The organism is Enterobacter cloacae complex sp. P24RS, assembly GCF_014982165.1.
GTDB lineage: Bacteria > Pseudomonadota > Gammaproteobacteria > Enterobacterales > Enterobacteriaceae > Enterobacter > Enterobacter quasihormaechei.
The window spans coordinates 1-115,343 of sequence record NZ_JADCKU010000016.1; the positions used below are offsets into that span (position 1 = coordinate 1).

At 54.9% G+C, this 115,343-nt stretch carries 106 protein-coding genes (1 of these 106 running past the window's edge); 56 read left to right on the forward strand and 50 right to left on the reverse strand.

Annotated elements, in window-relative coordinates; all coding sequences use genetic code 11:
• Positions 1–397 precede the first annotated feature (397 nt).
• The 3 genes from INF58_RS16390 to INF58_RS16400 all read right to left on the reverse strand — a co-directional run bounded on the left by INF58_RS16390 (position 398) and on the right by INF58_RS16400 (position 5,129).
• Positions 398–619: a lipoprotein gene (locus INF58_RS16390; protein ID WP_003860364.1), complete on the reverse strand. Its 222-nt coding sequence runs from the start codon at positions 617–619 to the stop codon at positions 398–400.
• Positions 620–867: 248 nt separating this feature from the next.
• A complete protein-coding gene (locus INF58_RS16395; protein WP_193528116.1) occupies positions 868–3,981 on the reverse strand; it encodes an efflux RND transporter permease subunit in 3,114 nt (1,037 codons plus the stop codon).
• A gap of 11 nt (positions 3,982–3,992) precedes the next feature.
• Positions 3,993–5,129, reverse strand: a complete 1,137-nt coding sequence (locus INF58_RS16400; RefSeq protein WP_193528117.1) for an efflux RND transporter periplasmic adaptor subunit — start codon at positions 5,127–5,129, stop codon at positions 3,993–3,995.
• Positions 5,130–5,525: 396 nt separating this feature from the next.
• Here INF58_RS16400 and envR point away from each other — a divergent pair, with 396 nt between their 5' ends.
• Positions 5,526–6,173 carry an acrEF/envCD operon transcriptional regulator gene (gene envR / locus INF58_RS16405; RefSeq protein WP_193528118.1) on the forward strand — a complete coding sequence of 216 codons (648 nt, stop codon included), beginning with the start codon at positions 5,526–5,528 and terminating at the stop codon, positions 6,171–6,173.
• Here envR and INF58_RS16410 read toward each other — a convergent pair.
• The 14 genes from INF58_RS16410 to INF58_RS16475 form a co-directional block, all read right to left on the reverse strand.
• Positions 6,168–8,252, reverse strand: coding sequence for a bifunctional diguanylate cyclase/phosphodiesterase (locus INF58_RS16410; protein WP_193528119.1), 2,085 nt, complete (start codon positions 8,250–8,252; stop codon positions 6,168–6,170). The two genes, envR and INF58_RS16410, sit on opposite strands and share 6 nt — an antisense overlap.
• Positions 8,253–8,391: 139 nt before the next feature.
• Positions 8,392–8,556: a DUF2556 family protein gene (locus INF58_RS16415; protein WP_063450987.1), complete on the reverse strand. Its 165-nt coding sequence runs from the start codon at positions 8,554–8,556 to the stop codon at positions 8,392–8,394.
• A gap of 177 nt (positions 8,557–8,733) precedes the next feature.
• Positions 8,734–9,030: a DNA-binding transcriptional regulator Fis gene (gene fis, locus INF58_RS16420; RefSeq protein WP_000462905.1), complete on the reverse strand. Its 297-nt coding sequence runs from the start codon at positions 9,028–9,030 to the stop codon at positions 8,734–8,736.
• A gap of 23 nt (positions 9,031–9,053) precedes the next feature.
• A complete protein-coding gene (gene dusB, locus INF58_RS16425) occupies positions 9,054–10,019 on the reverse strand; it encodes a tRNA dihydrouridine synthase DusB (RefSeq protein WP_006812176.1) in 966 nt (321 codons plus the stop codon).
• A gap of 328 nt (positions 10,020–10,347) precedes the next feature.
• Complete coding sequence (locus INF58_RS16430; protein WP_193528120.1) at positions 10,348–11,088, reverse strand: carbonic anhydrase; 741 nt, start codon at positions 11,086–11,088, stop codon at positions 10,348–10,350.
• A gap of 137 nt (positions 11,089–11,225) precedes the next feature.
• Positions 11,226–12,107, reverse strand: a complete 882-nt coding sequence (gene prmA, locus INF58_RS16435; RefSeq protein ID WP_017382703.1) for a 50S ribosomal protein L11 methyltransferase — start codon at positions 12,105–12,107, stop codon at positions 11,226–11,228.
• Between the two features lie 11 nt (positions 12,108–12,118).
• Positions 12,119–13,570: a sodium/pantothenate symporter gene (panF, locus tag INF58_RS16440; protein WP_063867532.1), complete on the reverse strand. Its 1,452-nt coding sequence runs from the start codon at positions 13,568–13,570 to the stop codon at positions 12,119–12,121.
• On the reverse strand, positions 13,560–13,802 hold the full coding sequence (locus INF58_RS16445) for a YhdT family protein (protein ID WP_022649569.1): 243 nt from the start codon (positions 13,800–13,802) through the stop codon (positions 13,560–13,562). The genes panF and INF58_RS16445 overlap by 11 nt, the downstream gene beginning before the upstream one ends.
• Before the next feature lie 108 nt (positions 13,803–13,910).
• A complete protein-coding gene (accC, locus tag INF58_RS16450; RefSeq protein WP_003860388.1) occupies positions 13,911–15,260 on the reverse strand; it encodes an acetyl-CoA carboxylase biotin carboxylase subunit in 1,350 nt (449 codons plus the stop codon).
• A 10-nt stretch (positions 15,261–15,270) separates the two neighbouring features.
• Positions 15,271–15,735: an acetyl-CoA carboxylase biotin carboxyl carrier protein gene (gene accB, locus INF58_RS16455; protein WP_063450991.1), complete on the reverse strand. Its 465-nt coding sequence runs from the start codon at positions 15,733–15,735 to the stop codon at positions 15,271–15,273.
• Between the two features lie 21 nt (positions 15,736–15,756).
• Positions 15,757–16,209, reverse strand: a complete 453-nt coding sequence (gene aroQ, locus INF58_RS16460; protein ID WP_165466634.1) for a type II 3-dehydroquinate dehydratase — start codon at positions 16,207–16,209, stop codon at positions 15,757–15,759.
• 234 nt (positions 16,210–16,443) lie between these two features.
• Positions 16,444–17,043, reverse strand: a complete 600-nt coding sequence (msrQ, locus tag INF58_RS16465; protein ID WP_107534007.1) for a protein-methionine-sulfoxide reductase heme-binding subunit MsrQ — start codon at positions 17,041–17,043, stop codon at positions 16,444–16,446.
• Positions 17,044–18,045: a protein-methionine-sulfoxide reductase catalytic subunit MsrP gene (gene msrP / locus INF58_RS16470; protein WP_063450993.1), complete on the reverse strand. Its 1,002-nt coding sequence runs from the start codon at positions 18,043–18,045 to the stop codon at positions 17,044–17,046.
• A 77-nt stretch (positions 18,046–18,122) separates the two neighbouring features.
• Positions 18,123–19,097, reverse strand: a complete 975-nt coding sequence (locus INF58_RS16475; RefSeq protein WP_193528121.1) for an MDR family oxidoreductase — start codon at positions 19,095–19,097, stop codon at positions 18,123–18,125.
• A 183-nt stretch (positions 19,098–19,280) separates the two neighbouring features.
• Between INF58_RS16475 and csrD the strand changes: the two genes are divergently transcribed.
• The 8 genes from csrD (at position 19,281) to tldD (ending at position 31,549) form a co-directional block, all read left to right on the forward strand.
• Positions 19,281–21,221: an RNase E specificity factor CsrD gene (gene csrD / locus INF58_RS16480; RefSeq protein ID WP_193528122.1), complete on the forward strand. Its 1,941-nt coding sequence runs from the start codon at positions 19,281–19,283 to the stop codon at positions 21,219–21,221.
• Between the two features lie 282 nt (positions 21,222–21,503).
• A complete protein-coding gene (gene mreB, locus INF58_RS16485; RefSeq protein ID WP_000913396.1) occupies positions 21,504–22,547 on the forward strand; it encodes a rod shape-determining protein MreB in 1,044 nt (347 codons plus the stop codon).
• Between the two features lie 62 nt (positions 22,548–22,609).
• Positions 22,610–23,626 (forward strand): rod shape-determining protein MreC, encoded by a 1,017-nt coding sequence (gene mreC, locus INF58_RS16490; RefSeq protein WP_003860400.1) that lies wholly within the window; start codon positions 22,610–22,612, stop codon positions 23,624–23,626.
• Entirely contained in the window at positions 23,626–24,114 is a 489-nt protein-coding gene (gene mreD, locus INF58_RS16495; protein ID WP_003860402.1) for a rod shape-determining protein MreD, read from the forward strand. Before mreC ends, mreD begins: the two co-directional genes overlap by 1 nt.
• Before the next feature lie 9 nt (positions 24,115–24,123).
• Entirely contained in the window at positions 24,124–24,717 is a 594-nt protein-coding gene (locus INF58_RS16500; RefSeq protein WP_063450997.1) for a nucleoside triphosphate pyrophosphatase, read from the forward strand.
• On the forward strand, positions 24,707–26,176 hold the full coding sequence (gene rng, locus INF58_RS16505) for a ribonuclease G (protein ID WP_063450998.1): 1,470 nt from the start codon (positions 24,707–24,709) through the stop codon (positions 26,174–26,176). Before INF58_RS16500 ends, rng begins: the two co-directional genes overlap by 11 nt.
• Before the next feature lie 42 nt (positions 26,177–26,218).
• Positions 26,219–30,019, forward strand: coding sequence for an AsmA2 domain-containing protein YhdP (gene yhdP, locus INF58_RS16510; protein ID WP_193528123.1), 3,801 nt, complete (start codon positions 26,219–26,221; stop codon positions 30,017–30,019).
• Positions 30,020–30,103: 84 nt separating this feature from the next.
• A complete protein-coding gene (gene tldD / locus INF58_RS16515) occupies positions 30,104–31,549 on the forward strand; it encodes a metalloprotease TldD (RefSeq protein ID WP_193528124.1) in 1,446 nt (481 codons plus the stop codon).
• A 66-nt stretch (positions 31,550–31,615) separates the two neighbouring features.
• Here tldD and aaeR read toward each other — a convergent pair whose 3' ends face one another.
• Positions 31,616–32,542: an HTH-type transcriptional activator AaeR gene (gene aaeR / locus INF58_RS16520; protein WP_063451001.1), complete on the reverse strand. Its 927-nt coding sequence runs from the start codon at positions 32,540–32,542 to the stop codon at positions 31,616–31,618.
• A 179-nt stretch (positions 32,543–32,721) separates the two neighbouring features.
• Between aaeR and aaeX the strand changes: the two genes are divergently transcribed.
• From aaeX to INF58_RS16545, 5 genes are all read left to right on the forward strand, one after another.
• Complete coding sequence (gene aaeX, locus INF58_RS16525; protein WP_003860416.1) at positions 32,722–32,925, forward strand: p-hydroxybenzoic acid efflux pump operon protein AaeX; 204 nt, start codon at positions 32,722–32,724, stop codon at positions 32,923–32,925.
• 7 nt (positions 32,926–32,932) lie between these two features.
• Complete coding sequence (gene aaeA, locus INF58_RS16530) at positions 32,933–33,865, forward strand: p-hydroxybenzoic acid efflux pump subunit AaeA (RefSeq protein WP_063451239.1); 933 nt, start codon at positions 32,933–32,935, stop codon at positions 33,863–33,865.
• Between the two features lie 5 nt (positions 33,866–33,870).
• Positions 33,871–35,838 carry a p-hydroxybenzoic acid efflux pump subunit AaeB gene (aaeB, locus tag INF58_RS16535; RefSeq protein WP_193528125.1) on the forward strand — a complete coding sequence of 656 codons (1,968 nt, stop codon included), beginning with the start codon at positions 33,871–33,873 and terminating at the stop codon, positions 35,836–35,838.
• 86 nt (positions 35,839–35,924) lie between these two features.
• Entirely contained in the window at positions 35,925–37,379 is a 1,455-nt protein-coding gene (locus tag INF58_RS16540) for an NAD-dependent succinate-semialdehyde dehydrogenase (protein ID WP_193528126.1), read from the forward strand.
• 45 nt (positions 37,380–37,424) lie between these two features.
• On the forward strand, positions 37,425–37,700 hold the full coding sequence (locus INF58_RS16545; protein ID WP_063451004.1) for a barstar family protein: 276 nt from the start codon (positions 37,425–37,427) through the stop codon (positions 37,698–37,700).
• Positions 37,701–37,756: 56 nt separating this feature from the next.
• On the opposite strand, the gene yhcN is transcribed toward INF58_RS16545, so the two are convergent.
• Together yhcN and argR are read right to left on the reverse strand one after the other, a co-directional pair.
• Positions 37,757–38,020, reverse strand: a complete 264-nt coding sequence (gene yhcN / locus INF58_RS16550) for a peroxide/acid stress response protein YhcN (RefSeq protein WP_063451005.1) — start codon at positions 38,018–38,020, stop codon at positions 37,757–37,759.
• 378 nt (positions 38,021–38,398) lie between these two features.
• Positions 38,399–38,869, reverse strand: coding sequence for a transcriptional regulator ArgR (gene argR, locus INF58_RS16555; protein ID WP_003860428.1), 471 nt, complete (start codon positions 38,867–38,869; stop codon positions 38,399–38,401).
• Between the two features lie 397 nt (positions 38,870–39,266).
• Here argR and mdh point away from each other — a divergent pair, with 397 nt between their 5' ends.
• Complete coding sequence (mdh, locus tag INF58_RS16560; protein ID WP_006812159.1) at positions 39,267–40,205, forward strand: malate dehydrogenase; 939 nt, start codon at positions 39,267–39,269, stop codon at positions 40,203–40,205.
• A gap of 87 nt (positions 40,206–40,292) precedes the next feature.
• Here mdh and degS read toward each other — a convergent pair whose 3' ends face one another.
• The 3 genes from degS to zapG all read right to left on the reverse strand — a co-directional run bounded on the left by degS (position 40,293) and on the right by zapG (position 43,389).
• On the reverse strand, positions 40,293–41,360 hold the full coding sequence (gene degS / locus INF58_RS16565; protein ID WP_003860430.1) for an outer membrane-stress sensor serine endopeptidase DegS: 1,068 nt from the start codon (positions 41,358–41,360) through the stop codon (positions 40,293–40,295).
• Between the two features lie 92 nt (positions 41,361–41,452).
• A complete protein-coding gene (degQ, locus tag INF58_RS16570; RefSeq protein WP_107534001.1) occupies positions 41,453–42,820 on the reverse strand; it encodes a serine endoprotease DegQ in 1,368 nt (455 codons plus the stop codon).
• Between the two features lie 170 nt (positions 42,821–42,990).
• Positions 42,991–43,389 (reverse strand): Z-ring associated protein ZapG, encoded by a 399-nt coding sequence (zapG, locus tag INF58_RS16575; RefSeq protein ID WP_003860432.1) that lies wholly within the window; start codon positions 43,387–43,389, stop codon positions 42,991–42,993.
• A gap of 189 nt (positions 43,390–43,578) precedes the next feature.
• Here zapG and zapE point away from each other — a divergent pair, with 189 nt between their 5' ends.
• The 15 genes from zapE to INF58_RS16650 all read left to right on the forward strand — a co-directional run bounded on the left by zapE (position 43,579) and on the right by INF58_RS16650 (position 57,560).
• Entirely contained in the window at positions 43,579–44,703 is a 1,125-nt protein-coding gene (gene zapE / locus INF58_RS16580; RefSeq protein WP_193528127.1) for a cell division protein ZapE, read from the forward strand.
• 299 nt (positions 44,704–45,002) lie between these two features.
• Complete coding sequence (gene rplM, locus INF58_RS16585) at positions 45,003–45,431, forward strand: 50S ribosomal protein L13 (protein WP_006178824.1); 429 nt, start codon at positions 45,003–45,005, stop codon at positions 45,429–45,431.
• Between the two features lie 15 nt (positions 45,432–45,446).
• Positions 45,447–45,839, forward strand: coding sequence for a 30S ribosomal protein S9 (rpsI, locus tag INF58_RS16590; protein WP_003860436.1), 393 nt, complete (start codon positions 45,447–45,449; stop codon positions 45,837–45,839).
• Between the two features lie 307 nt (positions 45,840–46,146).
• On the forward strand, positions 46,147–46,785 hold the full coding sequence (gene sspA / locus INF58_RS16595) for a stringent starvation protein SspA (RefSeq protein ID WP_014071978.1): 639 nt from the start codon (positions 46,147–46,149) through the stop codon (positions 46,783–46,785).
• A 5-nt stretch (positions 46,786–46,790) separates the two neighbouring features.
• The gene (sspB, locus tag INF58_RS16600; RefSeq protein ID WP_193528128.1) at positions 46,791–47,291 is read left to right on the forward strand and encodes a ClpXP protease specificity-enhancing factor; all 501 of its coding nucleotides are present in this window, start codon (positions 46,791–46,793) and stop codon (positions 47,289–47,291) included.
• Positions 47,292–47,716: 425 nt separating this feature from the next.
• A complete protein-coding gene (locus INF58_RS16605; protein ID WP_063867544.1) occupies positions 47,717–48,277 on the forward strand; it encodes a fimbrial protein in 561 nt (186 codons plus the stop codon).
• 77 nt (positions 48,278–48,354) lie between these two features.
• Entirely contained in the window at positions 48,355–50,994 is a 2,640-nt protein-coding gene (locus INF58_RS16610) for an outer membrane usher protein (RefSeq protein WP_193528129.1), read from the forward strand.
• A 53-nt stretch (positions 50,995–51,047) separates the two neighbouring features.
• Positions 51,048–51,743, forward strand: coding sequence for a fimbria/pilus periplasmic chaperone (locus tag INF58_RS16615; protein WP_226842347.1), 696 nt, complete (start codon positions 51,048–51,050; stop codon positions 51,741–51,743).
• Positions 51,744–51,761: 18 nt separating this feature from the next.
• The gene (locus INF58_RS16620) at positions 51,762–52,259 is read left to right on the forward strand and encodes a fimbrial protein (RefSeq protein WP_193032990.1); all 498 of its coding nucleotides are present in this window, start codon (positions 51,762–51,764) and stop codon (positions 52,257–52,259) included.
• The gene (locus tag INF58_RS16625) at positions 52,256–52,738 is read left to right on the forward strand and encodes a fimbrial protein (protein ID WP_370551724.1); all 483 of its coding nucleotides are present in this window, start codon (positions 52,256–52,258) and stop codon (positions 52,736–52,738) included. Before INF58_RS16620 ends, INF58_RS16625 begins: the two co-directional genes overlap by 4 nt.
• Complete coding sequence (locus tag INF58_RS16630; RefSeq protein ID WP_193528130.1) at positions 52,735–53,262, forward strand: fimbrial protein; 528 nt, start codon at positions 52,735–52,737, stop codon at positions 53,260–53,262. Before INF58_RS16625 ends, INF58_RS16630 begins: the two co-directional genes overlap by 4 nt.
• A gap of 1 nt (position 53,263) precedes the next feature.
• Positions 53,264–54,121 carry a StfH/YfcO family fimbrial adhesin gene (locus tag INF58_RS16635; RefSeq protein ID WP_193528131.1) on the forward strand — a complete coding sequence of 286 codons (858 nt, stop codon included), beginning with the start codon at positions 53,264–53,266 and terminating at the stop codon, positions 54,119–54,121.
• An 86-nt stretch (positions 54,122–54,207) separates the two neighbouring features.
• Complete coding sequence (nanR, locus tag INF58_RS16640) at positions 54,208–54,990, forward strand: transcriptional regulator NanR (protein ID WP_193528132.1); 783 nt, start codon at positions 54,208–54,210, stop codon at positions 54,988–54,990.
• A gap of 122 nt (positions 54,991–55,112) precedes the next feature.
• Positions 55,113–56,006 (forward strand): N-acetylneuraminate lyase, encoded by an 894-nt coding sequence (gene nanA, locus INF58_RS16645; protein ID WP_193528133.1) that lies wholly within the window; start codon positions 55,113–55,115, stop codon positions 56,004–56,006.
• A gap of 63 nt (positions 56,007–56,069) precedes the next feature.
• The gene (locus INF58_RS16650) at positions 56,070–57,560 is read left to right on the forward strand and encodes an MFS transporter (RefSeq protein WP_193528134.1); all 1,491 of its coding nucleotides are present in this window, start codon (positions 56,070–56,072) and stop codon (positions 57,558–57,560) included.
• A gap of 90 nt (positions 57,561–57,650) precedes the next feature.
• Here INF58_RS16650 and INF58_RS16655 read toward each other — a convergent pair whose 3' ends face one another.
• The 4 genes from INF58_RS16655 to gltB form a co-directional block, all read right to left on the reverse strand.
• Entirely contained in the window at positions 57,651–58,931 is a 1,281-nt protein-coding gene (locus INF58_RS16655) for a cytosine deaminase (RefSeq protein ID WP_193528135.1), read from the reverse strand.
• Entirely contained in the window at positions 58,921–60,171 is a 1,251-nt protein-coding gene (codB, locus tag INF58_RS16660) for a cytosine permease (protein WP_193528136.1), read from the reverse strand. The genes INF58_RS16655 and codB overlap by 11 nt, the downstream gene beginning before the upstream one ends.
• Before the next feature lie 187 nt (positions 60,172–60,358).
• Positions 60,359–61,777, reverse strand: a complete 1,419-nt coding sequence (gene gltD, locus INF58_RS16665) for a glutamate synthase subunit GltD (protein WP_063451012.1) — start codon at positions 61,775–61,777, stop codon at positions 60,359–60,361.
• A 9-nt stretch (positions 61,778–61,786) separates the two neighbouring features.
• Positions 61,787–66,247, reverse strand: a complete 4,461-nt coding sequence (gene gltB, locus INF58_RS16670; protein WP_063867554.1) for a glutamate synthase large subunit — start codon at positions 66,245–66,247, stop codon at positions 61,787–61,789.
• 687 nt (positions 66,248–66,934) lie between these two features.
• On the opposite strand from gltB, the gene INF58_RS16675 reads away from it, so the two are divergent.
• Complete coding sequence (locus INF58_RS16675) at positions 66,935–67,876, forward strand: TIGR01212 family radical SAM protein (RefSeq protein WP_131637556.1); 942 nt, start codon at positions 66,935–66,937, stop codon at positions 67,874–67,876.
• Here the strand turns inward: INF58_RS16675 and INF58_RS16680 are convergent.
• The gene (locus INF58_RS16680) at positions 67,856–69,358 is read right to left on the reverse strand and encodes a helicase HerA-like C-terminal domain-containing protein (protein ID WP_131637526.1); all 1,503 of its coding nucleotides are present in this window, start codon (positions 69,356–69,358) and stop codon (positions 67,856–67,858) included. The genes INF58_RS16675 and INF58_RS16680 overlap by 21 nt on opposite strands.
• Before the next feature lie 137 nt (positions 69,359–69,495).
• Here INF58_RS16680 and INF58_RS16685 point away from each other — a divergent pair, with 137 nt between their 5' ends.
• Positions 69,496–71,133 (forward strand): dihydroxyacetone kinase subunit DhaK, encoded by a 1,638-nt coding sequence (locus tag INF58_RS16685; protein WP_193528137.1) that lies wholly within the window; start codon positions 69,496–69,498, stop codon positions 71,131–71,133.
• A 46-nt stretch (positions 71,134–71,179) separates the two neighbouring features.
• Here INF58_RS16685 and INF58_RS16690 read toward each other — a convergent pair whose 3' ends face one another.
• Together INF58_RS16690 and INF58_RS16695 are read right to left on the reverse strand one after the other, a co-directional pair.
• Positions 71,180–72,199, reverse strand: coding sequence for an NAD(P)-dependent alcohol dehydrogenase (locus INF58_RS16690; RefSeq protein WP_063867558.1), 1,020 nt, complete (start codon positions 72,197–72,199; stop codon positions 71,180–71,182).
• Between the two features lie 83 nt (positions 72,200–72,282).
• Complete coding sequence (locus tag INF58_RS16695) at positions 72,283–72,783, reverse strand: GNAT family N-acetyltransferase (protein ID WP_063451017.1); 501 nt, start codon at positions 72,781–72,783, stop codon at positions 72,283–72,285.
• Between the two features lie 206 nt (positions 72,784–72,989).
• Here INF58_RS16695 and INF58_RS16700 point away from each other — a divergent pair, with 206 nt between their 5' ends.
• Together INF58_RS16700 and INF58_RS16705 are read left to right on the forward strand one after the other, a co-directional pair.
• Positions 72,990–73,841, forward strand: a complete 852-nt coding sequence (locus INF58_RS16700) for a DUF3289 family protein (RefSeq protein ID WP_193528138.1) — start codon at positions 72,990–72,992, stop codon at positions 73,839–73,841.
• On the forward strand, positions 73,838–74,356 hold the full coding sequence (locus INF58_RS16705) for a DUF943 family protein (protein ID WP_193528139.1): 519 nt from the start codon (positions 73,838–73,840) through the stop codon (positions 74,354–74,356). Before INF58_RS16700 ends, INF58_RS16705 begins: the two co-directional genes overlap by 4 nt.
• Positions 74,357–74,395: 39 nt before the next feature.
• Here the strand turns inward: INF58_RS16705 and INF58_RS16710 are convergent, their stop codons facing one another.
• The 3 genes from INF58_RS16710 to pepA form a co-directional block, all read right to left on the reverse strand.
• Entirely contained in the window at positions 74,396–77,251 is a 2,856-nt protein-coding gene (locus INF58_RS16710) for a valine--tRNA ligase (protein ID WP_193528140.1), read from the reverse strand.
• Positions 77,251–77,694 carry a DNA polymerase III subunit chi gene (holC, locus tag INF58_RS16715; RefSeq protein WP_003861884.1) on the reverse strand — a complete coding sequence of 148 codons (444 nt, stop codon included), beginning with the start codon at positions 77,692–77,694 and terminating at the stop codon, positions 77,251–77,253. Before holC ends, INF58_RS16710 begins: the two co-directional genes overlap by 1 nt.
• Positions 77,695–77,811: 117 nt before the next feature.
• Positions 77,812–79,323 carry a leucyl aminopeptidase gene (gene pepA / locus INF58_RS16720; RefSeq protein WP_063451022.1) on the reverse strand — a complete coding sequence of 504 codons (1,512 nt, stop codon included), beginning with the start codon at positions 79,321–79,323 and terminating at the stop codon, positions 77,812–77,814.
• 265 nt (positions 79,324–79,588) lie between these two features.
• Here pepA and lptF point away from each other — a divergent pair, with 265 nt between their 5' ends.
• The 5 genes from lptF to mtgA all read left to right on the forward strand — a co-directional run bounded on the left by lptF (position 79,589) and on the right by mtgA (position 85,850).
• Positions 79,589–80,689 carry an LPS export ABC transporter permease LptF gene (lptF, locus tag INF58_RS16725; RefSeq protein WP_063451023.1) on the forward strand — a complete coding sequence of 367 codons (1,101 nt, stop codon included), beginning with the start codon at positions 79,589–79,591 and terminating at the stop codon, positions 80,687–80,689.
• Complete coding sequence (gene lptG / locus INF58_RS16730) at positions 80,689–81,771, forward strand: LPS export ABC transporter permease LptG (RefSeq protein WP_063451024.1); 1,083 nt, start codon at positions 80,689–80,691, stop codon at positions 81,769–81,771. Before lptF ends, lptG begins: the two co-directional genes overlap by 1 nt.
• A gap of 137 nt (positions 81,772–81,908) precedes the next feature.
• Positions 81,909–84,242 (forward strand): aerobic respiration two-component sensor histidine kinase ArcB, encoded by a 2,334-nt coding sequence (gene arcB / locus INF58_RS16735; RefSeq protein ID WP_193033002.1) that lies wholly within the window; start codon positions 81,909–81,911, stop codon positions 84,240–84,242.
• A gap of 232 nt (positions 84,243–84,474) precedes the next feature.
• The gene (gene elbB / locus INF58_RS16740; RefSeq protein WP_102750628.1) at positions 84,475–85,128 is read left to right on the forward strand and encodes an isoprenoid biosynthesis glyoxalase ElbB; all 654 of its coding nucleotides are present in this window, start codon (positions 84,475–84,477) and stop codon (positions 85,126–85,128) included.
• Entirely contained in the window at positions 85,125–85,850 is a 726-nt protein-coding gene (gene mtgA, locus INF58_RS16745) for a monofunctional biosynthetic peptidoglycan transglycosylase (RefSeq protein ID WP_131637520.1), read from the forward strand. The genes elbB and mtgA overlap by 4 nt, the downstream gene beginning before the upstream one ends.
• Positions 85,851–85,889: 39 nt before the next feature.
• Here mtgA and npr read toward each other — a convergent pair whose 3' ends face one another.
• The 11 genes from npr to INF58_RS16800 all read right to left on the reverse strand — a co-directional run bounded on the left by npr (position 85,890) and on the right by INF58_RS16800 (position 93,809).
• Positions 85,890–86,162 (reverse strand): PTS phosphocarrier protein NPr, encoded by a 273-nt coding sequence (gene npr, locus INF58_RS16750; protein WP_003861872.1) that lies wholly within the window; start codon positions 86,160–86,162, stop codon positions 85,890–85,892.
• Positions 86,159–87,013 carry an RNase adapter RapZ gene (gene rapZ / locus INF58_RS16755; protein ID WP_063451028.1) on the reverse strand — a complete coding sequence of 285 codons (855 nt, stop codon included), beginning with the start codon at positions 87,011–87,013 and terminating at the stop codon, positions 86,159–86,161. Before rapZ ends, npr begins: the two co-directional genes overlap by 4 nt.
• A 45-nt stretch (positions 87,014–87,058) precedes the next feature.
• A complete protein-coding gene (ptsN, locus tag INF58_RS16760) occupies positions 87,059–87,550 on the reverse strand; it encodes a PTS IIA-like nitrogen regulatory protein PtsN (protein WP_003861869.1) in 492 nt (163 codons plus the stop codon).
• Positions 87,551–87,632: 82 nt separating this feature from the next.
• Positions 87,633–87,920, reverse strand: coding sequence for a ribosome hibernation promoting factor (hpf, locus tag INF58_RS16765; protein ID WP_003861866.1), 288 nt, complete (start codon positions 87,918–87,920; stop codon positions 87,633–87,635).
• Between the two features lie 22 nt (positions 87,921–87,942).
• Positions 87,943–89,376, reverse strand: a complete 1,434-nt coding sequence (gene rpoN, locus INF58_RS16770; RefSeq protein ID WP_064910003.1) for an RNA polymerase factor sigma-54 — start codon at positions 89,374–89,376, stop codon at positions 87,943–87,945.
• 47 nt (positions 89,377–89,423) lie between these two features.
• A complete protein-coding gene (gene lptB / locus INF58_RS16775; protein ID WP_003861862.1) occupies positions 89,424–90,149 on the reverse strand; it encodes an LPS export ABC transporter ATP-binding protein in 726 nt (241 codons plus the stop codon).
• 6 nt (positions 90,150–90,155) lie between these two features.
• Positions 90,156–90,710, reverse strand: coding sequence for a lipopolysaccharide ABC transporter substrate-binding protein LptA (gene lptA / locus INF58_RS16780; RefSeq protein ID WP_063451030.1), 555 nt, complete (start codon positions 90,708–90,710; stop codon positions 90,156–90,158).
• Positions 90,679–91,254, reverse strand: coding sequence for an LPS export ABC transporter periplasmic protein LptC (gene lptC, locus INF58_RS16785; RefSeq protein WP_063451031.1), 576 nt, complete (start codon positions 91,252–91,254; stop codon positions 90,679–90,681). Before lptC ends, lptA begins: the two co-directional genes overlap by 32 nt.
• A complete protein-coding gene (gene kdsC / locus INF58_RS16790) occupies positions 91,251–91,817 on the reverse strand; it encodes a 3-deoxy-manno-octulosonate-8-phosphatase KdsC (protein WP_193528150.1) in 567 nt (188 codons plus the stop codon). Before kdsC ends, lptC begins: the two co-directional genes overlap by 4 nt.
• 14 nt (positions 91,818–91,831) lie before the next feature.
• Positions 91,832–92,818 (reverse strand): arabinose-5-phosphate isomerase KdsD, encoded by a 987-nt coding sequence (gene kdsD, locus INF58_RS16795; RefSeq protein ID WP_193528141.1) that lies wholly within the window; start codon positions 92,816–92,818, stop codon positions 91,832–91,834.
• 13 nt (positions 92,819–92,831) lie between these two features.
• Entirely contained in the window at positions 92,832–93,809 is a 978-nt protein-coding gene (locus INF58_RS16800) for a calcium/sodium antiporter (protein WP_063867564.1), read from the reverse strand.
• A 227-nt stretch (positions 93,810–94,036) separates the two neighbouring features.
• Between INF58_RS16800 and mlaF the strand changes: the two genes are divergently transcribed.
• From mlaF to murA, 7 genes are all read left to right on the forward strand, one after another.
• Positions 94,037–94,849, forward strand: a complete 813-nt coding sequence (gene mlaF / locus INF58_RS16805) for a phospholipid ABC transporter ATP-binding protein MlaF (RefSeq protein WP_063867565.1) — start codon at positions 94,037–94,039, stop codon at positions 94,847–94,849.
• Positions 94,850–94,856: 7 nt separating this feature from the next.
• A complete protein-coding gene (gene mlaE, locus INF58_RS16810; protein WP_003861848.1) occupies positions 94,857–95,639 on the forward strand; it encodes a lipid asymmetry maintenance ABC transporter permease subunit MlaE in 783 nt (260 codons plus the stop codon).
• A 4-nt stretch (positions 95,640–95,643) separates the two neighbouring features.
• Entirely contained in the window at positions 95,644–96,192 is a 549-nt protein-coding gene (gene mlaD, locus INF58_RS16815; RefSeq protein ID WP_193528142.1) for an outer membrane lipid asymmetry maintenance protein MlaD, read from the forward strand.
• Between the two features lie 18 nt (positions 96,193–96,210).
• Positions 96,211–96,846 (forward strand): phospholipid-binding protein MlaC, encoded by a 636-nt coding sequence (mlaC, locus tag INF58_RS16820; RefSeq protein WP_063451036.1) that lies wholly within the window; start codon positions 96,211–96,213, stop codon positions 96,844–96,846.
• Entirely contained in the window at positions 96,846–97,139 is a 294-nt protein-coding gene (mlaB, locus tag INF58_RS16825) for a lipid asymmetry maintenance protein MlaB (protein ID WP_193033005.1), read from the forward strand. Before mlaC ends, mlaB begins: the two co-directional genes overlap by 1 nt.
• A 126-nt stretch (positions 97,140–97,265) precedes the next feature.
• Entirely contained in the window at positions 97,266–97,520 is a 255-nt protein-coding gene (gene ibaG, locus INF58_RS16830) for a BolA family iron metabolism protein IbaG (protein WP_003861840.1), read from the forward strand.
• Between the two features lie 50 nt (positions 97,521–97,570).
• Positions 97,571–98,830 carry a UDP-N-acetylglucosamine 1-carboxyvinyltransferase gene (gene murA, locus INF58_RS16835; RefSeq protein ID WP_006812128.1) on the forward strand — a complete coding sequence of 420 codons (1,260 nt, stop codon included), beginning with the start codon at positions 97,571–97,573 and terminating at the stop codon, positions 98,828–98,830.
• A gap of 63 nt (positions 98,831–98,893) precedes the next feature.
• Here murA and sfsB read toward each other — a convergent pair whose 3' ends face one another.
• Both sfsB and ispB read right to left on the reverse strand, forming a co-directional pair.
• Complete coding sequence (gene sfsB, locus INF58_RS16840; protein ID WP_063451240.1) at positions 98,894–99,181, reverse strand: DNA-binding transcriptional regulator SfsB; 288 nt, start codon at positions 99,179–99,181, stop codon at positions 98,894–98,896.
• Positions 99,182–99,409: 228 nt separating this feature from the next.
• On the reverse strand, positions 99,410–100,381 hold the full coding sequence (gene ispB / locus INF58_RS16845) for an octaprenyl diphosphate synthase (protein ID WP_193528143.1): 972 nt from the start codon (positions 100,379–100,381) through the stop codon (positions 99,410–99,412).
• Positions 100,382–100,638: 257 nt separating this feature from the next.
• Here ispB and rplU point away from each other — a divergent pair, with 257 nt between their 5' ends.
• The 4 genes from rplU to cgtA all read left to right on the forward strand — a co-directional run bounded on the left by rplU (position 100,639) and on the right by cgtA (position 103,479).
• A complete protein-coding gene (rplU, locus tag INF58_RS16850; RefSeq protein WP_003025032.1) occupies positions 100,639–100,950 on the forward strand; it encodes a 50S ribosomal protein L21 in 312 nt (103 codons plus the stop codon).
• A gap of 19 nt (positions 100,951–100,969) precedes the next feature.
• A complete protein-coding gene (rpmA, locus tag INF58_RS16855) occupies positions 100,970–101,227 on the forward strand; it encodes a 50S ribosomal protein L27 (RefSeq protein WP_003861831.1) in 258 nt (85 codons plus the stop codon).
• 95 nt (positions 101,228–101,322) lie between these two features.
• Positions 101,323–102,288, forward strand: coding sequence for a DMT family transporter (locus tag INF58_RS16860; protein WP_193528144.1), 966 nt, complete (start codon positions 101,323–101,325; stop codon positions 102,286–102,288).
• A 15-nt stretch (positions 102,289–102,303) separates the two neighbouring features.
• A complete protein-coding gene (gene cgtA / locus INF58_RS16865; RefSeq protein ID WP_063451039.1) occupies positions 102,304–103,479 on the forward strand; it encodes an Obg family GTPase CgtA in 1,176 nt (391 codons plus the stop codon).
• A 32-nt stretch (positions 103,480–103,511) separates the two neighbouring features.
• Here the strand turns inward: cgtA and pmrB are convergent, their stop codons facing one another.
• Positions 103,512–104,555, reverse strand: coding sequence for a two-component system sensor histidine kinase PmrB (gene pmrB, locus INF58_RS16870; RefSeq protein WP_193528145.1), 1,044 nt, complete (start codon positions 104,553–104,555; stop codon positions 103,512–103,514).
• Positions 104,552–105,214: a two-component system response regulator PmrA gene (gene pmrA / locus INF58_RS16875; RefSeq protein WP_193528146.1), complete on the reverse strand. Its 663-nt coding sequence runs from the start codon at positions 105,212–105,214 to the stop codon at positions 104,552–104,554. The genes pmrB and pmrA overlap by 4 nt, the downstream gene beginning before the upstream one ends.
• Before the next feature lie 212 nt (positions 105,215–105,426).
• Between pmrA and opgB the strand changes: the two genes are divergently transcribed.
• Positions 105,427–107,760 (forward strand): phosphatidylglycerol--membrane-oligosaccharide glycerophosphotransferase, encoded by a 2,334-nt coding sequence (gene opgB / locus INF58_RS16880; RefSeq protein ID WP_193528147.1) that lies wholly within the window; start codon positions 105,427–105,429, stop codon positions 107,758–107,760.
• Positions 107,761–107,801: 41 nt separating this feature from the next.
• On the opposite strand, the gene dacB is transcribed toward opgB, so the two are convergent.
• Positions 107,802–109,235, reverse strand: a complete 1,434-nt coding sequence (dacB, locus tag INF58_RS16885; protein WP_193528148.1) for a serine-type D-Ala-D-Ala carboxypeptidase — start codon at positions 109,233–109,235, stop codon at positions 107,802–107,804.
• Between the two features lie 228 nt (positions 109,236–109,463).
• Here dacB and greA point away from each other — a divergent pair, with 228 nt between their 5' ends.
• A complete protein-coding gene (greA, locus tag INF58_RS16890; protein ID WP_014171793.1) occupies positions 109,464–109,940 on the forward strand; it encodes a transcription elongation factor GreA in 477 nt (158 codons plus the stop codon).
• A gap of 151 nt (positions 109,941–110,091) precedes the next feature.
• Here greA and yhbY read toward each other — a convergent pair whose 3' ends face one another.
• On the reverse strand, positions 110,092–110,385 hold the full coding sequence (gene yhbY, locus INF58_RS16895; protein WP_003861814.1) for a ribosome assembly RNA-binding protein YhbY: 294 nt from the start codon (positions 110,383–110,385) through the stop codon (positions 110,092–110,094).
• A 127-nt stretch (positions 110,386–110,512) separates the two neighbouring features.
• On the opposite strand from yhbY, the gene rlmE reads away from it, so the two are divergent.
• The 4 genes from rlmE to glmM form a co-directional block, all read left to right on the forward strand.
• The gene (gene rlmE / locus INF58_RS16900) at positions 110,513–111,139 is read left to right on the forward strand and encodes a 23S rRNA (uridine(2552)-2'-O)-methyltransferase RlmE (protein WP_003861812.1); all 627 of its coding nucleotides are present in this window, start codon (positions 110,513–110,515) and stop codon (positions 111,137–111,139) included.
• A 102-nt stretch (positions 111,140–111,241) separates the two neighbouring features.
• On the forward strand, positions 111,242–113,176 hold the full coding sequence (gene ftsH / locus INF58_RS16905; protein WP_003861810.1) for an ATP-dependent zinc metalloprotease FtsH: 1,935 nt from the start codon (positions 111,242–111,244) through the stop codon (positions 113,174–113,176).
• Between the two features lie 99 nt (positions 113,177–113,275).
• Positions 113,276–114,124, forward strand: a complete 849-nt coding sequence (gene folP / locus INF58_RS16910) for a dihydropteroate synthase (protein ID WP_193037532.1) — start codon at positions 113,276–113,278, stop codon at positions 114,122–114,124.
• A protein-coding gene (glmM, locus tag INF58_RS16915; RefSeq protein WP_006812119.1) for a phosphoglucosamine mutase crosses the window boundary here: on the forward strand, positions 114,117–115,343 show its 5' portion. 111 nt of this gene lie beyond the right edge of the window; 1,227 of the gene's 1,338 nt are visible here — the first part of the coding sequence; its start codon is at positions 114,117–114,119; its stop codon lies beyond the right edge, outside the window. The genes folP and glmM overlap by 8 nt, the downstream gene beginning before the upstream one ends.

Here is a 115,343-nt window from a genome sequence, read left to right on the forward strand (position 1 = left end):
TGCCGAACTCAGAAGTGAAACGCCGTAGCGCCGATGGTAGTGTGGGGTCTCCCCATGTGAGAGTAGGGAACTGCCAGACATCAAACAAGTAGAAAGGCCGTCCGAAAGGATGGCCTTTTTGCGTTATGCGTACTGTTAAATTCCTCACTTCGTTAATCCCTCTCGCGAAATTCGCACATATCGGCGTATACCTATGCGTTTAACTGGCAAAATAGTGCGTATACATAAAGTAATCGAAACGCAGCAGGAATGAGGTTACTGGCAGGGTTAACTGTGTAAAGCAGGAAGCGTAGTAGGTATTAAATAGAGTTAATAGCGGATAAAGCCAGAATGGAAAATATAAGCGCTTACATCACAACAAAATAAAAGCGCGGACATCGCCGCGCTTTTAAAAGCCTTATTTAGTCAGAGCAACAATACCCAGCGTCAGGCCCGCTATTGCCGCGGCGCCACCGGCTATTGCACCTGCTGTTTCCCAGTTATCCTGGGTGGTGCCCTTCATGCAGGTATTGGTGTGAACCAGTCGGCCCTGATCGTCGTATACCGGTACACATGGAGAGTCGTGTGCACAGCCAGCAAGCAGCGCAGCGAGGAGTGCAACGGAAAGGAATCTTTTCATGATGTTACCTCAAAATAATCGCTTATTCGCTTCAGAGCCGATGCGGCAATTAACGAATTGATGATTATTTTACCACCGTGCTAATACCATGCAGAACGGTGAATAATCTCAATTTGTGTGGATTGTAAAAATCATGGAGAAAAGGAGCGGGTGGAGATAATTAATGGAGAAAATGTGAAGGACCGATATATTTATTCTGTTGTTTTTCGGAAATAAAAAAGGCACCCGAGGTGCCTTTTAATTTTTCATTAATCCTTGTGCTTTGTAAACCGTCTTCGGACAACCACAAAGAAAACAGGAACGAAGAAAATGGCCAGCAGCGTAGCTGACAGCATCCCGCCCATCACGCCCGTACCGACAGCGTTTTGTGCCCCACTTCCTGCACCACTACTGATTACCAGAGGCATAACGCCAAGGATGAATGCCAGGGAAGTCATCAGGATAGGACGCAGACGCATACGTGAGGCTTCCAGCGTGGCCTCGATAATCCCTTTGCCTTCTTTATCCATGAGATCCTTGGCGAACTCAACGATCAGTATGGCGTTCTTGGCGGATAAACCAATTGTCGTAAGCAGACCAACCTGGAAGTAAACGTCATTGTTCAGCCCGCGCACCGATGCAGCCAGAAGCGCGCCGATCACCCCCAGGGGCACGACCAGCATGACCGAGAATGGAATTGACCAGCTTTCATAGAGGGCAGCCAGACACAGGAACACCACTATCAGCGAAATGGCGTACAGCGCTGGAGCCTGATTACCGGAAAGACGTTCCTGGTAAGACATCCCCGTCCAGTCGTAGCCGATGCCGGAAGGCAGTTTCGACGCAAGACTTTCCATCAACGCCATTGCCTCACCGGTACTTTTGCCTGGCGCAGACTCCCCGAGGATCTCCATTGACGGCATCCCATTGTAACGTTCCAGACGGGGTGAACCGTACACCCAGTGAGAGCTGCTAAAGGCAGAGAAAGGCACCATTTCGCCGTTAGCGCTACGCACATACAGGCCGTTAATGTCTCCTGGCAGCATACGGAAGCGAGCGTCAGCCTGTACGTAAACTTTTTTCACGCGACCATGATCGATAAAGTCATTCACATAGGTGCCACCCAGTGCTGTTGAGATGGTCTGATTAACATCAGATACGCTCACACCTAACGCCTGTGCTTTCTCCTGATCGACATCCAGCTTGAACTGAGGCGTATCCTCCAGGCCGTTAGGACGCACGCGGACCAGTAAATCTGGATGTTCTCTCACCATGCCAAGCAGCTGGTTACGCGCCTGCGTTAGCTGCGTATGCCCCAGGTTTGCCTGGTCAATCAGTTCGAAGTCGAAGCCTGTCGCCGTGCCCAGCTCAATAATCGCGGGCAGGTTAAACGGAAATACAAGGCCATCTTTGATTTGGCTGAACGCTTTCGTCGCACGGCTGACAATGGCTCTAACGCCGTTTTCATCGCCCGGACGTTCTTCCCAGGGCTTCAGGCTGACGAACGCGATACCGGCGTTTTGGCCCTGGCCGCTAAAGCTAAAGCCGTTTACGGTGAAGACCGATTCAACGTTCGCTTTCTCTTTCGTCAGATAATAATCCTGAACCTGATCGAGCACCTGCTGGGTGCGCATCTGCGTCGCCCCTGCCGGCAGCTGAACCATCGTCATAAACACCCCCTGATCCTCTTCCGGCAGGAAGGAGGAAGGCAGGCGCAGAAACAGGACTGCCATGCCGCCGACGATGATGACGTATACCAGCAGATAGCGCCCGGTCTTACGTAAAATACCGCTCACGCTGTTGCTGTAGTGCTCCACGCTCTTATCAAAAAGCGCGTTAAACCAGCCAAGGAAGCCACCTTTCTTTTCATGATGCTCGCTGGCAACGGGTTTGAGCAGGGTTGCACAAAGCGCTGGCGTTAATATCAGCGCGACGAGCACCGACAGGGCCATCGCGGAGACGATGGTTAGCGAGAACTGGCGATAGATAGCCCCGGTAGAGCCTCCAAAAAATGCCATCGGTATAAACACTGCCGAAAGCACCATGGCAATGCCCACCAGAGCGCCCTGGATTTGTTCCATCGACTTCTGCGTCGCCTCTTTTGGCGGCAGCTTGTCCTCCACCATCACGCGTTCTACGTTCTCGACCACCACGATGGCATCATCGACGAGCAAGCCTATCGCCAATACCATCCCAAACATCGTCAGGGTGTTAATGGAGAAACCGAACGCAGCCAGTACCGCAAAGGTACCCAGCAGCACCACGGGCACGGCGATAGTCGGTATAAGGGTAGCCCGCAGGTTTTGCAGGAATAGGTACATCACCAGGAACACGAGAACGATCGCTTCAAACAGCGTCTTCACCACTTCATGTATTGAGATCTTCACGAAAGGTGTGGTGTCGTATGGATAGACAACTCTCAGGCCCTGCGGGAAGAAGGGCTGCAACTGCGCCAGTTTGCTCTTGATGGCGGCAGCGGTATCCAGCGCGTTTGCGCCTGTCGCCAGCTTGATCCCGAGCCCCGTCGCGGCCTGCCCGTTGATTTTGGTGACCATGTTGTAGTTTTCACCACCCAGCTCGATGCGGGCCACGTCTTTCAGGTGGACCATTGAACCGTCCTGGTTCACCTTCAGCGTCACACGGCCAAACTCCTCCGGCGATTTCAGGCGCGTTTGAGCAATAATTGAGGCGTTCAGCTGCTGACCCGGTACAGATGGCGTCCCCCCCAGCTGTCCCGCCGCAATCTGGTCGTTCTGGGTTTTCAGCTGGTTAATGACGTCCAGCGGCGTGAGCTGGTACTTATTCATTGCGTTGCTGTCCAGCCAGATGCGCATGGCATACTGCGCACCGAACAGCTGCACGTCACCGACGCCGGAAGTACGGCTGATCGCATCTTTTACGTTAGAAGCAACATAGTCGGAGATATCATCCTGAGTAAGGTTTTTATTATCCGACACGAAGCCCGCAACCAGCAGGAAGCTGCTGCTCGATTTTTCCACGCCGATCCCCTGTTGCTGCACTTCCTGCGGCAGCAGCGGCATGGCGAGCTGAAGCTTGTTCTGAACCTGCACCTGCGCGATATCAGGATCCGTACCCGACTCGAACGTCAGAGTGATGGTGACGTTACCGGCAGAATCACTGGTGGACGACATGTACATCAGATTGTCGATTCCGTTCATGTTCTGTTCGATAACCTGCGTCACCGTGTCCTGTACCGTCTGGGCATCCGCGCCAGGGTAGGTTGCTGTCACCGCAACCGCGGGTGGCGCAATGGTCGGATATTGCGCGACCGGCAGTTTTAAAATGGCCAGCCCGCCCGCAATCATCAGAATGATGGCGAGTACCCAGGCGAAAACAGGCCGTTGAATAAAGAAATTAGCCATGTCGATATCCCTTAACTGGCTGGAGTAGCGGCGGTATCAGGAATAGCCACGACGGTGACGCCAGGGCGAACTTTTTGCAGGCCGCTGGTGATGACGCGGTCGCCGTTTTTAAGGCCGTCCGTGACCAGCCACCGATCGCCAATCGCCTGCGGTGCAACGACAGTGCGAGATTCCACCTGATTTTTATCGTTTACCACAAGCACGGTGGCATCACCGCGGGGTGTACGGGTTACCCCCTGCTGGGGAACAAGAATGGCATCCGGCTGCGTACCTTCATCGATGCGCGCACGGACAAACATACCCGGTAACAGCATATGCTGAGGGTTAGGGAAGAGGGCGCGAAGGGTGATTGAGCCGGTACTTTCATCTACCGTGACGTCAGAGAACTGTAGCGTTCCTTTTAACGGATAAGGCTGGCCGTTTTCCATCAGCAGCTCGACGCTGCTGGTGTCGCCCTTTTGCAGGCTTGTCTGCTTCAGACGCATAAAGTCGCTGCTGGACTGGGTCACGTCGACATAAATTGGATCGAGCTGCTGAACCGTTGCCAGCGCAGTTGACTGACCATTCGTGACGAGCGCCCCTTCAGTAACGCTGGATTTACCAATGCGCCCGCTGATTGGCGATGTGACTTTCGTGTAGGCGAGGTTGATCCGCGCGCTTTCAACGCCAGCCTTCGCGGCAATGACGCTCGCATCCGCCTGCTGAGCGGTTGCCACCGCCTGATCGTACTCCTGCTTGCTCACATATTGCGTACCGACCAGCGGAACGTAACGTTTCACCGTCAGATGGGCAATGTTTGCCGCCGCCTGCGCTTTTACCAGTTCACCTTTCGCATTGTCGTAGGCTGCCTGATAGGTGGCAGGATCGATCTGATAAAGGGATTCACCCGCTTTGACATCGCTGCCTTCGGTAAAATTACGGTGCAGAATGATACCACTGACCTGGGGACGAACCTCCGCAACACGATACGCATCTGTTCTGCCTGGTAATTCCGTCGTTACGGCCAGCGGCGCGCTTTTGACAATATGAACATTCACCTGAGGGGCTTGCGCATGCTGCTGTGAATTTTCCTGCCCATCGCACCCGGCGAGCAGTGCGGCACAGACAATGAAACCGGATAAGGGTAAGCGTCTGAAATGATTCGTCATTACTGTTCCTTAAACTACCCCTAAACCGATAATTGCCGTGAATCGGTGAGAGGGTATGAGGCAAAAATAAAAATGTAGCTGCGTATAATAATGAGGGTATTTAATGTTTTTTAATTTATACGTGCTGGAGGGGCATTAAAAAGTAAAAATCAGAATCTGGCCCAGTACTTTCAATATGCAATTTCTGTCAGGATAACCAGCGCAAATGTTTTGGGTTCGCTTTATTCATGTATTTTGTGAATGCAATGCATTGAACTTATTTGACTGAATTATAAATTAAGCAAGTTGACTTTTTTTGTGCAAAATGAAAATCGGTTATGATGAATACTTTTATTTATCCGACCCCATCATTACGTTTGGTAGTGTATTAACCGTTTGAGCAATGAGTAGCAGGCTATGGCGCGTAAAAAGAAAGAAGAGGCTCAAAAGACCCGTCAGCAGTTGATTGAAGCCGCGATCGGGCTATTCGCGACGCGAGGCGTGGCTAACACCACGCTCACCGACATCGCCGATGCTGCGCAACTCACTCGCGGGGCAGTTTACTGGCATTTTTTGAGTAAAGCGGAAATATTTAACGCCATCTGGGAACAGCAATTACCGCTACGTGAGATGATTCGTGACAGGTTAGTGCTTTCCGAAAAAGATGACCCGCTGTTAATGCTTCGTGAACAATTTATCGTCGGGTTGCAATATATTGCAAGCAATCCCCGACAGTATGCTCTTCTACAGATTTTGTATCATAAGTGTGAATTTCATGACGATGTGATTTCAGAATGTGAAATACGAAAGCGGATCGGTTTAAACGATGATTATCTTCGCAGGACGCTGAGGCAATGCATTGCTCGTAACATCATCTCGTCACAAACGAATATTGAACTGGCGGTAATAGTTTTCCACGCCTTTTTTAGCGGAGTCATCAAAAACTGGCTCATGAACAGCAACAGTTTCAACCTGTACCAACAGGCGCCGGCGCTGGTGGATAATATTCTGGCGACGCTGCATATCACCCGAGTGACGCCAGTGGTTTACGATACGGCCTCATGACGGCGTCCGGGGTGGCGACATCTCCCCGTGCTGGCACTGTTCCGTAATCGCTTGCGCGGTAATCGGTTTGCCCAGCAGATAACCCTGTAGCGTATGACATCCCAGTTCTGTCAAAAACGCCTGCTGCGCTGCGGTTTCCACCCCTTCCGCCACAACCTTCAGATTCAGCGTTTTTGCCAGAGCGACAATCGCCGAGACAATCGTTGCATCTTCGCTCTCTCCACTTAACTCTTTCACGAAAGCGCGATCGATTTTTAACTCACAGGCGGGGAGCCGCTTAAGATAGAGCAGGCTTGAGTAACCTGTACCAAAATCGTCTATCGAGGCTTTTACGCCCGCATCCGTCAGCGCTGTCAGGACGCGAACGCTTTCGTCTGGATTGTTCATCGCCGTGGTTTCGGTCACCTCCAGGATCAACATACCGGGCGGTACGCTATGGCGCGTCAGACAATCGAGAACCGTTTTAACCAGCGTCGGCTGTTCGAACTGCAACGTAGAAAGATTCACCGCCATTGACCAGTCCGTGTGACCTTGAAGATGCCATTCACGCAGCTGGCGGCAGGCCTCGTCGATGACCCAGTTTCCAATGGGAATAATCAGCCCGGTTTTCTCTGCCAGCGGCAGAAACAGCTCGGGAGACAACAATCCCTGTTTTGGATGCTGCCAGCGTAACAGCGCTTCAAACCCAAGTACTGGCCCGGCAGGGGCGTGGAATTTAGGTTGATATAGCAGGCGTAACTCATTACGGTCGATGGCCTGCCACAGATCGTTCATCAACTGAAGATGCGTCTGCGCCAGCGTATTCATTGACGGCTGGAAGAAGTGATATCCGTTGCGACCCATATGTTTTGTGTGATACATCGCCGCATCAGCGTTAAACATCAGTTCACGATCGGTGTTGCCGTCGTGCGGATAGAGCGCGATGCCAATGCTCAGGGTGACCATCAGCTCGTAAGGATCGAGATGGAACGGGCTATCAATAACGCGCACCAGTGAATTGGCCAGTGAGGCAGCATCATCCGGGCTGTCAGTTTCGGCCAGCAGGACGAATTCATCCCCACCGATACGCGCCAGCGTGTACTGACCTTTCAACTGCAACAGCAGGCGCTGAGTCACGGCAACCAGAAGCTTGTCACCGACGTCATGACCGTAGGCATCATTTACGGTTTTAAAACCATCGAGATCCATAAACATCAGCGCGAAGGCGTTCCCCTCGCGATCGGCCTTGCTGATAGCCTGATCGAGACGATCCTCCAGCAGAATGCGATTGGGCAAACGCGTCAGCGTGTCATGTAACGCCAGCTGTGCGAGCTCGCGGTTAGCTTCTGCCAGCGATGAGGCCAGCAGCGAGGTACGAGCCTGAAGGCGGGCATCGAACATCGACACCAGTAATGTGATCCCCAAAATAGCAAGCGCGACCACGCTAACCAGTACCGCCAGCCAGCTACCGTTAATGCCATGATGGTGGACCATCGTCGACACCGGAAACTGGGCGGCTTCCATGCCGGCGTAATGCATACCAGCGATAGCGATGCCCATGGTGATCGCCGCCCCCAGCCGCATCAGCGCCATTTGTGCGGCTTCCTGTCGTAAACGGAACGTCAGCCAAAGAGCGGTCAGTGACGCGGCCAGTGCAATGACCACAGAGATGGTCACCCACGTGTTATCCCAGACAATACCCGGTGTGACTTCCAGTGCAGCCATTCCGGTGTAGTGCATGGCAACAATGCCCGTTCCCATCACGGCTGCGCCGGGGAGCAGCCGGTGCAGACGCAACTGCTCACCGCTAACGAGCCACAGGGCGAACATCGACGAGCTGATGGCGATAACCATCGAAAGCACGGTCAGGGCCGCGTTGTAGCTCATGCTCATGGAAAGATCCATCGCCAGCATACCGATGAAATGCATCGCCCACACGCCAATCCCCATCGACACCCCGCCGCCTGCCAACCAGACGCGCGCAGCGACGCCCTGGCTACCGGCAACGCGCGCAGCCATATTCAGTGCGGTATAGGCGGCAAGAATGGCGACAACAAAGGAGATGACGACGAGGATTTGGTTGTATTGGCTAACCAGCATGGTCTGTTCACTCGTTGGGGGATGTTAAGCAAGAGCGGTTGGAAAGGGCACAGACATTATCATCGTCAGGAAATGACGAAAAGTGATTTAAATCCCTGTTTTTATTAGGTGATAGCAGGGATGGCGCAGGGGGTAGCGGTTAGTCCAGCTCTGAACAGTTCACCAGTTTTAGCGGATTTACGGAATTCATATTGCGACATTTATCGGTTTCAGTGCTCATCAGTTCAATCCACTGCATCAGCAGCGCATCGAAAAGGAAAACAGAGACAGCAAAAACGACCAGCCACCAGTATTTACGAATCATGTGTCATTCCGCGAAAAGAGAGCCTGTAAGGTGCTGGAAATATACACGAAAAGCGGGCGTTGAAAAGTGGGGAACGAGAAGGTTTACAAAGGTTGACGGTCGCCCATTTGGGCGATAAAAAAGGCGCTTCCCCATGCCGAAGAGCGCCTTTTTAAACAAGCAGTTAGCTAATCGAAATTAGTTCATGCCGTATTTTTTCAATTTCTTACGCAGGGTACCACGGTTGATGCCCATCATCAGGGCAGCGCGGGTTTGATTACCACGGGTGTATTGCATCACCATGTCCAACAGTGGCTGTTCAACTTCAGCCAGTACCAGCTCATACAGGTCATTAACATCCTGACCGTTCAGTTGAGCAAAATAGTTCTTCAGTGCCTGTTTAACCGAGTCACGCAGGGGCTTTTGAGTCACCTGATCCTGAGAGTTAACGGTAGATACGGTCAGTACGTCAGAATTTACGCGTTGTTCGAACATAGTTCTGTCAGCTCTTTATTTCATTACGCAAGATTTTCGAAGTATGCCTCCAACGCCTCCAGCTGTTCGCTGGCATCCTCAATGGCGTTGAATGTGCGCCGAAACTGGTCATTTGGAGCGTGCTCCTGGAGATACCAGGAGACGTGTTTACGCGCAATTCGGTACCCTTTTGCCTGGCCGTAGTGGTCATGCAGTTCCCGAACATGCGAACAAAGCAAGCGCTTAACCTCTGCCAGAGGCAGCGGGGCAAGCAGCTCCCCAGTGTCCAGATAATGCTGGATTTCCCGAAAGATCCAGGGTCTTCCCTGAGCGGCACGTCCTATCATCAGAGCATCAGCTCCCGTATAGTCGAGCACAGCTCTGGCTTTAAGCGGGTCAGTAATGTCGCCATTCGCGATAATCGGAATGGAAACTTTCTGCTTAACTGCCCGAATGCTGTCGTATTCAGCTTCACCGTTGAACAAACAGGCGCGAGTGCGTCCATGAATGGTCAGGGCCTGAATGCCACAGTCTTCGGCCAGTTGGGCAATCTCTACGCAGTTACGGTGTTCCGGCGACCAACCCGTGCGAATCTTTAACGTAACAGGAACGTCCACTGCGCTGACAACCGCCGTCAGGATTGACTTCACCTGGTCGGGGTATTGCAGAAGGGCTGAACCTGCAAGCTTGCGATTCACCTTTTTGGCCGGGCAACCCATATTGATATCAATAATCTGGGCGCCACTTTCCACGTTAATACGCGCGGCATCTGCCATTTCTTCAGGCACGCTTCCGGCAATTTGCACGGTGCGAATACCTGGCTCATCAACGTGCACCATCCGTAGGCGGGACTTATCGCTTTCCCAAACCTGCGGGTTAGACGACATCATCTCGGAAACGGTCAGTCCTGCTCCCATCTCGTAGCACAGCGTCCTGAACGGCCGGTCGGTAATACCTGCCATGGGTGCTGCGATCAGGCGATTTCTGAGCTGGTGGTGTCCGATGCGCATGAGTTAAGAAATGACCATACTGTGACTGCAAGGCGGCGTATATTACGCATTTTTTGCACGAGATGAAAGGCCAAACTTTGAACAATCCACTGCTGTAGATCAATGAATCGCCAGTCATACTTTTGGGATAAGATTATTCGCTATTTAAATCATTGGGTTATGAATAAATGAACGTTTTATGGGCTCTTACAATTTCCCGTAACTTCTCATCATTTCTGAATAAATGAATCAATTGTCCGGGATAATCTGCTGCGATATGCAGCAGATTAGGGTGCTTCTTGCGATCTGTGTCGCCTTTCAGCACAGGATATCAGCGCAAAAAATCGACTTATTCAACCACCAGGCGGCCATGAAGCGGCTGGACCGGGCGGTTGTTATCGTGATGCATTGTGTGAGTTAATTTTTGCAGCTGTTCAGCAGAGACGGTCAGCGGCTGCTTAAGCACCAGCCACGTTACCCCTTCTGAGCACGGCGGCGTGGTCAGAGAGCCGCTGAAGCGCCAGTAGGTTTTATCCGCGGGCAGGAGTTTATTGATATCGAGGGTTGGCTTGATCGTGACGTTCTGGTCAACCTGTCCTGGCATCACGCTCCAGAGTTTATCCAGCTCAGCGTTTGCCGCACCCTGGTCGAACATAACGGCAACGACCGTCAGTTCGCCGTCAGCATTTTTGTGCACCAGATGCATTTCCATGGCGTATTTTTTACCGTGCACCGTGTTTTCGGATGGCGCATGGAAATGGAACTGTTGTAACGTCCAGGTCTGTTTATCAAGCGTGATGCTGTCGCGTGTATCGGCGTTTTCACTCGCCTGGATAGTATGGCCGTTGTTTGTCAGGGTGACGGGGCCGTCGATGTAGTGCGTTTCCAGCGGAGAGATATGGGCTTTAACCGTGCTATCAATGTTAATCGGCGACTGATACATCCCGCTTTTACACGTTTTATACGCCTCGTCCAGTTCGCCCCAGTGCTCCGGTGCGCCTTCTCCCTGATAGCTCCAGTGTGATGCGTAAGCCGAAGCCGACATCATGCTCAGCGCCAGCAGCGCTGCCTTGCCTGCAATATGTTTCATCGTATTCTTCCTGTGAATTTTATTATCCAAATCAATAATTAACATTATTGTTTGCAGGGTTATTTTATCGGAGAAAGGATGAAGGCGGGAGGGAAAACCGAAGGGGAAAGGCGTGGTCAGAGGACCACGCCAAATGCTTATTTTTTGCGACCGGTGATGCGGCACCACTCTTCTTTCTCGACGACCGGGTCGAGCGCAAAGAGATCGGCGTAGGCTTCGCAGACGCTGTCTGCCTGGCTTGCCAGAATGCCGGACAGACCCAGCAGGCCGCCCTCAACCGGCAGGACGCTGATTAACGGCGCCAGCTCGCGTAACGGGCCAGCCAGGATATTCGCGACCACCACATCGGCTTTCATGGCCTCTGGCTGTGCATCGGGCAGATACAGTTCAAGGCGATCGGAAACGCCGTTACGCTCGGCGTTATCACGGCTGGCCTGAATCGCCTGCGGATCGATATCGATCCCGATGGCTTTGGCCGCGCCCAGCTTCAGCGCCGCGATAGCGAGGATCCCGGAGCCGCAGCCGAAGTCGATCACGGTTTTGCCTTCCAGATCCAGCCCATCCAGCCATTGCAGGCACAGGGAGGTTGTCGGGTGAGTACCGGTTCCAAACGCCAGACCCGGATCGAGCATCACGTTCACCGCGTTTTCATCGGGAACCTCGCGCCAGCTTGGGCAGATCCACAGACGCTGACCAAACTGCATCGGATGGAAGTTATCCATCCACTCGCGTTCCCAGTCTTTGTCTTCCAGCTGTTCGATTTTATGCGCGAAGCCTGCGCCCAGCAGCGGATGGTTTTCCAGAATCGCCACCACCTCTTTCATGTCGGTTTCTGCATCAAACAGGCCGATAACGTCGGTATCGCCCCACAGGCGCGTTTCGCCCGGCAGCGGCTCAAAGACCGGCGTGTCATGGGTATCCTGGAAAGTGATAGAGACCGAACCGGCTTCCATCAGCGCATCACTCAGTTCTTCGGCGTTCGCGCCGGTTGTGTTCAGTTTTAATTGGATCCACGGCATGGCAAAACTCTTTATTTATCAGTAGACATCAGGGTGGCGGGTGGTACGGGGCGGCCGAAACGGTTACCCACCACAAACGCCAGTAAACTTAACAGCAGCGAGGGCACAATCGGGTGAAAGCCCAGATACTGAATTTTAAACGTTGCGAGAACGGCATACAGAACGCCCCCGACGATCATGCCGCTTAACGCACCCGCGGCATTAGCGCGTTCCCAGTACAGGCCCAGCACCAGCGGCCACAGGAATACGGCCTCAAGCCCGCCAAAGGCGAGCAGGTTCAACCAGATGATCATCTCCGGTGGACGCCACGCGGCCAGCAGCAGCAGCGCACCCAGTACCAGGGTGATCGCGGCCGACATACGCTTCAGGCGACGCTCATTTTCAACCTGTTCAGGGCGCAGGTTCAGGTAGAGATCTTTAATGATCGTAGCGGAACTTTGCAGTAACTGGGCGTTGATGGTCGACATAATGGCCGCCATGGGCGCGGCGAGGAAAATCCCGGCGGCAAACGGCGGCAGCACTTTTACCATCAGGGTCGGGATGACCAGATCCGGCACGGTAAGGTCAGGGATCACCGCGCGTCCCAGCGCGCCCGCCAGGTGCATGCCAAACATCAGGATCGCCACCACAATCGTCCCGATGATGATCCCCCGGTGCACGGCTTTGCTGTCTTTATATGAGATGCAGCGCACGGCGGTATGCGGCAGGCCAATGACCCCAAAGCACACCAGCACCCAGAACGAAGTCATGAAGGTTGGAGAGAGGATATCATCCGCCCCCTGCGGCGAGACCAGCTTCGGATCGATCGCTTCCAGGGTTTCAACCGCATGGCCCAGGCCACCCGCGGCATGCACGATGCCGACCAGAAGAACGAGAGTGCCTACGAGCATGACCAGCCCCTGCATCGTGTCGTTCAGCACGCTGGCGCGGAACCCGCCAAACGCGGTATACAGCGCGATACTGACGCCGAAGATGACCAGACCCGTCTCGTAGGGGATCCCGGCCGCCGTTTCCAGCAGGCGCGCGCCGCCGATGAACTGCACGGTCATCGCCCCGATGAACGCCACCAGCAGGCTCAGGCTTGCCAGCCATACCAGCAGGCGGCTCTGATAGCGGGCAAACAGCATATCGTTCAGCGTCACGGCATTGTAGCGGCGAGCCAGGATGGCAAATTTTTTACCCAGTATGCCAAGCGAGAGCCAGATGGCAGGAAGCTGGATCATGGCCAGCAGTACCCAGCCCAGTCCGTACTTATAGGCCGCGCCGGGGCCACCGATAAACGAGCTGGCGCTGATGTAGGTGGCGGTCAGCGTCATCGCCAGCACGACGCCACCCATTGAGCGGCTCCCGAGGAAATACTCGTTCAGAAAGGTGCCGGTCGAACGTTTACGCATCGCATAAACTGACAGGCCAAACACCAGGAACAGGTAAGCGATAAGGGGCAGAATGACTTCAAGCTGCATCATCGTCCTCCAGAGAAATATCGCGATAGATGAATTTCACCATCGCCCAGCACAGCACAATAAACACCAGCGGCAGCAGCAGGCAGGCCATTTCAAACCAGTGCGGAAGGCCGGTTATGCCAATAGCTGAATCAGGTAAGTAAGCAGTTACTAACCAAGCAGCAAGATAGAGAAGGGTCAGCCACAGCGCCCAGCGCGCTTCTTTATGGGCCTGAACAAAACGCTTGTCCATTTTTTGTCCCTTGTGGATGAAGAAAGCGGGGATTGTACATGATGGGGCTTTGCAATCCCCAGAAATAAAAAAGGCCGGATTATCCGGCCTTTTAGCAACGCTGGTCTGTTACTTCTCGTTCAGACCGAGTTTTTTCTCCAGGTAGTGGATGTTAGTTCCACCATTCTGGAAGTGCTCGTCGCTCATGATGCGCATCTGGAGATCAACGTTGGTTTTGATCCCATCGATGATCAGTTCCTGGAGGGCGTTCTTCATGCGGGCAATTGCCACGTCACGGTTCTCGCCGTAGCAGATCAGCTTACCGATCATTGAGTCATAGTACGGCGGTACGGTGTAACCGGCGTAGATATGGGACTCCCAGCGCACACCAAAGCCACCCGGCGCGTGGAAACGCGTGATTTTACCCGGGCTTGGCAGGAAGGTGTTCGGGTCTTCGGCGTTGATACGGCACTCTACCGCATGGCCTTTCACCACAACTTCTTCCTGCTTGATGGACAGCGGCTGACCGGCTGCGATACGCAGCTGCTCTTTGATCAGGTCAACGCCGGTGATCATTTCGGTTACCGGGTGTTCAACCTGAATACGGGTGTTCATCTCAATGAAGTAGAACTCGCCGTTTTCGAACAGGAACTCAAAGGTACCCGCCCCGCGATAGCCGATATCAACACAGGCTTTAGCGCAACGCTCGCCGATGTAGCGACGCAGTTCCGGGGTAATGCCCGGCGCTGGCGCTTCTTCAACGACTTTCTGGTGACGACGCTGCATGGAGCAGTCACGTTCTGCCAGATAGATCGCGTTACCCTGACCGTCGGCCAGCACCTGAATTTCGATGTGGCGTGGGTTTTCCAGGTATTTTTCCATGTACACCATGTCATTGCTGAAAGCCGCTTTCGCTTCCGCTTTGGTCATGGAGATGGACTGCGCCAGTTCGGCATCGCTGCGCACGACGCGCATACCGCGACCGCCGCCGCCGCCGGACGCCTTGATGATAACCGGGTAGCCAATGCGTTTAGCATGAGCACGGTTAGCATCCATGTCGTCGGTCAACGGGCCGTCAGAGCCTGGTACGGTTGGAACACCGGCTTTTTTCATCGCGGTGATGGCAGACACTTTGTCGCCCATCAGGCGAATGGTGTCGGCTTTCGGGCCGATGAAGATAAAGCCAGAGCGTTCAACCTGCTCAGCAAAGTTGGCGTTCTCAGAGAGGAAGCCGTAGCCCGGGTGGATCGCGACCGCGCCGGTGATTTCGGCGGCGCTGATGATCGCCGGAATGTTCAGATAGCTTTTTACGGACGGAGCCGGACCGATACAGACCGTCTCATCCGCCAGCAATACGTGTTTTAAATCGCGATCCGCGCTTGAGTGCACGGCCACGGTCTTGATGCCCAGTTCTTTACAGGCACGAAGAATACGCAGTGCAATCTCGCCACGGTTGGCGATAACAATTTTATCCAGCATGTTCGCCTCGTTACTCGATGACGACCAGCGGCTCGTCAAATTCTACCGGCTGACCACTTTCGACCAGAATCGCTTTCACAGTACCTGATTTGTCTGCTTCGATCTGGTTCATCATTTTCATGGCTTCAACGATGCACAGGGTATCGCCTACGTTGACTTTCTGACCCACTTCGATGAACGCTTTCGCATCCGGGCTCGGGGTGCGGTAGAAAGTACCAACCATTGGGGAACGTACGATGTGACCACTGATTTCTGTTGCAGCCGCAGGTGCTGCTTCTGCTGCCGCTGGCGCAACGGCTGCGGCGAGCGCAGGCTGTTGCACTGGCGCAGCGTAAGCTTGCTGCATTACCGGGAAGCTAGCGGCTGGGGCTGCACGGCTGATGCGTACAGACTCTTCGCCTTCAGAAATTTCCAGTTCGGAGATGCCTGATTCTTCAACCAGCTCGATCAGTTTTTTAATCTTACGAATATCCATGAGTGGGTTCCGTACTCTTGTTTAGTGTGATTGTGACAAGCGTTTTACCGCTGTCTGTAAAGCGTATGAATAGCCGTCTGCACCCAGCCCACAAATCACGCCAGCGGCGATATCCGACAGGTAGGAATGGTGGCGGAACGGCTCTCGGGCGTGCACGTTACTCAGGTGGATCTCGATAAACGGGATATTCACCGCGAGCAGTGCGTCGCGTATAGCAACACTGGTGTGCGTAAACGCGGCCGGATTGATCAGGATATAGTCCACAGTGTCTTTAGCCTGATGAATACGGTCGATGATTGCGTACTCCGCATTTGACTGAAAATGGTCCAAATCCACATTCAGCGAGGCTGCTTCCGTACCCAGACGGTTAACAATTTCGCTCAATGTCAGCGTGCCGTACTTCTCTGGCTCACGGGTGCCGAGCATGTTCAGGTTCGGTCCGTTCAAAACTAAAATTTGGAATTTGTCAGCCATTGTGCCGCTATCTCCTGCGATTTTCGGGTAAAAAACAACATATACCCTCAACGCGCAATTGTCACCCTTTCAGAGGCCTAAAACCCCTGTCCGGAAAACCGAAGTCGCACATTATAACGATTTCGTAGCATTTGGCAGCTAAATACTGGTCTTATCAGGGAAGATTATCAACCGCTATCCGAAAAAGATTCGCGGTTGATAAATATTCTGCGGGAAAACGCACAGTTTCGTTAACTATCGCCACCACTGGCGGAACTTCTTGTAACGCCATGCTAAAAGGGCCAATGCCAGCAGGGCGTAGATGACCGGCTGAGGGGATAAAATCTTCACCGACCACAGGTAATGAAGGGGGGCGAGGATCGCGACAAGATAGACGAAGTTGTGCAGCCGTTGCCAGCGTCGGCCCAGTTTTCGCTGCGCGTACTGCGTGGATGTCAGCGTCAGCGCCAGTAAAACCAGCCAGCTTACGATACCCAGCGTCAGATAAGGGCGCGTCACCAGTTCGCTGCCAAGTAGTGCCAGGTTGTTAATGCCCAGCTCCAGCAGGGCGTAGCTGGTGAGATGCAGCGTCGCCCAGGCAAAACACCATAGCCCCAAAAGCCGTCGCGTGCGTATCAATAAGGGCTGTTTAGCGTAGCGCGCCAGCGGTGAGACGAGCAAGGTCGCCAGCAAAAATTTCAGAGCCATCCGACCCGTAAAATGCTGAATATCTTTAGCCGGATCGGCACTAAACTGCCCCTGACTGACTGCCCAAAAGAGCCAGATAAAGGGGAGTAATCCGGCTAAGTGCAGGAGAACCTTCAGCCCGGTTATCTGCTTTGCCGTTAAACGCACTCAGAAGTTCTCCCGTAAATTCAGCCCACGGTACAGGGATGCCACTTCATCCGCATAGCCGTTAAACAGCAGCGTTGGCTGGCGTTTAACGTCCAGCGCGCCGCCGGAACCGATAAAACGTTCCGTCGCCTGGGACCAGCGAGGATGGTCAACGTGTGGGTTAACGTTGGCGTAAAACCCGTACTCGTCGGGCGCCGCCAGGTTCCAGGTGGTCGGCGGGCGCTCGCGGGTGAGCTTGATGCTGACGATGGATTTAATGTTTTTGAAGCCGTATTTCCACGGTACGGTTAAGCGAATGGGGGCCCCGTTTTGCGGCGGCAGCGCTTTGCCGTAAACGCCCACGGTCAGCAGCGTAAGGGGATGCATGGCTTCGTCGAGGCGTAACCCTTCAACGTACGGATATTCCAGCCCGCCGCCGATAAACCGATCCTTCTGGCCCGGCATCTCGTCCGGCGCATAGCGCGTCTGGAAGGAGACATACTTCGCGTTGCTGGTGGGCTCAGCCAGGGCCAGGAGCTTGTGCAAAGGGAAGCCCACCCACGGCACGACCATCGACCAGGCTTCCACGCAGCGCATGCGGTAAATGCGTTCTTCAAGGGGGAAGCGGGTGGTGAGGTCGTGATGATCCAGCGTCAGCGGTTTAGCCACTTCGCCATCAATCTTCAGGGTCCAGGGATCGGTTTTCATGCTGCCCGCGTTGGCGGCAGGATCGGCCTTATCAAGACCAAACTCGTAAAAGTTGTTATAGCCGGTGACTTTCTCTTCCGGGGTCAGCGCCAGCTTATTTTGCCATTGCGCCGGTTTGGTGAAGTTAAGGGGGGCACCAGAGGGGGCTTTCGGGCGATCGTTACCCTTAAACCAGTCGAGCAGGTCAGCGTGGGCCGCAGGCGTGAGCGTCAGGGCGGTGGCGCTGATGCCAAGCATCTTCAGGATCTGGCGGCGCTGTAGCATAAAGACAGACTCAGACGTTACGTCGGCTTCCGTCAGTTTTCGGGTTTTCATGGCATCCTCCGTCAGGCGTTTTTCTAAGCATGACGGAGGAGGCGGGTTAGCGCGAATATGTCACGAAAATTTGAAGATTAGGCAATTTTGACCAGCGCACGACCGTGGAACTGGTTGTCCATGATTTTATTCGCGAACTCTGGCGCCTGGCTCAGGGTAATCTCCGTGGCGCTCTGCTCATAGAACGAGGCCGGCAGATCGCGGACCAGACGTTCCCAGGCCTCGGAACGCCGCTCGGCTGGAGCCATAACCGAATCGACGCCCTGAAGACGCACGTTGCGCAGAATAAACGGCATCACCGTCGTCGGCAGGGCAAAACCACCCGCCAGCCCACAGGCCGCCACGCAGCCGCCGTAGTTCATTTGCGCCAGCACTTTCGCCAGCACTTTGTCGCCGACGGTATCGACCGCGCCAGACCAGACCTGTTTTTCCAGCGGGCGGGTTTCGGCGAACTCGTCGCGGCTCAGAATACGGTTTGCGCCCAGCTGACGCAGATAATCATGCGTACTTTCGCGGCCAGAGACGGCGGCGACCTGATATCCCAGCTTGTGCAGCAGCGTGACGGCCGTGCTGCCCACGCCGCCGCTTGCGCCGGTGACGACGATTTCGCCGGAGTCAGGACGGATCCCGGCCTCTTCCAGCGCCATGACGCACAGCATGGCGGTGAAGCCCGCCGTGCCGACGATCATCGCTTTGCGGCCGTCCATGCCTTTCGGCATCGGGACCAGCCAGTCACCTTTTACGCGCGCCTGTGCTGCCAGCCCGCCCCAGTGGTTTTCACCCACCCCCCAGCCGGTGAGCAGGACCTGCTGTCCGGCGTGGAAGCGCGGATCTTCACTGGTATGCACGCGGCCTGCAAAGTCGATTCCGGGCACCATCGGGAAATTTCGGATGATTTTACCTTTCCCCGTAATGGCCAGTGCGTCTTTATAGTTCAGGCTGGACCAGTCGATATCCACGGTCACGTCGCCTTCCGGCAGGCGGCTCTCCTCAATGGTTTGCACCGAGGCAACGGTTTTGCCGTCCTGCTGTTCTAAAATCAAAGCCTGCATAGGGGGTCCTCACCAGGTTTAGTAATGGGAAAATATGTTCTGAAGACTATACTCGCTCAGTGAAACACCGTGCCGATGTAACGCAATAAATTGCCAGATACACCAGGTTTGGTAGTATGCCGCATTTGAAATGCAAGTTAGCGCTCACTTGCGACCCCTTCAACCCACGGAGTAATCTCAAGGATGCGATTAACGACGAAGTTCTCAGCTTTTATCACTTTGCTGACGGGGCTGACCATCATTGTCACGCTGATCGGCTGCTCGCTGAGTTTTTATAATGCCATCCAGGATAAGCTGGTTAACCGTGTTGAATCGGTTGCATCGGTTATCGACACCCGCCTGATCACCACACCCTTCCCGGCGCTTTCGCGTGAGCTCGATGAGTTAATGGTACCTGTGGATATTGTGCGGATCGAGATTAAACAGGGGAAGCAGACCGTTTTCAGCCATACCCGCCAGGGCAGCTATCGTCCTGCCGGCACGGTAGATCAGTATCGGGACGTAACGGTCCATTCGCTTAAACACCCTGGTATGACGATCCATATGATGTACCAGGATCCGATGAGCAACTATTTACGCTCGCTCATGACCACCGCACCTTTAACCATCGCCGTTGCCTTTATCGTGCTGCTCATTTTCCTCGCCGTTCGCTGGCAGCGTCGTCAGCTTTCCGGCCAGGAACTGCTGGAAACACGCTCCGTGCGGATACTCAATGGCGAGCGGGGGCCGCAGGTGCGGGGATCGGTGTATGAATGGCCGTCGCGCACCAGTAGCGCCCTGGACGTGCTGCTCTCCGAAATCCAGTTTGCCAGCGACCAGCGTAGCCGTATGGACACGCTGATCCGCTCCTACGCCGCGCAGGATAACAAAACGGGCCTTAACAACCGTCTCTTCTTTGATAATCAGCTGGCTACGTTGCTTGATGACCCCGAAAAGGTAGGCACGCACGGCGTGGTGATGATGATTCGCCTGCCGGACTTCGATCTGCTCCGTGATACCTGGGGACAGCGCGTGGCGGAAGAGAATCTCTTCACCCTGATTAACCTCCTGTCCACCTTTATTATGCGCTACCCCGGCGCGCTGCTGGCGCGCTACCACCGCAGTGACTTTGCCGTCTTGCTGCCGCATCGCACCTTAAAGGAGTCCGAGAGTATCGCCAGCCAGCTGCTGAAAGCCGTTGATGCGCTGCCGCAGAGCAAAATGCTCGACAGAGACGACATGGTGCATATGGGCATCTGTGCCTGGCGCGGCGGCCAGTCGACGGAGCAGGTGATGGAACATGCGGAAGCGGCTACGCGTAACGCCGTATTACAGGGCGCGAACGGCTGGGCGGTCTATGATGATACGCTGCCGGAGAAAGGGCGCGGCAACGTGCGCTGGCGAACCCTGATTGAACAGATGCTGAGCCGCGGTGGGCCGCGTATCTATCAAAAACCGGCGGTCATGAAGAATGGCTATGTTCATCACCGTGAGCTGATGTGCCGTATTTTTGATGGCACCGAAGAGGTTATCTCGGCGGAATATCTGCCGATGGTGCTGCAATTTGGCTTATCCGAAGAGTATGACCGCCAGCAAATCACCCGCCTCATCCCGTTTTTATCGTACTGGCCTGAGGAAAATCTGGCTTTACAGGTGACCGTCGAGTCGCTGATTCGTCCGCGCTTCCAGCGCTGGTTACGCGACACGTTAATGCAGTGCGAAAAATCGCAACGCAAACGCATTATTTTTGAACTTGCAGAGGCAGATGTAGGTCAACACATCAGCCGGTTACGTCCGGTGGTACGTTTAATCAATGCGCTTGGGGCTCGTGTGGCCGTCACCCAGGCGGGTTTGACGCTGGTGAGCACCAGCTGGATCAAAGAGCTGGATGTTGAATTATTGAAGCTGCATCCTGGTCTGGTCAGAACGATTGAAAAACGCACGGAAAACCAGCTGCTGGTACAGAGCCTGGTGGAAGCGTGCAAAGGAACGCAAACGCAGGTATTTGCCACAGGCGTACGTTCACGCAGTGAATGGCAGATGTTGAAAGAGCGCGGTGTAGCGGGCGGTCAGGGGGATTTTTTTGCGGCCTCACAGCCCCTTGACACCAATGTGAAAAAATATTTGCAAAGATACTCTGTTTGACCTGCCGTTTACTTTGTTTTCACGTAGAATATCGCGCCTGTAGCTTTGAGTAAGACGAGCATAAAAGCCAGTGAACGACCTTTAATGGGTTACAAGTGAAAGTGAGGGACGCTGCTGTTTACTCAGCCCTGACGGATTCAGGGGATGAATTTGTAACAAAGGAAACGTGCTGCACTAATTTTCACCGTAGCAGACGATTTTTGCGCCTTGTCGCTGCTGCGTGTGGTTGGTAAAGTAAGCGGATTTTGTTTTCCGCCCCAGCTTTCAGGATTATCCCTTAGTATGTTGAAAAAATTTCGTGGCATGTTTTCCAATGACCTGTCCATTGACCTGGGTACCGCGAATACCCTTATTTATGTAAAAGGACAAGGCATCGTATTGAATGAGCCTTCCGTTGTGGCCATTCGTCAGGATCGTGCCGGCTCGCCAAAAAGCGTGGCCGCAGTAGGTCATGATGCGAAGCAGATGCTGGGCCGTACGCCGGGCAACATCGCCGCGATCCGCCCAATGAAAGACGGCGTTATTGCTGACTTCTTCGTGACCGAAAAAATGCTTCAGCACTTCATCAAGCAGGTTCACAGCAACAGCTTCATGCGCCCAAGCCCGCGCGTCCTGGTGTGTGTGCCGGTTGGCGCAACCCAGGTTGAACGCCGCGCGATCCGTGAATCCGCTCAGGGTGCCGGTGCGCGTGAAGTGTTCCTGATTGAAGAGCCGATGGCTGCGGCAATTGGTGCGGGTCTGCCGGTTTCTGAAGCAACCGGTTCTATGGTGGTGGATATTGGTGGCGGTACTACCGAAGTGGCCGTCATCTCCCTGAACGGCGTGGTGTACTCCTCTTCCGTACGTATCGGCGGTGACCGCTTCGACGAAGCCATCATCAACTACGTTCGCCGTAACTACGGCTCTCTGATCGGTGAAGCAACCGCAGAGCGTATCAAGCACGAAATCGGTTCTGCTTATCCGGGTGACGAAGTCCGCGAGATCGAAGTTCGCGGTCGTAACCTGGCTGAAGGCGTGCCGCGCGGATTCACCCTGAACTCTAACGAAATCCTGGAAGCATTGCAGGAGCCGCTGACCGGCATCGTGAGCGCGGTGATGGTTGCGCTGGAACAGTGCCCGCCAGAGCTGGCTTCCGATATCTCCGAGCGCGGTATGGTGCTGACCGGTGGTGGTGCGCTGCTGCGTAACCTCGACCGCCTGTTAATGGAAGAGACAGGTATTCCTGTCGTAGTTGCAGAAGATCCACTGACTTGCGTCGCCCGTGGTGGTGGCAAGGCGCTGGAAATGATCGACATGCACGGCGGCGACTTGTTTAGCGAAGAGTAGTCGGGTGTGAGAGGGTAGCAATTTGCTACCCTTTCTCTCTGACGCGAGAATACGCATAGCCTATGAAGCCAATTTTTAGCCGTGGCCCGTCGCTACAGTTTCGCCTGATCCTGGCGGTTCTGGTGGCGCTCGGGGTCATTATTGCCGATAGCCGCCTCGGTACGTTCAGCCAGATCCGAACGTACATGGATACCGCCGTCAGTCCTTTCTACTTTATTTCAAATGGTCCCCGTGAACTGCTTGACTCCGTGTCGCAAACGCTTTCATCGCGTGACCAGCTCGAACTTGAAAATCGTGCGTTACGCCAGGAACTGCTGCTGAAAAACAGCGAGCTGCTGATGCTGGGGCAATATAAGCAGGAAAACGCGCGCCTGCGTGAACTGCTTGGCTCGCCGCTGCGCCAGGATGAACAGAAAATGGTCACCCAGGTCATCTCCACCGTAAACGATCCCTACAGCGATCAGGTGGTGATTGATAAAGGCAGCGTGAACGGCGTATACGAAGGTCAGCCTGTGATCAGCGATAAAGGCGTTGTGGGCCAGGTCGTGGCGGTTGCCAAACTGACCAGCCGCGTGCTGCTGATTTGCGATGCTACCCATGCGCTGCCGATTCAGGTGTTGCGTAACGACATTCGCGTGATTGCTGCCGGCAATGGCTGTACGGACGATCTTCAGCTTGAACATCTGCCAGCCAACACGGACATCCGCGTGGGCGACGTGCTGGTGACGTCCGGTCTGGGCGGTCGTTTCCCTGAAGGCTACCCGGTTGCGGTGGTCTCTTCCGTGAAGCTCGACACTCAGCGTGCTTACACCGTAATCCAGGCGCGTCCAACGGCGGGCTTGCAGCGTTTACGTTACCTGCTGCTGCTGTGGGGAGCCGATCGTAACGGTGCGAACCCGATGACGCCGGAAGATGTGCATCGCGTCGCGAACGAACGCCTGATGCAGATGATGCCGCAGGTGCTGCCTGCGCCGGATGCGATGGGGCCACCTGCGCCCGTACCGGCTCCGGCGACAGGGTTAACGCAGCCGCTACCGGATGCGCCACCGCCGCCGCAAGTCTCGGGTGGAGGGCAGTAGTGGCCAGTTATCGTAGCCAGGGACGCTGGGTAATCTGGCTCTCATTCCTCGTTGCACTGTTGCTGCAAATTATGCCCTGGCCGGACGACATTCTTGTTTTCCGGCCAAACTGGGTTTTGCTCATTTTGCTCTACTGGATCCTTGCCCTGCCGCACCGCGTAAATGTCGGCACAGGTTTTGTGATGGGTGCCATACTGGATCTCATCAGCGGCTCTACGCTTGGTGTGCGCGCCTTATCCATGAGCATTATTGCGTACCTCGTCGCACTCAAATTCCAGCTCTTTCGTAACCTTGCGCTCTGGCAACAGGCGCTGGTGGTGATGTTGTTGTCGCTCGCTGCGGATATCGTTGTTTTCTGGGCAGAGTTTTTAGTGATCAACGTCTCTTTCCGACCGGAAGTGTTCTGGAGTAGTGTAGTAAACGGTGTGCTCTGGCCGTGGCTGTTCCTGCTGATGCGTAAAATTCGCCAGCAGTTTGCCGTGCAATAAAAGGTTTCTATGACGTCTCTGTATCTTGCCTCCGGTTCTCCGCGTCGCCAGGAACTGCTCGCGCAGCTGGGTGTCTCCTTCGAACGCATCGTTACCGGCATTGAAGAAAAACGTGCTGAGGGCGAAAGCGCTCAGCAGTACGTCTCTCGTCTGGCGCGTGAAAAAGCGCAGGCGGGCGTCGCATGCGTGCCGCGTGACTTACCGGTGCTGGGTGCGGACACCATCGTCATTCTCAAGGGTGAAGTGCTTGAGAAACCCCGTGACGCAGACCATGCGGCGCAGATGCTGCGCAACCTGTCCGGACAAACGCATCAGGTGATGACGGCGGTGGCGCTGGCGGACAGCCAGTACGTTCTGGATTGCCTGGTGGTAACGGAAGTGACGTTCAGAGTCCTCACCGACGAGGAGATCGCCGGCTATATCGCCAGCGGTGAACCGATGGATAAAGCAGGTGCATACGGTATTCAAGGGTTGGGTGGCTGTTTTGTCAGGAAGATAAATGGCAGCTATCACGCCGTAGTCGGCTTACCGCTGGTGGAAACGTATGAGTTGCTGAGTAATTTTAACTCACTGCGTGAGGGAAGGGATAATTATGACGGCTGAATTGTTGGTAAACGTAACGCCCTCGGAAACCCGTGTGGCCTACATTGATGGTGGCATTCTTCAGGAAATTCATATTGAGCGTGAAGCGCGACGCGGAATCGTAGGCAATATCTACAAAGGTCGTGTCAGTCGTGTACTACCGGGTATGCAGGCGGCTTTTGTAGATATTGGGCTCGATAAGGCGGCCTTTTTACATGCCTCCGATATCATGCCGCACACCGAATGCGTGGCTGGCGAAGAGCAAAAGCAGTTTGCCGTGCGCGACATCTCTGAGCTGGTGCGTCAGGGCCAGGATCTGATGGTGCAGGTGGTGAAAGATCCGCTGGGCACCAAAGGCGCGCGCCTGACCACCGACATCACCCTGCCTTCACGCTATCTGGTGTTTATGCCGGGCGCGTCGCACGTTGGCGTTTCACAGCGTATTGAAAGCGAAAGCGAGCGCGAGCGCCTGAAAAAAGTCGTGAGCGCCTACTGCGACGAGCAGGGCGGCTTTATTATTCGTACCGCGGCGGAAGGGATCAGCGAAGACGATCTGGCCTCGGATGCGGCCTACCTGAAGCGCGTCTGGACCAAGGTGATGGAGCGGAAAAAACGCAACCAGACCCGCTACCGTCTGTACGGCGAGCTGGCGCTTGCTCAGCGCGTACTGCGTGATTTCGCCGATGCGCAGCTTGACCGCATCCGCGTGGACTCCCGCCTGACGTATGAAGCCCTGCTGGAGTTTACCGCCGAGTACATTCCGGAAATGCCGGGTCTGCTGGAGCATTACACCGGACGCCAGCCGATATTTGACCTCTATGACGTTGAAAACGAAATCCAGCGCGCGCTGGAGCGTAAGGTTGAGCTGAAATCGGGCGGTTACCTGATTATCGACCAGACCGAAGCGATGACCACCGTGGATATCAACACCGGCGCGTTTGTCGGCCATCGCAACCTCGATGACACCATCTTCAACACCAACATCGAAGCGACGCAGGCCATCGCGCGCCAGCTTCGTCTGCGCAATCTGGGCGGGATTATCATCATCGACTTTATCGATATGAATAATGAAGATCACCGCCGTCGCGTGCTGCACTCGCTGGAGCAGGCGCTGAGTAAAGATCGCGTGAAAACCAGCATCAACGGCTTCTCCCAGCTGGGTCTGGTAGAAATGACCCGGAAACGGACCCGCGAAAGCGTGGAACACGTGCTCTGCAACGAGTGTCCAACCTGCCATGGACGCGGAACGGTAAAGACGGTGGAGACGGTCTGCTACGAGATCATGCGTGAGATTGTCCGCGTCCATCATGCCTACGACTCCGACCGTTTTCTGGTCTATGCTTCCCCTGCGGTGGCGGAGGCCCTGAAAGGGGAAGAGTCGCACGCGCTGGCGGAAGTGGAAATCTTTGTCGGCAAACAGGTAAAAGTGCAGATTGAGCCGCTCTATAACCAGGAGCAGTTTGACGTCGTAATGATGTAAACGCAGTTCGCTGCGAGATTAAAGGCTGACAAGGAGAGACGCGTGAGGCGATTGCCGGGGATTTTACTGCTTACAGGGGCAACGCTGGTCGTGATTGTCGCGTTGCTCGTGAGCGGGCTGCGTCTCGTCTTGCCGCATCTTGACAGCTGGCGTCCGCAGATCCTGGCGAAAATCGAGTCCACCACCGGCCTGCCGTTAGACGTGAGCCATATCGAGGCAAGCTGGCAGACCTTTGGCCCGACGCTTGATGCGCGGGATATCAGCGCCAGCCTGAAAGATGGCGGTCACCTTAAAATCAAACGCGTTACCCTGGCGCTGGATGTCTGGCAAAGCCTGCTGCATCTGCGCTGGCAGTTTCGCGATCTCACCTTCTGGCAACTTCAGCTAAAGACCAATACGCCGCTGCAAAGCGGCGAAGGCGATCGGGGGCTGGAAACCAGCCGTATCAGCGATCTCTTCCTGCGTCAGTTCGATCATTTCGATCTGCGCGACAGCGAAATCAGCTTTATTACCCTTTCCGGGCAGCGCGCCGAGCTGGCGATCCCACAGCTGACCTGGCTAAACGGAAAAGATCGCCACCGCGCCGAGGGGCAGGTAAATCTCTCCAGCCTGAACGGGCAGCACGGCGTGATGCAGGTGCGGATGGATCTGCGCGACGACAATGGCCTGCTGAACAATGGCCGCGTGTGGTTGCAGGCGGACGATGTGGACGTGAAGCCGTGGCTTGGCGAGTGGATCCAGCAGAACATGCAGCTGGAAACCGCGCGTTTCAGTCTCGAAGGCTGGATGACCCTGACGAACGGGGCATTCGCCAGCGGCGATATCTGGCTCAAGCAGGGGGGCGCTAGCTGGAAGGGCGAAAACCATCAGCATCAGCTTTCGGTCGATAACCTCACCGCCCACGTAACCCAGGAAAAAGGCGGCTGGCAGTTCGCTATTCCGGATACGCGCATCTCCATGGACAACAAACCCTGGCCAAGCGGCGCGCTGACGCTGGCGTGGATGCCGGAGCAGGACGTCGGCGGGGTAAACGGTAAACGCAGCGACGAGTTGCGTATCCGCGCCAGTAACCTGGACCTGACGGCGATCGAGGGCCTGCGTTCAATGGCCGCAAAACTCTCCCCGGAGCTGGGTGACATCTGGCTGGCGACGCAGCCGAGCGGGCAGATAAACCGTCTGGCGCTGGATATTCCGCTTCAGGCCACGGAAAAAACACGCTTCCAGGCGGCATGGAAAAATCTCGCCTGGAAACAGTGGAAACTGCTGCCGGGCGCTGAGCACTTCAGCGGCAAGCTGGAAGGAAGCGTGGAAAACGGCAGGCTGACGGCAGAAATGCAGGATGCCAAAATGCCGTACGAAACGGTCTTTCGTGCGCCGCTGGAGATCGCGCAGGGTAATGTCACCCTCAACTGGCTGAAGAACGACAAAGGTTTTCAGCTTGATGGCCGCGATATCGATGTAAAAGCCAGGGCAGTGCATGCCCGCGGCAATTTCCGTTACCTACAGCCTGAAGGCGATGAGCCGTGGCTGGGTATCCTGGCAGGCATCAGCACGGATGACGGCTCGCAGGCGTGGCGCTACTTCCCGGAAAACCTGATGGGGAAAGCGCTGGTGGACTATCTCAGCGGCGCCATTCAGGGCGGTCAGGCGGATAACGCCACGCTGGTCTACGGCGGCAACCCGCACCTGTTCCCGTATAAGCATAACGAAGGTCAGTTCCAGGTTCTGGTGCCGCTGCGCAACGCAACCTATGCCTTCCAGCCGGACTGGCCCGCGCTGAAAAATCTCGATATCGAACTCAACTTCCTGAATGACGGCTTGTGGATGAAGACGGACAGCGTGGCGCTGGGCGGCGTGACGGCGAGCAACCTGACCGCAAACATCCCGGATTACTCGAAAGAGAAATTGCTGATTGATGCGGATATTAAGGGGCCGGGTAATGCGGTTGGTCCGTATTTTGAAGATACGCCGTTGAATGACTCCCTGGCGGCCACCCTTCAGCAGTTGCAGTTAGATGGCGATGTGAATGCTCGCTTACATCTGGATATCCCGCTCGACGGGGAAATGACTACCGCCAAAGGCGACGTTCGTCTTAACAACAACAGCCTCTATATCAAGCCGCTGGACAGTACGCTGAAAAACCTCAGCGGTCAGTTCAGCTTTGTTAACGGCAATCTGAAAAGTGAGCCGCTGAAAGCGACCTGGTTCAATCAACCCGTCAATATCGATTTCTCCACTACCGAGGGTGATAAAGCCTACCAGGTGGCGGTAAATATGGACGCGAACTGGCAGCCGTCACGCATGAATGTCCTGCCGAAGCCGGTTGAGAACGCGGTGGACGGCGCGGTGTCGTGGAATGGCAAGGTGGCCATCGACCTGCCTTATCACTCCGGCGCGCGGTATAAGGTCGACATCACGGGCGATCTTAAAAATCTCAGCAGCCAGCTGCCCGCGCCCCTGAATAAGAAAAGCGGCGAGCCGCTGCCTGTCAACGTTAACGTAGACGGTAACCTCAACGGCTTTGACGTAACCGGTAACGCTGGCGGAACAAACCACTTTAACAGCCGCTGGCTGCTTAACCGTAAGCTGACGCTGGACAGGGCGATCTGGACGACGGACAGCCGTACCACGCCACCGCTGCCGGAGCAGGCGGGCATTGAGCTGAATCTGCCGGCGATGGATGGCGCAGAGTGGCTGGCGCTGTTCCAGAAAGGTGTCGGGCAAAACGTCGATCAAACGGCGCAGTTCCCGCAGGCCATTACCTTACGTACGCCTGCGCTGACACTGGGTGGGCAGCGGTGGAACAACCTGAGTATCGTTTCCCGGCCGACGGCTAACGGCTCAAAGGTTGAGGCTCAGGGCCGTGAAATTAACGGCACGTTGACGATGCGCGATAACGCGCCGTGGCAGGCGGCGATCCGCTACCTCTATTACAACCCGACCTTTGCCGTGGCTGAAAAACAGCCGACGGCCGCTTCGCCCCTCAGCAAGACATCGCGCGTTGATTTCAGCGGCTGGCCCGATCTCCAGCTGCGCTGTGCGGAGTGCTGGCTGTGGGGGCAAAAATATGGCCGTATCGACGGAGATGTCGCCATCAAGGGCACGACGCTGAGCCTTACCGGTGGTCTGGTGGATACCGGTTTTGGCCGTTTGACCGCCGCCGGGGAATGGGTGAATAAGCCGGGCGCGCAGCGCACCTCTCTGAAAGGCGATATCAAAGGCAGCAAGCTGGATGCGGCGGCTAACTTCTTCGGCATCAGTACGCCGCTTCGGGGATCGTCATTCGATGTAAATTACGATCTGCACTGGCGTGCGGCGCCGTGGCAGCCGGACGTCGCCACGCTGAATGGCATTCTCAGAACCCGTTTTGGTAAGGGACAAATTGCCGATGTCAGCACCGGCCATGCGGGGCAAATACTGCGCCTGCTGAGCTTTGACGCGCTGCTGCGCAAGCTGCGCTTCGATTTCAGCGATACCTTCAACGACGGTTTCTATTATGACTCCATTCTCGGAACGGCCTGGATCAAGGACGGCGTGATGCATACCGACGATACGCTGCTGGACGGCCTGGAGGCGGATATCGCCATGAAAGGCTCGGTGGATCTGGTGCGTCGTGAACTGGATATGGAAGCGGTCGTCGCCCCGGAAATTTCCGCTACCGTGGGCGTGGCGACGGCGTTTGTGGTTAACCCGATTGTCGGTGCGGCGGTATTTGCCGCCAGCAAAGTGCTGGGGCCGCTCTGGAGTAAGGTCTCGATTCTGCGCTACCGCATTACGGGCCCAATCGATAAACCGCAGATTAATGAGGTGCTGCGCCAGCCGCGCAAAGAAGCACAGCAATGATTTGACGTGGGCAGGTAATTGCCTCACTCTCAATAAATACGATTTTTACACCGCCACGGGCGGCAACGAACGAGTAGCAATACGATGAGTCTGAACCTGGTAAGTGAACATTTGCTCGCAGCGAACGGCCTGAGCCATCAGGACCTGTTCTCCATTCTTGGTCAACTGACCGAACGCCGTCTCGACTACGGCGATCTCTATTTCCAGTCGAGCTATCACGAATCCTGGGTTTTAGAAGACAGCATCATTAAAGATGGCTCCTATAACATCGACCAGGGCGTCGGTGTGCGCGCCGTGAGCGGCGAGAAAACCGGTTTTGCCTATGCCGACCAGATAAGCCTGGCCGCGCTGGAGCAGAGCGCGCAGGCCGCACGCACCATCGTGCGCGACGCGGGCGATGGCCGCGTAAAAACCCTGGGCGAAGTGCAGCATTCGGCGCTCTATACCAGCATCGACCCGCTGCAAAGCATGAGCCGCGAAGAGAAGCTGGACATCCTGCGTCGCGTGGACAAAGTGGCCCGCGCTGCCGACAAACGCGTGCAGGAAGTGTCCGCCAGCCTGAGCGGCGTCTATGAGCTGATCCTGGTGGCAGCGACGGACGGTACGCTGGCCGCCGACGTGCGTCCGCTGGTGCGCCTCTCCATCAGCGTGCAGGTGGAAGACGACGGCAAGCGCGAGCGCGGCTCAAGCGGCGGCGGCGGTCGTTTTGGCTATGACTGGTTCCTCGGCGACGTTGACGGCGAAGCGCGCGCGGATGCGTGGGCAAAAGAAGCCGTGCGCATGGCGCTGGTTAATCTTTCTGCCGTGGCGGCACCCGCCGGTACGCTGCCGGTTGTGCTGGGTGCTGGCTGGCCCGGCGTGCTGCTGCACGAAGCGGTCGGTCACGGGCTGGAAGGCGATTTCAACCGCCGTGGTACGTCCGTATTCAGCGGTCAGATGGGGCAGCTTGTCTCCTCTGAGCTGTGTACCGTGGTCGATGATGGCACCATGCCTGACCGTCGCGGCTCGATTTCTATCGACGATGAAGGCACGCCGGGCCAGTACAACGTGCTGATCGAAAACGGCGTCCTGAAAGGCTACATGCAGGACAAGCTCAACGCGCGTCTGATGAGCGTTGCGCCAACGGGCAACGGTCGTCGCGAATCTTACGCGCACCTGCCGATGCCTCGCATGACCAACACCTACATGCTGCCGGGTAAATCCACGCCGCAGGAGATTATCGAATCCGTTGATTACGGTATCTTCGCGCCGAACTTTGGCGGCGGCCAGGTGGATATCACCTCCGGCAAATTTGTCTTCTCGACTTCAGAGGCGTATCTGATTGAGAAGGGCAAAGTGACTAAAGCAGTGAAGGGCGCGACCCTGATTGGTTCCGGCATTGAGGCCATGCAGCAGATTTCCATGGTCGGTAACGACCTGAAGCTGGATAACGGCGTGGGCGTTTGCGGCAAAGAGGGCCAGAGCCTGCCGGTAGGCGTCGGCCAGCCGACGCTGAAGGTTGATAATCTGACCGTGGGCGGCACGGCGTAATTTTTCATTTTCCCCTCACCCTAACCCTCTTCCCAACGGGGAGAGGGCCGGGGTGAGGGGGAAGGCCTACTCTTTCCTTCTTCCCCGCATGCCCTGAAACAGCTCCGCCACTTCCACAAAATAGTCCGTCAGATAGTTAATACAGACCTGCACCTTCAGCGGCAGCTTGTCCTTTTCGGTATACAGCGCGTAAACCGGGCGCGGATCCGACTGGTAGCGCGGGAACAGGATCTCCAGCTCGCCGCTGTTGATCTCGTTGATCACCCACATCAGCGGCACGTAGGCGATACCGGCCCCGGCCACCAGCCAGCGCGAGATGGTCATCGGATCGTTGGTCACGAAGCGGCCTTCAGGCAGCAGCCGGGTGGAAAGCCCTTCCGGCGCGATCAGCTCAAATTCGTTATCCGGGCGCACGCTGTATTCCAGCCACGAGTGGTTGCTCAGGTCGGCGGGTTTTTCCGGCACGCCATACTGTGCCAGGTAGCTCTTTGAGGCGCAGACCACCATCGGCATGCTGCCCAGCCGACGCGAGAACAGGCTCGAGTCCTGCAAGGCGCCAACGCGGATCACCACGTCTAACCCATCGGCAATCAGGTCCGGTGCGGGAATACCCGTCACCAGATTGACGGTTAAGCCAGGATACTCTTTCAGCATTTCCGCCGTCATGGCAGCGAGAACATTTTGTGCCATAGTTGAAGAACACCCGATGCGCAGCGTGCCGATAGGGGTGTTATTAAAGGCATAAAGCTGCTCGTGAACATCCTGCACCTCATGCAGCATTCGACGGCAGCCCTGATAGTAAATTTTACCCGCTTCCGTCAGCCCGATGCTGCGGGTACTGCGGTTGAGCAGCTTCACCTGAAGCTCGTCTTCCAGTTTTGACACCGTCTGGCTAATGGATGAGACGCTCATTTGTAGCTGACGTGCTGCGGCGGTAAAAGAGCCTTGTTCGACAACTTTGGCAAACACCGACATGCGTTTTAGTCGTTCCATTATTCACTCTGGCTTAAAAGTGATTTAGATCACATATGATAGATAACAGCATAACAGTTACGTTAATATACTATTAATTACATAACGGCTGCGCCACTCTCGCCCGGCATTTCTTGCCCTCCTGCGGCGGCGCGAGCTTAACAATCCAGTAGCCTGCACTCTCTATAATCAAGGTCAACATGAGTCTGTTTCCCGTTATCGTGGTGTTCGGTCTGTCGTTCCCACCGATATTTTTCGAGCTTCTTTTATCACTGGCGATCTTCTGGCTGGTGCGCAAGGTGCTGGTCCCTACCGGGATTTATGATTTCGTCTGGCATCCTGCATTGTTTAATACCGCGCTGTATTGCTGCCTGTTCTATTTAATATCGCGCATGTTTGTCTGAGGTTGATGTGAAAACGCTAACAAGAAAAATCTCCCGCACTGCCATTACTATGGCGCTGGTCATCCTGGCGTTCATCGCTATTTTTCGTGCCTGGGTCTATTACACCGAATCGCCGTGGACGCGCGACGCGCGTTTCAGCGCGGAGGTGGTCGCGATAGCGCCCGATGTTGCCGGTCTTATTACGGCGGTCAACGTTCACGATAACCAGCTGGTGAAGAAAGATCAGGTGCTGTTCACCATCGACCAGCCGCGCTATCAAAAAGCGCTGGAAGAAGCAGAAGCCGACGTGGCGTATTACAACGCGCTGGCCTCTGAAAAACGCCGTGAAGCAGGACGCCGTAACAAGCTGGGCATCCAGGCCATGTCCAGGGAAGAGATTGACCAGTCCAATAACGTGCTGCAAACCGTGCTGCACCAGCTGGCAAAAGCTCAGGCGACGCGCGATCTGGCGAAGCTCGATCTGGAACGTACCGTGATCCGCGCCCCGTCCGATGGCTGGGTGACTAACCTTAACGTCTATGCCGGTGAGTTTATCACGCGCGGCTCAACCGCCGTGGCGCTGGTGAAACAAAACTCCTTCTACGTCCTCGCCTATATGGAAGAGACCAAGCTGGAAGGCGTGCGTCCGGGCTATCGCGCTGAAATCACGCCGCTCGGCAGCAACCGTGTCCTGAAAGGGACCGTGGACAGCGTTGCCGCGGGGGTGACCAACTCCAGCAGTACGGTTGATAACAAAGGGATGGCGACCGTCGATTCCAACCTTGAGTGGGTTCGCCTGGCGCAGCGCGTACCGGTGCGCATTCGTCTGGACGAGCAGCAGAGCAACCTCTGGCCCGCAGGCACCACGGCGACGGTGGTGATCACCGGTGAAAAAGACCGTGATGCCAGCCAGGACTCCATCTTCCGTCAAATCGCCCATCGCCTGCGCGAGTTTGGTTGATCGCTATGGGCATTTTTTCCATCGCCAGCCAGCACATCCGCTTCGCCGTGAAGCTGGCATGCGCCATTGTGCTGGCGCTGTTTGTTGGCTTCCATTTCCAGCTTGAAACGCCGCGCTGGGCCGTTCTGACCGCCGCGATTGTTGCCGCCGGTCCCGCCTTCGCGGCGGGTGGCGAACCCTATTCCGGGGCCATCCGCTATCGCGGGATGCTGCGTATTATCGGGACCTTTATCGGCTGTATCGCCGCCCTGACCATTATCATCCTGATGATCCGCACGCCGCTGCTGATGCTGATCGTGTGCTGTATCTGGGCGGGTTTTTGTACCTGGGTCTCCTCCCTTGTGAAGGTTGAGAACTCGTACGCCTGGGGCCTGGCGGGATATACCGCGCTGATTATTATCATCACCATCCAGACCGAACCGCTGCTCGCCCCGCAGTTCGCCGTGGAACGTTGCAGCGAGATTGTGATTGGTATCGTCTGTGCGATTGTCGCCGATCTGCTTTTCTCTCCGCGTTCTATTAAGCAGGAAGTGGATCGTGAGCTGGACGCGCTGATCGTTGCCCAGTATCAGCTCATGCAGCTGTGCATTAAGCACGGTGACAGCGAAGAGGTCGACAAGGCCTGGAGCGGGCTGGTGCGCCGCACGCAGGCGCTAGAAGGGATGCGCAGTAACCTCAACATGGAGTCTTCCCGCTGGGAGCGCGCCAATCGGCGCCTGAAAGCGATCAATACCGTCTCGTTAACGCTGATCACCCAGGCGTGTGAAACCTACCTGATTCAGAACACTCGCCCCGAAGCGGTAACGGATACCTTCCGCGAACTGTTTGATGAGCCTGTGGAGACGGTGCAGGATGTGCATCGACAGCTTAAACGTATGCGCCGCGTGATTGCCTGGACGGGAGAGCGTGACACGCCAGTCACCATTTATACCTGGGTTGGCGCCGCAACGCGCTACCTGCTTCTGAAACGCGGCGTGATTGGCAACACCAAAATCAGTGCGGCGGAAGAAGAGGTGTTACAGGGCGAAGTGGTCATTAAACCGGAATCCGCCGAGCGTCATCATGCGATGGTCAACTTCTGGCGTACCACGCTGGCCTGTATACTCGGCACGCTGTTCTGGCTGTGGACCGGCTGGACGTCCGGTAGCGGCGCGATGGTGATGATTGCCGTCGTGACCGCGCTGGCTATGCGTCTGCCCAACCCGCGCATGGTCGCTATCGATTTTCTGTACGGTACCATTGCGGCGTTACCGATTGGCGCGCTCTATTTCCTGGTGATTATCCCCTCGACACAGCAAAGCATGCTTTTGCTCTGCATCAGCCTGGCGGTAATGGCGTTCTTTATCGGGATAGAGGTACAAAAACGCCGACTGGGATCGTTAGGTGCGCTGGCGAGTACGATTAACATCATTGTGCTGGATAACCCGATGACCTTCCATTTTAGCCAGTTCCTGGACAGCGCATTAGGCCAGCTGGTGGGCTGTTTCCTGGCGATGATGGTCATCCTGCTGGTGCGGGATAACTCCCGGGCGCGGACAGGGCGTGTGCTGCTGAATCAGTTTGTGTCGGCCGCCGTTTCGTCCCTGACCACCAATACCGCACGACGCAAGGAGAACCACCTGCCGGCTCTTTACCAGCAGCTGTTCCTGTTGCTGAACAAGTTCCCGGGCGATGTCGCCCGTTTCCGCCTGGCATTGACCATGATTATCGCGCACCAGCGTCTGCGGAACGCGCCGGTGCCGATTAACGACGATTTGTCCGCCTTCCACCGCCAGCTACGGCGCACGGCGGACCACGTGATATCGGCATCCAGCGATGACAAACGTCGCCGCTACTTTAAGCAACTGCTGGAAGAGCTGGATATCTACCAGGAAAAACTGCGGATCTGGGAAGCGCCGCCGCAGGTTACCGAGCCGGTTGAGCGGCTGGTATTTATGCTGCACCGCTACCAGAACGCGCTGACGGACAGCTAACGAAGAGAAAACCGACGCCAAAAGCGTCGGTTTTTTTGTGGCTATACTTAATCCTGTAGGTTCAAACATTCAGGAAGGGAGGACACATGACAACCCAGGCTCTTCAGGACAGTACGCTTTTTCAGACCGGGTATCTGGTTAACGGTATCTGGAAAACACTCGACACCACGTTTGATGTGCTAAACCCGGCCACGGGCGAGGTCATTGCAAAAGTAGCGAAAGCAGGCAAAGCCGAAACCGAAGAGGCTATTGCGGCCGCGACGAAAGCCTTTCCCGCATGGCGCGCAAAAACGGCAAAAGAGCGTTCTGCGATCCTCTATCGCTGGTATGAACTGATTATTGAGAATAAAAGCTGGCTCGGAAGGCTGATGACCACCGAGCAGGGCAAGCCGCTGCAAGAAGCTGAGGGCGAAGTAGAGTATGCCGCCAGCTTCATTCAGTGGTTTGCCGAGCAGGCCAAGCGTGCCAACGGCGAAATTATCCCTCCGGTTAAACCCGGCTCCCGTATCCTGGCCACCCGGGAGCCTGTCGGGGTGGTTGCCGCTATCACGCCATGGAACTTCCCGATGGCCATGCTCACCCGTAAGCTCGGCCCGGCGCTGGCAGCTGGGTGTACCGGCGTGATCAAACCTGCAAACAACACGCCGCTGAGCGCCTTTGCGCTGCTGACGCTGGCGAAGCAGGCCGGCGTGCCGGATGGTGTGCTGAATGCGGTCGCGGGGAGCACCTCTGAAATTAGCGACGCCATTATGGCCAGCCATGACGTGCGCAAAATCTCGTTTACCGGTTCAACCGCCGTCGGGAAAACGCTGGTCCGCAATTCCGCAGACACCATGAAAAAGGTGTCGATGGAGCTGGGCGGCAATGCGCCGTATATCGTTTTTGAGGACGCGGACATTGAGGCCGCCGTTAAAGGCGCCATCGCCAATAAGTTCCGTAACGCCGGGCAGGTCTGCGTCAGCGTAAACCGTTTCTATATTCAGGAGACGGTCTACGACAAGTTTGTTAATCAGCTTGCTGATGCGGTGAAGGCGCTGGAGGTGGGTAATGGCCTGGACGAAGGCGTCGTTGTCGGCCCGCTGATTGAGCCTTCGGCTGTCGATAAAGTCCGTGAGCACGTCGAAGATGCGGTAGCGAAGGGCGCCACGGTGCTGGCCGGCGGTAAACCGCATGAGCTTGGCGGTAACTTCTGGTTGCCCACCGTCCTCGGTGACTGCCATGAAGGCATGAAGCTGGCGGAAGAGGAGACCTTCGGACCCGTTGCCGCCTGCTTCCGCTTCACGTCGGAAGACGAAGTTGTGATGCGTGCGAACAATACGCCTTACGGGCTGGCAGCCTACTTCTATACCCAGAATCTGTCGCGCGTGTTCCGCGTCTCACAAGCCATTGAGAGCGGCATGATCGGGATTAATGAATGTGCGGTATCGACCGAACTGGGCCCGTTTGGGGGGGTAAAAGAGTCCGGGCTGGGACGCGAGGGGTCCGTGCTGGGGCTGGAGGAGTTTCTGGAAGTTAAAACCCTGCATATCGGGGGATTATAATAGACAGGGCGGCATCTGCCGCCCGCCTGTACCGGGTGGCTGGCAATGAAAATTTATACCTTTGATTTTGACGAAATTGATAGTCAGGAAGACTTCTACCGCGAGTTTATTCGGGCGTTCGACCTGGAGCGGGACAGCGTAAGCAACCTTGATATGCTGTGGGATGTGGTGACCGGCGACAGGCTGCCGTTACCGCTGGAAATCGAGTTTACCCATCTGCCTGAAAAGCTGCGCAGACGCTTTGGCGCACTGATTTTACTGTTTGATGAAGCGGAGGAGGAGCTGGAAGGGCAACTGCGTTTCAATGTGCGTCAGTCATAAAAAAGCCCCTGACCGGGAGGTCAGGGGCAAGTCGTATGATGAGATACGACGAGGGTTTATTTGTACAGTTCAGCCGTAGCGTGCCAGTGGTCACCGCTGCGTGCTTCAATTACGCGATAGGATGATGCACCCTGTTCTTCCGCTTTTTTGTTCAGCATGTCGTGCATGTCCATCGGAGATGCGCCGATGGCACCAACAGAAACCGTCCCGATAGCCTGACGGGATTGTGCCTGTTCGGCATTAATGGCGTCGGCCGCAAACGCACCGAATGACAGGACAGAGAGTACGCTCAGGGCAGCAACAGTGTTTTTAATTTTCATGATCGGTTACCTCGTCAATTATTCTACTGGGGTCTTTGTTCTGTGACCCTCATCACAAAATCAAGTATACACTAATCACGCAAAAAATTAATACCAGACTAATGGTTTCCCTTGTTATTACGTATTAAAAAAATCGATTTTTATAACGTGAGTGCATAAAAAAGGACCTGGTAAGGCGATTTTTGTCCATTTTTGTATTTAAAATCAGTATGATGGGTGAATTTGATTTTTAGTGCGGTTTTGCAGCAGATTATCCACTGGGTGAATGTTAACAGGCGGTAAAAAGCACTATTTGCAAAAGCAGCAGGCAGTGGAAAGCAGGGTAAAACGAGGCAACAGCAGAATGATCCCCGTAGCCGTGCGCTACGGGGCAGGTAATTACAGCTCCTGTTCGAACAGGACCAGAATCGCTTCGTAGAGGTCTTTCACCGAGAAACCATTTGCCGGGGTGGTAAAGATGGTGTCATCACCGGCGATAGTGCCGAGGATCCCCTCAGCTTTACCCAGCGAATCCAGCAGGCGAGCAATCAGCTGTGCGGCACCTGGGCTGGTATGGATCACAACCACGGCATCGTTATAGTCGATGTCCAGAACCAGGTTCTTCAGCGGGCTGGAGGTTGTCGGGACGCCAAGTTCAGCAGGCAGGCAATAAACCATTTCCATTTTGGCGTTGCGCGTACGCACCGCACCAAACTTGGTTAACATGCGGGAGACCTTCGACTGGTTGATGTTATCGAAGCCTTGTTCCTGCAACGCCTGAACAATTTCTCCCTGAGAACTGAATTTCTCTTCTTTGAGTAGCGCTTTAAACGCCTTTACTAATTCTTCTTGCTTAGACGAGCTTCGCATAAGTCACCCGGAATATGACGAAAGAAACAACATTATTATGCATGTGGATGAATTTTTATGCAAATTATCTACCTGGCGCCAGGCTGAAATAATGTTATGAAAGGGAGTGATTTTATCAGATTTCGTTATCGGAAAACATGCCTGGGTCACGCCGCGCAAATAAGCTTAAAAGTAAATTAAATGTTATCAAAATGATGTTGTTTTGGTGGCGTGGCAGGGTGTATTGTAACCCCCTCTTAATACGTTGTTGCCCACAGCCTGATAGCATTCAGGTGAAGGCGAAAGACGTGCGACCTCAAATTCTTTAGCGATGAAAATTGTAATTAATGACGTGCTGAATTATGGTCGCCGCAACGGATTTACAGATACTTAAGTTAACCATAATAAGGAGTTTAGGATGAAAGTCGCAGTCCTCGGCGCTGCTGGTGGTATCGGCCAGGCGCTTGCCCTACTACTGAAAACCCAACTGCCTTCAGGCTCAGAACTCTCCCTGTACGATATTGCTCCGGTAACCCCAGGCGTGGCGGTTGACCTGAGCCACATCCCGACAGCTGTGAAAATCAAAGGCTTCTCCGGTGAAGATGCGCGTCCTGCGTTGCAGGGTGCCGACGTGGTGCTGATCTCCGCAGGTGTTGCACGTAAACCGGGTATGGACCGTTCAGACCTGTTCAACGTCAACGCGGGCATCGTGAAAAACCTGGTTCAGCAGATCGCTGAAACCTGCCCGAAAGCGTGCATCGGTATCATCACTAACCCGGTGAACACCACCGTTGCTATCGCAGCAGAAGTGCTGAAGAAAGCGGGCGTATACGACAAGAACAAACTGTTCGGCGTGACGACGCTGGATATCATCCGCTCCAATACCTTCGTGGCTGAGCTGAAAGGCAAGCAGCCAACGGAAGTGGAAGTGCCGGTTATCGGCGGTCACTCTGGCGTGACCATCCTGCCTCTGCTGTCGCAGATCCCGGGCGTGAGCTTCACCGAACAGGAAGTGGCTGACCTGACTAAACGTATTCAGAACGCGGGCACCGAAGTGGTGGAAGCGAAGGCGGGTGGCGGGTCTGCAACCCTGTCTATGGGCCAGGCGGCGGCACGTTTCGGCCTGTCTCTGGTGCGCGCGTTGCAGGGCGAAAAAGACGTTGTTGAATGCGCCTATGTTGAAGGCGACGGTGAACACGCGCGTTTCTTCTCTCAGCCGCTGCTGTTGGGTAAAAACGGTGTTGAAGAGCGTAAGTCTATCGGCACGCTGAGCGCGTTTGAGCAAAACGCGATGGAAGGCATGCTGGATACGCTGAAGAAAGATATCACGCTGGGCGAAGAGTTCGTTAACAAGTAAAACGTCCTCTCCCATAGCAGGCCGGGTAAGCGTAAGCGCCACCCGGCAAAAAAAACCGAAGCACAGGCTTCGGTTTTTTTATGGCCGTCAGTTAGTGGCCGGATATTCCTGAATGGTGACCTGAATCGTCAGCTTCTTATCATTGCGCATGACTTCAACAGGAATAATGGAGCCCGGTCGAATCTCGGCCACCTGGTCCATGGTTTCAAGCGCAGAGACCGCCGGCGTGCCGTTGACGGAAAGGATAACGTCGTTCACCTGGATGCCCGCATTGGCCGCCGGGCCGCCAGGCGCCACTTCGTTGACCACAATCCCCTGGATCTGATCGATACCCCCACCCTGCGTATGCATCGGCGCGATTTCACGACCGCCTATACCAATGTAGCCGCGGATCACGCGGCCATCGCGGATCAGCTTGTCCATGATTTTGGTCGCCAGCTGGAACGGAATGGCAAAGCCAATTCCTTCCGGTGTTTCGCCGTCGTTGCTCTTGTCGAAGGAGAGGGTGTTAATGCCCATCAGTTCGCCCAGGGAGTTCACCAGCGCGCCGCCGGAGTTACCGTGGTTGATCGAGGCATCGGTTTGCAGGAAGTTCTGTCGTCCTGACGGGTTCAGGCCAATTCGACCGGTCGCGCTGATGATCCCCTGCGTGATGGTCTGGCCCAGGTTGTACGGGTTACCGATCGCCAGCACCACATCGCCGATGTGCGGCGTTCGTTTGCGGTTTATCGGGATAGTCGGCAGACCGCCCGTGGCGTTGATCTTCAGGACCGCCAGATCGGTCAGGCTGTCCGACCCCACCAGCAGGGCTTCAAACACGCGGCCATCCTGCAAGGCGACGATAATCTGGTCGGCATCGTTAATGACGTGTTTATTGGTGATGATATAACCCCGGTCATCCATGATCACGCCGGAACCGAGCGTGCGGATCTCCAGCTGGTTATGCGCGGAGCTGTTAAGCCCGCGGTTATAAACGTTAACCACGGCGGGGGCGGCACGGCGTACCGCCTGATTGTACGTCGCAGGCGTTTCATCCGTGCTGTCGAACTGGGGAGCCGACAGTTTGTTGAACTGGCGTAAAGATGGCATAGCCACCAGCAGCAGACCGGCAACGATCAAACCAATGACAATTGAACGAAAGAGCTTTAAAAGCATGATGCGTGTGTCGTTAAAAAAGGAACGGTTTGCAGCATAACATGAGTTATCCGGACATCACACGCAGCGGCGATGCCCGGAGTCGCAAATGGTTAACGCAGTAAAATGTACAGAGTGTCGTTGCCACGGATAATTTGCAGGGCAATGACCGCCGGTTTACTCTCCAGCACCTTGCGCATTTCCGCAATAGACTGCACGCGAGTGCGGTTCACGCCAATAATCACGTCGTCCTGATGTAAACCTGCCTGTGCGGCCGGGCTACTCTTCTCAACGTTAGTGACAGAAATGCCTTTCGTGCCGTTTTTAAGCTGACCGTCGCTCAGCGTAGCGCCCTGGAGCGCTGGGGAGATCTGTTCTGCGCTGGCGGAAGAGGAGGTGCTCTTGTCCAGCGTCACTTCCACGGTCAGCGGTTTGCCCTCGCGGATCAGACCCAGCTTCACTTTAGCGCCAGGCTCCGTGGTGGCAATACGTGAACGTAATTCAGCGAAGCTGCTCAGCGGTTTATCGTTCAGGCTGACAATAACGTCGCCGGATTTCACGCCCGCCTTTGCAGAGCCTGAGTTTGGCAGTACTTCGCTGACAAACGCCCCGCGCTGGACGTTGAGCTTAAAGGCTTTGGCGATATCGGCGCTCATCTCCATGCCTTTGATGCCCAGCAGCCCGCGCTTAACCTCGCCAAACTGAATCAGCTGTTGAGACAGGGTTTTGGCCATGTTACTCGGAATGGCAAAACCAATCCCGATGCTGCCGCCGCCTGGCGCGAGTATCGCGGTGTTGATGCCGATCAGCTCACCGTTCAGGTTAAGCAGCGCACCGCCGGAGTTGCCCCGGTTGATGGAGGCGTCGGTCTGGATAAAGTTTTCCAGTCCTTCGAGATTCAGGCCGCTGCGCCCCAGGGCGGAGACAATCCCGGAGGTGGCGGTCTGGCCTAAGCCGAACGGGTTACCGACCGCGACGGCAAAATCACCGACGCGCAGCTTATCGGAATCGGCGATGGCGATCTGGGTCAGGTTGCTGGGGTTTTGCACCTGAAGCAGGGCAATATCACTTTGATCGTCACCGCCGATCAGTTTGGCGTCGAACTCCCGGCCATCGTTCAGCTGAACGCTGATTTTATCGGCCTGGCTGATCACGTGGTTATTGGTCAGGATATAGCCCTTAGCCGCGTCGATAATCACGCCCGAACCCAGGCCTTCAAACGGCTGAGCCTGCTGATCCGGCGCCTCTTCGCCAAAATATTTCTTCAGCTCTTCGGGGATGCGCTGGCTTTGTCGTGCGGTCCCTTCCACCTGCACACTGACCACCGCCGGCAGGACTTTTTCAAGCATCGGCGCGAGGCTGGGAATGGCTTCTTGTCCGGGCACCTGCGAAGGCAGAGCCGCACTGGCAGGGAAGGAGGCCGAGAGAGATAACCCGACACTTAACGCTAAGGCGCTCAACAGCTGGTTTTTTTTCTTCATCGATGCTGACTCTCGTATCCTGGAATGAAAAAGAACGGCCCCAAAAACATCTTGATGTTATTGAATTTTCAACCGCTGAACAATGAGGTGATTGAGTAAATAATAGCTGGGGACGGGAAGAAAGGACGGGCGCATGAGGTGCGCCCGTAAAATTTATTCAGGTTTTGCGATTAATCGCGTTTTACACCACCGCGCAGCAGGCCGGACGCGCCGTCTGAATAGTCGCGTGGCATCTGAACCGGTGCCTGATCGTTACCGGCTTCAGAGTCCGCCAGACGATTGCGGAAGGGGTTGGTCTCTGCGGTCATTTCCGGCAGCAGGCTGCTGGAGCTTTTCGCCATGTGCTGATAGAGCTGGCGATAATCTGTCGCCATGTTGTCCAGCAGCTCGGCGCTACGGGCAAAGTGGCTGACCAGCTCTTCACGATATTCTTCCAGCTCGGCTTTGTTCTTTTCCAGTTCGTATTGCAGTGACTGCTGCTGACGCAATTTGCGGTTACCGAAACGCATGGCCACAGCACCGATGATGATGCCGACGACTAAACCGATTAGCGCATATTCCCAGGTCATGAACTTCTCCCGTTGTCTTGTTGTTCCGTAGGGTGTTGGCTCGGCTCCTGCCTGTGCCTGATTATGCCACTATAACCGCTATTTCCGCAGAAGTGGAATCCTGACGTATCATCGCGTAGTGTAGAACGGCCTTTTTTTCATCAGCCGCGCGCGCTGGTGAGGTTTAACTAAAGGAATAACAACAACATCATGCAAAACCTGTCCCCTTCATCGCGTTACCAACTGGCCCTGAGTGAGGGCACCCACCAGCCGGATGATGTCCAGCGTGAAGCGGTTAACCGCCTGAACACGATTTATCAGGAACTTCTGGCGAAACCCGCCGATACGGCGCAGAGCAGCGGGCTGAAGGCGGCATTCGGCCGTTTGCTGGGTAAAAAAGAGCCGCCGGTAAACGCACCGGTTCGCGGCTTATATATGTGGGGCGGCGTTGGACGGGGTAAAACCTGGCTGATGGATATGTTTTACCAGAGCCTGCCCGGCACACGTAAGCAGCGTCTGCACTTTCACCGTTTCATGCTGCGGGTTCATGAAGAGCTGACGGCGCTCCAGGGCGAAACCGACCCGCTGGAGATCGTGGCCGATCGCTTCAAGGCGGAAACGGACGTGCTCTGCTTCGACGAGTTCTTTGTTTCTGATATTACGGACGCCATGCTGCTGGGGGGGCTGATGAAAGCGCTGTTTGCGCGTGGGATCACCCTGGTGGCAACCTCAAATATCCCGCCGGATGAGCTTTATCGCAATGGTCTCCAGCGGGCGCGTTTCCTGCCGGCCATTGATGCTATCAAACAGCATTGCGACATCATGAACGTCGATGCCGGTGTTGATTATCGTCTGCGTACGCTGACGCAGGCGCACCTGTGGCTTTCGCCGCTGAACGTCGACACCTCCCGCGAGATGGATAAACTGTGGCTGGCGCTGGCGGGTGCGCCGCGAGATAACGCCCCAGCGCTGGAGATTAACCATCGTCCGTTGCCGACGCTGGGCGTTGAGAACCAGACGCTGGCCGTCTCGTTTGCAACGCTCTGCGTGGATGCCCGCAGCCAGCATGACTACATTGCGCTGTCGCGTTTGTTCCATACCGTTATGTTGTGGGATGTGCCCGTCATGACCCCGCTCATGGAGAGCGAAGCGCGCCGCTTCATTGCGCTGGTAGATGAGTTTTACGAGCGCCACGTTAAGCTGGTGGTCAGCGCCGAAGTACCTTTATATGAGATTTATCAGGGCGAGCGCCTGAAGTTTGAGTTCCAGCGCTGCCTGTCGCGCCTGCAAGAGATGCAGAGCGAAGAGTACCTCAAGCGTGAGCATATGCCATAAATGCTACCCTCTCCTTGAGACGGGAACCATGTAGGCCGGGTTAGGCGTAGCCGCCACCCGGCATTTTCCACCGTCTCGAAAAACCCATTCCAAATCACATTTAAGGGTCGATCTTTGACCTCAACTTCTCTATAATCTTGCGACCCCACGTTACGAGAAGGTTTTTTTCCCGAAACTTTCTATGTGTCGGCATGTGCTATTCGAAGGGGTAGGTTTGCCGGACTTTGTCGTGTGAACCTCAACTGACTAAACGTTTGGGTGTTCACCAACGTGTAACTTATTATTTGGGTAAGCTTTTAATGAAAACTTTTACAGCTAAACCAGAAACCGTACAGCGCGACTGGTATGTTGTTGACGCGACCGGTAAAACTCTGGGCCGTCTGGCTACTGAACTGGCTCGTCGCCTGCGCGGTAAGCATAAAGCGGAATACACTCCGCACGTTGATACCGGTGATTACATCATCGTTCTGAACGCTGACAAAGTTGCTGTTACCGGCAACAAGCGTACTGACAAAGTGTACTACCACCACACCGGCCACATCGGTGGTATCAAAGAAGCGACCTTTGAAGAGATGATTGCCCGCCGTCCTGAGCGTGTGATTGAAATCGCGGTTAAAGGCATGCTGCCAAAAGGCCCGCTGGGTCGTGCTATGTTCCGTAAACTGAAAGTTTACGCAGGCAACGAGCACAACCACGCGGCACAGCAACCGCAAGTTCTTGACATCTAATCGGGATTATAGGCAATGGCTGAAAATCAATACTACGGCACTGGTCGCCGCAAAAGTTCCGCAGCTCGCGTTTTCATTAAACCGGGCAGTGGTAAAATCGTAATTAACCAGCGTTCTCTGGAACAGTACTTCGGTCGCGAAACTGCCCGCATGGTAGTTCGTCAGCCGCTGGAACTGGTTGATATGGTAGAAAAACTGGATCTGTACATCACCGTTAAAGGTGGTGGTATCTCCGGTCAGGCAGGTGCGATCCGTCACGGTATCACCCGCGCTCTGATGGAGTACGACGAATCCCTGCGTTCTGAACTGCGTAAAGCTGGCTTCGTTACTCGTGACGCTCGTCAGGTTGAACGTAAGAAAGTGGGTCTGCGTAAAGCACGTCGTCGTCCACAGTTCTCCAAACGTTAATCCATTCTGCTTACGCAGAACGATTGGCGAAAAACCCGCTTCGGCGGGTTTTTTTATGGATAATGCGCAGGTTATCCACAGTAACATTTCATATATCTTCTCTTTTTCCACATTTCCGGCATCCCCTCACCACAAAGCCATCAAAATCTGGTAAACTATCATCCAATTTTCTGCCCAAATATCGGTGAATACTCGATTTTTGTTCGATTCTTGAACAATGTGTCTTCTCTGGGATGGGCGATACTTCATCTGGCTGGCCCCGTTGGGCCGGTAGCAGTAAAAATTCTGAATATACCTGGAGGTTTTCATGGCTGTCGCTGCCAACAAACGTTCGGTAATGACGCTGTTTTCTGGTCCTACTGACATTTATAGCCATCAGGTTCGTATCGTGCTGGCCGAGAAGGGTGTCAGTTTTGAGATCGAGCATGTGGAAAAGGATAACCCGCCTCAGGATCTGATCGATCTCAACCCGAGCCAAAGCGTACCGACGCTGGTGGATCGCGAGCTGACCCTGTGGGAATCCCGTATCATTATGGAATACCTGGATGAGCGTTTCCCGCATCCGCCACTGATGCCTGTTTATCCTGTTGCGCGTGGTGAAAGCCGCCTGTACATGCAGCGTATCGAGAAAGACTGGTACACGCTGATGAACGTTATCGTCAACGGTTCCTCTTCAGAAGCGGATGCTGCGCGTAAACAGCTGCGTGAAGAGCTGCTGGCGATTGCGCCGGTATTTGGTCAAAAACCGTTCTTCCTGAGCGACGAGTTCAGCCTGGTAGATTGCTACCTGGCGCCGTTGCTGTGGCGTCTGCCAACCCTGGGCGTGGAGTTCAGCGGCCCGGGCGCGAAAGAGCTGAAAGGTTACATGACGCGCGTCTTTGAGCGCGACTCTTTCCTGGCATCCTTAACTGAACCGGAGCGCGAAATGCGTCTCGGCCGAGGCTAATGACTGTGGAAATGTCACAACTTACCCCACGCCGTCCGTATCTGCTGCGCGCCTTCTATGAATGGCTGCTGGATAACCAGCTCACGCCGCACCTGGTTGTGGATGTGACGTTGCCGGGCGTGCAGGTTCCAATGGAATACGCACGTGACGGACAGATTGTACTAAATATTGCGCCACGTGCAGTGGGTAACCTGGAGCTGGCAAACGACGAAGTGCGCTTTAATGCGCGTTTCGGCGGCGTCCCGCGTCAGGTTTCCGTTCCGCTGGCTGCGGTTCTGGCTATCTATGCCCGTGAAAACGGTGCAGGCACCATGTTCGAGCCGGAAGCGGCTTATGATGAAGAGGTTGCCAGCCTGAATGACGATGACGCATCCGATGAACGCGAAAGCGACCCGGTCATGTCGGTGATTGATGGCGACAAGCCCGATCGTCAGGACGACGACGAAGGTCCGGATGATGAACCGCCACCGCGCGGTTGTCGACCGGCGCTACGCGTTGTAAAGTAAACGAGAGCCCCTTACTTCGGTAAGGGGCTTTTTTTTTACTAACCCCTTCATTTCCCATTCTTATTTATTTTATTCAGATCATGAATGCGTAGCAGCAAAGTCATTAATTTATTCTGAAAAAAGAAATTAGTTAAATTAAATATACACATTCATAAAACAGGGTATATTGGCGTCAAATAATATCATTTAGAGCATAAATTACGTTTTAAAATTGGACGACATCGGACAGGAGCGTCAATGATGTCTGGGCTAAATAAAGCCCATCAAGGATGAGCAGAAGGTTAACAGGTTATAATCCTATCGCTTTAAATTCTTCTTATTCCTTCGTTGTATTATTTTTTAAACCAGTACGCGGGATATTTCCCTAAAATACCCTTTCACTAAAGTAGTGATTTTTATAACCGTTATATTTTTAAGGATTGAAAATGAAAAAATTCGCTAAATCAGCTCTGTTAAGCATGCTTGTATTAGGCGGTTCTGCTATGGCAGCCCACGCTGAAGGCAATGATGGTACCGTTACATTTGTTGGCAAAATTGTGACTTCCCCATGCTCAATTAAAATTGGCGACGAAAACCAGACCATTAGCCTCGGTGAAAACCTGGGTACCGGTTCACTGAAAGCAGGCCTTATTCAGGCTGTAGATTTCGATATTCAGCTGGTCAACTGCGTGTTTGACGATCAGACCAGCATGAACATTGTATTTAATGCGAGCGGTGATGAATCTACGGCGAATCCGGGCTACCTGGCGCTGATGGGTGCGAAGGGCGAGATGAAAGGCTCTCATATCGTTCTGGCGAACTCTAAGGGTACCGAAATCCGTCTGGGCACCGCTGCAACGCAGGCGCTGGCTGTAGATGCCGAAGGCAAAGGTCTGGCCGATCAGAAATTCGCGTTCAAAGCGTGGGTACAGGGCGAAACCGCTGCTGAAACTATCGACACAGGTGAGTTCTCCTCTCTGACCAGTTTCCAGATCAGCTACCTGTAATTCTCTGTTTTGCCCCGCGCAGGCGGGGCAATTTAGACATCTTTGCGCGGGCCATATCGGCATTCAAGGTATTAATCATGAAGTGCGGCAATTTCTATCAACTAAAGCATCTGGCCATATTGATTGGCCTTATTATGGGATCATCTCTTAATGATTCTTTTGCAGAAGATGCAGTTGAATTTAATACTCAGTTTCTGGATGTCCAGGGAAGTGAAAACTACGACTTAAGCCATTTTTCCCGCAAAGGCTATGTGCTGCCGGGGAAATATAATTTACAGGTCATTGTGAATAAAGGCCGGCTGCCTGAAAATTACGATATCAACTGGTATCCAAAAGAAGATGAGCCTGATGACAGCTTTGCATGTCTTTCACCTGATCTGGTCGCGCATCTGGGTATTAAGCCCGAGCTCACAGAGAATTTTATCTGGATAAAAGAGGGCGCGTGTCTAAAACCAGATCAGCTGAAAGATATGCACGTGAACGCGGACATGTCCGAATCAGCGCTGCGTATTGCTATTCCACAAGCCTATCTCGAATATTCGGATGAAAACTGGGATCCGCCCGCGCGTTGGGATGAAGGTATTCCGGGTATTCTCTTTGATTATAATATTAATGCCAGCCATGAGCATGATGAAAATGAAGGCGGCAACGAACAGGATGTCAGCGGCAATGGGACCCTGGGGGCAAACTTAGGCCCGTGGCGTCTACGCGCCGACTGGCAGGCTGATTACCAGCATCAGGACGGCGAAACGACCCGTAACTGGGAGTGGAGTCGTTATTATGCCTATCGCGCTTTGCCTGCCTGGGGCGCCCAGCTTCTGATGGGAGAAACGTCGCTCTCGTCAGATATTTTCGACACCTTTAACTACGCAGGGTTAAGCGTCAATTCAGACGATCAAATGCTGCCCCCAAACTTGCGGGGCTACGCGCCTGACATCGCGGGCGTCGCGCGCACCAATGCCAAAGTTGTGGTTACGCAGCAGGGAAGAGTGCTGTATGAGAAGCAGGTTCCGGCGGGCCCGTTCCGAATTCAGGATATTAACCAGTCCGTCTCTGGCGATTTGCACGTGCGCATTGAAGAGCAGGATGGAAAAGTACAGGAATACGATGTCAGCACCACGTCGGTGCCTTTCCTGACGCGCGCCAATCAGGTGCGCTTCAAAACCACCGTAGGCCGTCCACAGGACTGGAACCACAATATGGCCGGCAACATTTTTGCGGCCAGCGAAGCGTCCTGGGGCGTAGACGATGGCTGGTCCCTGTACGGCGGCGGAATAGGTGAGCAGGATTATCAGGCGATGGCGGTAGGCATCGGGCGCGACATGGCCGCGCTTGGGGCACTCTCGTTTGACGTCACGCGTTCGCGCGCGCTCATCACGGAAGATCAAGACGACGATACGCTCCAGGGTAACTCATATCGCATAAGTTATTCCAAAGATTACGACGAGCTGCACAGCCGCATCTCCTTTGCCGGCTATCGCTTTTCTGAAGAAAACTTCATGACGATGAACGATTACCTGGATGCGCAGGACGGTGAACATTTCCGCTCTGGAAAAGATAAGCAGATGTTTACCGTTAACTATAACCAGAACTTAATTGATATTGGCATAAACGTTTTCGTGAACTGGACGCGTCGTTCCTACTGGGACCGTTCGGACGAGAATAACTATAACATTATGTTCTCTAAATATTTTGATATTGGTGACTTTAGAAATATCAGCCTGTCCCTGAACGGCTACCGCAGTGAATATGATGACGAGACTGACGATGGATTTTATCTTTCCGTCAATATTCCGTGGGGAGAAGGCGGCTCGTTTAACTATAACGGCTCTTACAGCCAGGACGATCACTCTAATCGTGTGGGCTATAGCCAGCGCGTGGATGACAATAATAATTACCAGCTTAGCGTCGGTGATTCACAAAGCCAGAAATCGGCCGACGGTTATTATCGCCACAGCGGTGATATCGCGGATTTGGATCTCAATGCCAGCTATCTGGAGAATAATTATTCCTCGGTGGGGATATCCCTGGAAGGCGGAGCCACGCTGACGGGCCACGGCGGCGCGCTGCACCGCGTTTCCATCCCGGGCGGCTCGAGGTTAATGATTGACGCAAGCGGTCAGGAAGGCGTACCGGTGGGCGGCTATAATGCGCCCGTTTATACCAACGCGTTTGGCATGGCCGTCCTGTCGGACATTAACGACTACTACCGTAATGACATAAAAATCGATATTGAAAACTTGCCGGAGAATGCGGAAGCCACGCGCTCAACCGCCCAGATTACGCTGACTGAAGGGGCGATTGGTTACCGTCAGTTCGACATTATTCGTGGAGAAAAAGCGGTCGCGATCCTGCGGTTGAGTAACGGTAAAAATCCACCGTTTGGTGCAGAAGTCTTTAACGAAAGGCATCAGCAGGTAGGGTTAGTTGACGACAATGGCAGCGTCTATCTTGCGGGCGTCAACCCGGGCGAAGAGATGCAGGTGACGTGGAATGGCGACCAGCAATGTTCTATTTCGTTACCGGCTCCTTTGCCGAAAGATCTCTTTAATAACCTGTTACTGCCGTGCCGCAGCGAGCGGGAATTAACGACGCCGGCCGCGCCTTCGGTCATGCCGGCAATACAGCAACAAACTAAACGCGTTATCCCTGCTTCGGAACAAGACGATTTTTCCGCCAAGCCGGATCCGTCAATTCAATCAGGAGAAAACACATGAAAAAAATTGCTTCACTCCCAGCCTATATTGTATTGGGCTGTACGTTGCTTCCCATGATGGCAGCCCATGCCGCCATTGTGCCGGACAGAACGCGTATTATTTTTAATGGCAACGAGAAATCCGTCAGCATTACGCTGCGCAATGATAATCAGGAAAGTCCTTACCTGGCACAGTCATGGGTTGAAGATAGTAAAGGTCAGAAAATTACGTCGCCACTGACTGTATTACCGCCGGTTCAGCGTATTGAGCCTAAAGAAACCGGGCAGGTTAAAATACAGGGAATGCCGGGGCTGGCCTCTTTGCCGCAGGATCGTGAATCGCTGTTCTATTTTAACGTGCGTGAGATCCCGCCGAAAGGTAAGCGACCGAATACGCTGCAAATAGCCTTACAGACGCGCATTAAATTATTTTACCGTCCGGCTTCGCTGCCGAAAATGGATCCACATCATCCGTGGCAATATGCGCTGACGCTGACCCGCAGCGGAGACGATTATCAGGTAAATAACCCGACCAGTTATTACGTGGTGCTGAGTAATGCCAGCAAATCCCACGATACGCCATCCGTGGCGGGCTTCAATCCAATGGTGCTGGCGCCAAAATCCGGGGAATTAATGCACGTGAAAGCCTCTACGCTGGGTCAACAACCCGTGCTGGTCTACGTCGATGATTACGGTGGACGTATGCCGCTCTATTTCCGCTGTTCAGGCACAACCTGTAGCGTAGACCAGGAAAGAAGCAGTAAAAAATAACAGGCAGGAGGCCCCGTTATGTTTCGGAAAATAACCTGTTTACTGGCGATCGCGCTGGCTGGCGTCGCGGGGTCATGCAGGGCAGCTGACACGGAGGTGCTTATGAGCGTCACCGTTGTGGTGAACGTACCTATGCCATGTGAGGTGAGCGGCGGGGCGGTCGAGTTTGGCTCGGTGTACACCACAAAAATTGACGGCACCCGCTACACCCAGCCGCTTGATTACACGATCGACTGTAAAAACCGTCTGAAAGACAACCTGAAGATGCAAATTCAGGGGGAGTCGACGGTGATCAACGGGGAAAAGGTGCTTAAAACCAACGTCGAAGGATTTGGCCTGCGCCTACAGACAAAAGACGAAAAACGACTTATTGAACCGGGTTCCACCGACTGGCTGGAGTTTATCTACGCCAACAGCGGGCCCGAGCTGGAAGTCGTTCCGGTAAAGTCGGCCTCCGTCACCCTGAATGCATCTGAGTTCGATGCCAGAGCAACCCTGATCGTGGATTATCAATGAAAATGCGTTCATTTATCTTGCTGCTGTGCTGCTTAACGGTGGGCTCTGCTGGTGCAGAGGGGGATTTGACCTTTCACGGTTTTCTGGTCAGGCCGCCGGAATGCGTAATCAGCAACGATCAAACCATTGAAGTTAACTTCGTCGATGTACAGATAGAAGAGATCGACGGCACGAAATTCATGCAGAATTTGCCCTACACCATTGATTGTGATTCGCCTGACCGCTATTCGGATCTGACGATGTCGCTGACGCTAACCGGTAACGTGACGGACTTTAATAACGCTGCCGTCGTGACGGATGTTTCAGGGCTGGGCATTGAAATTCTGCACGGTAATACACCCTTTGAATTAGGTTCGACGTTAACCGTCACCGAACAGGCATTACCCGTTCTGAAAGCCGTGCCCGTAAAGAAAACGGGGGCTGTCATGTACGCGGGTAATTTCGAAGGCTGGGCAACATTGCAGGTGGATTATCAATGAAGCGCTATCAGCGAGGAACGCTCTCCCTGCTGCTGTTTCTGGCGACGGCAGGTGTTCAGGCTTCACCAGATAACGTGCATTTCACCGGCAACCTGCTGGGCGGAATTTGCAAGATGGAAATGCAGAACGGGGTGCTGGATACCGTCACCTTTCCTGATATTGCCGCCAGCGACTTAATGCTGCGCGGACACTCAGCCCGTCAGCCCGTCAGGTTAAGGCTTTATGATTGTCCGCCTTCCGTGCAAAAAAATGGCGTGCGGGTGACGTTTCACGGCACAGAAGTCACCGGGATGCGCGGTTTTCTGGCCTTTGATGCCACCTCGATTGCATCCGGCGTGGGCATTGGTCTCGAAACGCTAAACGGCGTGAGCGTTCTGGTTAACGATCCGGTGGGGGCGACCTTTCCGCTCGCCGACGGAAATAACGATCTGATGCTGAACGCCTGGCTTCAGGTCATTCCCGGGCAAGACGTTTTATCCGGAACGTTCACGGCAACATCAACCGTTATTTTTGAATATTTATAATATGAACAGACGATTACTGATTACCCTTGTACTCACTCTCATGAGCCTGTTTTACGCGGGCGGCAGTTACGCAGCTAAAGGTCTTACGGGCAGCCGCGGCCAGATCGTAACCTATTACGGTAAACCGGTTTCCGGCGCGAAAAGCTCTGTGATGGTCAATATGGGCACCACCACAAAAGGGGGCGTGTTCCATGGCGTCTGGGATTTATTTAGCCGCGATCCGAATGGCTACATGACGGTTACTTCCTGGGACGGTAACGCCTCAGGATTTTCGCCAGTGCGTTTGAAGCTTGCCTCTGAGCAAGCGGTTTCTACGGGATGCGCCGGGATGGATAAAACGCGCTGGACCTGCATGAAAGTCTTCATTGATATTGAAGTCACGTGGCAGGACAGTGAAGCCTGTCCCTGGATTTTAATGTTTATTACCCGCTCAACGGATACCTCTACCGGCGACAGCTGGACGTCAACGATGGAGCGTACATCCGGCTGTAACTACGTACCCGCTACCGGTCTGGATATTTCCTGGGATCGCGACGTCATTCAGCATGACAAGCAAATCACGCTGAATTCTACGGGCGGAACCATGGAAACGACGCTGCATACCTATCTTTGGGAAGGGGGAAGCTTTTGTGATAACAGCGCGATGACCGAACGGGGCGCCTACTGTCGCATGATTACCACGGGTGTTTCAATTAGCGAAATAGGCTGTACTGATGAAAAACTCACGACCTCGGTTGTCCGGCATCCCTTAATGGATCAAATTGTGCACGACATCATATTGAGGATAAATCTTGAGCACGTGGGGGGAGGGCAATTTGTCTCCACTTGTAATTACCGTTACATTATTGACCAGCTTTAGCGGCGCACGGCCCCAGAACAGAGAATTTTGACGCATCCTCTCCTGTGCTATGATGCAGTGTTTTCCTTCAATGGCACTGGACTGCAATGAAACCGACCGATCCTAACGCTGAAAACTCAGATGAAACCCTTGGCCGCAGCCTGCGTCGCCGTCCGCTGACGCGCAAAAAGCTGTCGGATATGGTGGAAGAAGAGCTGGAGCAGATGATCCGCCGGAAGGAATTTGCCCAGGGAGAGCAGCTGCCCTCCGAGCGCGAGCTGATGGCGTTCTTCAACGTGGGCCGCCCCTCGGTGCGCGAAGCGCTGGCGGCGCTAAAGCGTAAAGGTCTGGTGCAGATTAACAACGGTGAACGCGCCCGCGTCACCCAGCCGTCTGCCGATACCATCATCAGCGAGCTGTCGGGGATGGCGAAAGATTTTCTGACCCAGCCCGGCGGTATTGCCCATTTTGAGCAGCTCCGTCTGTTCTTTGAATCCAGCCTCGTGCGTTATGCCGCAGAGTACGCCACGGACGATCAGATTGCGCGGCTGACGAAAGCGCTGGAGATCAACAGCCAGTCCCTGGATGACAACGCGCTGTTCATTCGTTCCGACGTCGATTTTCACCGCGTACTGGCGGAGATCCCCGGCAACCCAATCTTCAACGCGATCCACGTTGCGCTGCTCGACTGGCTAATCGCGGCGCGTCCTACAGTGCCGGACGCTGAGCTTTATCAGCATAATGAAGCCAGCTATCGCCAGCATATCGCGATCGTTGACGCGATCCGCCGCCGCGATCCCGATGAAGCCGATCGGGCGCTGCAAACTCACCTCAACAGCGTTTCCGCTACCTGGCACGCCTTCGGCCAGCATTCAAAAGCTAAAAAGTAACGATCCTTTAGTGAAGCAGCTCGCAATATAAGCGTTCTGTATTCCACTGCTGCTTATTTGATCTGGTATAAAAGGTATAAAGGTATATCGTTATAACAAGCACACGAATGATTGAGGTATCTATGGCAACGCAACTACGCGGCGTAATGGCCGCTCTTCTGACTCCGTTTACCCAACAGCAGGCGCTGGATAAGGAGAGCCTGCGCCGTCTGGTGCAGTTCAATATTGCGCAGGGCATCGACGGGCTTTATGTCGGCGGTTCAACGGGAGAAGCCTTTGTCCAAAGCCTTTCTGAACGCGAGCAGGTGATGGAGATCGTGGCGGAGGAGGCGAAAGGAAAAATCACGCTCATTGCCCATGTTGGCTGCGTGAGCACCACGGAAAGCCAGCAGCTGGCCACCGCCGCTGCCCGACTGGGCTTTGACGCGGTGTCTGCCGTCACGCCGTTTTATTACCCCTTCAGCTTTGAAGAACATTGCGATCATTACCGTGCAATCATTGATTCGGCGGATGGTCTGCCGATGGTGGTCTATAACATTCCGGCGTTAAGCGGCGTGAAGCTAAGCCTGGATCAGATCAACACCCTGGTGACGCTGCCCGGCGTCGGCGCGTTGAAACAAACCTCCGGCGATCTGTTCCAGATGGAGCAGATCCGCCGTGAGCATCCGGATCTGGTGCTCTACAACGGCTATGACGAAATCTTTGCCTCCGGCCTGCTGGCCGGCGCGGACGGGGGGATCGGCAGCACCTACAACATTATGGGCTGGCGCTACCGGGCTATCGCCAACGCGGTTCGTGAGGGGGATAACGCCACCGCACAGCGCCTGCAAAGCGAATGCAACAAGGTCATCGACCTGCTGATTAAAGCCGGGGTCTTCCGTGGTCTGAAAACGGTTCTGCACTACATGGACGTGGTGTCCGTGCCGCTGTGTCGCAAACCGTTTGCCCCTGTAGACGAGCAATTCGTGCCGGCGCTGAAGGCGCTGGCAGAGCAGTTAATGGCGGAAAAACGCTAACGCACTGCCGGATGGCGCGTCGCTTATCCGGCAAAACGACAGAGAAAACGTCGGGAGAGTGAAATGAGTAAGTCTACCCAAAGCATCCCGTGGTACCGCCATCTAAGCCGCCCTCAGTGGCGCGCCTTCTCCGCCGCCTGGCTGGGATATCTGCTTGATGGCTTCGATTTTGTCCTGATTGCCTTAGTGCTGACAGAAATTAAAAGTGAATTTGGCCTGACGACCGTGGAAGCGGCGAGCCTCATTTCGGCGGCCTTTATTTCGCGCTGGTTCGGCGGCCTGCTGCTGGGCGCCATGGGCGACCGCTATGGCCGCAAGCTGGCAATGATAACCAGTATCGTACTCTTCTCCTGCGGTACGCTGGCCTGCGGTTTTGCGCCGGGTTACGTCACCCTGTTTATCGCCCGCATGGTGATTGGAATGGGGATGGCGGGGGAATACGGCTCCAGCGCAACCTACGTCATCGAAAGCTGGCCGAAACACCTGCGCAATAAGGCGAGTGGTTTTCTCATTTCTGGCTTCTCCGTCGGTGCCGTGGTTGCGGCCCAGGTCTACAGCCTTGTCGTGCCCGTCTGGGGCTGGCGAGCGCTGTTCTTTATCGGCATCCTGCCCATCGTCTTTGCCCTGTGGCTGCGGAAAAATATTCCGGAGGCTGAAGACTGGAAAGCGAAGCACGAAGGTCAGGCGCCGGTACGCACAATGGTTGATATTCTTTATCGCGGCAAATACCGCCTGATCAATATGGCGATGACGCTGTTTGCCGGCACGGCGCTGTGGTTCTGCTTTGCCGGCGAACTCCACAACGCGGGGCTGATGGTGATTCTCGGCCTGCTGTGCGCCATTGTGTTTATCAGCTTTATGGTGCAAAGCAGCGGTAAACGCTGGCCTACGGGCGTCACGCTGATGGTTGTCGTGCTCTTCGCCTTCCTCTACTCCTGGCCGATTCAGGCGCTGTTACCCACGTATCTGAAAACCGACCTGGCCTATGATCCGTCAACGGTGGCGAAGGTGCTGTTCTTTAGCGGCTTCGGCGCGGCTGTAGGCTGCTGCGTGGGTGGTTTTCTCGGCGACTGGTTGGGCACCCGGAAAGCGTATGTCTGTAGCCTGCTGGCCTCACAGCTGCTGATCGTTCCCGTCTTTGCGATCGGTGGCGCAAATGTCTGGGTGCTGGGCCTGCTGCTCTTTTTCCAGCAGATGCTGGGGCAGGGGATCTCGGGGATCTTACCGAAACTCATCGGCGGTTATTTCGACACCGACCAGCGTGCGGCGGGTCTGGGCTTTACCTATAACGTCGGGGCATTGGGCGGAGCGATCGCCCCGGTGATTGGCGCGCTGCTGTCGCAGAATATGGCGCTGGGCACAGCCCTGGGCTCGCTCTCCTTCGGCCTGACCTTTGTGGTGGTCCTGCTGATTGGGCTGGATATGCCGTCTCGCGTTCAGCGCTGGCTGCGGCCGGAGGCGATTCGAACCCACGACGCCATCGACGGTAAACCTTTCAGCGGAGCCGTCCCGTTTGGCGGCGATAAAAGCGCTTTAGCCAAAAGCAAAAGTTAATCTGCTGGAAAAAACGGCAGGGCGTTAGCTCCGCCGTGAGGATATCTTTATGTACGCGATGACGTTTGCCACGCGGTTTCCAACCCAGAATTAGCGCGTAAACGTTACCGCTTCCGGCTGCGTCAGGTGCACGGTTGTATGGCTGGGCACCGTCTCGGCAATCACCCTGCCATGGCGAACAGAGTATCGTGCCGGCGTCTGGCGACGAACGGCATCAAACCCATTCTCTGCCGGAAGGATCACCAGGTTTGCTGAATTCCCAACGAGCACGCCGTAGTCCTGCAAATTGAGCGTTTTCGCGCTGTGGGTAGTGATCAGGTTAAGCCCATCGTTTATTTGCCCGTAGCCCATCAGTTGGCAGACGTGCAGCCCCATATGCAGAACCTGAAGCATATTCGCGGTTCCCAGCGGATACCACGGATCGAAAACGTCGTCATGACCAAAGCAGACGTTGATCTCCGCTTCCAGCATTTCTTTGACGCGCGTGATGCCGCGGCGTTTGGGGTAGGTATCGAAACGGCCCTGCAAATGCGTGTTAACCAGCGGGTTTGCCACGAAGTTAATGCCTGACATTTTTAACAGGCGGAACAGCCGGGACGTATACGCGCCATTATAGGAGTGCATCGCCGTGGTATGGCTGGCGGTCACGCGCGAACCCATTCCGTCACGATGTGCAAGAGCGGCAACGGTTTCAACGAAGCGCGATTGCTCATCATCAATTTCGTCACAGTGGACATCGATCAGGCGGTCGTACTTTCTGGCCAGGGAAAACGTTTTATGCAGCGACTCCACGCCATATTCACGCGTAAATTCAAAGTGCGGGATTGCGCCGATGACATCCGCCCCTAAACGCACGGCCTCCTCAAGCAGTGCTTCACCGTTCGGATAAGAAAGAATGCCTTCCTGCGGGAATGCCACAATTTGCATATCGACCCACGGGGCGACTTCCTGCTTCACCTCCAGCATGGCTTTCAGTGCCGTAAGGGTAGGGTCCGAGACGTCAACGTGTGTACGTACGTACTGAATGCCGTTAGCGATCTGCCACTTCAGGGTCTGCATCGCGCGGGTTTTAACGTCTTCGTGGGTGAGCATCGCCTTACGTTCGGCCCAGCGCTCGATTCCCTCGAAAAGTGTGCCTGACTGGTTCCAGTTCGGTTCACCCGCTGTTTGCGTTGTATCCAGATGGATATGCGGTTCGATGAAAGGAGGGATAACCAGCCCGCATTCAGCGTCCAGCACCTGACCGACTGGCGCAGGGGCAGTTTCCTGAGGATCGATACGGCTGAAGCGTCCGTTCTCAATCGTGATCTGCCATAAACCTTCCTGCCCCTGCAAACGGGCCTGACGGATAGTGAGGGAATTATTCTGCATGGGAAGCCTCCGAAGGATTAGCAAGGGTACGTTTGGCGAATGGGTTTAACACCAAATAGCTGAAGACGCCACCCAATACTGCGTTAACGGGGACAATTCCCGGAATGTAGTGCCCGGCAGCAACACCCAGGGCGACCGAGAAAATGGCAATCCAGTTAACGGACACAAATTTTGCATGGTCGAAGCTGGCATAGCGGCGGCGATTAATCAGATAGTCGGCGATAATCACCCCGCCAATCGGCGGAATCGCTGCCGACAAAAAGGTCAGCCAGCCAACGAAGTTGTTGTATAGCCACAGCGCGCACAGCGTACCGATAATGCCATTCATCACCGACAGCGTACGGCTGGAAAGGCCAGTAATATTGGCGAAACCCAGACCAGAGGCGTACAGCGCGTTGTCATTGGTGGTCCAGATATTCAGGCCGAGAACGACAATCGCCGGCAGCAGCAGTCCCTGGGCGATCATCACGTCAGAAATATCGGCCTGTCCTACGGCGGCAGCGCCTGCCGCACCGAAGATAAACATCAGCGAGTTGCCAAGGAAAAATGCCACCATCGCCACCAGAACGGCCCCTTTGGCATTGCGGCCAAAGCGGACGAAGTCGGCGGTCAGCGTGCCTGCGCTGATAAACGAACCTACAACCAGCGCCAGCGCGCTGGAAAAGTTGAGCGGCGTCTGCGGCACAATGGATTTGAGGTGGTCCAATCCTCCCACGCCGTCCACCGCCAGCCAGACGGAGTAGCTACCCAGGATGACGATAGCGGGTACGGCGATGATGGATAAAATCGTCAGTGCCGAGATGCCAAAAAAAATGGTCAACGTCATCAGCAGGCCGGAAATCGCAATCAGGATGTTCACGTCGATGCCCGTGGCTTTACTCACCGGGATGGCAAACATCGCTACGCCGACGCCAAACCATCCTACCTGCGTACCGCCTAAAAGCATGGAGGGAAGCCAGGACCCTTTTATACCGAACGAGTAACGCGCAAGAAGATGGGTTGAGAGGCCGGTTTTCGCGCCAATGTAACCAAGAAAAGCAGTGTAAATACCGAGGAGGAGATTGCCGAAGAGAACTGCGAGGAAGAAATCATTATAGGAAAGACCGGTACCGAGCGTGCCTCCGGTCCACATACTGGCGGAAAAAAACGTTAACCCTAACATCACAAAAGTGAGTGGAACCACGCCTTTCCGCGCCGCCAGAGGAACGGGGCCCTGGCTATAATTGTTATCTTGCGACACAACGCCTCCTTGAATTTTGGCCAAAAAATCCGCCGCATAATATACATTTTTTTCGACAATGCAAACGTTTACGTCGGGATTTACGCTGCTTTTTTGGGGTAGAGGGTATCGTTAACTGAAGGATAGGTTACTGAAAACAGGCTCCCCGGCGTTCCGCGTTATGCTTCTGCCGGGGAGTCAGAGGGGCTTATACTTCCAGGAAGTTCATGATCCCGTCAGCCGCTTTACGCCCTTCGGCAATCGCGGTAACCACCAGGTCTGAACCGCGAACGATATCGCCACCGGCGAAGATTTTCGGGTTGCTGGTCTGGAAGGCGTTGTCGCTGCCTTCCGGCGCAATCACGCGGCCCTGAGAGTCCAGCTCTACGCTGTGCTTCGCCAGCCACTCCATGCTGTGAGGGCGGAAACCAAACGCCATCACCACGGCGTCGGCCGGGATCACGTGCTCAGAGCCTGCCACGATCTCTGCGCGACGACGGCCTTTTGCATCCGGCGCGCCCATCTCCGTGCGCGCCATCTTCACGCCGCTCACCTTACCGTTGGCGTTCACTTCAATGCCCAGAGGCTGGATGTTGAACTGGAACTCCACGCCCTCTTCACGCGCGTTTTTCACTTCGCGCTTAGAGCCCGGCATGTTCTCTTCGTCGCGACGGTAGGCGCAGATGACGTGCGCCGCGTTTTGACGAATGGACGTACGCACGCAGTCCATCGCGGTATCACCGCCGCCCAGCACGACAACGCGTTTACCTTCCATGCTGACAAACGGCTCGTCGGCGGTTTCGCCGTAGCCCATCAGCTGTTTGGTGTTAGCAATCAGGAACGGCAGCGCGTCGTACACGCCTGGCGCATCTTCGTTCTCCAGACCACCGCGCATGGACTGATAGGTGCCCACGCCCAGGAACACGGCGTCGTAATCCTTCAGCAGATCGTCGAGCTGCACGTCGCGGCCCACTTCGGTGTTGAGTTTGAACTCAATGCCCATGCCGGTGAAGATTTCACGGCGGCGGGTCATCACCTCTTTTTCCAGCTTGAAGGCCGGGATGCCGAAGGTCAGCAGGCCGCCGATTTCCGGATGACGGTCAAAAACCACCGCCTTCACGCCGTTGCGTGTCAGCACGTCGGCACAGGCGAGGCCTGCCGGACCCGCGCCGACGATCGCCACGCGCTTGTCGGTTTGACGCACGCCGGTCATATCCGGACGCCAGCCCATCTCGAAGGCTTTATCGTTGATATAGCGTTCGATGTTGCCGATGGTCACCGCACCAAACTCGTCGTTCAGCGTACAGGAGCCTTCGCACAGGCGATCCTGAGGACACACGCGCCCGCACACTTCCGGCAGGGTGTTGGTCTGGTGAGAGAGCTCGGCGGCTTCAAAAATACGCCCTTCGTTGGCCAGCTTCAGCCAGTTCGGAATGTAGTTATGGACCGGACATTTCCATTCGCAGTAAGGGTTACCGCAGGACAGGCAGCGGTCTGCCTGTGCTTTGGCCTGGCCTTCTGAAAACGGCTCATAGATTTCAACAAATTCAATTTTACGGATCTTCAGCGGTTTCTTTGGCGGATCAACACGCTGAAGGTCGATAAACTGGTAAACGTTCTGGCTCATCTGAATTCCTTACTGCGCCTGCACGCGCAGCTCTGCTGCGCTACGACTACGGTGACCCAACAGGGCTTTAACATCGCTGGACTTCGGCTTAACCAGCGCGAATTTCGCAGAGAACGCTGGCCAGTTCGCCAGGATCTCTTCGCCGCGCGAAGAACCGGTATGCTGCACGTGTTCGGTAATCAAACCGCGCAGGTGTTCTTCGTGAATGGCCAGCGAATCAACGTCCAGCACTTCCACCAGTTCCGGATTCACGCGCTTACGGAACTCACCGTCTTCATCCAGCACGTAGGCAAAACCGCCCGTCATGCCGGCGCCAAAGTTCACGCCGGTTTTACCCAGGACGCACACAATTCCGCCCGTCATGTATTCGCAGCCGTTATCGCCGATGCCTTCCACCACGGTGATGGCACCGGAGTTACGCACCGCAAAACGCTCGCCCGCACGGCCCGCAGCAAACAGACGACCGCCGGTCGCACCGTACAGACAGGTGTTGCCGATGATGCTGGCTTCATGACTGCGGAAGGCTGAGCCCACCGGAGGACGCACCGCCAGCAGACCGCCCGCCATGCCTTTCCCGACGTAGTCGTTGGCATCGCCGGTCAGGTATAACTCAACGCCGCCGGCGTTCCACACGCCGAAGCTCTGGCCCGCGGTACCGCTGAAGTGCGCGGTAATCGGATCCGACGCCAGCCCCTGGTCACCGTGCGTTTGTGCGATGTAACCGGAGAGGGACGCGCCCACGGAACGGTCGGTGTTGCGGATGTCAAACCAGAACGTTTTGCTCTGCTTCTCGTCCACGTACGGCTTCGCCTGTTGCAGCAGCTGCGCGTTCAGCACGCCGTTGTCGAACGGCGGGTTGTTCTCGGTGCAGTAAACCGCTTTGCCAGGATGCGGCTCAGCCGTTTCCAGCAGCTTAGACAGCTCCAGCTTCTGCTGCTTGGCGGTGAAGCCTTCCAGCTCTTTCAGCAGGTCGGTACGGCCAATCAGATCCACCAGACGCTTCACGCCCAGCTGCGCCATCAGCTCGCGGGTTTCACGGGCGATGAAGTCAAAGTAGTTGGTCACTTTGAACGGCAGGCCGTGATAGTGATTCTTACGCAGCTTCTCGTCCTGAGTTGCAACGCCGGTTGCGCAGTTGTTCAGGTGGCAGATACGCAGGTATTTACAGCCGAGCGCAACCATCGGGCCGGTACCGAAGCCGAAGCTTTCCGCACCCAGAATCGCCGCTTTGATGATGTCGAGGCCGGTTTTCAGACCGCCATCCACCTGCAAACGGATCTTGTGGCGCAGGCCGTTAGCCACCAGCGCCTGCTGGGTTTCCACCAGGCCAAGCTCCCACGGACAGCCCGCGTATTTCACGGAGGAGAGCGGGCTTGCGCCGGTGCCGCCGTCGTAGCCGGCAATGGTGATCAGGTCCGCATAGGCTTTCGCCACGCCGGTGGCGATGGTGCCGACGCCCGGCTCGGAAACCAGCTTCACGGAGATCATCGCTTTCGGGTTGACCTGTTTCAGGTCGAAAATGAGCTGCGCTAAGTCCTCGATAGAGTAAATATCGTGGTGCGGCGGCGGGGAAATCAGCGTCACGCCCGGCACCGAGTAGCGCAGTTTGGCGATGTACGGCGTGACTTTATCACCCGGCAGCTGACCGCCTTCGCCCGGTTTCGCACCCTGAGCGACCTTAATCTGGATCACGTCGGCGTTAACCAGGTACGCAGGGGTTACGCCAAAGCGGCCGGACGCCACCTGCTTGATGCGCGACACTTTGTTGGTGCCGTAACGGGCCGGATCTTCACCGCCCTCGCCGGAGTTGGAGTTGCCGCCGATACTGTTCATGGCTTCCGCCAGCGCTTCGTGCGCTTCCGGGCTCAGCGCGCCGATGGACATCGCCGCGGTATCGAAGCGTTTGAACAGTTCGGACGCCGGTTCTACGTCGTCGATGCTGACAGCCTCGTCACCCGGATTCAGGGCAATAAGGTCGCGCAGCGTCGCTGCCGGACGGTTGTTCACCAGCTCGGCATACTGCTGATAATCGCTGTACTCGCCGCTCTGTACCGCCTGTTGCAGCGTGCGCACCACGTCCGGGTTATACGCGTGGTACTCGCCTCCGTGGACATATTTCAGCAGGCCGCCCTGTTCCAGCGGCTTACGTGCCAGCCAGGCGCGCTTCGACAGGTTCACCAGATCCTGCTGGAAGTCAGCAAAACCGGCGCCGCCGATACGGCTGATGACGCCCTGGAAGCAGAGGTTCGCGACATCGTCGTGCAGGCCGACCGCTTCAAACAGCTTCGAGCAGCGGTAAGAGGCGATGGTCGAGATGCCCATTTTGGACATGATCTTGTACAGGCCTTTGTTGATGCCGTTACGGTAGTTCAGCATCACCGCACGGTAGTCTTTGTCGATGGCGCGGGTGTCTACCAGGCGGGCCAGCGTTTCGTAGGCCAGGTACGGGTAGATCGCCGTCGCACCAAAGCCTAAGAGCACGGCAAAGTGGTGTGGATCGCGGGCGCTCGCGGTTTCAACAATGATGTTGGCATCGCAGCGCAGGCTCTTGTCGACCAGACGCGTCTGGATAGCCCCCACCGCCATTGGCGCAGGCACCGGCAGACGGTTTTTCGCGATGTTGCGGTCAGACAGCACCAGCAGAACGGTGCCGTTACGCACCATCTGCTCGGCTTTGTCGCACAGCGCATTCACCGTCTCTTCGAGGCTCGTTTCGGTCACGTCGAACGTAATGTCGAGCGTGTCGGCGCGGTAGTGCTCCTCGGTCATGGTGGTGAGCTGTTTAAAATCGGAGTACAGCAGGATCGGCGATTTAAAGGTCAGACGGTGCGCCTGGCCTTCGGCTTCGCAGAAGACGTTCATCTCGCGACCGATGCTGGTGGCCAGCGACATCACGTGCGCTTCGCGCAACGGATCGATTGGCGGGTTGGTCACCTGTGCAAACTGCTGACGGAAATAGTCGTAAATAATGCGCGGCTGGCTGGAGAGCACGGCGAACGGGGTGTCGTCACCCATTGAGCCGACCGCTTCCTGGCCGTTTTCGCCGAGCACGCGAATAACCGAGTCCAGCTCTTCCGCGCTGTAGTTAAACTGCTTCTGGAAGCTCGCGAGGGTATCGTCGTCCATCTCGCGGCTGCCCACTTCGTCGTCAGACAGATCTTCGAACGGCACCAGGCGACGGACGTTTTTCGCCATCCACTCTTTATACGGATGGCGGCTTTTCAGATCGTTATCGGTTTCCGCAGAGTGCAGAATCCGGCCGCCGCGGGTATCGATAACCATCAGCTCGCCCGGACCGACGCGGCCTTTCTCGACCACTTCGTCAGGCTGGTAATCCCAGATCCCCACTTCAGAGGCGCAGGTGATGAGCTTGTCTTTGGTAATGACGTAGCGTGCCGGACGCAGACCGTTACGGTCCAGGTTACACGCAGCAAAACGTCCGTCGGACATCACGATGCCCGCCGGGCCGTCCCACGGCTCCATGTGCATGGAGTTGAAATCGAAGAACGCGCGCAGCTCCGGATCCATATCCGGGTTGTTCTGCCAGGCCGGCGGCACGAGCAGACGCATGGCGCGCACGATATCCATCCCGCCCGCCAGCAGCAGTTCCAGCATGTTGTCCATGGAGCTGGAGTCAGAGCCGGTTTCGTTCACGAACGGCGCGGCATCGTGCAGGTCAGGGATCAGCGGGGTCTGGAACTTATAGGTACGGGCGCGCGCCCACTGGCGGTTGCCGGTGATGGTGTTGATCTCGCCGTTGTGCGCCAGGTAGCGGAACGGCTGTGCCAGCGGCCAGCGCGGCACGGTGTTGGTGGAGAAGCGCTGGTGGAACAGGCAAATGGCCGATTCCAGACGCAGGTCCGCCAGGTCCAGGTAGAAGCGCGGCAGGTCAGCCGGCATACACAGACCTTTATAGATGTTCACCAGGTTCGAGAGGCTACAGACGTAGAACTCTTTATCGTCCTGGAGACGTTTTTCGATGCGGCGGCGGGCGATAAACAGGCGGCGTTCCATATCACGTGGACGCCAGCCCGCAGGCGCGTTAACGAAAATCTGCTCAATACGAGGCAGCGAGGAGAGGGCGATTTCACCGAGCACCCCTTCGTTGGTTGGCACATCGCGCCAGCCGACAATCGACAGGGTTTCGCGCTGAAGTTCTTCTTCAACGATGCGGCGTGAGGCGGCCGCTTTTTCAGGATCCTGATTCAGGAACAGCATGCCGACGGCGTAGTTTTTGGCTAAACGCCAGCCGCGCTCTTCCGCCACGATGCGGAAGAAACGATCCGGTTTTTGCAGCAGCAGGCCGCAACCGTCGCCGGTTTTACCATCGGCAAGGATGGCGCCACGGTGCTGCATACGGGCCAGTGCGTGAATAGCGGTACGCACTACCTTGTGGCTAGGTTCGCCTTCTATGTGGGCGATCAGGCCGAAACCACAGTTATCCTTCTCAAGGGATTTATCGTACAACATATCAGTGAACCTCCCCAGGCTCGTCGGGCTTCCCACTGAACTTTACCGTGGCGCACAGGCGCAGAAAGAGCATGGCGACGGGGTTTGCGTTTCATACGCGAACCTCGCATTCGCCCTCTTTTTCATCCTTTCGCGCAGGTAAACAAGTTTGAGGACTTGCTTCAGAGGGAATCTCAATTACTGCATAAATATGATGAGCAGGCCGCTCATCCAGAAAGCTTCCAGCGGATTTCCAACTTATCGGGAATTAGTACACAGGTCAAATGGCAATCTTATTTATACAAAAATGTGCTAAAGCGTAATTATCCATTTGTTTTTATTGGTTATTTAACTAATTTTACAACCGCTTAAAGCGTCAGGAAGGTGCAGGGGAGTGTGATCTGACTCACTATATGAAAGCGGTATTATTGATGCAGCATGCTGAAATGCGGATTTATGGCAGAATAATAATCTGGTGCAGTGTTCGAACCCGCATAAAATCACTGTTTTTCAGTCCTGGCGCTATAAATGAAAAAAACCATCAGAACATAAGGAAAAGTAATTACGTGGTGGATGAATGAAATCTCGGTAATCGTGATTATTTATTCAAATAGATAAAGGCCGTCCAGGGCGATTGATCCAGGTCATCGCCGACAGAGGCTAAAAATGGCAGGCTTGTCCCATTTCTTCGGGACGGTCTATCAGATTATGCAGTTACAGAAATTAGTCAATATGTTTGGTGGGGATCTTTTGCAGCGTTACGGGCAAAAGGTGCATAAGCTGACGCTGCACGGCGGCTTTAGCTGCCCGAACCGCGACGGTACCATCGGGCGTGGTGGCTGCACGTTCTGCAACGTGGCGTCGTTTGCTGACGAAGCCCAGCAGCATAAATCTATCGCAGAACAGCTCGCGCATCAGGCCAGCCTCGTGAACCGTGCCAGGCAATATCTGGCCTATTTTCAGGCCTACACCAGCACGTGGGCGGAGGTTCAGGTATTACGCTCTATGTATCAGCAGGCGGTCGCTCAGGCGAATATTGTCGGGCTGTGCGTGGGTACGCGCCCGGACTGCGTACCGGAGGCGGTGCTGGATTTACTTAGCGAGTACAGAGAGAAGGGCTACGAGATCTGGCTGGAGCTGGGCTTGCAGACCGCGCACGATAAAACCCTGCACCGTATCAATCGCGGGCATGATTTCGCCTGCTACCAGCGCACCACACGTCTTGCCCGCGAGCGTGGCCTGAAAGTCTGTTCGCATCTGATTGTCGGCTTGCCCGGAGAAGGGCAGCAGCATGGCCTGGAGACGCTGGAAAAAGTGGTTGAGACCGGCGTGGACGGGATCAAGCTGCATCCGCTGCACATCGTAAAGGGCAGCATAATGGCGAAAGCCTGGGAAGCGGGGCGGTTAAGCGGTATTGAACTCGACGACTATACGGTGACGGCGGGGGAGATGATACGTCACACGCCGCCGGACATTGTTTATCACCGTATCTCGGCAAGCGCCCGCCGCCCAACGCTTCTGGCACCACTGTGGTGCGAGAACCGCTGGACGGGGATGGTAGAAATTGACCGTTATCTGCGTGAACACGGTGTGCAGGGGTCGGCGCTGGGCCGCCCGTGGGTTCCCCCGCTACCGGCGACGGCCGCCTAGCAGGCTTCCCAGCATGCCGCGCACTATCTGATTGGTAATCTGACGCGTCGCGCTTTTTGCCATGGTCTGCACTACGCCATCGCGCTTGCCGCCGCGTGGCCCGGTGCTGCCGAACAGAATATCTTTCAGCCCGCCGAGAATACCGTCATCCACGGCGACAGATTGCCCTTTGGCGGCAGGCGCTTCCTGCGATTCGGCAGTCGCCTGCACCCCTTTTTGCAGCATCTCGAACGCGGATTCGCGATCCACCTCGTCTTCATACTTCCCGTAGAGGGGAGAGTGGTTAATCAGGCTGTTGCGTTCATCGTCCGTCACCGGCCCCATGCGCGAGCAGGGCGCGATCACCATGGCGCGCTCGACAACTGTCGGGCTGCCTTTTGCGTCCAGGAACGAAATCAGCGCTTCGCCGGTGCCTAACGCCTGAATGGCCGCTTCGGTATCAAAGGCCGGATTGGCACGCATGGTTTGCGCGGCGGCTTTGACGGCTTTCTGATCTTTCGGCGTAAAGGCGCGCAGGGCGTGCTGTACGCGGTTGCCCAGCTGCCCCAGCACGTTGTCAGGAATATCCGACGGGTTTTGCGACACAAACCAGACCCCAACGCCTTTGGAGCGGATCAGGCGGATAACCTGTTCAATTTTATCCAGCAGCACCTGCGGCGCGTCGTTGAACAGCAGGTGCGCTTCGTCAAAGAAGAACACCAGCTTAGGTTTTTCCAGATCGCCTGCTTCTGGCAGCTGTTCGTAAAGCTCAGAGAGCATCCACAGCAGGCTGGCGGCGTAGAGCTTCGGCATCTGGTAGAGCTTTTCTGAACTCAGAATATTGATAATGCCTTTGCCGTTGCTGTCGGTGCGCATCCAGTCCTTGATATCCAGCATCGGCTCGCCGAAGAAGTGCTCGGCACCCTGCTGCTCCAGCGTCAGTAGCCCGCGCTGAATGGCACCGACAGAGGCGCTGCTGATATTGCCGTACTGGTTCTGGAAGGATTTGGCGTTATCGCCGATGTACTGGGTGATAGCGCGCAGATCTTTGAAATCAAGCAGCAGCAGCCCCTGATCGTCGGCGATACGGAAGATGATGTTCAGCACCCCGGACTGCACGTCGTTCAGATTAAGCAGACGGGCCAGCAGCAGAGGACCGAGATCGGAGACGGTGGCGCGCACCGGGTGCCCTTTTTCGCCGAAGATATCCCATAACACGACAGGATTGCCGTGCGGCGTCCAGTCCGTGATGCCGATATTTTTCAGGCGCTCGAGCAGTTTTTCTGATGCCGTACCTTCCTGAGCCACCCCGGTTAAATCGCCCTTCACGTCAGCCATAAAGACCGGCACGCCAATGTCTGACAATGACTCCGCCAGCTTTTGCAGGGTGACGGTTTTCCCCGTCCCGGTCGCGCCTGTGATCAGGCCATGACGGTTCGTCATCGCGGGCAGTAAAAACAGCTCTTTTTCCAGCGTCCTGGCGATTAACAATGGTGTACTCATGATGCACGTCCTCTCGTAGTCCTGGGTGGAGTATAGGCAACCTGACGGCAAAATGTCTGCGTAAATTCCTCACTTTGCGGCGCATTATCCAGTGCGAACTATGCTTTTGCATACGGTAAACAAATTTTTGGGAAACTATGTCCAGATTCTTTTTTAACGACCGCAAACAGCTTGTCAACGACGCCATAGAAGGCATACTCCTCTCCGCGCCACACGGTAATCTCGTCAAACTCGATATTGATCCGGCCATCCGCGTGGTGGCGCGCGGCGACTGGGATAAAAGCCGCGTGGCGGTGATCTCCGGTGGCGGCTCCGGCCACGAACCGGCGCATGCCGGGTTTGTCGGTAAAGGCATGCTCACCGCCGCGGTGTGTGGCGATCTGTTTGCCTCCCCAAGCGTGGATGCGGTTCTCAACGCCATTGTGGCGGTGACGGGCGATCGTGGCTGCCTGCTGATCGTAAAAAACTATACCGGTGACCGGCTTAACTTTGGCCTGGCCGCGGAGAAAGCCAAACGCTACGGCCTTAAGGTGGAAATGGTTATCGTGGCGGATGACATCGCCCTGCCGGATAACAAGCAGCCGCGCGGCATCGCAGGAACCGCGCTGGTGCACAAGATTGCGGGATATGCGGCAGAGCAGGGGAAATCGCTCACCGAGGTGCGGGACATTGCGCAACAGGCCTGCGATAACCTCTGGAGCCTGGGCGTTGCGATGCAAACCTGCAACCTGCCGGGGAGCGATGATGAAGAAGGGCGGATCAAACAGGGCCACGTGGAGCTGGGGCTGGGTATTCACGGCGAGCCGGGGGCCTCGGTGGTGGATACGCAAAACAGCAGGGCGATTATTGATACGCTGGTGACGCCGCTGAAAGCCCAGGCGGGTGAAGGACGCTTTGCGGTGCTGATCAACAACCTCGGCGGCGTGTCCGCGCTGGAGATGGCTCTGCTCACCAAAGAGCTGGCACATTCAGCGCTGAAAGCGGAGATCGCTTACCTGATTGGCCCCGCGCCGCTGGTGAGCGCGCTGGATATGAAAGGCTTTTCGCTGACGCTGTTAAAGCTCAACGATTACGTTGAGAAGGCGATTCACGCCGAGGTTGAGACGCTGGGCTGGCAGAAGCCCGTCGCGTTTGCGCCCCTGCGTACCGTCCCACATAGCGCCCTTCATGACCGCGTGGAATATACCCCGTCGGACAATCCGCAGGTGGGCGGGTTCGTCTCCTCGGTGACGAATACATTGATCCAGCTTGAAAATCGCCTGAACGCGCTGGATGCCAAAGTGGGCGATGGCGATACCGGCTCAACCTTTGCGCAAGGTGCACGGGATATTGCGCAGCGTCTGGAGGAGAACAACCTGCCCCTTAACGACGTGCCGACATTACTCCTGCTGGTGGGCGAGCGGCTGGCTACGGTGATGGGCGGATCGAGCGGCGTATTGATGTCGATCTTCTTTACGGCGGCCGGACAAAAGCTGCATGACGGTCAATCCCTGCCTGATGCGCTGTTGAGCGGGCTGGCGCAGATGAAGCAGTACGGCGGGGCCGATCTCGGGGATCGCACGCTGATCGATGCCCTGCAACCGGCGCTGGAAGCCTTACAGAAGGGCACTATTCAGGCGGCGGCGCAGGCTGCGCAGCAGGGCGCCGAAGCCACGGCGAAAATGGCGAAAGCGGGAGCGGGACGCTCGTCGTATGTTAACAAGGAAAATCTGGATGGGGTGATGGATCCCGGGGCGGTCGCGGTGGCGGAAGTGTTTAATATATTAGCGCAGTAGCAAAAGTAGGCCGGGTAAGGCGAAGCCGCCACCCGGCAAACTCACATCAGAAATCCGCTTTCAACACCACGCGGTAACGGGCTTTACCGTCGCGCACGTGCTGTATCGCTTCGTTGATTTTCGACATCGGATACAGCTCGGTGGTCGGCGCCACTTTGGTGCGGCCGGCAAACTTCATCAGCTTGCGTAATTCATATGGCGTGCCGGTAGCCGAGCCGGATATGCTGCGATCGCCGCCGATCAGGGTAAACGCCGGAACCGGCAGCGGCTTCATCACCGCGCCCACGGTGTGGAAGTTACCGCCGTAGGCCAGGGCTTCAAAGTACGGCTGCCAGTTGAGATCGACGTTGACGGTATTGATGATCAGGTCAAACTGCCCAGCCAGCGCGTTCAGCGCTTCAGGATCGCGGCTGTTCACCACTTTGTCTGCACCCATCGCCAGCACTTCCTGCTCTTTTGCCGGGTTGGAGCTGAACGCTGTCACTTCACAGCCCATCGCGTGCAGCAGTTTGATGGCAATATGCCCCAGACCGCCAATACCGATTACGCCCACGCGGCTGGTGGCGGTGACGTGGTGCATCAGCAGCGGTTTGAAGACGGTGATACCGCCGCACAGCAGCGGACCTGCGGATTCAATATCAATGCTGTCCGGCAGCGGGATGACCCATTGCCAGTCGGCGCGAAGCTTATCGGCAAAGCCGCCTTTGTTGAGGATTGTAGGAACAGCGCCTTCGGTGCAGTTAACCTGATTACCGCTGATACAGGCGTCGCAGTGGCCGCAGCTGCGTGCCGTCCAGCCAATGCCCACGCGCTGGCCCACTTTCAGCCCTTTGTCCTGCGCGGCGCTGCCGAGCGCCGCAACGCGACCAATCACTTCGTGTCCGGCAACCAGCGGATAGCTGGAAAAGCCCCATTCGTTGTCGATCATCGAGAGATCTGAGTGGCAGATCCCGCAGTAATCAACCTGTACCTCGACGTCTTCCGCTTTTAGTTCGCCCGCATCGTATTCGTACAGCTCAAGTTCTGCACCCGCCTGCGGTGCGGCGTAGCTTTTTATCTTCGACATCGCGTTTCCCCTGTTTTGGTGTGAACTGAGAGTGTAGAGCATTCAGTTTACAGTCGCTTAACAGAAGACGGCAGGAACGAAACTTACAGACTTTTCAGCATTCTGACTTCGCAGTCCACGTGGCCCGTGCAACCCAGTGGCGCATCGATGTGCTCAAAGCCCAGATGTTCATACAGGCCAATGGCCTCTTTAAGGAACGCGGTGGTTTCGAGGTAGCAACGTTTAAAGCCCTGTGAGCGTGCATGTTCCAGGGCGATCAGCGCCAGCTTTTTCGCCAGGCCTTGGCCGCGTATCGCGGGCAGAAAATACATTTTCTGTAGTTCACAGATATCCGGCTCGCTGCAAAGGAGGGGGGCAATGCCGCCACCGCCCACGACCTGTCCGTCCTGCTCGATGACCCAGTACGCATGACCTGGCTGGCTGTACAGCTGATAAAGTTCGTCCAGATTCGGGTCGGCCACGGTGTAGCCTTTGTCGGCGGTCAGACCGTATTCGGCAGAGACCGTGCGGATAACGGCGGCGATAGCCGGGTTGTCGCTGGTGGATATCCGGCGGAGTGTAGGGAGGGACTGCGTGGAACTCATTTTGTTACTCAATCGAAAAACAATTTATCATAGTGATATTTGATACCACCCTCTTTTCTCTCATGCAAGACCGATATTTACCATGCGAAAATTTTTCATCTTTAACCCGTTTTTTCGTTGCATTGCTCAAGTTTTATTTTTTGAATTTCTCTTAAATTACCTTCTGGTTTAAAGGGGGGTTATATTATTTATAAGATTGATGAATTATGAATATAGATGCGCTTTTATCAATGTCTCTGCCGTGTGAGATTTTTTCAACGTTCCATCGTTTCGAAAATTATTATACTGATGATATGCAGTGTGGCGATTTGAACGATTGGGACTTTCAGCAACTGGGTCTGGAGGATATTTCTGCTCGTGTCGACCCATTCAGGTGTTTGAAATTTGATATGATGGCTAGTTTTAACACCCATGCTTTCGGATTCGGACTTAAGCAAAAGCAGGGAAGGCCGATTAGCCGGCAGCACTGCGCAGATATTATGTTCGATGAGATGAAAGAGCTATCTACGCAATTTGCTAGCGGGTTGTATGCTCCTCTTATTGGTGAGCTAATCGACCATTTTCATTACGGCAACGGGCAACCATGGACTGGTGTCCGTTTGAACCACGCGTATGAAGAGATCATCAAGGGTGTTGGAACAAATGATGTGCTGAGGAAAATTTGGGAGACGATAGATAATCATTTATATTTGAAGCGGCAAGCAAGTCTGGATTATCGTTTTTTTACGGATTTGAAAGGAAAAATAAATCATTTGAGATTACCAAAATTCAATCGTTTTATTGATAGGTTTAATGGTTTGGGGATAAGCATACATGATGTTTATGCGCAACAAATCAAATTGGTATGTTTCCAGCGCTATGCCATGTCATGGGAGGGATTGCTTTCTTTTAAAGGGCAGGATCATTTTGGCCTCGGCAGAGAAGATATTGCTAACGAACTTTATAAAAATTTGCGCTTTTTCCGCATCTGGTTTTTCCTGCAACGACATCGTGATTATGCGTTCAAGCCATTTATGACTCACTTTAGTGCGCATATTCCTGTTAAGGGTGGAGTATGAATTCGAAATCTAAAGTCGTTATCGGGAGTCTGGTGTTACTGATATTCAGCTACCTACTGTGGACAAAACGACCTGTCACTGTTATCCGGGCAGGGAGTCAGGTTGAATACGACCCTACGTTTGTGTTAGGGCAGTTCGCGAGCAAAGATAGAAGGTTCGAGTCATACGATATTGTAGTGAATCACTTCCCATTAACCGAGTGGGGGCGAATTCACTGGTACCTGGAACATAAAGAAGAGCTGAAGAAAATATACAATATTCCTTCGAGCGATTCTTATACTATTACTTTTTGGGATATTGGCAGCGGATTTGCTGATATTCAAACATCCAGCAATGGCGATCTGTATTGTTTTCCCCCGAAAAATGATACGGAGAAGCACTGTATCGAAAAAAATATTCTTCTTGATGTTGAATTCGACACGGCAACCTACGAAAGGTTTTCTTTCAGCGGGAGTGAGTATTACTGGATAACCATGCCTGACGGGAAGCTGGTACGAATAAAAAATGCCTTATAAAAGAAAACGCCGAAGAGAGCCTCCGGCGTTTTCATGATATTACAGAGCGGCGATAACGGCCTGCTGCTCGATCAGTTTGGTCTTCGCATCGGCGAAGGCAACCAGACGCTCACGCTCTTTGGCGATGACCGCTTCCGGTGCGCGGGCCACAAAGCCCTCGTTCGCCAGTTTGCCTTCGATTTTTGCAATTTCCACGTCGACTTTCGCCACTTCTTTCGCCAGACGAGCCAGCTCAGCGTCTTTGTCGATCAGGCCCGCCATCGGGATCAGCAGCTCAGCACCGTCGATGATTTTTGTCACGGAAACCGGACCTTTGTCATCGGCAGGCAGCACGGTGATGCTTTCCAGACGCGCCATGGTTTTCAGGAAGGTGTTGTTCTCGGTGACGCGACGAACGGCAGCGTCGCTGCAACCGCGCAGCAGCAGCTCCAGTGGTTTACCCGGCGCGATGTTCATTTCTGCACGGATGTTACGTACCGCAACGATCGCCTGCTTCAGCCACTCGGTATCCGCAGACGCGGCTTCATCCACTTTCGCGGCGTCGAAAGCCGGGAACGGCTGGAGCATGATGGTATCGGCGTTAATACCGGCAATGACCTTCACGCGCTGCCAGATGGTTTCGGTGATGAACGGAATAATCGGGTGCGCCAGGCGCAGCAGGCCTTCCAGAACGGTAATCAGCGTATTACGCGTGCCGCGCAGCTCCGCTTCGGAACCGCCGTTCATGACCGGCTTCGCCAGCTCCAGATACCAGTCGCAGAACTGGTTCCAGGTGAATTCGTACAGAATGCCCGCTGCGATATCGAAGCGGTAGCTGTCCAGCGCGTCGCGGAACGCTTTCACCGTCTGGTTAAATTCCGCCAGGATCCAGCGGTCTGCCAGAGACAGGGTCATTTCGCCGCCGTTAAAGCCGCAATCCTGATCTTCGGTGTTCATCAGCACGAAGCGGCTGGCGTTCCACAGCTTGTTACAGAAGTTACGGTAACCTTCCAGACGCTTCATGTCCCAGTTGATGTCGCGACCGGTAGAGGCCAGCGCCGCCAGGGTGAAACGCAGGGCGTCGGTACCGTGAGACTCAATCCCGTTCGGGAACTGCTTCTCGGTACGCTTGCGGATTTTCTCAGCCAGCTGCGGCTGCATCATATTACCGGTACGTTTTTCCAGCAGCTCTTCCAGGGAGATCCCATCAACCATGTCCAGCGGGTCAATCACGTTGCCCTTGGATTTGGACATCTTCTGGCCTTCATCGTCGCGGATCAGGCCGGTCATGTAGACGGTATGGAACGGAACCTGCGGCTTGCCGTCTTCGTCTTTGATGAAGTGCATGGTCATCATGATCATGCGGGCAATCCAGAAGAAGATGATGTCGAAGCCGGAGACCATCACGCTGGTTGGGTGGAACTGACGCAGCGCGTCGGTGTTTTCCGGCCAGCCGAGGGTAGAGAAGGTCCACAGCGCGGAGGAGAACCAGGTATCCAGCACGTCTTCGTCCTGGCGCAGCGCCACGTCAGCGCCCAGGTTATTTTCCTGACGCACTTCCTCTTCGGTGCGGCCAACGTAGACGTTGCCTTCGTTGTCGTACCACGCCGGGATGCGGTGGCCCCACCACAGCTGACGGGAGATACACCAGTCCTGAATGTCGCGCATCCAGGAGAAGTACATGTTTTCGTACTGCTTCGGCACGAACTGGATGCTGCCGTTCTCAACCGCTTCCACAGCCGGTTTCGCCAGCACGTCGGCACGGACGTACCACTGGTCGGTCAGCATTGGCTCAATAACCACGCCGCCACGGTCGCCGTACGGCACGGTCAAATCATGAGGCTTAATCTCTTCCAGCAGGCCGAGGGCATCAACGGCGGCTACGATGGCTTTACGTGCGGCAAAGCGTTCCAGCTTCTGGAACTCAGCCGGGATCTCGCTGGAGTAAACGTCGGATTCGTTGCCTTTGGTGTCGTACACCTCTGCGCTTTCGCGGATATCGCCGTCGAAGGTCAGAATGTTGATCATCGGCAGGGCGTGGCGACGGCCCACTTCATAGTCGTTGAAGTCGTGCGCCGGGGTGATTTTCACGCAGCCGGTGCCTTTTTCCATGTCGGCGTGTTCGTCGCCCACAATCGGAATGCGGCGGTTCACCAGCGGCAGCACCACGAATTTGCCGATCAGATCTTTATAGCGCGGATCTTCCGGGTTCACGGCCACGCCGGTATCGCCCAGCAGGGTTTCCGGACGCGTCGTGGCGACCACCAGGTAATCTTTACCGTCTGCGGTTTTTGCGCCGTCGGCCAGCGGATAGCGGATGTGCCACATGGAGCCTTTAGACTCGCGGTTTTCCACTTCGAGGTCAGAAATCGCGGTGCGCAGTTTCGGGTCCCAGTTCACCAGGCGCTTGCCGCGGTAAATCAGGTCTTCTTTGTACAGACGGACGAAAACTTCTTTCACGGCGTTGGACAGGCCTTCGTCCATGGTGAAGCGCTCGCGATCCCAGTCCACGGAGTTGCCGAGACGGCGCATCTGACGGGTAATGGTGCCGCCGGATTCCGCCTTCCACTGCCAGATTTTGTCGATGAACGCGTCGCGACCGTAGTCGTGGCGGGTTTTACCTTCTTCAGCGGCAATTTTACGCTCAACCACCATCTGGGTCGCGATACCCGCGTGGTCAGTCCCCGCCTGCCACAGGGTGTTTTTGCCCTGCATGCGCTGGTAGCGGATCATGGTATCCATGATGGTCTGCTGGAAAGCATGCCCCATATGCAAACTGCCGGTGACGTTCGGCGGCGGGATCATGATGCAGAAGGACTCTTTGCTTTCGTCGCCGTTAGGCTTGAAATAGCCCTGCTGTTCCCAGTGCTCGTAAAGCGGCTGTTCGATATCGCGTGGGTTATATGTCTTTTCCATTATTTCCAGGTTGCCGTATTCAGGTTAAAACCGGCCAGGCGGTACGCTTTGTAACGTTCGCGCGCCAGTTGTTTCAAAGATTCTTCGTAAGGGACAAAGTCTACCACTTCTGTGAAAGCGGTGGCAAAATCTGCAAAGTCTGTCCGCAGGCTAATGAGAATGTCGCGCGCGCTGCTGTTGCGTTTTTGCGGCCAGGCTATTTCGACCGGTGCTCCGCCGCGTGGACCTTCACCCGACAGGTTATGCGGTACAAAACTTTCCGGCGGGCGCGCCCACAGCGCTTCATCCAGGCGAATCGCCTGCTGCTCATCTTCACAGGCAATCAGTACGCGTTTACCTGCGCGCCAACGTTCTGCGGCAATTTCACACACCAGCTGTTCAACGGCGCTGAGGCCATCCTGATGGGTGTCGTTGTCCAGAAGGTAGAACGTTGCATTCTTCATATATGGGGCTTCTTGTCGTGGATTTAAATGCAAAGCCGGGTGGCGCTTCGCTTACCCGGCCTACGGTTGAGTGGCGTGTAGGCCGGGTAAGGCGAAGCCGCCACCCGGCACATTACATCACTCGTCGCCGTTAAAACCCGCACGATTAAGCAGGAACTGCGACAGCAGGGCAACCGGACGTCCGGTTGCGCCTTTGGCTTTACCGGAGCGCCATGCGGTTCCTGCGATGTCCAGGTGCGCCCAGTTATATTTACGGGTGAAGCGCGCCAGGAAGCAGCCTGCGGTAATTGCGCCGCCAGGACGACCACCAATGTTAGCCATGTCCGCGAAGTTAGACTCCAGCTGTTCCTGGAACTCGTCCCCCAGCGGCAGACGCCATGCGCGGTCGCCAGCCTGCTCGGACGCGCCAATCAGCTCATGCGCCAGCGGATTGTGGTTCGACATCAGGCCGGTGATGTGGTGGCCCAGGGCAATCACGCAGGCACCGGTCAGGGTGGCCACGTCGATGACCGCTTCTGGTTCGAAACGCTCAACGTAGGTCAGCACATCGCACAGCACCAGACGGCCTTCCGCGTCGGTGTTCAGCACTTCCACGGTCTGGCCGGACATGGTGGTCAGCACGTCGCCCGGACGATAGGCGCGACCGCCAGGCATGTTTTCGCAGCCTGCCAGCACGCCGATCACGTTGATGGGCAGCTGAAGCTCCGCAACCATGCGCATGACGCCGTAAACCGCCGCCGCGCCGCACATGTCGTACTTCATCTCGTCCATGCCTTCTGAAGGCTTGATGGAGATACCGCCGGAGTCAAAGGTCAGCCCTTTACCGACGAGCACGATCGGACGCGCGTCTTCAGACGGATTGCCTTTGTATTCGATGACCGACATCAGGGATTCGTTCTGAGAGCCGTTACCGACCGCCAGATAAGAGTGCATCCCCAGCTCTTTCATCTGCTGTTCGCCGATGACGCGGGTGATAACGTTCTTGCTGTAGGAGTCAGCCAGCTGGCGCGCCTGAGAGGCCAGATACGCGGCGTTACAGATGTTTGGCGGCATATTGCCAAGATCTTTAGCGGCTTTAATGCCCGCAGCAATGGCCAGGCCGTGCTGAATAGCGCGCTCGCCGCTGGTCAGCTCGCGACGGGTTGGCACGTTAAAGACCATTTTACGCAGCGGGCGACGCGGCTCGCTTTTGGTGGTCTTCAGCTGATCGAAGCTGTAGAGGCTCTCTTTTGCGGTTTCGACGGCCTGGCGTACTTTCCAGTAGGTGTTGCGGCCCTTAACGTGCAGCTCGGTCAGGAAGCAGACCGCTTCCATAGAACCAGTATCATTCAGTGTATTAATGGTTTTCTGAATAACCTGTTTGTACTGGCGCTCATCAAGCTCACGTTCTTTACCGCAGCCAATCAGCAGAATACGCTCGGACAGGACGTTCGGAACATGGTGCAGCAACAGGGTCTGCCCTGGTTTGCCTTCCAGTTCGCCACGGCGCAGCAGGGCGCTGATATAGCCGTCGCTGATTTTATCGAGTTGCTCGGCGATCGGGGAGAGTCGGCGTGGTTCAAAGACGCCCACAACGATGCAGGCACTCCGCTGTTTCTCCGGGCTACCGCTTTTTACACTGAACTCCATGCACTACGCTCCTGAATCTTAAAGACAACGGCGGCGGCTACGGATAGAATTGAAACCTTTCGTAACTCATGTCCGCCGTTGTGGTGACTTCGTGTTAATCTTACGTTACTACGGTTTCGACACGTCAATAAATGTCATGAAGCGCGAATCCGCCGGGTTTTTTAATCTTAGCGATGATTTCGACGACTCAAGAGAATAAATGACGTTTAAGCCATGAAACAAGCTAAATTCCTGCATAAGACGAGTTTTAACGGGCGTATTTAAAGTGATAATCATAAGATATCTGGTTCGGGAGACGCTGAAGAGCCAACTGGCGATCCTCTTTATCCTCCTTCTGATCTTTTTCTGTCAGAAGCTGGTCAGGATCCTCGGCGCGGCGGTTGATGGCGAAATCCCAACGAATCTGGTGCTTTCCCTGCTCGGGCTTGGCGTGCCGGAAATGGCGCAGCTTATCCTGCCGTTAAGCCTTTTCCTCGGTTTGCTGATGACGCTGGGTAGGCTCTATACCGAAAGTGAAATCACCGTGATGCATGCCTGCGGCCTCAGTAAGGCCGTACTGGTAAAAGCAGCTATGGTGCTGGCGCTGTTCACGGGCATTGTTGCCGCGGTCAACGTCATGTGGGCGGGGCCGACATCCTCTCGACATCAGGATGAGGTGCTGGCGGAAGCAAAAGCTAACCCGGGGCTGGCGGCGCTGGCGCAGGGGCAGTTCCAGCAGGCAACCGACGGTAATTCCGTTCTGTTTATCGAAAGCGTTGATGGCAACCGCTTCAACGACGTGTTTCTTGCTCAGTTGCGCCCGAAAGGTAACGCTCGCCCTTCGGTGGTGGTGGCGGATTCCGGCCAGCTGGCGCAGCGTAAAGATGGCTCTCAGGTCGTCACGCTGAACAAAGGAACGCGTTTCGAAGGCACGGCAATGCTGCGCGACTTCCGCATTACGGACTTCCAGAACTACCAGGCCATTATTGGTCACCAGGCCGTCGCGCTCGATCCTACGGATACCGAGCAGATGGACATGCGCACCTTAATCAATACCGATACCGATCGTGCCCGTGCTGAGCTGCACTGGCGTATCACGTTGGTATTCACCGTATTTATGATGGCGCTGATGGTGGTGCCGCTGAGCGTGGTGAACCCACGTCAGGGCCGCGTGCTGTCGATGCTGCCGGCGATGCTGCTGTATCTGGTGTTCTTCCTGCTGCAAACCTCGATCAAGTCTAACGGCGGGAAAGGCAAAATTGACCCGATGATCTGGACCTGGGTCGTGAATGGTTTGTATCTGCTGCTGGCAGTCGGACTCAACTTGTGGGACACGGTGCCTGTGCGTCGTCTACGTGCCCGGTTTACGCGTAAAGGAGCCATCTAATGCAGGCGTTTGGCGTACTTGACCGCTATATCGGTAAAACAATTTTTACCACCATCATGATGACCCTGTTCATGCTGGTGTCGCTCTCGGGCATTATCAAATTTGTCGACCAGCTGAAAAAAGCCGGGCAGGGGAGTTACGACGCGTTAGGCGCCGGAATGTATACCCTGCTCAGCGTGCCAAAAGATGTGCAGATCTTCTTCCCGATGGCGGCCCTGCTGGGTGCGCTGCTGGGCCTGGGGATGCTGGCTCAGCGTAGCGAACTGGTGGTGATGCAGGCATCGGGCTTTACCCGTATGCAGGTTGCGCTGTCGGTGATGAAAACCGCGATCCCGCTGGTGCTGCTGACCATGGCGATCGGCGAATGGGTTGCGCCGCAGGGTGAACAGATGGCGCGTAACTACCGTGCTCAGGCGATGTACGGCGGTTCACTGCTCTCCACGCAGCAGGGGTTATGGGCGAAAGACGGTCAGAACTTCGTCTATATCGAACGCGTGAAGGGGGATGACGAGCTGGGCGGCGTGAGTATTTATGCCTTTAACGACCAGCGTCGCTTGCAGTCAGTGCGTTATGCCGCCTCTGCCAAATTTGATGCCAACAACAAGCTGTGGCGGTTATCGCAGGTTGATGAATCTGACCTGACGAACCCGAAACAGATCACCGGCTCGCAGACCGTTAGCGGTACCTGGAAAACCGACCTGACGCCAGACAAGCTCGGCGTCGTGGCGCTTGATCCCGATGCGCTCTCCATCAGCGGTCTGCATAACTACGTGAAGTATCTGAAGTCCAGCGGACAGGATGCGGGGCGTTACCAGCTCAACATGTGGAGCAAAATTTTCCAGCCGCTGTCCGTGGCGGTGATGATGCTGATGGCGCTGTCGTTCATCTTTGGCCCATTGCGTAGCGTGCCGATGGGGGTTCGCGTGGTGACCGGTATAAGCTTTGGTTTCGTGTTCTACGTCCTCGATCAGATTTTTGGTCCGCTGACGCTGGTGTACGGCATTCCGCCAATTATCGGCGCGCTGTTGCCGAGCGCCAGTTTCTTCCTGATCAGCCTCTGGATGCTGCTAAAACGTTCCTGATAAACCTTCATCCTCGTCCCCGGTTGCTCGGGGGCGAGGCTAATCTCCTGTTTCACCCCGCACTTTTTCTCACAACCTGCAACGCCTCGCCGTGAATTTGAGTATTATTGAGCGATAAAGTCGTGAAGGGATCCTCTATGAAGCAAATTCGAATGCTGGCCCAGTACTACGTCGATCTGATGATGAAGCTCGGGCTGGTGCGTTTTTCCATGCTGCTGGCGCTGGCGCTGGTCGTTCTGGCCATCGTGGTGCAAATGGCTGTCACCATGGTTCTGCATGGCCAGGTCGAGAGCATCGACGTCATCCGCTCTATTTTCTTTGGCCTGCTGATTACCCCGTGGGCGGTCTATTTCCTCTCCGTAGTGGTCGAGCAACTGGAGGAGTCCCGACAGCGTTTATCAAAGCTGGTGGATAAGCTGGAAGAGATGCGCGAACGCGATCTCAAGCTCAACGTCCAGCTCAAGGACAATATTGCCCAGCTGAATCAGGAAATTTCAGACCGAGAGAAGGCGGAAGCCGAGCGCCAGACCACGCTGGAGCAGCTCAAAATTGAGATGAAAGAGCGTGAAGTCACGCAGATCCAGCTTGAACAGCAATCCTCTTTCCTGCGCTCGTTCCTCGATGCGTCGCCGGATCTGGTGTTCTACCGTAACGAAGATAAAGAGTTTTCCGGCTGTAACCGGGCTATGGAGCTGTTGACCGGGAAAAGCGAAAAGCAGCTGATCCACCTGAAGCCGCAGGACGTCTATTCCGAAGAGGCGGCGGCAAAAGTGATGGAGACGGATGAAAAAGTCTTCCGCCATAACGTTTCGCTGACCTACGAGCAGTGGCTGGACTACCCCGACGGGCGCAAAGCCTGCTTTGAGATCCGCAAAGTGCCTTATTACGATCGGGTGGGTAAACGCCATGGTCTGATGGGCTTTGGCCGCGATATCACCGAGCGTAAGCGCTATCAGGATGCGCTGGAGCGCGCCAGCCGTGACAAGACCACCTTCATCTCCACCATCAGCCATGAGCTTCGTACACCGCTTAACGGCATTGTGGGGCTGAGCCGCATTCTGCTGGATACCGACCTGACCAGCGAGCAGGAAAAATACCTCAAAACGATCCACGTTTCGGCGGTCACGCTGGGCAATATCTTCAACGATATTATCGATATGGATAAGATGGAGCGCCGTAAGGTTCAGCTCGACAACCAGCCGGTTGATTTTACCGGCTTCCTTGCGGACCTGGAGAACCTCTCAGGTTTGCAGGCCCAGCAAAAAGGGTTGAGCTTTGTGATGGAGCCAACGCTGCCGCTGCCGCATAAAGTGGTGACGGACGGCACGCGGCTGCGTCAGATCCTGTGGAACCTCATCAGCAACGCCGTGAAGTTTACCCAGAAGGGGCAGGTTGCGGTGCGCATTCGTTATGACGAAGGGGACATGCTGCACTTTGAAGTTGAGGACTCGGGTATCGGCATTCCTCAGGAGGAGCAGGACAAGATCTTCGCCATGTATTATCAGGTTAAAGACAGCCACGGCGGTAAACCGGCAACGGGTACGGGCATTGGCCTGGCGGTGTCGAAACGCCTGGCGAAAAGTATGGGCGGGGATATCACCGTTGCCAGCCAGCCGGGTAAAGGCTCAACCTTTACCCTTACCGTACACGCGCCTGCCGTCGCTGAAGAGGTGGAAGATACGTTCGAGAACGACGATATGCCGCTGCCGGCCCTGCACGTTCTGCTGGTAGAAGATATTGAGCTGAACGTCATTGTTGCCCGGTCGGTACTGGAAAAACTCGGCAACAGCGTGGATGTGGCAATGACCGGCAAAGCCGCGCTGGAGATGTTCACGCCGGGCGAGTACGACCTGGTGCTGCTTGATATTCAGCTCCCGGACATGACCGGGCTGGATATCTCCCGCGAGCTGACGCGCAAGTACGCCCCTGACGAGCTGCCGCCGCTGGTGGCGCTGACCGCAAACGTGCTGAAAGATAAAAAAGAGTACCTCGAGGCCGGTATGGACGATGTGCTCAGCAAGCCGCTGGCGGTACCCGCCCTGACGGCGATGATCAAGAAGTTCTGGGATACCTGTGATGAAGAGGAGAGCACCATGACGTCTGTTGATAGCGCCAAAGCCCAAGCGATACTCGATACCGCCATGCTGGAGCAGTATATCGATCTGGTGGGACCAAAACTGATCACCGACGGTCTGGCCGTGTTCGAAAAAATGATGCCGGGCTATCTGAACGTGCTCGAATCTAACCTGACGGCGCGTGACCAGAAGGGCATCGTCGAAGAGGGACATAAAATCAAGGGCGCGGCTGGCTCCGTCGGGTTACGCCATCTCCAGCAGCTGGGCCAACAGATTCAGTCGCCTGATTTACCTGCGTGGGAAGATAACGTGGGTGATTGGGTTGAAGAGATGAAACAGGAGTGGCAGAACGATGTGGCGGTGCTGAAAGCCTGGGTGGAATCCAGAAAAAAATGACCCCGGCTATACCGGGGTGCGCGAATACTGCGCCAACACCAGGGAAATCGTGGCTGCGCCTGATTTTTATGGGTTGTTTTCGCATGGACGCCGCCTGAAAATTGAGGCCGCACGCAGATAAGATAGCAAATCTTAAACAGTTTGTTACATGAATCAGTGAAATGTGTGAAGCATAGCGTTTTAATCAGAATTTTTAATGTGCTTCGGCGAGTTGCTTAGAAGGATCGTCAGAATGAAGAAAGTGGGTGTCGTGCTGAGCGGATGTGGCGTTTACGATGGTTCAGAGATACATGAAGCCGTATTAACGCTGCTGGCATTATCGCGCCAAGGGGCAGACGTTATCTGCTTCGCGCCGGATAAAACTCAAGCAGACGTAATGAATCATCTTACCGGCGAGCCAATGGCGGAAAGCCGTAATGTGCTGATTGAAGCGGCGCGTATTGTGCGTGGAGATATTCATCCGCTGGCACAGGCCGATGCCGCTGAACTTGATGCGCTCATCGTGCCGGGCGGCTTTGGCGCGGCGAAAAACCTGAGCACGTTTGCAACTGAGGGGGCGGCGTGTCAGGTCGATCCCGACTTAAAAGCGCTATCGCTGGCGATGCATGCGGCGGGTAAGCCGCAGGGCTTTATCTGCATTGCGCCAGCCATGCTGCCGAAAATTTTTGATTTCCCGCTGCGGCTCACGATCGGAACCGACATTGATACCGCTGAAATTATCGAGGATATGGGCGGCGAGCACGTGCCATGCCCGGTCGACGACATTGTGGTGGATGAGGACAACAAAATCATCACCACGCCAGCGTATATGCTGGCGCAGAACATCGCTGAGGCTGCCGCCGGCATTGAAAAGCTGGTGGACAGAGTGCTGGTTCTTACCGAATGAGTCGTAAATTATCCCCAGGCGGGTGGTTAAAACGGATCCTGCTGCGTATTGTGCTGGTCCTGGCCGTTTTCTGGGGCGGAGGCATTGCGCTGTTCAGCATCCTGCCCGTCCCGTTCTCCGCCGTGATGGCAGAGCGGCAGATTAGCGCCTGGCTCTCAGGTGATTTCGGCTACGTTGCCCACTCAGACTGGGTCGGCATGGATGAAATCTCCCCGTGGATGGGGCTGGCGGTCATTGCGGCAGAAGATCAGAAATTCCCCGAACACTGGGGTTTTGACGTGGCGGCTATCGAGAAGGCGCTGGATCATAATGAGCGTCATGAAAACCGCGTGCGCGGCGCGTCGACGCTGTCTCAGCAGACGGTAAAAAACCTGTTCTTATGGGACGGTCGTAGCTGGGTGAGGAAAGGTCTGGAGGCCGGGCTGACGCTGGGCGTCGAGACGGTGTGGAGCAAAAAACGCATTCTGACCGTCTATCTGAATATCGCGGAGTTTGGGGATGGCGTGTTTGGCGTCGAAGCGGCATCGCAACGTTATTTCGGCAAGCCCGCCAGCAGGCTGAGTATGTCCGAAGCGGCGCTGCTTGCCGCCGTGCTGCCGAACCCTCTGCGTTTCAAGGCCAGCGCGCCGTCAGGCTACGTGCGAAGCCGCCAGGCGTGGATCATGCGCCAGATGCGTCAGCTGGGTGGGGAAGGGTTTATGGAGCGAAATCATCTTATGTAGGGCGGGTAAGCGTTGCGCCACCCGCCGACGTAGCGAACGTTAGTCTTCGTCAAACCCGGCATTAAACAGGGCAATCACCGCGGCCAGCGCTTCTTCTTCCTGCGGGCCGGTCGCTTCGACTTCAATCTGGCGTCCTTTGGCAGAATCCAGCATCAGCAGCGCAATCACGCTGTTGGCTTCTGCCTCGGTTCCCTCGTCGTTGCGCAGCAGCACCTCAGCATCAAAACCCTGCATCAGTTCAAACAGCTTCATCGCCGGGCGCGCATGCATGCCCAGCTTGTTGGTGATTTCGACGGTCTGTTTTACGGTCATGTTTTACGTTTTTCCAGCGTGCGATGACGGGACTGAACGTTCTTCCCGCGTGAGCGGAAGTAATCGGCCAACTGTTCGGCAATATAGACCGAACGATGTTTACCGCCGGTACAGCCAATCGCCACCGTCAGGTAGCTGCGATTGTTTGTTTCCAGCATAGGTAACCATAGCTCAAGGTAGCTTCGCGTCTGGTAGATAAAATTATGTACTTCTGTGTGTCGGTCAAGGAACGCCGCCACGGGCTTATCCAGACCGGTCATCGGACGCAGTTTCGGATCCCAGTGTGGGTTCGGCAGGAAACGCACATCAAAAACGTAATCCGCATCGATAGGAATGCCGTGCTTAAAGCCGAAGGATTCAAACACCATCGTCAGTTCGCGCTCGCGCTTGCCGAGCAAGCGAGTACGCAGCATTTCCGCCAGCTCGTGGACGGACATTTCAGAGGTGTCGACAATCAGGTCGGCGCGGGAACGCAGCGGCTCAAGCAGATCGCTTTCTTTATCAATGGCGCTTTCCAGCGACAGATTTTTACTGGAGAGCGGATGTAAACGACGGGTATCGCTGTAGCGGCGGATCAGCGTGTTGCGGTCAGCATCAAGGAACAAGAGCTGCGGTGAAAAACACTCCGGCAGATTGTTCATTGCCTGCTCGAAGATTTCCGGCGATTCCGGCATGTTGCGCACGTCAATACTGACGGCGGCAGAGATTTGCCGATCCGCAAGCGTCCGCGCCAGATCGGGTAACAACACTACCGGCAGGTTATCTACACAGTAAAATCCCATGTCTTCCAGCGCACGCAGGGCCACGGACTTACCGGACCCCGAACGACCGCTGACGATCATCAGCACCATGTTCCGTTTCTCCTCAGGGCAGCCGTTCTGAAGGCCTTCTCCCGATTATGCCTCATCCTGATTGCCTTCTGCTTCAGTGATAATTTGATAAAGCTCTTCATCACTTTGGGCTGAGCGCAGTCGACGACAAATGGTTTTGTCCGCCAGACGTTTGGCCACCAGCGACAGCGTGTGCAGATGGGTTTTGGTCTGATCGGCAGGAACCAGCAGCGCGAAGAGCAGATCCACAGGCTGGTTATCAATGGCGTCAAAAGCGATAGGCGTTTCCAGTTGCACAAACACCCCCACGGCACGCAGCGTATCTTCTTCCAGCTTGCCATGCGGGATCGCAATGCCGTTGCCGATGCCGGTACTGCCCATTTTTTCACGGGTCAGAATGGCTTCAAACACGATCTGCGGCGGCAGACCCAGCTGTTTTGCGGCCAGTTCACTGATAATTTCCAGCGCACGTTTTTTGCTCTGGCAGTGAACGCCACTGCGGGTACAATCCTGGTTAAGGACATTGCTCAGTTGTAGAGCGGAATCGTTGTTTATCATAATTTCACCTAAGCGCTAACCGTACAAATGGCCTGTTGTGTCTCACAACAGGCCGTCCTGCACCCGTTAACTGCCCGGACAATTAGTGTTGTTTCAGTTTATCTTTATGTTTATTGAGCTGTCTCGCAAGCTTATCAATCAAGCCGTCGATAGCCGCGTACATGTCTTGCCCTTCCGCACTGGCATGGAGTTCCCCTCCGTTGACGTGCAGAGTCGCATCCGAGATATGCGTCACTTTCTCCACTTTCAACACAACATAGACCTGATTGATCCTTTCGAAATACTGCTCGAGTTTTGCGAACTTAGTGTTCACAAAATCGCGTAAGGCCTCAGTAATCTCGACGTTATGTCCGGTGATATTGAGCTGCATAGTGTCTTCCTTATCGGTTGTGTCAAACCAGCTGTTTACGCTGGTTAGACGGCGGAATGGATAAAGACTCTCGATACTTCGCAACAGTACGGCGTGCCACCATAATACCCTGATCGGACAGCATGGTGGTTAGCTTACTGTCACTGAGTGGCTTCGCGGGGTTCTCCGCGGCGATCAACTTCTTCACCAGTGCGCGAATGGCCGTTGACGAGGCTTCGCCGCCGCCTTCGGTGTTCACGTGGCTGGAGAAGAAATACTTAAGCTCAAAAATACCGCGCGGGCTGTGCAGGTACTTCTGCGTAGTCACGCGGGAAATGGTTGATTCATGCATCTCGACGGCCTGGGCGATGTCTGCCAGCACCATCGGTTTCATAAACTCTTCGCCCTGTTCAAAGAACGCCTGCTGCTGTTCGACAATACAGCGGCTGACGCGCAGCAGCGTGTCATTTCGGCTCTCCAGGCTCTTAATCAACCATCGTGCTTCCTGAAGGTTGCTGCGAATGTATTGATTATCGGCGTCGTTACGTGCGCTGGTGCACATGGAGGCATATTGCTGGTTGATTTGCAGGCGAGGAAGGCTGTCGGCGTTCAGTTCAACGACCCAGCGGCCGTTGTGCTTTCTCACCAGCACATCAGGAATGACATATTCCGGTTCGCTGGTCTGGATCGACTGTCCCGGACGCGGATCGAGTGACTGGATCAGATTCACCGCTTCCTTCAGCACCTCTTCTTTGAGGCGCGTGACGCGCATCAGGGTGCGGAAATCGTGATTCGCCAGCAGATCCAGATGATCGCTGATGATGAGCCGGGCTTCGTCAATCCACGGTGTCTCTTTGGCAAACTGCGAAAGCTGGATCAGCAGGCAGTCGCGCAGATCTTTCGCGGCGACGCCAATCGGGTCGAAACGCTGGACGCGCTTGAGGACGGCTTCGATCTCTTCCATCTCAATGTCGTCATCGCCGATGCTTTCCAGAATATCGTCCAGCGTCACGGTCAAATAGCCCGTGTCGTCAACGGCATCGACAATCGAGGTGGCAATCGCGCGATCGGTATCCGAGAAAGGCGTCAGCTCCACCTGCCACATCAGGTAGTCCTGAAGCGACTGGGTGGTTTCGCCCTGATAGACCGGCAGTTCGTCGTCCTGATAATCCGCGCGCGTGCCGGAAGGCGTTCCTGCGGTGTAGATTTCATCCCAGCTGGCATCCAGCGGCAGCTCGTCCGGCATCTCTTTTTGTTCGAGCGCATCGGCGGTGTCGAGCGTTTCCGTGTCCTGCGTTTGCTGGGTATCTACCTCGTCATGAAGATCGGTTTGCTCCAGCAGCGGATTGCTGTCCAGCGCCTGCTGGAGCTCCTGCTGGAGTTCTAACGTGGACAACTGCAACAGACGAATGGCCTGTTGTAGCTGCGGCGTCATGGCCAGTTGCTGGCTGAGCCGTAATTGCAAACCTTGCTTCATGTTCAGCGCGTTTTTCTCCGGTTCGGCGTGACTTAACCTCTACCCTATCAGAGTCTGAAGTCTTCCCCAAGGTACACGCGCTTAACATGCTCATCTTCGAGGATTTGCTGCGGCGTACCGTGGGCAATCAGATGGCCCTGGCTCACAATGTAGGCGCGTTCACACACGGCCAGCGTTTCGCGTACGTTGTGGTCCGTGATCAGTACGCCAAGCCCGCTGTCGCGCAGATGCTCAATGATACGTTTGATATCGATAACCGAAATCGGGTCAACGCCCGCAAACGGCTCATCCAGCAGGATAAATTTCGGATTTGCTGCCAGCGCGCGCGCAATCTCAACGCGGCGGCGTTCACCGCCGGACAGCGCCTGACCGAGGCTGTCGCGAAGATGTTCAATATGAAACTCTTCCATCAGCTCGTTCGCGCGGTCGGTGCGCTGCTCGCTGGTCAGATCGTCACGGATCTGGAGCACGGCCATCAGGTTATCGAACACGCTTAAGCGGCGGAAGATAGACGCTTCCTGCGGCAGGTAGCCGATGCCACGACGCGCGCGGGCATGCAGCGGCAGCAGGCTGATGTCTTCATCATCAATGATGATGTTGCCAGCGTCACGCGGGACAATGCCCACCACCATGTAAAAGGTTGTGGTTTTACCCGCACCGTTAGGGCCAAGCAAGCCCACGATTTCGCCGGAGTTGACGGTCAGACTGACATCTTCGACGACGCGGCGGCCCTTGTACGCTTTCGCGAGGTTTTTTGCAGTTAATGTTGCCATAACGAATTAGTTACTCTTTTTCTGTGCCGGAGCCTGACCGTTGTTCTTGTCCTGCAACTGCGAAGGCACAAGCACGGTAGTGACGCGTTTACCTTTTTCGCTGGAGGCCTGCATTTTCTGCTCTTTCACCAGATAGGTGATCTTGTCGCCTTTGATGTTGCTGTCCAGCTGTTCCAGGTAAGCATTACCGGTCAGGATGACCAGATCCTTCGCCAGTTCGTAGTGCATATGCGAGGCATGGCCTTTTACCGGCTTGCCGTTGTCCTGCATCTGGTAGAACGTGGCCGGGTTGCCATAACCATCAATAATCTCTTTGCCCTGCTCGCCGCCCGGACGGGTAACGACCACTTTATCGGCATTGATTTTGATGGTGCCCTGGGTCACAACGACGTTGCCGGTAAAGGTAACGACGTTACCCTGCATATCCAGAGACTGCGTATCAGATTCGATATGAATCGGCTGCTCGGTGTCGCCAGTCACAGCAAGCGCGGGAAGACTGGCCGCCAGCAGCGCGCTGGCGATAACAACTTTAAGGCTGAGTTTGTTTGTTTTGAATTTCATAGGAGGTTCTAACCTTTTCAATCAGCTCGGCGTTTTTGCTGCGTAAGTTCCCGCGCATTCTTAAACCGCTGGAATTAAATGTTGTGCCATACAGGGTGACTAAATCCTGCGACGTGACATCCTGGGTGACCAGGTTGATCTGGGCGTTATCGGTCGTAATTTTGCGCAGTTGAGCGTCAGCGGTCAGGGCGTTGACCTCAACGTGACCATACAGATAAAGCATACGGTCATTTGTCAGTTTTGCCCGGTCAGACTTGATCGACCACGTCGGCACTTTGTCGGTATCAAAGGTGGTCAGCACCGGCTGGGTAAACCACGAAACACCGTCATCTGAAAAATATTCGACATGCTGAGCAATCAGGCGATAGTTCAGTGCGCCTTCCGGGCTATAAACCACGGTATCGCTGCGATCGCTTTTGTAGGTCGGGTCACTCGTGTTGACCACTTCCGTTTGCGTATCATCGCGGTCAGCGAGGTTCACGCCAATCAGGATCAGGACGACAAGCGAAAGCAGAATGATAACCCAACGTCTGGTTTTACTCATATCGATTGCCCTTTCGCCTCATCAAGCTTGCCCTGCGCCAGCAGAAGCAGATCGCAGACTTCACGCACGGCGCCGCGGCCACCGTAAATATGGGTAACGTAATCAGCACGCGGGATCAGCAGCGGGTGCGCGTCAGCCACGGCAATGCTCAGACCTACCTCTGCCATCACTGGCCAGTCGATCAAATCATCCCCGACATACGCTACATTCTCTGGCGCAATGGCCAGTTTTTCCAGCAAATCACGGAAGGCTACCATCTTATCAGACTGTCCCTGATAGAGATGCGTAATGCCCAGCGTTTCACACCGATCTTCTACCAGTTTAGCTTTCCGCCCGGTGATGATTGCAACTTCAATACCGGACGTGAGCGCACAGCGGATACCGTAACCGTCGCGAACGTTAAAGGCTTTCAGCTCTTCGCCGTTATTGCCCATATAAATCAGACCGTCGGAAAGCACGCCGTCTACATCGAGGATCAGCAGGCGGATAGTTTCCGCCTTTGCCATCATCTGGGCGCTCACCGGGCCATAACAGGTTGCAAGGGATGCACCCGCATTACTCATTGTCTTATCCTTCATTACACTACGCCTGCGCGCAGCAGATCATGCATATGTACCACACCCAGCAGTTGGTCGCCATCGGCAACCATCACTGAGGTGATATGACGGGACTGCATCAGGTTCAGCACATCGACCGCCAGCGTGCCCGGACGGACGCGGATCCCGCCTGGCGTCATCACGTCCGCGATGCCCAGCGTTCGGACATCCACACCCATATCGAACACCCGGCGCAGGTCACCGTCGGTAAAAATGCCCTGAATCTTCATCAGGTCGTCGCAGATGACCGTCATGCCCAGGTTTTTTCGGGTGATTTCCAGCAACGCGTCGCGCAGAGAAGCCTCTTTGCTGACGTGCGGAATTTCATCCCCGGTGTGCATAATATCGTTAACCCGCAGCAGCAGTTTGCGCCCGAGCGCGCCGCCGGGGTGAGACAGGGCGAAATCTTCAGGCGTAAAACCGCGGGCTTCCAGCAGCGCAACGGCAAGGGCATCGCCCATCACCAGCGCGGCGGTGGTGCTGGAGGTCGGGGCCAGTCCCAGAGGACAGGCTTCTTTCGGCACCTTCACACACAGGTGAATATCTGCCGCACGCGCCATGCTGCTTTCCGGGCGGCTGGTCATGCAAATCAGCGGGACGCGCAGGCGCTTCAGCACCGGGATCAACGCCAGGATTTCATTCGATTCCCCGGAGTTAGACAGCGCAATAACCACGTCCTGCGGCGTAACCATCCCGAGGTCACCGTGCGCGGCTTCACCCGGATGAACGAAGAAGGACGAGGTGCCGGTGCTGGCAAAGGTCGCCGCCATTTTGCGCCCGATATGGCCAGACTTGCCCATCCCCATCACTACGACTTTACCGGCACAGTAGAACATTTTCTCACAGGCCAGACTAAAATCCTGATTAATGTACTGATCTAACTGCGCCAGACCTTCACGTTCAATCTCCAGAACGTCTTTGCCTGCTTTCTGAAAGTCAAAACCCGGCTGCAATTCTATTTGCGACATAATGCGTTTCCGTTTACCCAGAGAGAAGTGGCGAGAGCCAGTACAGCATCGCCAGCCATACGATAAATCCACCCGTCAGCAGCGCGCCTGCGCCTTTGCCGATCTGCTCTTTTCGCCGCCAGCAGAGCAGGGCGAAAATGACGCTGACCAGCAGCATCACACCGTAATCGCGCGTGAAGACCATGGGATTAAACGGCCCCGGCGAGATCAGCGCCGGCAGCCCCGTCACGATCGCGATATTGAAAATATTAGAGCCAATGATATTGCCGATGGCGATATCATCTTCCCCTTTACGCGCCCCGGCGATGGCGGTGGCCAGCTCTGGCAGGCTGGTGCCGATGGCGATGACCGTCAGACCGATTGTCAGTTCGCTCATCGCAAACGCGTTCGCCAGCACCGTCGCGTTATCGACGACCATCCGCGTGGCCATCGGCATGATGATCAGTGCGACGCCCAGCCACAGCAGGGCGACGGGTAAGGTGCCTTCCCTGGGCAGCTCGGCGAGATGCTCACGCGTGAGGCTATCGTTGCCCTGTTTTTCCGCCAGACGCGCGATTTTCACGCTGTAAAGCAACCAGATCCCGGCCAGGGCGAGCAGGAATATACCGTCATCAATGCTCAGCACCCCGTCGTAAAGCACGTAGCCAGCCAGCAGGCTAACGACTAACATTAGCGGCAATTCGCGGCGCAAAACATCAGAATGGACGCGAAATGGATGCAGCAATGCGGCTAAGCCTAAAATCAGTAATATATTGACGATGTTAGAGCCAATCGCGGTGCCGATAGCGAGGTCGACCTGACCATGCAGCGAGGCTGAAACAGAAACAATGATTTCAGGAAGCGATGTGCCTACACTGACCACCGTCATCCCGATAATGATGGGCGGCATGCCAATGAGTCGACAAAGAATGGATGCGGCAAAGACCAAACGGTCAGCACTGTAGACCACCAACAGTAAACCAATTATTAACAGTGCTGTTGCTAAAAGCATCAAAAGTCCTTTCTTCAGGTATACTCGCTGGTCCACTGCGCACGGATTCTGGCGCCAGATGAAGTCTGAGACGTGACGAATTCCTAATTTTGACTTTATGCGCCGGAAAAGTAAAACAAATGCCAGCTTTAGCTAACCCCAATAGTGAATATTCTGTAAAAATGCGGGGTTTAGGGCTGATTTACGCTTCATGCCAGCCGTGAAGCAAGGTAAGTAAGGAACCATAAATGAGCCAAACGATGGCGAATATAGTCGATGTCCGGGGCGTCAGTTTTTCTCGCGGCAGCCGGGTGATATTTGATGATATTTCGCTGACCGTGCCGCGCGGTAAAATCACCGCCATCATGGGGCCGTCAGGGATCGGTAAAACGACGTTGCTGCGTCTTATCGGCGGGCAAATCCCCCCTGATAGCGGCGAAATTCTCTTCGACGGCGAAAACGTCCCGGAGATGTCTCGCTCGCGCCTCTACACGGTTCGCAAACGAATGAGCATGCTCTTTCAGTCGGGTGCGCTGTTCACCGATATGAACGTATTTGACAACGTGGCCTATCCGCTGCGTGAGCACACCCATCTTCCTCCTGCGCTGTTGCACAGCACGGTGATGATGAAGCTCGAAGCCGTGGGGTTGCGGGGGGCGGCGAAACTTATGCCGTCCGAACTCTCCGGCGGAATGGCGCGCCGCGCCGCGCTGGCGCGTGCTATTGCCCTTGAACCGGATTTAATCATGTTCGACGAACCGTTCGTCGGGCAGGACCCTATCACTATGGGCGTACTGGTGAAGCTCATTTCAGAACTGAACAGCGCCCTTGGCGTCACCTGCGTGGTGGTTTCCCACGACGTGCCGGAAGTGCTGAGCATTGCTGATTACGCCTATATTGTGGCTGACAAAAAGATCGTCGCCCACGGCAGCGCTCAGGCGTTGCAGGAGAATGGCGATCCGCGCGTGCGGCAGTTCCTGGACGGTATCGCAGATGGGCCGGTGCCTTTCCGCTATCCGGCAGGCGACTATCATGACGATTTACTGGGAATAGGGAGTTAAGCCACTCATGCTGTTAAATGCGTTGGCGGGTCTTGGACACCGTGGCCTAAAAACCATCAGTACGTTCGGGCGTGCCGGATTGATGTTGTTCAACGCGCTGGTTGGCAAACCGGAGTTCCGCAAGCATGCGCCGTTACTGGTGCGGCAGCTTTATAACGTCGGCGTACTGTCGATGCTTATCATCATCGTGTCGGGGCTGTTTATCGGCATGGTGCTGGGGTTGCAGGGGTATCTGGTGCTGACAACCTACAGCGCGGAGACCAGCCTTGGCATGCTGGTGGCGCTCTCGCTGCTGCGTGAGCTCGGGCCGGTGGTTGCCGCGCTGCTGTTCGCCGGGCGTGCCGGGTCAGCACTGACGGCGGAAATTGGCCTGATGCGCGCCACCGAGCAGCTTTCCAGCATGGAGATGATGGCGGTCGATCCGCTGCGCCGGGTGATCTCTCCGCGCTTCTGGGCCGGGGTTATCTCCTTACCGTTACTGACTATCCTCTTTGTGGCGGTCGGTATCTGGGGCGGCGCGCTGGTCGGCGTCAACTGGAAAGGCATTGATGCCGGGTTCTTCTGGTCTGCCATGCAGGACGCCATCGATCTGCGGATGGATTTGGTGAACTGTCTGATCAAGAGCGTGGTTTTCGCTGTGACGGTTACCTGGATTGCGTTGTTTAATGGTTACGATGCCATTCCGACGTCGGCGGGCATTAGCCGCGCAACGACGCGTACTGTCGTACATTCGTCGCTGGCCGTTTTAGGTCTGGATTTTGTGCTCACCGCACTGATGTTTGGGAATTGAGTTCATGCAAACGAGAAAAAATGAAATTTGGGTTGGCGTGTTTCTGCTTCTGGCGCTGCTGGCCGCGCTGTTCATCTGCCTGCGAGCGGCGGACATTACCTCTGTTCGCGCCGAGCCGACGTATCGCGTCTACGCGACCTTCGATAATATCGGCGGCCTGAAGGCGCGCTCGCCGGTGCGTATTGGTGGCGTCGTCATTGGACGTGTAGCGGACATTACGCTTGATGAAAAAACGTATCTGCCGCGCGTCGCGATGGATATCGAAGAGCGCTATAACCACATTCCTGACACCAGCTCGCTCTCTATCCGCACTTCTGGCCTGCTGGGGGAGCAATATCTGGCCCTCAACGTTGGTTTTGAAGATCCTGAGCTGGGAACGTCTATCCTTAAAGACGGTAGCGTAATCCAGGATACCAAGTCAGCGATGGTGCTGGAGGATATGATTGGTCAGTTCCTTTACAACAGTAAAGGGGATGATAAAAAGTCTGACGATGCCACTGCGCAGAGTGAAGACCACACCAACGTCGAACCGACGCCAGGCGCGACGAATTAATTTCAGGAGAAGTCATTCATGTTTAAACGACTGTTAATGGTTGCCATGCTGGTCATTGCCCCTCTGACTGCGGTACACGCTGCGGATCAGAGTAACCCGTACAAACTGATGGATGAGGCTGCGAAGAAAACCTTCGACCGTCTTAAAAACGAACAGCCCAAAATCCGCTCTAACCCTGACTATCTGCGTGATGTCGTGGATCAGGAGCTGCTGCCGTATGTGCAGATCAAGTATGCGGGCGCGCTGGTGCTGGGCCGTTATTACAAAGAGGCGACCCCGGCGCAGCGCGAGGCTTACTTCGCGGCGTTCCGTGAATACCTGAAACAGGCTTACGGCCAGGCGCTGGCGATGTATCACGGTCAGACCTATCAGATTGCCCCTGAACAGCCGCTGGGCGATGCCACCATCATTCCTATCCGCGTGACAATTATCGATCCAAATGGCCGTCCGCCGGTTCGCCTGGACTTCCAGTGGCGTAAGAACAGCCAGACCGGAAACTGGCAGGCGTATGACATGATCGCCGAAGGCGTAAGCATGATCACCACTAAACAGAACGAGTGGAGCGATCTGCTGCGCACCAAAGGGATTGATGGCCTGACGGCTCAGCTTCAGTCTATCTCTCGTCAGAAAATTACCCTGGACGAGAAGAAGTAATGTTGCAGCAGCTTAGCTGGGCGCGAGACGGCGAGACGCTGACGCTGACGGGAGAGCTGGATCAGGATCTGCTTAACCCGCTGTGGGACGCTCGCCATAACGCGATGCAGGGCGTGACGCGGATTGATCTACATGGCGTCACGCGGGTAGATACCGCCGGTATTGCGCTGCTGGCGCACCTGGTTGCCACGGGCAAAAAGCAGGGGAGCAGCGTTACCCTGACGGGGGTAAGCGACAACGTCGTCACCCTTGCACAGCTTTACAATTTGCCCGAAGACGTATTACCTCGCTAATTTTTTCAGTACGTTACTTCCGAAAGCCCCGACAGTTTGCGCGTCGGGGCTTTTTGCTTGTTTAAGACCGCGCCACTTTGCTCTAAGATGTTGGGCTTGTTTTCACTATCAGATGATGTAGACCCCATGGAAAATAATGAAATCCAGACTGTGCTGATGAATGCACTCTCCCTTCAGGAAGCCCACGTCTCTGGCGATGGCAGTCACTTCCAGGTTATTGCTGTGGGTGAGATGTTCGACGGAATGAGTCGCGTGAAAAAACAGCAGGCTGTGTATGCGCCGCTGATGGAATACATTGCGGACAACCGCATTCACGCCCTGTCGATTAAAGCGTTCACCCCACAGGAGTGGGCACGCGATCGCAAACTAAACGGTTTTTGAGCTGGGGGCGAAGCGCCCGCAGCACGGTTGAATTTATAAGAGAGCAAACAATGGATAAATTTCGTGTACAGGGACCCACGCGTCTCCAGGGCGAAGTCACAATTTCTGGCGCTAAAAACGCCGCGCTGCCCATTCTTTTCGCTGCGCTGCTCGCAGAAGAGCCGGTAGAGATCCAGAACGTACCGAAGCTGAAAGATATCGACACGACCATGAAGTTGCTCGGCCAGTTGGGCACCAAAGTGGAGCGTAACGGTTCCGTCTGGATCGATGCCAGCAACGTGAACAACTTCTCAGCACCGTATGAGCTGGTGAAAACCATGCGTGCTTCCATCTGGGCCCTTGGGCCGCTGGTGGCGCGTTTCGGTCAGGGTCAGGTTTCACTCCCGGGCGGATGTGCTATCGGCGCGCGTCCCGTCGATCTGCATATCTTTGGCCTGGAAAAGCTGGGCGCGGAGATCAAGCTGGAAGAAGGCTACGTGAAAGCGTCCGTCAATGGTCGTCTGAAAGGCGCGCACATTGTCATGGACAAAGTGAGCGTGGGCGCAACGGTGACCATCATGTCGGCTGCTACGCTGGCAGAAGGCACTACCATCATTGAAAACGCCGCGCGTGAACCGGAAATCGTGGACACCGCGAATTTCCTGGTCGCACTGGGTGCGAAGATCAGCGGGCAGGGCACGGACCGTATTACCATCGAAGGCGTTGAGCGTCTGGGTGGCGGCGTGTACCGCGTCCTGCCAGACCGTATCGAAACCGGGACCTTCCTGGTGGCGGCGGCCATTTCTGGCGGTAAGATTGTCTGCCGCAACGCACAGCCGGATACCCTGGATGCGGTGCTGGCGAAGCTGCGCGATGCGGGCGCGGACATTGAAATCGGTGAAGACTGGATAAGCCTGGATATGCACGGGCAGCGTCCTAAAGCTGTTAACGTGCGCACTGCGCCACACCCGGCCTTCCCGACGGATATGCAGGCGCAGTTCACGCTGCTGAACCTGGTGGCCGAAGGCACGGGCTTCATCACGGAAACCATCTTCGAAAACCGTTTCATGCATGTCCCGGAGCTGATCCGTATGGGAGCGCATGCTGAGATTGAAAGCAACACGGTCATCTGTCACGGCGTTGAAAAACTGTCCGGTGCGCAGGTGATGGCGACCGATCTGCGCGCGTCTGCGAGTCTGGTACTGGCAGGGTGTATTGCGGAAGGGACTACCGTTGTCGATCGTATCTACCACATCGACCGTGGTTACGAGCGCATTGAAGACAAACTGCGCGCGCTGGGTGCGAATATCGAGCGTGTGAAGGGCGAGTAATCGTTCCGGCACCCCCCTGCCAGAACAGGCCGGGGGATTGCTGTTCCTGTAAATCCCGGTGCATCAGTCCTGATGTGCTTTCTTCGTTTTGCTCTGACGCATCATGCGCGTTCTGTCGATAAATTCATGGGTAATGGGATCGTGGTAGCGTGACGGCCATATCACCCACGGATGCGTATCCAGCGCTCTCGCGATAATCAGCTCCCCCTTCGGCCATGGGCGGGTCAGTGCATTTGCCAGCGTCGACGAGCTCAACCCGTTGCGACGTGATTCGGCAGCCAGCGATGTCCCTTTTTTACGCAGTGCCGCAATAATATCAGCAGAATGCCAGTCGATGAATTTTGTATCCATAATGCTGTCCTTGTGTTCGTTATCGTCCACGCCTTTTCGTGTGAAAAGACAGCATTACTATACTCACTTAGAACATCTGTTCTAAAAAGTTCATGTTACGAGAAGCAATATTCAGAATAAGGCATGGCTTTATACATGCGGCCTGTAACCTGATGAGCTTACACGGAAATGTAATTTACTGGTGCGTACTGGAATCTCCCTGCGGAGCGCAGGGAGACGAGGAGGGGATTAACGATCGCGCTGGACGGCGATGTGCGCGAGGCCGATTAGCGCATCACGCCATGGGCTGTCAGGAATGACCTGAATGGCGGCGATGGCTTTGTCTGCTTCTTCTTCTGCACGCTGACGCGTCCATTCCAGGGAGCCACAGATTGCCATTGTTTCCAGTACCGGTTCCAGAAGATGGCGACCATTTCCCTGCTCGATAGCCTCGCGGATCATTTTCGCCTGATCCGGTGTGCCATTGTGCATCGCGTGGAGCAGCGGCAACGTTGGCTTGCCTTCGTTCAGGTCATCACCGACGTTTTTACCGAGCGTTTCGCCATCCGCGCTGTAGTCCAGCAAATCATCAATCAGCTGGAATGCGGTACCGAGATAGCGGCCATAGTCCTGAAGCCCTTTTTCCTGCGCTTCGCTACAGCCTGCCAGAATCCCGGAGCACTGCGCGGCGGCTTCAAACAGACGTGCGGTCTTGCTGTAAATCACCCGCATGTAGTTTTCTTCGGTGATGTCCGGGTCGTTAACGTTCATCAACTGTAGGACTTCGCCTTCAGCGATAACGTTCACCGCTTCTGACATCACTTCCAGCACCTTCAGCGAGCCAAGGCTGGTCATCATCTGGAAAGCGCGGGTATAGATAAAATCCCCGACCAGAACGCTTGCCGCATTACCAAACGCGGCGTTGGCGGTGGCTTTACCCCGACGCATGTCTGATTCATCCACAACATCGTCGTGAAGCAGGGTGGCGGTGTGGATAAATTCGATCAGCGCCGCGATTGTGACGTGGGCGTTCCCCTGATAGCCAACCGCGCGTGCGGCCAGAATGGCAATCATTGGACGAATACGTTTACCGCCGCCGCTGACGATGTAATAGCCCAACTGATTGATCAGCTGAACGTCAGAGTTGAGTTGCTCCAGGATTGCTGCATTCACACCCGCCATATCTTGCGCGGTTAACTCATTGATTTTTTCTAAATTCATCGCAAAAGCCGGGCTTTTTATCCTGTTTATCCCACACGAGATGGGTACACAAAGGGTTTCGGTTTATAAATAGTATTGCTGATTGTACTGAAAAAACGGCTCAGATAAACGTTACCGTACGTGTTGTGTTTTTTTTCTTCATGTATTGATGGTAGCACTTGTCAAAGGCTCGCGTTTTGCGTAATATTCGCGCCCTATTGTGAATATTTATAGCGCACTCTGAATCATACGAGGATGTGCGCGGAAGCGGAGTTTATATGTACGCGGTTTTCCAAAGTGGTGGTAAACAACACCGAGTAAGCGAAGGTCAGACCGTTCGCCTGGAAAAGCTGGACATCGCAACTGGCGAATCTGTTGAGTTCGCAGAAGTTCTGATGATCGCAAACGGTGAAGAAGTCAAAATCGGCGTTCCTTTCGTTGATGGCGGCGTTATCAAAGCTGAAGTTGTTGCTCACGGTCGTGGCGAGAAAGTTAAAATCGTTAAGTTTCGTCGTCGTAAACACTATCGTAAGCAGCAGGGCCACCGTCAGTGGTTCACTGATGTGAAAATTACTGGCATCAGCGCCTAAGACCTGAGGAGAGATTTAAATGGCACATAAAAAGGCTGGCGGCTCCACACGTAACGGTCGCGATTCAGAAGCTAAACGCCTGGGCGTTAAGCGTTTCGGTGGCGAATCCGTTCTGGCGGGTAGCATCATCGTTCGTCAGCGTGGCACCAAGTTCCACGCGGGTACCAACGTAGGTTGCGGTCGTGACCACACTCTGTTTGCTAAAGCAGACGGTAAAGTGAAATTTGAAGTTAAAGGCCCGAACAACCGTAAATACATCAGCATCGTTGCTGAGTAAGGTTTTCTCGGTCCGGTAACGGATTAAAGCCCCGCAACGTGTTGCGGGGCTTTTTACATTGGAAACCCGGAAAATTTTCTGTAGGGAAAACGGGCATGAAGCAGCAGGCCGGCATTGGTATTCTTTTGGCGCTCACTACCGCAATGTGCTGGGGTGCGCTGCCAATTGCAATGAAGCAGGTACTGGAAGTGATGGAACCGCCTACGGTGGTGTTTTATCGCTTCCTGATGGCAAGCATTGGCCTGGGCGCCATTCTGGCCGTCAAAGGTAAGCTGCCACCGCTGCGCATCTTCCGAAAACCGCGCTGGCTGGTATTACTGGCTATCGCGACGGGCGGTCTGTTCGGGAACTTCATTCTGTTCAGCTCCTCCCTGCAATATCTTAGCCCTACAGCGTCGCAGGTGATTGGGCAACTTTCACCGGTCGGCATGATGGTCGCCAGCGTCTTTATCCTTAAGGAGAAGATGCGCGGTACGCAGATCATCGGAGCAAGCATGCTGCTTTGCGGTCTGGTGATGTTCTTTAACACCAGCCTGATCGAGATTTTTACCCGCCTGACGGATTACACCTGGGGTGTCATTTTCGGGGTGGGTGCAGCAACGGTCTGGGTGAGTTATGGCGTCGCGCAAAAGGTGTTATTGCGCCGTCTTGCCTCACAGCAGATCCTCTTTTTGCTGTACACTTTGTGTACACTGGCATTATTGCCGTTAGCGAAGCCGGGTGTGATTACCCAGCTCAGCGACTGGCAACTGGCGTGCCTCATTTTTTGTGGGCTGAATACGCTGGTTGGTTATGGCGCGCTGGCGGAATCTATGGCGCGCTGGCAGGCAGCACAGGTGAGCGCCCTAATCACGCTTACCCCGCTGTTTACGCTGTTATTTTCAGATTTGTTATCAATGGCCTGGCCCGATGTCTTCGTCAAGCCGATGCTCAACCTGTTGGGTTATCTCGGTGCGTTTGTCGTGGTTGCGGGCGCGATGTATTCCGCCATTGGTCATCGTCTCTGGGGACGTTGGCGCAAAAATGAAGCGGTTGTAATAGTCCCCCGCTCAGGCGAATGAGTTACGGAGAGTAAAATGAAGTTTGTTGATGAAGCGACGATTCTGGTCGTGGCAGGTGATGGCGGTAACGGTTGTGTAAGCTTCCGCCGTGAAAAATATATTCCTCGTGGCGGTCCTGACGGCGGTGACGGCGGTGACGGCGGTGACGTGTGGCTGGAGGCGGATGAAAACCTCAACACGCTGATCGACTACCGTTTCGAAAAATCTTTCCGCGCCGAGCGTGGCCAGAACGGCCAGAGCCGCGACTGTACCGGTAAACGCGGTAAAGACGTGACGATCAAAGTGCCGGTGGGTACGCGTGTCATCGATCAGGGCACGGGCGAAACCATGGGTGATATGACCAAACACGGTCAGCGCCTGATGGTGGCGAAAGGCGGCTGGCACGGTCTGGGTAACAGCCGTTTCAAATCGTCCGTTAACCGTACCCCGCGTCAGAAAACGATGGGTACCCCGGGCGATAAGCGCGACCTGCAACTTGAACTGATGCTGTTGGCAGACGTAGGTATGCTGGGTATGCCAAACGCCGGTAAATCAACGTTTATCCGTGCAGTGTCTGCGGCGAAACCAAAAGTGGCGGACTATCCGTTTACTACGCTGGTGCCGAGCCTGGGCGTTGTTCGTATGGATAACGAAAAGAGCTTTGTGGTAGCTGACATTCCAGGTCTGATTGAAGGGGCGGCAGAAGGCGCCGGTCTGGGTATTCGCTTCCTGAAGCACCTTGAGCGTTGCCGCGTACTGTTGCACCTCATCGACATCGATCCGATCGACGGTTCCGATCCGGTTGAAAACGCCCGTATCATTATCGGCGAGCTTGAAAAATACAGTGAAAAACTGGCGGAAAAACCACGCTGGCTGGTGTTCAACAAGATCGACCTGATGGACAAAGCGGAAGCTGAAGCGAAGGCAAAAGCGATTGCCGAAGCGATGGGCTGGGAAGATAAGTACTATCTGATCTCTGCCGCCAGCCAGGTTGGCGTGAAAGAACTCTGCTGGGATGTAATGACCTTTATCATCGAGAATCCGGTTGTTCAGGCAGAAGAAGCGAAACAGCCTGAAAAAGTCGAATTCATGTGGGATGACTACCACCGCCAGCAGCTCGAAGAGCTGGAGGCGGAAGAAGATGATGAAGACTGGGACGATGACTGGGATGAAGACGACGAAGAAGGCGTCGAGTTCATTTACAAGCACTAAGCCCTGCATAAAGCCCCTTACGGGGCTTTTTTTTATCCTATCTTCGCGGGTAGCCAGCAGCTGGCGATTAAGCCGCCCTCAGCACCGTTTACCAGCGTTAAATGACCATGATGGAGCTGCACGATACGCTGTACAATGCTCAGCCCAAGGCCGCTGCCACCGTAGCGCTGGTCGAGACGGCGGAACGGTTCGGTAATCGACTGTCGGTGCGCCTCATCTATACCCGGCCCCTGATCGGTAACGCTGACCCGGGTACCGCCTTCCATCGCCGTTAATGCCACTTCAATGGTTGTGCCTGCCGGGCTGTAGCGGACGGCATTCTCCAGAAGGTTCCTTAACATCAGACGTAACAGAACGGCATCTCCCTGCACCGTCAGCGTGCTTTCAGCAGGCCATATCACCGTATGCTCTTTAGCTTCATGCTCCAGTCTGAGCGGGGCAATAATAGTCTCTGTCCAGTTCACGGTATCGTAATGGCCGCTGGCCATCGCCTGTCCGGCACGCGCCAGCATCAGCAGCTGTTCTACCGTATGCATCAGCTGGTCGATACGGCTTATGAGTGGCGTGGCCTGCGGAGAACCGGACTGGGTCATCAGCTCCAGATGAAGCCTGATCCCCGCAAGCGGCGTTCGTAACTCATGCGCCGCATCGGCGGTGAACAGGCGTTCCTGCTGGATAGTATGGTCCAGCCGGGCGAGCAGTTGGTTCAGCGACGCAGTTACTGCGCCTATCTCTTCCATATCCGAATACATCGGCAGGGGAGTCAGATTATCCGCCGAGCGGTTCGCAAGGCTGGCGCGAAGTTGGTTGAGTGGCCGGGTGATCCAGGTGACTGCCCAGAATGAGAAAAACAGGGTAAAACCGACCATCACCAGAGAAGGGACCAGCAGAGAGGCAATGGCTTCGCGGATCTCTTTTTCAACATGGTTGTTGCGCGCTTTTGCAGACAACGTTTCGTTCACCAGAAAACCGATTTGTTCGCGGCTCTCATGCCACAGCCACACCACGCTAATCAGTTGAAAAAAGAGCAGTATCACCGCCAGCAACACCATTAATCGCCGGCGCATACTGTTCATTTCTGGCTCTCCAGACGGTAACCCACGCCGCGTACGGTTTTGATACGATCTTTACCGAGCTTGCGCCGCAGATTATGAATGTGCACTTCAAGCGTGTTTGAACCCGGATCGTCCTGCCAGGAGTAGATGTCCTGTTGCAGCGTCTCACGGTGCACGGTCTGCCCGCTGCGCATGATCAGGCGCGTCAGCAGAGCGAACTCTTTTGGCGTCACTTCCACAGGCTGAGACTGGCGAAGCACCTGCTGGGTTTGCAGATTAAGGGTGATATCTCCGTCCGTCAGCAGGTTGTCGCTGTGGCCCTGATAGCGCCGAATCAGTGCCCGTACGCGCGCCTGTAGCTCGGCAAGGGCGAAGGGTTTTACCAGATAATCGTCAGCGCCGGAATCCAGCCCGTTAATTCTGTCTTCAATGGCATCGCGGGCGGTAAGAATCAATACGGGATTCTCCACTCCGCGACGACGCCACTGGCAGAGCAGGGTCGCGCCGTCTTTATCTGGCAGGCCTAAATCCAGGATCACCAAGCTGTATTCTCCGCTCTGGATCAGCGCGTCAGCTTCCACAGCCGTGGCGGCACAGTCAAGCGCATAGCCTTCATTAGCCATCGCGAGCGCAAGCCCTTCCTGTAATAACAAATCGTCTTCAACGATAAGGAGTTTCATCTCTGTTCTTCCGAGCCCGTGTCCTTTTACTGAAATGATTATGGCAGAAAGCAAGGTTCAGGCGTACACCCTTATCCTCTGTCGTTTGTAATCCTTAATATATTCCTAATTAAATTTTATTAAATAGGGAGAAGTTATAGCAAAAGTTATAATGCTGCTCTTGTACTCATCACGTCTCTGCCACTGACGTTTTACAATTAACGAGTAAGAGAATGGATTCACTCTATTTATTAATCTTTTCAGTGAGTTGCATGGTTTTTGCAACAGCGTTGTATCGGTTTAAATCTTATCAAAACGCTTATCTGTCCCTGTTCATATTCGTTATGACCGTTGGTTCGGTGTTTCTGGATGGCTTTTGGGTTGTCTGCCAGTATTTTACCGGCGATGGTGTTAATGAATCTGTGCTTTACACGCTAACGACAACAATGGAAGGCGGTGAAATAAGTGATTACATCTGGCCATCTTTATTTGCATTAGTCTTATGTGCAGTGATTATTGTTATCATCCATCGTATTCTCTTTCGTGGTCAATCAGACGGTAAGCAAAGCTGGATATTTACGCTATTTTCTGTTTGCTGTAGCGCCCTCGCGCTGTTTATCTCACCGGCTTTCTCTCAGCTTAGCGGTAATACGCTGATGACGACGAAAATAGATGGTTCGGACTTTAATCAGTACTATTTTAATCAACCCGGCATTATTGAAAATCCAAAATATAATTTAGTCTATATCTATGGCGAAAGTCTGGAACGGACCTATTTTGATCAACATGTTTTTCCCAATCTGCTTCCTGATTTGGATAAACATAGGTCCATGAGCTTGGACTTTTCTAATACTTTTCAAATGCCCGCCACCGATTTCACCATTGCGGGGATTGTAGCCTCGCAGTGCGGATTACCACTCTTTAAGCCCACTGCGTTTAATGGCCAGAATACGGTGACGAGCTTTTATCCTGAGAGCAAATGTCTGGGTGATATACTCAGCGAGTCAGGATATGAAACCTATTTCTACCAGGGGGCCAACCTTCACTTCGCGGATAAAGATGCCTTCTTTAAAGTGCATGGCATTAAGCATGCCTGGGGGTTAACCGAATCGGGGCTGAAGGATAATTTTGATGTGCAGAATAACTGGGGCCTGTATGACAGTGTTGTTATGGATAAAGCCTGGGAAAAGTTCAGTGAACTGTCCTCCTCGGGGCAGCGTTTTGCGCTTTTTGCACTCACGGTCGATACGCATCCTCCAAGAGGCTACATTTCTCCAGGATGTCGTCAGAACAGTTATTCCATCGAAGGCCATAAGGTTGATGCGCTAAGTGCCGTATTGTGTAGTCAGGAAAATATTGCACGCTTTGTACAGCGGATCCAGTCTTCGCCATGGGCCAGCAATACGATCGTTGTGCTTTCGTCGGATCACCTAGCAATGCCCAGCACAGCGGTTTCCGTGGACTATCTTAATAAGCTTGAACGCCGGGATCTGTTTTTTGTGCTTGGACCAAAGATAAAAGCCGAAATTAAGTCGCAGCCAAGGAGCACGCTTGATAATGGCGCGACAGTCCTGGATCTGCTCGGTGGTGGAACGAAAATAGGGCTAGGACGAAGCTCCGCCAGTGAAAAATCGCTCACCGAAACTATACCGGAATTTAAGAATAAACTTTATGCCTGGGGGGGCAGCATTCGAGGCCTGTGGGGGATCCCGGATCGCATCGATCGTTTTACGCTGGATACGCGTAAGAATGAGATTTCATTTAGCGGTCACACCTATAGTTTGCCGATTTTGATTGATATAAAACCGAATGAGGTATTACCGGTTATTGACGATAGCAGCAGAACTCTATCGCTAAGACAATCCCTGGCATTTTTACCCGAAGGCGAACGTTTCCTGTGGGTCGATAAATGTTTTCGCCCCGCAACGCTGTGGCGTAACGATCTTTCGCTTTCTGAAAAATGGTGCGTCACGCAAGGCAAAGCCGGGGGAAAGGTGACAGTCGAGGAGGTAATGGATGAACAATACGAGGGCAACGTTAGCAGTGATGATGGTCCCACGAATTCAGCGACGTATCAGCGTGAGCAAGGGCTGCTGAAGATGAATCCCGATGAGATCCGTTATGTTTCAGATACCTACAAGTTCAACCTCGACGGGCTACCTCTTTTCATCGAAAACGTGATGGGGCTAGGACGACAGGAGCCCTGGGGACGATGGTCAGATGCACTGACGTCGCCGTCGATATTGTTGCTGTATAAAGCCCCGTTTGTGCCCGAATTTGACGTTGAGATTGAAGCAAAAGCGTATGGCAAAAATATTGATGCACCGGTAGCGGTGAAGATCGGCGAGCAGACGCAGTATGCGCGCTTCGGTGAAAAGCCGACCCGCGTTACGCTTCGCTTTAAAGGGGATTCGTACTCGCGTTTAATTATGATTACTCCGCCTGAGCCGACGCTCAGCCGTGAAGGCAGCGTATTGGGACAAATGTACACCTCCCCGGCCAGAAAGATAGGTATCGGTCTCATTGAGGTGAAAGTCGTGCCTGTGATTCAGACCAACAAGAAATAGTGCGAGGCGGTGGCCTGCCTGGCAGCAGGCCACCGTGAACATCAGTTGTTTTGATAGATGTCTTTGTAGAGCCTGCTTTCGAAACGCACCAGTGGAATACGACGATTGCGCTGGTCGGCCGGTTCGACGGCATACCCGGAGAGATACTGCACAAATGCCATGCGTTGCCCGCTGGCTGTCGTGATGAAACCGGCAAGGTTGTAAACACCCTGCAAGGAACCCGTTTTGGCTGACACTTTGCCGTCCACGCCCGCAGCGTGAAGCCCCGCACGGTACTGAAGTGAACCGTCGTGTCCGGCCAGCGGCAGCATTGTGATAAAGTTTAGCTCAGCGTCATGCTGAGCGATGTACTGCAATACCTGCATCATGGTTGCCGGCGAGATCAGGTTATGGCGCGATAAACCGGAACCATCGACGGCGATCGTATTGCCCAGATCGATACCCGCCTGCTGGCGCAGGATCTGACGTACGGCGTCAGAACCGGCCCGCCAGGTGCCCGGCACGCCAAAGCGCGCGTGCCCAATCATGCGGAACACTGTGTCGGCAATCATGTTATCCGACTTTTTCAGCATAATCTTAAGCAAATCATGCAGTGGCGCAGACTGTTTGCTGGCGATCACCGTGCCTGGCTCATTCACCTGCGTCTGGCGCAGCAGCGTCCCGGTGTAGGTGATACCCGCCTGCTTCAGTTCGTCTTTGAAAATGGCCCCGGCATAGCCCGCGCCGTCCTGAATGGCGAAGGCCAGCGGCAGCGGGTCAGCCCGCTGGGTCAGGCAGCCGGTGAGCGTATAGCGGTTGAGATCGCCCGGTACCACGTCCAGCTCGCAATACTGCGCCTCCGGGGAGCCTTTCGCCAGCGTCCGTACCTGGCTGAACATCGTGACCGGGTAGTATGAGGCAACGCGAATAAACGCTAAGTCATTGGGCTTAGGCGCGCTGTAAAGCGAAACGGAGAAGCAGTTACGGTCGACGATTGCGGCGGCTGGCGGGGCGCTAAAGCACTGCGTCATGTCATTCCACGGCCAGCCGGGCGCTTTATCGTGGCTGGCGAAAATGGAGGTGTCGATCAGCACGTTACCGTCGATTTTTGTCACGCCGGATTTTTTCAGTACCGCCACCATGTTGCGGACATCCTGGCGCTTAAAGGTGGGATCGCCACCAAAACGGGCGATAAGATCGCCTTTCAGTTCGCCGCCCGAGACGTTACCTTTGGTTTCAAGGGTGGTGGTAAAACGGAAGTCAGGCCCGAGCTGGAGCAGGGCGGCGAGGGCAGTGATCACCTTCTGGGTACTCGCAGGCAGCGCCATCTGTTGACTGTGATAGTCAATCTCGCGGGCCTGCGCGCCAACCTTCTGCACCATCAGGGCAAGGTTCGCGCCGGCGGGCAGCTGATTAATGTACTCATCAACATTCGCGGCCTGAACGGTGAACGTTATACTGGTGGTCAATCCGATGATAAAACTGGAAAATCGCATAATCTCGCGCTAACAACCCGAAAACAAACCGTCATACTACGGTGCATGGCACTGTAAAGTAAACGATGACCCATAGTGAACTTCGCGGTAAAATGCGTATCAAATTGAAAAATTGCTGCTGACCTGGGGCGTAGCTCCCGGGTCGGTTTTCTTTTTGCTTCTGGCCTGTTCAGGTGGGCTGGAGCAGGGAACACTGCTCCCAACAGGAATGTTTAAGAGGTATAACAAATGCAAGCTATTCCGATGACCTTACGTGGTGCCGAAAAACTGCGCGAAGAGCTGGATTTTTTGAAATCCGTACGTCGCCCTGAAATCATTGCCGCTATCGCGGATGCGCGTGAGCATGGCGACCTGAAAGAGAATGCTGAATACCACGCGGCGCGTGAACAGCAGGGCTTCTGCGAGGGGCGCATCAAAGATATCGAAGCGAAACTGTCCAATGCGCAGGTTATCGATATCACTAAAATGCCAAACAACGGTCGCGTGATCTTCGGCTCTACCGTCACCGTCCTGAATCTGGACAACGACGAAGAACAAACCTACCGCATCGTGGGTGATGACGAAGCGGACTTCAAACAGAACCTGATTTCGGTGAACTCCCCGATTGCTCGCGGCCTGATTGGCAAAGAGCAGGACGATGTTGTGACGATCCGCACCCCGGGCGGCGAAGTGGAATACGAAATTATTAAGGTTGAATACCTGTAATTCGCTTCTCTTCTAAGATGTTGATACATTGTAAAGAAAAGAAAAAGGCCGCATAGCGGCCTTTTATCAACTCAAGGAGCATGGCATTTTGCTCGCCTGCTGAAAGAAATCCCTCGTTTCACACAGAAAATGTGATTGATTCAGGATATCCTTAACGTGGCAGCGAGATTTTACGCTCTTTAGATGGGCGATAGAGCACCAGCGTTTTACCGATGACCTGTACATTACAGGCGCCGGTTTCGCGCACGATGGCTTCCACGATCAGGTTTTTAGTGTCTCTGTCTTCAGAGGCGATTTTCACCTTGATCAGCTCGTGGTGTTCCAGCGCTTGTTCAATCTCGGCAAGCACCCCTTCGGTCAAACCATTGTTGCCAAGCATCACTACAGGCTTGAGCGGATGTGCCAGACCTTTAAGGTGCTGTTTTTGTTTAGTACTCAGATTCATCGTATATTTTTGCTTACGTTGGGATTGAAAACGGTTCATTCTACCGCCATCTCCCTAATATCGCCAAATAGCTGCGTAGAAATTTACGTCACAGGCAAGCAACGATGAACCAGGACGGAAATGTTAAATGACAGGTAAAAAGCGTTCTGCCAGCTCCAGCCGCTGGCTTCAGGAACACTTTAGCGATAAATATGTTCAACAGGCGCAGAAAAAGGGGTTGCGTTCCCGCGCCTGGTTTAAACTTGATGAAATACAGCAAAGTGACAAACTTTTTAAACCGGGAATGACGGTAGTCGACCTCGGTGCGGCACCTGGCGGATGGTCTCAGTATGCGGTTACGCAGATCGGCGGAACGGGACGAATCATCGCATGCGATCTTTTACCAATGGATCCCATCGTTGGTGTCGACTTCCTTCAGGGCGACTTTCGTGATGAATTAGTGCTTAAAGCATTACTTGATCGTGTTGGTGACAGCAAGGTCCAGGTTGTCATGTCGGATATGGCACCAAATATGTGCGGAACACCGGCGGTGGATATCCCCCGCGCCATGTATCTGGTGGAACTAGCGTTAGAAATGTGTCGTGATGTACTAGCGCCTGGTGGTAGTTTTGTTGTGAAGGTGTTTCAGGGCGAAGGTTTCGAGGAGTATCTTAAGGAAATTCGCTCCCTGTTTGCGAAGGTCAAAGTTCGTAAGCCGGACTCTTCCCGGGCCCGTTCCCGTGAAGTGTATATTGTAGCGACCGGGCGAAAATGATAACCGGGAGATTTCAGACGAAAGTTTGAATGAAACTGGATATAGAGTATCCTGACGCTGTTTTTAACACAGTTGTAATGTGAGGTTAATCCCTTGAGTGACATGGCGAAAAACCTAATACTCTGGCTGGTCATTGCCGTTGTGCTGATGTCAGTATTCCAGAGCTTTGGGCCCAGCGAGTCGAATGGCCGCAAGGTGGATTATTCTACCTTCCTGCAAGAGGTCAATCAGGACCAGGTTCGCGAAGCGCGTATCAACGGACGTGAGATCAACGTTACCAAGAAAGATAGTAACCGTTACACGACTTACATCCCGGTGAACGATCCTAAGCTGCTTGATAACCTTCTGACCAAAAACGTCAAAGTGGTAGGCGAGCCGCCAGAAGAACCAAGCCTCCTGGCTTCTATCTTCATTTCCTGGTTCCCGATGCTGCTTCTTATTGGCGTCTGGATCTTCTTTATGCGCCAGATGCAGGGCGGCGGTGGCAAAGGTGCCATGTCGTTCGGTAAGAGCAAGGCGCGTATGCTAACGGAAGACCAGATCAAGACCACTTTTGCGGACGTTGCAGGCTGTGACGAAGCGAAAGAAGAGGTCGGTGAACTGGTTGAATACCTGCGCGAGCCGAGCCGTTTCCAGAAACTGGGCGGTAAGATCCCGAAAGGCGTCCTGATGGTCGGCCCTCCGGGTACCGGTAAAACCCTTTTGGCGAAAGCCATCGCGGGCGAAGCGAAGGTGCCGTTCTTTACTATTTCAGGTTCTGACTTTGTTGAAATGTTCGTCGGTGTCGGTGCATCTCGTGTGCGTGACATGTTCGAGCAGGCCAAGAAAGCAGCACCGTGCATCATCTTCATCGATGAAATCGACGCCGTAGGCCGCCAGCGTGGCGCAGGCCTGGGCGGTGGACACGATGAGCGTGAGCAGACCCTGAACCAGATGCTGGTTGAGATGGACGGCTTCGAAGGTAACGAAGGTATTATCGTTATCGCGGCAACTAACCGTCCGGACGTCCTCGACCCTGCGCTGCTGCGTCCAGGCCGTTTCGACCGTCAGGTTGTGGTCGGTCTGCCGGATGTTCGTGGTCGTGAACAGATTCTGAAAGTGCACATGCGTCGCGTACCGCTGGCGCCAGATATCGACGCGGCTATCATTGCGCGCGGTACTCCAGGCTTCTCCGGTGCAGACCTGGCTAACCTGGTCAACGAAGCTGCACTGTTCGCCGCTCGCGGTAACAAGCGCGTGGTGTCCATGGTGGAGTTCGAGAAAGCGAAAGACAAAATCATGATGGGTGCGGAACGTCGCTCCATGGTGATGACGGAAGCGCAGAAAGAGTCCACGGCGTACCACGAAGCAGGTCACGCGATTATTGGCCGTCTGGTGCCGGAACACGATCCGGTCCACAAGGTAACGATTATTCCGCGCGGTCGTGCACTGGGTGTGACCTTCTTCCTGCCTGAAGGCGACGCGATCAGCGCCAGCCGTCAGAAGCTGGAAAGCCAGATTTCAACCCTGTACGGCGGTCGTCTGGCGGAAGAGATTATCTACGGTGCGGAACATGTTTCCACCGGTGCGTCGAACGACATTAAAGTGGCGACAAACCTGGCGCGTAACATGGTGACGCAGTGGGGCTTCTCCGACAAACTCGGTCCGCTGCTGTATGCAGAGGAAGAGGGCGAAGTGTTCCTGGGCCGCTCAGTGGCGAAAGCGAAACATATGTCCGATGAAACGGCACGTATCATCGACCAGGAAGTGAAAGCGCTGATTGAACGTAACTACGCTCGCGCCCGTCAGATCCTGAACGACAATATGGACATCCTGCATTCGATGAAAGATGCGCTCATGAAATATGAGACCATCGATGCTCCGCAGATTGACGACCTGATGGCTCGCCGCGAAGTGCGTCCGCCAGCAGGCTGGGAAGACCCAGGTGCGTCTAACAATTCTGACAACAATGGCACCCCGCGTGCGCCGCGTCCGGTCGATGAACCACGTACGCCAAACCCGGGCAACACCATGTCAGAGCAGTTGGGCGACAAGTAAGTCACTGCTATTGAAGCGTTTGTCTGTACCTTAAACCCTGGAGCTTGCTCCGGGGTTTTTTCTTATCAGTTTAACCATATTAATTCCAGGGAATTCACCATGAAACTCTTCGCCCAGGACTCGCATCTCGACCTTTCACATCCGCATGTGATGGGGATCCTGAACGTCACGCCTGATTCCTTCTCTGACGGCGGCACGCATAACTCGCTCATCGACGCGGTTAAGCACGCGAATTTAATGATCAACGCGGGTGCCACTATCATTGACGTTGGCGGGGAATCAACGCGGCCTGGCGCGGCGGACGTTTCGGTGGAAGAAGAGCTGGCGCGCGTGGTGCCGGTGGTGGAAGCTATCGCCCAGCGCTTTGAAGTGTGGATCTCCGTGGATACCTCTAAACCCGAAGTGATCCGTGAAGTGGCGAGAGTGGGCGCTCACATTATCAATGATATCCGCTCGCTGACCGAGCCGGGCGCGATTGAAGCTGCCGCGGAAACCGGGCTACCGGTGTGCCTGATGCATATGCAGGGGCAGCCGAAGACGATGCAGGAGGCGCCAAGGTATGAAGATGTATTCGCTGACGTCAGCCGCTTCTTTATTGAGCATATCGAGCGTTGTGAACGTGCGGGTATCGCAAAAGAGAAATTGCTGCTCGACCCGGGCTTCGGTTTCGGTAAAAATCTCTCCCACAATTACGCGTTGCTTGCGCGCTTATCAGAATTTCATCAGTTCGGCCTGCCACTGCTGGTGGGAATGTCGAGAAAATCGATGATTGGTCAGTTACTGAATGTTGGGCCGAGCGAACGTCTGAGCGGCAGTCTGGCCTGCGCGGTGATTGCCGCGATGCAAGGTGCACACATCATTCGTGTCCATGACGTAAAAGAAACAGTAGAAGCCATGCGTGTGGTGGAAGCCACACTGGCAGCGAAGGAAAACAAACGCTATGAGTAATCGTAAATATTTTGGTACCGATGGCATCCGTGGGCGCGTAGGCGATGCGCCAATTACCCCTGACTTTGTCCTGAAGCTCGGCTGGGCGGCGGGTAAGGTACTGGCGCGTCATGGATCCCGTAAGATCATTATTGGGAAAGACACCCGTATTTCGGGCTATATGCTGGAGTCCGCACTGGAAGCCGGGCTGGCGGCGGCGGGGCTTTCAGCTTCCTTTACGGGTCCAATGCCGACCCCTGCTGTTGCCTATCTGACCCGTACCTTCCGTGCGGAAGCGGGTATCGTCATTTCAGCTTCTCATAACCCGTTTTATGACAACGGTATCAAATTCTTCTCCATAGACGGCACCAAGCTGCCGGATGACGTAGAAGAGGCGATTGAAGCGGAAATGGAAAAAGAGATCACCTGTGTCGACTCCGCTGAGCTGGGTAAAGCAAACCGAATCGTCGATGCCGCAGGCCGCTACATTGAATTCTGCAAAGGCACTTTCCCGAATGAACTGAGTCTGGCACACCTTAAAATTGTGGTGGACTGTGCAAACGGTGCGACTTACCACATTGCGCCGAATGTTTTCCGCGAGCTGGGCGCGAAAGTGATCACCATCGGCTGCGAGCCGGACGGCCTGAACATCAACGAAGAAGTCGGGGCGACAGACGTGCGTGCCTTGCAGGCGCGCGTGCTGGCTGAAAAAGCCGATCTGGGTATCGCCCTGGACGGCGACGGCGACCGCGTGATCATGGTTGACCACGAAGGTAATAAGGTCGATGGCGATCAGATCCTCTACATCATTGCCCGTGAAGGCCTGCGTCAGGGGCAACTGCGCGGCGGTGCGGTGGGCACGCTGATGAGCAATATGGGTCTGGAGCTGGCGCTGAAACAGCTGGGTATTCCGTTTGTGCGCGCGAAAGTGGGCGACCGCTACGTGCTGGAAAAACTCCAGGAGAAAGGCTGGCGTATTGGCGCGGAAAATTCCGGCCACGTGATCCTGCTCGATAAAACCACCACCGGTGACGGCATTGTGGCGGCGCTTCAGGTGGTCGCCGCGATGGCGCGTAACCACATGAGCCTGCACGACCTTTGCAGCGGCATGAAAATGTTCCCGCAGATCCTGGTGAACGTGCGTTTTACTGCCGGTAAAGGCGATCCGCTGGAAAATGATAACGTGAAAGCGGTGATGGCAGACGTTGAAGCTGCGCTTGGCAGCCGCGGTCGCGTCCTG

Coding starts and splice junctions, on each gene's coding strand:
- mlaB (WP_193033005.1), top strand. CDS start 96,846: ATGTTGCAGCAGCTTAGCTGGGCGCGAGACGGCGAGACGCTGACGCTG.
- opgB (WP_193528147.1), top strand. CDS start 105,427: ATGGATTCACTCTATTTATTAATCTTTTCAGTGAGTTGCATGGTTTTT.
- pmrB (WP_193528145.1), bottom strand. CDS start 104,555: ATGAACAGTATGCGCCGGCGATTAATGGTGTTGCTGGCGGTGATACTG.
- INF58_RS16410 (WP_193528119.1), bottom strand. CDS start 8,252: ATGCTGGTTAGCCAATACAACCAAATCCTCGTCGTCATCTCCTTTGTT.
- panF (WP_063867532.1), bottom strand. CDS start 13,570: ATGCAGCTTGAAGTCATTCTGCCCCTTATCGCTTACCTGTTCCTGGTG.
- lptA (WP_063451030.1), bottom strand. CDS start 90,710: ATGAAATTCAAAACAAACAAACTCAGCCTTAAAGTTGTTATCGCCAGC.
- holC (WP_003861884.1), bottom strand. CDS start 77,694: ATGAAGAATGCAACGTTCTACCTTCTGGACAACGACACCCATCAGGAT.
- INF58_RS16615 (WP_226842347.1), top strand. CDS start 51,048: ATGATGGCAGCCCATGCCGCCATTGTGCCGGACAGAACGCGTATTATT.
- rng (WP_063450998.1), top strand. CDS start 24,707: ATGACGGCTGAATTGTTGGTAAACGTAACGCCCTCGGAAACCCGTGTG.
- INF58_RS16700 (WP_193528138.1), top strand. CDS start 72,990: ATGAATATAGATGCGCTTTTATCAATGTCTCTGCCGTGTGAGATTTTT.
- greA (WP_014171793.1), top strand. CDS start 109,464: ATGCAAGCTATTCCGATGACCTTACGTGGTGCCGAAAAACTGCGCGAA.
- degQ (WP_107534001.1), bottom strand. CDS start 42,820: ATGAAGAAAAAAAACCAGCTGTTGAGCGCCTTAGCGTTAAGTGTCGGG.
- arcB (WP_193033002.1), top strand. CDS start 81,909: ATGAAGCAAATTCGAATGCTGGCCCAGTACTACGTCGATCTGATGATG.
- INF58_RS16620 (WP_193032990.1), top strand. CDS start 51,762: ATGTTTCGGAAAATAACCTGTTTACTGGCGATCGCGCTGGCTGGCGTC.
- mlaC (WP_063451036.1), top strand. CDS start 96,211: ATGTTTAAACGACTGTTAATGGTTGCCATGCTGGTCATTGCCCCTCTG.
- ibaG (WP_003861840.1), top strand. CDS start 97,266: ATGGAAAATAATGAAATCCAGACTGTGCTGATGAATGCACTCTCCCTT.
- cgtA (WP_063451039.1), top strand. CDS start 102,304: ATGAAGTTTGTTGATGAAGCGACGATTCTGGTCGTGGCAGGTGATGGC.
- INF58_RS16540 (WP_193528126.1), top strand. CDS start 35,925: ATGACAACCCAGGCTCTTCAGGACAGTACGCTTTTTCAGACCGGGTAT.
- rplU (WP_003025032.1), top strand. CDS start 100,639: ATGTACGCGGTTTTCCAAAGTGGTGGTAAACAACACCGAGTAAGCGAA.
- mlaD (WP_193528142.1), top strand. CDS start 95,644: ATGCAAACGAGAAAAAATGAAATTTGGGTTGGCGTGTTTCTGCTTCTG.
- INF58_RS16650 (WP_193528134.1), top strand. CDS start 56,070: ATGAGTAAGTCTACCCAAAGCATCCCGTGGTACCGCCATCTAAGCCGC.
- mlaF (WP_063867565.1), top strand. CDS start 94,037: ATGAGCCAAACGATGGCGAATATAGTCGATGTCCGGGGCGTCAGTTTT.
- INF58_RS16635 (WP_193528131.1), top strand. CDS start 53,264: ATGAACAGACGATTACTGATTACCCTTGTACTCACTCTCATGAGCCTG.
- INF58_RS16390 (WP_003860364.1), bottom strand. CDS start 619: ATGAAAAGATTCCTTTCCGTTGCACTCCTCGCTGCGCTGCTTGCTGGC.
- accC (WP_003860388.1), bottom strand. CDS start 15,260: ATGCTGGATAAAATTGTTATCGCCAACCGTGGCGAGATTGCACTGCGT.
- zapE (WP_193528127.1), top strand. CDS start 43,579: ATGCAAAACCTGTCCCCTTCATCGCGTTACCAACTGGCCCTGAGTGAG.
- mtgA (WP_131637520.1), top strand. CDS start 85,125: ATGAGTCGTAAATTATCCCCAGGCGGGTGGTTAAAACGGATCCTGCTG.
- ftsH (WP_003861810.1), top strand. CDS start 111,242: ATGGCGAAAAACCTAATACTCTGGCTGGTCATTGCCGTTGTGCTGATG.
- INF58_RS16500 (WP_063450997.1), top strand. CDS start 24,124: ATGACGTCTCTGTATCTTGCCTCCGGTTCTCCGCGTCGCCAGGAACTG.
- rpoN (WP_064910003.1), bottom strand. CDS start 89,376: ATGAAGCAAGGTTTGCAATTACGGCTCAGCCAGCAACTGGCCATGACG.
- nanA (WP_193528133.1), top strand. CDS start 55,113: ATGGCAACGCAACTACGCGGCGTAATGGCCGCTCTTCTGACTCCGTTT.
- yhcN (WP_063451005.1), bottom strand. CDS start 38,020: ATGAAAATTAAAAACACTGTTGCTGCCCTGAGCGTACTCTCTGTCCTG.
- aaeB (WP_193528125.1), top strand. CDS start 33,871: ATGGGCATTTTTTCCATCGCCAGCCAGCACATCCGCTTCGCCGTGAAG.
- pepA (WP_063451022.1), bottom strand. CDS start 79,323: ATGGAGTTCAGTGTAAAAAGCGGTAGCCCGGAGAAACAGCGGAGTGCC.
- ispB (WP_193528143.1), bottom strand. CDS start 100,381: ATGAATTTAGAAAAAATCAATGAGTTAACCGCGCAAGATATGGCGGGT.
- tldD (WP_193528124.1), top strand. CDS start 30,104: ATGAGTCTGAACCTGGTAAGTGAACATTTGCTCGCAGCGAACGGCCTG.
- csrD (WP_193528122.1), top strand. CDS start 19,281: ATGCGATTAACGACGAAGTTCTCAGCTTTTATCACTTTGCTGACGGGG.
- INF58_RS16475 (WP_193528121.1), bottom strand. CDS start 19,097: ATGCAGGCTTTGATTTTAGAACAGCAGGACGGCAAAACCGTTGCCTCG.
- mreB (WP_000913396.1), top strand. CDS start 21,504: ATGTTGAAAAAATTTCGTGGCATGTTTTCCAATGACCTGTCCATTGAC.
- sfsB (WP_063451240.1), bottom strand. CDS start 99,181: ATGGATACAAAATTCATCGACTGGCATTCTGCTGATATTATTGCGGCA.
- INF58_RS16625 (WP_370551724.1), top strand. CDS start 52,256: ATGAAAATGCGTTCATTTATCTTGCTGCTGTGCTGCTTAACGGTGGGC.
- lptG (WP_063451024.1), top strand. CDS start 80,689: ATGCAGGCGTTTGGCGTACTTGACCGCTATATCGGTAAAACAATTTTT.
- INF58_RS16705 (WP_193528139.1), top strand. CDS start 73,838: ATGAATTCGAAATCTAAAGTCGTTATCGGGAGTCTGGTGTTACTGATA.
- npr (WP_003861872.1), bottom strand. CDS start 86,162: ATGACCGTAAAACAGACCGTCGAAATCACCAACAAGCTGGGCATGCAT.
- rapZ (WP_063451028.1), bottom strand. CDS start 87,013: ATGGTGCTGATGATCGTCAGCGGTCGTTCGGGGTCCGGTAAGTCCGTG.
- accB (WP_063450991.1), bottom strand. CDS start 15,735: ATGGATATTCGTAAGATTAAAAAACTGATCGAGCTGGTTGAAGAATCA.
- mreC (WP_003860400.1), top strand. CDS start 22,610: ATGAAGCCAATTTTTAGCCGTGGCCCGTCGCTACAGTTTCGCCTGATC.
- INF58_RS16800 (WP_063867564.1), bottom strand. CDS start 93,809: ATGCTTTTAGCAACAGCACTGTTAATAATTGGTTTACTGTTGGTGGTC.
- murA (WP_006812128.1), top strand. CDS start 97,571: ATGGATAAATTTCGTGTACAGGGACCCACGCGTCTCCAGGGCGAAGTC.
- INF58_RS16430 (WP_193528120.1), bottom strand. CDS start 11,088: ATGAAACATATTGCAGGCAAGGCAGCGCTGCTGGCGCTGAGCATGATG.
- dacB (WP_193528148.1), bottom strand. CDS start 109,235: ATGCGATTTTCCAGTTTTATCATCGGATTGACCACCAGTATAACGTTC.
- gltB (WP_063867554.1), bottom strand. CDS start 66,247: ATGTTGTACGATAAATCCCTTGAGAAGGATAACTGTGGTTTCGGCCTG.
- nanR (WP_193528132.1), top strand. CDS start 54,208: ATGAAACCGACCGATCCTAACGCTGAAAACTCAGATGAAACCCTTGGC.
- INF58_RS16675 (WP_131637556.1), top strand. CDS start 66,935: ATGCAGTTACAGAAATTAGTCAATATGTTTGGTGGGGATCTTTTGCAG.
- prmA (WP_017382703.1), bottom strand. CDS start 12,107: ATGCCGTGGATCCAATTAAAACTGAACACAACCGGCGCGAACGCCGAA.
- lptB (WP_003861862.1), bottom strand. CDS start 90,149: ATGGCAACATTAACTGCAAAAAACCTCGCGAAAGCGTACAAGGGCCGC.
- rplM (WP_006178824.1), top strand. CDS start 45,003: ATGAAAACTTTTACAGCTAAACCAGAAACCGTACAGCGCGACTGGTAT.
- aroQ (WP_165466634.1), bottom strand. CDS start 16,209: ATGGCTGACAAATTCCAAATTTTAGTTTTGAACGGACCGAACCTGAAC.
- INF58_RS16445 (WP_022649569.1), bottom strand. CDS start 13,802: ATGGACAAGCGTTTTGTTCAGGCCCATAAAGAAGCGCGCTGGGCGCTG.
- elbB (WP_102750628.1), top strand. CDS start 84,475: ATGAAGAAAGTGGGTGTCGTGCTGAGCGGATGTGGCGTTTACGATGGT.
- msrP (WP_063450993.1), bottom strand. CDS start 18,045: ATGAAAACCCGAAAACTGACGGAAGCCGACGTAACGTCTGAGTCTGTC.
- pmrA (WP_193528146.1), bottom strand. CDS start 105,214: ATGAAACTCCTTATCGTTGAAGACGATTTGTTATTACAGGAAGGGCTT.
- zapG (WP_003860432.1), bottom strand. CDS start 43,389: ATGACCTGGGAATATGCGCTAATCGGTTTAGTCGTCGGCATCATCATC.
- rpsI (WP_003860436.1), top strand. CDS start 45,447: ATGGCTGAAAATCAATACTACGGCACTGGTCGCCGCAAAAGTTCCGCA.
- yhbY (WP_003861814.1), bottom strand. CDS start 110,385: ATGAATCTGAGTACTAAACAAAAACAGCACCTTAAAGGTCTGGCACAT.
- INF58_RS16415 (WP_063450987.1), bottom strand. CDS start 8,556: ATGATTCGTAAATACTGGTGGCTGGTCGTTTTTGCTGTCTCTGTTTTC.
- kdsC (WP_193528150.1), bottom strand. CDS start 91,817: ATGAGTAATGCGGGTGCATCCCTTGCAACCTGTTATGGCCCGGTGAGC.
- INF58_RS16610 (WP_193528129.1), top strand. CDS start 48,355: ATGAAGTGCGGCAATTTCTATCAACTAAAGCATCTGGCCATATTGATT.
- rlmE (WP_003861812.1), top strand. CDS start 110,513: ATGACAGGTAAAAAGCGTTCTGCCAGCTCCAGCCGCTGGCTTCAGGAA.
- INF58_RS16630 (WP_193528130.1), top strand. CDS start 52,735: ATGAAGCGCTATCAGCGAGGAACGCTCTCCCTGCTGCTGTTTCTGGCG.
- dusB (WP_006812176.1), bottom strand. CDS start 10,019: ATGCGCATCGGACACCACCAGCTCAGAAATCGCCTGATCGCAGCACCC.
- lptC (WP_063451031.1), bottom strand. CDS start 91,254: ATGAGTAAAACCAGACGTTGGGTTATCATTCTGCTTTCGCTTGTCGTC.
- INF58_RS16400 (WP_193528117.1), bottom strand. CDS start 5,129: ATGACGAATCATTTCAGACGCTTACCCTTATCCGGTTTCATTGTCTGT.
- envR (WP_193528118.1), top strand. CDS start 5,526: ATGGCGCGTAAAAAGAAAGAAGAGGCTCAAAAGACCCGTCAGCAGTTG.
- fis (WP_000462905.1), bottom strand. CDS start 9,030: ATGTTCGAACAACGCGTAAATTCTGACGTACTGACCGTATCTACCGTT.
- INF58_RS16685 (WP_193528137.1), top strand. CDS start 69,496: ATGTCCAGATTCTTTTTTAACGACCGCAAACAGCTTGTCAACGACGCC.
- folP (WP_193037532.1), top strand. CDS start 113,276: ATGAAACTCTTCGCCCAGGACTCGCATCTCGACCTTTCACATCCGCAT.
- INF58_RS16695 (WP_063451017.1), bottom strand. CDS start 72,783: ATGAGTTCCACGCAGTCCCTCCCTACACTCCGCCGGATATCCACCAGC.
- rpmA (WP_003861831.1), top strand. CDS start 100,970: ATGGCACATAAAAAGGCTGGCGGCTCCACACGTAACGGTCGCGATTCA.
- gltD (WP_063451012.1), bottom strand. CDS start 61,777: ATGAGCCAGAACGTTTACCAGTTTATCGACCTTCAGCGTGTTGATCCG.
- degS (WP_003860430.1), bottom strand. CDS start 41,360: ATGCTTTTAAAGCTCTTTCGTTCAATTGTCATTGGTTTGATCGTTGCC.
- INF58_RS16655 (WP_193528135.1), bottom strand. CDS start 58,931: ATGCAGAATAATTCCCTCACTATCCGTCAGGCCCGTTTGCAGGGGCAG.
- INF58_RS16860 (WP_193528144.1), top strand. CDS start 101,323: ATGAAGCAGCAGGCCGGCATTGGTATTCTTTTGGCGCTCACTACCGCA.
- kdsD (WP_193528141.1), bottom strand. CDS start 92,818: ATGTCGCAAATAGAATTGCAGCCGGGTTTTGACTTTCAGAAAGCAGGC.
- INF58_RS16710 (WP_193528140.1), bottom strand. CDS start 77,251: ATGGAAAAGACATATAACCCACGCGATATCGAACAGCCGCTTTACGAG.
- ptsN (WP_003861869.1), bottom strand. CDS start 87,550: ATGATAAACAACGATTCCGCTCTACAACTGAGCAATGTCCTTAACCAG.
- INF58_RS16605 (WP_063867544.1), top strand. CDS start 47,717: ATGAAAAAATTCGCTAAATCAGCTCTGTTAAGCATGCTTGTATTAGGC.
- INF58_RS16395 (WP_193528116.1), bottom strand. CDS start 3,981: ATGGCTAATTTCTTTATTCAACGGCCTGTTTTCGCCTGGGTACTCGCC.
- INF58_RS16545 (WP_063451004.1), top strand. CDS start 37,425: ATGAAAATTTATACCTTTGATTTTGACGAAATTGATAGTCAGGAAGAC.
- mlaE (WP_003861848.1), top strand. CDS start 94,857: ATGCTGTTAAATGCGTTGGCGGGTCTTGGACACCGTGGCCTAAAAACC.
- aaeR (WP_063451001.1), bottom strand. CDS start 32,542: ATGGAACGACTAAAACGCATGTCGGTGTTTGCCAAAGTTGTCGAACAA.
- hpf (WP_003861866.1), bottom strand. CDS start 87,920: ATGCAGCTCAATATCACCGGACATAACGTCGAGATTACTGAGGCCTTA.
- argR (WP_003860428.1), bottom strand. CDS start 38,869: ATGCGAAGCTCGTCTAAGCAAGAAGAATTAGTAAAGGCGTTTAAAGCG.
- mdh (WP_006812159.1), top strand. CDS start 39,267: ATGAAAGTCGCAGTCCTCGGCGCTGCTGGTGGTATCGGCCAGGCGCTT.
- sspA (WP_014071978.1), top strand. CDS start 46,147: ATGGCTGTCGCTGCCAACAAACGTTCGGTAATGACGCTGTTTTCTGGT.
- INF58_RS16680 (WP_131637526.1), bottom strand. CDS start 69,358: ATGAGTACACCATTGTTAATCGCCAGGACGCTGGAAAAAGAGCTGTTT.
- INF58_RS16690 (WP_063867558.1), bottom strand. CDS start 72,199: ATGTCGAAGATAAAAAGCTACGCCGCACCGCAGGCGGGTGCAGAACTT.
- aaeX (WP_003860416.1), top strand. CDS start 32,722: ATGAGTCTGTTTCCCGTTATCGTGGTGTTCGGTCTGTCGTTCCCACCG.